At 69.1% G+C, this 113711-nt stretch carries 100 protein-coding genes and 19 pseudogenes (2 of these 119 only partly in view); 63 read left to right on the top strand and 56 right to left on the bottom strand.

Features of this window, described 5'->3' with window-relative positions:
* A protein-coding gene (locus OG390_RS03230; protein WP_406164889.1) for an NAD(P)/FAD-dependent oxidoreductase crosses the window boundary here: on the bottom strand, positions 1-787 show its 5' portion. The gene continues 404 nt to the left of window position 1, outside the view; 787 of the gene's 1191 nt are visible here — the first part of the coding sequence; it begins with the start codon at positions 785-787; its stop codon lies beyond the left edge, outside the window.
* A gap of 218 nt (positions 788-1005) precedes the next feature.
* On the opposite strand from OG390_RS03230, the pseudogene OG390_RS03225 reads away from it, so the two are divergent.
* A pseudogene (locus OG390_RS03225) lies at positions 1006-1113 on the top strand (ATP-binding cassette domain-containing protein); the annotation flags it as partial.
* A 268-nt stretch (positions 1114-1381) separates the two neighbouring features.
* Here the strand turns inward: OG390_RS03225 and OG390_RS03220 are convergent.
* Positions 1382-2491 carry an NAD(P)/FAD-dependent oxidoreductase gene (locus OG390_RS03220; protein ID WP_406164888.1) on the bottom strand — a complete coding sequence of 370 codons (1110 nt, stop codon included), beginning with the start codon at positions 2489-2491 and terminating at the stop codon, positions 1382-1384.
* Between the two features lie 413 nt (positions 2492-2904).
* On the opposite strand from OG390_RS03220, the pseudogene OG390_RS03215 reads away from it, so the two are divergent.
* Both OG390_RS03215 and OG390_RS03210 read left to right on the top strand, forming a co-directional pair.
* Positions 2905-3066 (top strand): annotated as a pseudogene (locus OG390_RS03215) (DDE-type integrase/transposase/recombinase); the annotation flags it as partial.
* Positions 3067-3198: 132 nt separating this feature from the next.
* A pseudogene (locus OG390_RS03210) lies at positions 3199-4086 on the top strand (PEP-utilizing enzyme); the annotation flags it as partial.
* Positions 4087-4478: 392 nt separating this feature from the next.
* On the opposite strand, the gene OG390_RS03205 reads toward OG390_RS03210, so the two are convergent.
* Together OG390_RS03205 and OG390_RS03200 are read right to left on the bottom strand one after the other, a co-directional pair.
* The gene (locus tag OG390_RS03205; protein WP_406164887.1) at positions 4479-4910 is read right to left on the bottom strand and encodes an Rrf2 family transcriptional regulator; all 432 of its coding nucleotides are present in this window, start codon (positions 4908-4910) and stop codon (positions 4479-4481) included.
* 164 nt (positions 4911-5074) lie between these two features.
* A complete protein-coding gene (locus tag OG390_RS03200; protein ID WP_406164886.1) occupies positions 5075-6049 on the bottom strand; it encodes an alpha/beta hydrolase in 975 nt (324 codons plus the stop codon).
* Positions 6050-6445: 396 nt separating this feature from the next.
* Here OG390_RS03200 and OG390_RS03195 point away from each other — a divergent pair, with 396 nt between their 5' ends.
* The 4 genes and pseudogenes from OG390_RS03195 (at position 6446) to OG390_RS03180 (ending at position 9693) form a co-directional block, all read left to right on the top strand.
* The gene (locus OG390_RS03195; protein ID WP_406164885.1) at positions 6446-6745 is read left to right on the top strand and encodes a hypothetical protein; all 300 of its coding nucleotides are present in this window, start codon (positions 6446-6448) and stop codon (positions 6743-6745) included.
* Between the two features lie 475 nt (positions 6746-7220).
* Positions 7221-7397: pseudogene (locus tag OG390_RS03190) on the top strand (alpha/beta fold hydrolase); the annotation flags it as partial.
* 73 nt (positions 7398-7470) lie between these two features.
* Positions 7471-7902, top strand: a complete 432-nt coding sequence (locus tag OG390_RS03185; RefSeq protein WP_406164884.1) for a nuclear transport factor 2 family protein — start codon at positions 7471-7473, stop codon at positions 7900-7902.
* Positions 7903-7920: 18 nt separating this feature from the next.
* Complete coding sequence (locus OG390_RS03180; RefSeq protein WP_406164883.1) at positions 7921-9693, top strand: MOSC domain-containing protein; 1773 nt, start codon at positions 7921-7923, stop codon at positions 9691-9693.
* Between the two features lie 262 nt (positions 9694-9955).
* On the opposite strand, the gene OG390_RS03175 is transcribed toward OG390_RS03180, so the two are convergent.
* Positions 9956-10288, bottom strand: coding sequence for a hypothetical protein (locus tag OG390_RS03175; protein WP_406178340.1), 333 nt, complete (start codon positions 10286-10288; stop codon positions 9956-9958).
* Between the two features lie 178 nt (positions 10289-10466).
* Positions 10467-10853 (bottom strand): annotated as a pseudogene (locus OG390_RS03170) (FG-GAP repeat protein); the annotation flags it as partial.
* Between the two features lie 698 nt (positions 10854-11551).
* On the opposite strand from OG390_RS03170, the gene OG390_RS03165 reads away from it, so the two are divergent.
* Positions 11552-12904 (top strand): PQQ-binding-like beta-propeller repeat protein, encoded by a 1353-nt coding sequence (locus OG390_RS03165; protein WP_406164882.1) that lies wholly within the window; start codon positions 11552-11554, stop codon positions 12902-12904.
* 390 nt (positions 12905-13294) lie between these two features.
* Here the strand turns inward: OG390_RS03165 and OG390_RS03160 are convergent, their stop codons facing one another.
* Both OG390_RS03160 and OG390_RS03155 read right to left on the bottom strand, forming a co-directional pair.
* Positions 13295-13615 carry a hypothetical protein gene (locus OG390_RS03160; protein WP_406164881.1) on the bottom strand — a complete coding sequence of 107 codons (321 nt, stop codon included), beginning with the start codon at positions 13613-13615 and terminating at the stop codon, positions 13295-13297.
* Between the two features lie 968 nt (positions 13616-14583).
* Positions 14584-15213 (bottom strand): DUF4232 domain-containing protein, encoded by a 630-nt coding sequence (locus OG390_RS03155; protein ID WP_406164880.1) that lies wholly within the window; start codon positions 15211-15213, stop codon positions 14584-14586.
* Positions 15214-15602: 389 nt separating this feature from the next.
* Here OG390_RS03155 and OG390_RS03150 point away from each other — a divergent pair, with 389 nt between their 5' ends.
* Positions 15603-15875, top strand: coding sequence for a hypothetical protein (locus OG390_RS03150; RefSeq protein ID WP_406164879.1), 273 nt, complete (start codon positions 15603-15605; stop codon positions 15873-15875).
* Between the two features lie 112 nt (positions 15876-15987).
* Here OG390_RS03150 and OG390_RS03145 read toward each other — a convergent pair whose 3' ends face one another.
* Positions 15988-16365: a hypothetical protein gene (locus tag OG390_RS03145; protein WP_406164878.1), complete on the bottom strand. Its 378-nt coding sequence runs from the start codon at positions 16363-16365 to the stop codon at positions 15988-15990.
* A 72-nt stretch (positions 16366-16437) separates the two neighbouring features.
* Between OG390_RS03145 and OG390_RS03140 the strand changes: the two genes are divergently transcribed.
* Positions 16438-16707, top strand: a complete 270-nt coding sequence (locus tag OG390_RS03140; protein ID WP_406164877.1) for a hypothetical protein — start codon at positions 16438-16440, stop codon at positions 16705-16707.
* Positions 16708-16955: 248 nt separating this feature from the next.
* Here the strand turns inward: OG390_RS03140 and OG390_RS03135 are convergent, their stop codons facing one another.
* The gene (locus tag OG390_RS03135) at positions 16956-17159 is read right to left on the bottom strand and encodes a cold-shock protein (protein ID WP_399095561.1); all 204 of its coding nucleotides are present in this window, start codon (positions 17157-17159) and stop codon (positions 16956-16958) included.
* A gap of 400 nt (positions 17160-17559) precedes the next feature.
* On the opposite strand from OG390_RS03135, the gene OG390_RS03130 reads away from it, so the two are divergent.
* Positions 17560-18165, top strand: a complete 606-nt coding sequence (locus OG390_RS03130; protein WP_406164876.1) for a TlpA disulfide reductase family protein — start codon at positions 17560-17562, stop codon at positions 18163-18165.
* Between the two features lie 227 nt (positions 18166-18392).
* Here the strand turns inward: OG390_RS03130 and OG390_RS03125 are convergent, their stop codons facing one another.
* Positions 18393-18563 carry a DUF397 domain-containing protein gene (locus OG390_RS03125; RefSeq protein WP_406177468.1) on the bottom strand — a complete coding sequence of 57 codons (171 nt, stop codon included), beginning with the start codon at positions 18561-18563 and terminating at the stop codon, positions 18393-18395.
* A 1121-nt stretch (positions 18564-19684) separates the two neighbouring features.
* Here OG390_RS03125 and OG390_RS03120 point away from each other — a divergent pair.
* Complete coding sequence (locus OG390_RS03120; protein WP_406164875.1) at positions 19685-19918, top strand: hypothetical protein; 234 nt, start codon at positions 19685-19687, stop codon at positions 19916-19918.
* 94 nt (positions 19919-20012) lie between these two features.
* On the opposite strand, the gene OG390_RS03115 is transcribed toward OG390_RS03120, so the two are convergent.
* The 4 genes from OG390_RS03115 to OG390_RS03100 form a co-directional block, all read right to left on the bottom strand.
* Positions 20013-20261, bottom strand: coding sequence for a hypothetical protein (locus OG390_RS03115; RefSeq protein ID WP_406164874.1), 249 nt, complete (start codon positions 20259-20261; stop codon positions 20013-20015).
* A 520-nt stretch (positions 20262-20781) separates the two neighbouring features.
* A complete protein-coding gene (locus OG390_RS03110; protein ID WP_406164873.1) occupies positions 20782-21861 on the bottom strand; it encodes a sensor histidine kinase in 1080 nt (359 codons plus the stop codon).
* A complete protein-coding gene (locus tag OG390_RS03105) occupies positions 21854-22549 on the bottom strand; it encodes a response regulator transcription factor (protein ID WP_406164872.1) in 696 nt (231 codons plus the stop codon). Before OG390_RS03105 ends, OG390_RS03110 begins: the two co-directional genes overlap by 8 nt.
* A 68-nt stretch (positions 22550-22617) precedes the next feature.
* Complete coding sequence (locus OG390_RS03100; protein WP_406164871.1) at positions 22618-23328, bottom strand: VanZ family protein; 711 nt, start codon at positions 23326-23328, stop codon at positions 22618-22620.
* Positions 23329-24136: 808 nt separating this feature from the next.
* Between OG390_RS03100 and OG390_RS03095 the strand changes: the two genes are divergently transcribed.
* Complete coding sequence (locus OG390_RS03095; RefSeq protein ID WP_406164870.1) at positions 24137-27175, top strand: SpoIIE family protein phosphatase; 3039 nt, start codon at positions 24137-24139, stop codon at positions 27173-27175.
* Between the two features lie 203 nt (positions 27176-27378).
* Positions 27379-28314 (top strand): hydroxymethylbilane synthase, encoded by a 936-nt coding sequence (gene hemC / locus OG390_RS03090; RefSeq protein WP_406164869.1) that lies wholly within the window; start codon positions 27379-27381, stop codon positions 28312-28314.
* On the opposite strand, the gene OG390_RS03085 is transcribed toward hemC, so the two are convergent.
* A complete protein-coding gene (locus OG390_RS03085; RefSeq protein ID WP_406164868.1) occupies positions 28295-28861 on the bottom strand; it encodes a hypothetical protein in 567 nt (188 codons plus the stop codon). The genes hemC and OG390_RS03085 overlap by 20 nt on opposite strands.
* A 364-nt stretch (positions 28862-29225) precedes the next feature.
* On the opposite strand from OG390_RS03085, the gene OG390_RS03080 reads away from it, so the two are divergent.
* From OG390_RS03080 to OG390_RS03060, 5 genes and pseudogenes are all read left to right on the top strand, one after another.
* Positions 29226-29522: a hypothetical protein gene (locus OG390_RS03080; RefSeq protein WP_406164867.1), complete on the top strand. Its 297-nt coding sequence runs from the start codon at positions 29226-29228 to the stop codon at positions 29520-29522.
* A gap of 1306 nt (positions 29523-30828) precedes the next feature.
* Positions 30829-31353: a PadR family transcriptional regulator gene (locus tag OG390_RS03075; RefSeq protein ID WP_406164866.1), complete on the top strand. Its 525-nt coding sequence runs from the start codon at positions 30829-30831 to the stop codon at positions 31351-31353.
* A complete protein-coding gene (locus tag OG390_RS03070) occupies positions 31350-32048 on the top strand; it encodes an ABC transporter ATP-binding protein (RefSeq protein WP_406164865.1) in 699 nt (232 codons plus the stop codon). The genes OG390_RS03075 and OG390_RS03070 overlap by 4 nt, the downstream gene beginning before the upstream one ends.
* Positions 32045-34339 carry an FtsX-like permease family protein gene (locus OG390_RS03065; RefSeq protein WP_406164864.1) on the top strand — a complete coding sequence of 765 codons (2295 nt, stop codon included), beginning with the start codon at positions 32045-32047 and terminating at the stop codon, positions 34337-34339. The genes OG390_RS03070 and OG390_RS03065 overlap by 4 nt, the downstream gene beginning before the upstream one ends.
* Before the next feature lie 284 nt (positions 34340-34623).
* A pseudogene (locus tag OG390_RS03060) lies at positions 34624-35019 on the top strand (LysR substrate-binding domain-containing protein); the annotation flags it as partial.
* 8 nt (positions 35020-35027) lie between these two features.
* Here the strand turns inward: OG390_RS03060 and OG390_RS03055 are convergent.
* Positions 35028-36161, bottom strand: coding sequence for an FAD-dependent oxidoreductase (locus tag OG390_RS03055; RefSeq protein WP_406164863.1), 1134 nt, complete (start codon positions 36159-36161; stop codon positions 35028-35030).
* A gap of 111 nt (positions 36162-36272) precedes the next feature.
* Here OG390_RS03055 and OG390_RS03050 point away from each other — a divergent pair, with 111 nt between their 5' ends.
* Entirely contained in the window at positions 36273-37001 is a 729-nt protein-coding gene (locus OG390_RS03050; protein ID WP_406164862.1) for a TetR/AcrR family transcriptional regulator, read from the top strand.
* A gap of 105 nt (positions 37002-37106) precedes the next feature.
* Here the strand turns inward: OG390_RS03050 and OG390_RS03045 are convergent.
* A pseudogene (locus tag OG390_RS03045) lies at positions 37107-37288 on the bottom strand (transposase); the annotation flags it as partial.
* 161 nt (positions 37289-37449) lie between these two features.
* Complete coding sequence (locus tag OG390_RS03040) at positions 37450-38325, bottom strand: LysR family transcriptional regulator (RefSeq protein ID WP_406164861.1); 876 nt, start codon at positions 38323-38325, stop codon at positions 37450-37452.
* Positions 38326-38447: 122 nt separating this feature from the next.
* Between OG390_RS03040 and OG390_RS03035 the strand changes: the two genes are divergently transcribed.
* Both OG390_RS03035 and OG390_RS03030 read left to right on the top strand, forming a co-directional pair.
* Positions 38448-39446 carry an NADP-dependent oxidoreductase gene (locus OG390_RS03035; protein WP_406164860.1) on the top strand — a complete coding sequence of 333 codons (999 nt, stop codon included), beginning with the start codon at positions 38448-38450 and terminating at the stop codon, positions 39444-39446.
* Positions 39443-39844, top strand: coding sequence for a nuclear transport factor 2 family protein (locus tag OG390_RS03030; RefSeq protein ID WP_406164859.1), 402 nt, complete (start codon positions 39443-39445; stop codon positions 39842-39844). Before OG390_RS03035 ends, OG390_RS03030 begins: the two co-directional genes overlap by 4 nt.
* On the opposite strand, the gene OG390_RS03025 is transcribed toward OG390_RS03030, so the two are convergent.
* Together OG390_RS03025 and OG390_RS03020 are read right to left on the bottom strand one after the other, a co-directional pair.
* On the bottom strand, positions 39841-40149 hold the full coding sequence (locus tag OG390_RS03025) for a S8 family serine peptidase (protein WP_406177467.1): 309 nt from the start codon (positions 40147-40149) through the stop codon (positions 39841-39843). The genes OG390_RS03030 and OG390_RS03025 overlap by 4 nt on opposite strands.
* Positions 40144-40245: pseudogene (locus OG390_RS03020) on the bottom strand (IS5/IS1182 family transposase); the annotation flags it as partial. The pseudogene OG390_RS03020 and the gene OG390_RS03025, both read right to left, overlap by 6 nt.
* Positions 40246-40662: 417 nt before the next feature.
* Here OG390_RS03020 and OG390_RS03015 point away from each other — a divergent pair.
* The 4 genes from OG390_RS03015 (at position 40663) to OG390_RS03000 (ending at position 42940) form a co-directional block, all read left to right on the top strand.
* The gene (locus OG390_RS03015) at positions 40663-41385 is read left to right on the top strand and encodes a VOC family protein (RefSeq protein ID WP_406164858.1); all 723 of its coding nucleotides are present in this window, start codon (positions 40663-40665) and stop codon (positions 41383-41385) included.
* A gap of 301 nt (positions 41386-41686) precedes the next feature.
* A complete protein-coding gene (locus OG390_RS03010; RefSeq protein ID WP_406164857.1) occupies positions 41687-41977 on the top strand; it encodes a hypothetical protein in 291 nt (96 codons plus the stop codon).
* A 1-nt stretch (position 41978) separates the two neighbouring features.
* Complete coding sequence (locus tag OG390_RS03005) at positions 41979-42524, top strand: AAA family ATPase (protein ID WP_406177466.1); 546 nt, start codon at positions 41979-41981, stop codon at positions 42522-42524.
* Positions 42525-42730: 206 nt separating this feature from the next.
* Positions 42731-42940: a hypothetical protein gene (locus OG390_RS03000; protein ID WP_406177464.1), complete on the top strand. Its 210-nt coding sequence runs from the start codon at positions 42731-42733 to the stop codon at positions 42938-42940.
* Here OG390_RS03000 and OG390_RS02995 read toward each other — a convergent pair.
* Positions 42931-43803 (bottom strand): annotated as a pseudogene (locus tag OG390_RS02995) (MFS transporter); the annotation flags it as partial. The gene OG390_RS03000 and the pseudogene OG390_RS02995 sit on opposite strands and share 10 nt — an antisense overlap.
* A 92-nt stretch (positions 43804-43895) precedes the next feature.
* Complete coding sequence (locus OG390_RS02990) at positions 43896-44039, bottom strand: hypothetical protein (protein WP_406164856.1); 144 nt, start codon at positions 44037-44039, stop codon at positions 43896-43898.
* Between the two features lie 25 nt (positions 44040-44064).
* On the opposite strand from OG390_RS02990, the gene OG390_RS02985 reads away from it, so the two are divergent.
* Positions 44065-44385 (top strand): hypothetical protein, encoded by a 321-nt coding sequence (locus tag OG390_RS02985; protein WP_406164855.1) that lies wholly within the window; start codon positions 44065-44067, stop codon positions 44383-44385.
* 307 nt (positions 44386-44692) lie between these two features.
* Here the strand turns inward: OG390_RS02985 and OG390_RS02980 are convergent, their stop codons facing one another.
* Positions 44693-45016, bottom strand: a complete 324-nt coding sequence (locus tag OG390_RS02980; RefSeq protein WP_406164854.1) for a hypothetical protein — start codon at positions 45014-45016, stop codon at positions 44693-44695.
* A 746-nt stretch (positions 45017-45762) separates the two neighbouring features.
* Between OG390_RS02980 and OG390_RS02975 the strand changes: the two genes are divergently transcribed.
* Positions 45763-45978, top strand: a complete 216-nt coding sequence (locus tag OG390_RS02975; protein WP_406164853.1) for a hypothetical protein — start codon at positions 45763-45765, stop codon at positions 45976-45978.
* 154 nt (positions 45979-46132) lie between these two features.
* On the opposite strand, the gene OG390_RS02970 is transcribed toward OG390_RS02975, so the two are convergent.
* Positions 46133-46348, bottom strand: a complete 216-nt coding sequence (locus OG390_RS02970; RefSeq protein WP_406164852.1) for a hypothetical protein — start codon at positions 46346-46348, stop codon at positions 46133-46135.
* Positions 46349-46462: 114 nt separating this feature from the next.
* Complete coding sequence (locus OG390_RS02965; RefSeq protein WP_406164851.1) at positions 46463-47827, bottom strand: pyridoxal phosphate-dependent decarboxylase family protein; 1365 nt, start codon at positions 47825-47827, stop codon at positions 46463-46465.
* A 115-nt stretch (positions 47828-47942) separates the two neighbouring features.
* Between OG390_RS02965 and OG390_RS02960 the strand changes: the two genes are divergently transcribed.
* A complete protein-coding gene (locus tag OG390_RS02960; protein ID WP_406164850.1) occupies positions 47943-48431 on the top strand; it encodes a MarR family winged helix-turn-helix transcriptional regulator in 489 nt (162 codons plus the stop codon).
* Positions 48432-48625: 194 nt separating this feature from the next.
* On the top strand, positions 48626-49150 hold the full coding sequence (locus OG390_RS02955) for a transposase (protein ID WP_406164849.1): 525 nt from the start codon (positions 48626-48628) through the stop codon (positions 49148-49150).
* A 143-nt stretch (positions 49151-49293) separates the two neighbouring features.
* Here OG390_RS02955 and OG390_RS02950 read toward each other — a convergent pair whose 3' ends face one another.
* Positions 49294-50034, bottom strand: coding sequence for a class I SAM-dependent methyltransferase (locus OG390_RS02950; RefSeq protein ID WP_406164848.1), 741 nt, complete (start codon positions 50032-50034; stop codon positions 49294-49296).
* A 134-nt stretch (positions 50035-50168) separates the two neighbouring features.
* On the opposite strand from OG390_RS02950, the gene OG390_RS02945 reads away from it, so the two are divergent.
* On the top strand, positions 50169-51722 hold the full coding sequence (locus OG390_RS02945; protein WP_406164847.1) for an alpha/beta hydrolase: 1554 nt from the start codon (positions 50169-50171) through the stop codon (positions 51720-51722).
* Positions 51723-51811: 89 nt separating this feature from the next.
* Positions 51812-52057 (top strand): annotated as a pseudogene (locus OG390_RS02940) (YnfA family protein); the annotation flags it as partial.
* A gap of 5 nt (positions 52058-52062) precedes the next feature.
* On the opposite strand, the pseudogene OG390_RS02935 reads toward OG390_RS02940, so the two are convergent.
* From OG390_RS02935 to OG390_RS02915, 5 genes and pseudogenes are all read right to left on the bottom strand, one after another.
* A pseudogene (locus OG390_RS02935) lies at positions 52063-52566 on the bottom strand (hypothetical protein); the annotation flags it as partial.
* Positions 52567-52639: 73 nt separating this feature from the next.
* A pseudogene (locus tag OG390_RS02930) lies at positions 52640-53020 on the bottom strand (methyltransferase, FxLD system); the annotation flags it as partial.
* A complete protein-coding gene (locus tag OG390_RS02925) occupies positions 53017-55005 on the bottom strand; it encodes an ABC transporter ATP-binding protein (RefSeq protein WP_406164846.1) in 1989 nt (662 codons plus the stop codon). The gene OG390_RS02925 and the pseudogene OG390_RS02930, both read right to left, overlap by 4 nt.
* 377 nt (positions 55006-55382) lie before the next feature.
* Positions 55383-55700, bottom strand: a complete 318-nt coding sequence (locus tag OG390_RS02920; protein ID WP_406164845.1) for a hypothetical protein — start codon at positions 55698-55700, stop codon at positions 55383-55385.
* A gap of 79 nt (positions 55701-55779) precedes the next feature.
* Complete coding sequence (locus tag OG390_RS02915) at positions 55780-56796, bottom strand: Lrp/AsnC family transcriptional regulator (protein ID WP_406164844.1); 1017 nt, start codon at positions 56794-56796, stop codon at positions 55780-55782.
* A gap of 289 nt (positions 56797-57085) precedes the next feature.
* Here OG390_RS02915 and OG390_RS02910 point away from each other — a divergent pair, with 289 nt between their 5' ends.
* Positions 57086-58000, top strand: coding sequence for an alpha/beta hydrolase (locus tag OG390_RS02910; protein ID WP_406164843.1), 915 nt, complete (start codon positions 57086-57088; stop codon positions 57998-58000).
* Positions 58001-58469: 469 nt separating this feature from the next.
* Positions 58470-59021, top strand: a complete 552-nt coding sequence (locus OG390_RS02905) for a hypothetical protein (protein ID WP_406164842.1) — start codon at positions 58470-58472, stop codon at positions 59019-59021.
* Here the strand turns inward: OG390_RS02905 and OG390_RS02900 are convergent.
* The 4 genes from OG390_RS02900 to OG390_RS02885 all read right to left on the bottom strand — a co-directional run bounded on the left by OG390_RS02900 (position 58977) and on the right by OG390_RS02885 (position 64006).
* The gene (locus tag OG390_RS02900; RefSeq protein ID WP_406164841.1) at positions 58977-59642 is read right to left on the bottom strand and encodes a dihydrofolate reductase family protein; all 666 of its coding nucleotides are present in this window, start codon (positions 59640-59642) and stop codon (positions 58977-58979) included. The two genes, OG390_RS02905 and OG390_RS02900, sit on opposite strands and share 45 nt — an antisense overlap.
* Positions 59642-60193 carry an SRPBCC family protein gene (locus OG390_RS02895; protein WP_406164840.1) on the bottom strand — a complete coding sequence of 184 codons (552 nt, stop codon included), beginning with the start codon at positions 60191-60193 and terminating at the stop codon, positions 59642-59644. Before OG390_RS02895 ends, OG390_RS02900 begins: the two co-directional genes overlap by 1 nt.
* Positions 60177-60539 carry an ArsR/SmtB family transcription factor gene (locus tag OG390_RS02890; RefSeq protein ID WP_406164839.1) on the bottom strand — a complete coding sequence of 121 codons (363 nt, stop codon included), beginning with the start codon at positions 60537-60539 and terminating at the stop codon, positions 60177-60179. The genes OG390_RS02895 and OG390_RS02890 overlap by 17 nt, the downstream gene beginning before the upstream one ends.
* A 221-nt stretch (positions 60540-60760) precedes the next feature.
* Positions 60761-64006, bottom strand: a complete 3246-nt coding sequence (locus OG390_RS02885) for a CHAT domain-containing protein (protein ID WP_406164838.1) — start codon at positions 64004-64006, stop codon at positions 60761-60763.
* 184 nt (positions 64007-64190) lie between these two features.
* Between OG390_RS02885 and OG390_RS02880 the strand changes: the two genes are divergently transcribed.
* The 5 genes from OG390_RS02880 (at position 64191) to OG390_RS02860 (ending at position 68328) form a co-directional block, all read left to right on the top strand.
* Complete coding sequence (locus tag OG390_RS02880; protein ID WP_406164837.1) at positions 64191-64502, top strand: CATRA system-associated protein; 312 nt, start codon at positions 64191-64193, stop codon at positions 64500-64502.
* Complete coding sequence (locus OG390_RS02875) at positions 64495-66018, top strand: CATRA conflict system CASPASE/TPR repeat-associated protein (RefSeq protein ID WP_406164836.1); 1524 nt, start codon at positions 64495-64497, stop codon at positions 66016-66018. Before OG390_RS02880 ends, OG390_RS02875 begins: the two co-directional genes overlap by 8 nt.
* 45 nt (positions 66019-66063) lie before the next feature.
* Entirely contained in the window at positions 66064-66480 is a 417-nt protein-coding gene (locus OG390_RS02870) for a hypothetical protein (protein WP_406164835.1), read from the top strand.
* A 1028-nt stretch (positions 66481-67508) separates the two neighbouring features.
* Entirely contained in the window at positions 67509-67940 is a 432-nt protein-coding gene (locus OG390_RS02865) for a hypothetical protein (protein WP_406164834.1), read from the top strand.
* A gap of 253 nt (positions 67941-68193) precedes the next feature.
* Positions 68194-68328, top strand: a complete 135-nt coding sequence (locus OG390_RS02860; protein ID WP_406164833.1) for a hypothetical protein — start codon at positions 68194-68196, stop codon at positions 68326-68328.
* 206 nt (positions 68329-68534) lie between these two features.
* On the opposite strand, the gene gap is transcribed toward OG390_RS02860, so the two are convergent.
* The 3 genes from gap to OG390_RS02845 all read right to left on the bottom strand — a co-directional run bounded on the left by gap (position 68535) and on the right by OG390_RS02845 (position 71052).
* On the bottom strand, positions 68535-69533 hold the full coding sequence (gene gap / locus OG390_RS02855; protein ID WP_406164832.1) for a type I glyceraldehyde-3-phosphate dehydrogenase: 999 nt from the start codon (positions 69531-69533) through the stop codon (positions 68535-68537).
* Positions 69534-69631: 98 nt separating this feature from the next.
* The gene (locus OG390_RS02850; protein WP_406164831.1) at positions 69632-70588 is read right to left on the bottom strand and encodes a GlxA family transcriptional regulator; all 957 of its coding nucleotides are present in this window, start codon (positions 70586-70588) and stop codon (positions 69632-69634) included.
* 161 nt (positions 70589-70749) lie between these two features.
* Positions 70750-71052 (bottom strand): hypothetical protein, encoded by a 303-nt coding sequence (locus OG390_RS02845; RefSeq protein ID WP_406164830.1) that lies wholly within the window; start codon positions 71050-71052, stop codon positions 70750-70752.
* A 93-nt stretch (positions 71053-71145) separates the two neighbouring features.
* On the opposite strand from OG390_RS02845, the gene OG390_RS02840 reads away from it, so the two are divergent.
* Positions 71146-71346, top strand: coding sequence for a type II toxin-antitoxin system VapB family antitoxin (locus OG390_RS02840; RefSeq protein ID WP_406164829.1), 201 nt, complete (start codon positions 71146-71148; stop codon positions 71344-71346).
* A gap of 271 nt (positions 71347-71617) precedes the next feature.
* On the opposite strand, the gene OG390_RS02835 is transcribed toward OG390_RS02840, so the two are convergent.
* Entirely contained in the window at positions 71618-73030 is a 1413-nt protein-coding gene (locus OG390_RS02835) for an FAD-binding oxidoreductase (RefSeq protein WP_406164828.1), read from the bottom strand.
* A 68-nt stretch (positions 73031-73098) separates the two neighbouring features.
* Positions 73099-76323, bottom strand: coding sequence for a BTAD domain-containing putative transcriptional regulator (locus tag OG390_RS02830; RefSeq protein WP_406164827.1), 3225 nt, complete (start codon positions 76321-76323; stop codon positions 73099-73101).
* A 391-nt stretch (positions 76324-76714) separates the two neighbouring features.
* Here OG390_RS02830 and OG390_RS02825 point away from each other — a divergent pair, with 391 nt between their 5' ends.
* From OG390_RS02825 to OG390_RS02790, 8 genes and pseudogenes are all read left to right on the top strand, one after another.
* Positions 76715-76867, top strand: a complete 153-nt coding sequence (locus tag OG390_RS02825; RefSeq protein ID WP_406164826.1) for a hypothetical protein — start codon at positions 76715-76717, stop codon at positions 76865-76867.
* 65 nt (positions 76868-76932) lie between these two features.
* Entirely contained in the window at positions 76933-77781 is an 849-nt protein-coding gene (locus OG390_RS02820; RefSeq protein WP_406164825.1) for a hypothetical protein, read from the top strand.
* A 424-nt stretch (positions 77782-78205) separates the two neighbouring features.
* Positions 78206-78436, top strand: coding sequence for a hypothetical protein (locus tag OG390_RS02815; RefSeq protein ID WP_406164824.1), 231 nt, complete (start codon positions 78206-78208; stop codon positions 78434-78436).
* Positions 78433-79245, top strand: a complete 813-nt coding sequence (locus tag OG390_RS02810) for a hypothetical protein (RefSeq protein WP_406164823.1) — start codon at positions 78433-78435, stop codon at positions 79243-79245. The genes OG390_RS02815 and OG390_RS02810 overlap by 4 nt, the downstream gene beginning before the upstream one ends.
* 49 nt (positions 79246-79294) lie before the next feature.
* A complete protein-coding gene (locus OG390_RS02805; RefSeq protein ID WP_406164822.1) occupies positions 79295-80131 on the top strand; it encodes an extracellular solute-binding protein in 837 nt (278 codons plus the stop codon).
* Between the two features lie 995 nt (positions 80132-81126).
* Positions 81127-81498 (top strand): annotated as a pseudogene (locus OG390_RS02800) (transposase); the annotation flags it as partial.
* Between the two features lie 298 nt (positions 81499-81796).
* Positions 81797-82504, top strand: a complete 708-nt coding sequence (locus OG390_RS02795) for a hypothetical protein (RefSeq protein ID WP_406164821.1) — start codon at positions 81797-81799, stop codon at positions 82502-82504.
* 953 nt (positions 82505-83457) lie between these two features.
* Positions 83458-84393: an Ig-like domain-containing protein gene (locus tag OG390_RS02790; protein WP_406164820.1), complete on the top strand. Its 936-nt coding sequence runs from the start codon at positions 83458-83460 to the stop codon at positions 84391-84393.
* Positions 84394-84451: 58 nt separating this feature from the next.
* Here OG390_RS02790 and OG390_RS02785 read toward each other — a convergent pair whose 3' ends face one another.
* Complete coding sequence (locus OG390_RS02785) at positions 84452-84910, bottom strand: hypothetical protein (RefSeq protein ID WP_406164819.1); 459 nt, start codon at positions 84908-84910, stop codon at positions 84452-84454.
* An 826-nt stretch (positions 84911-85736) separates the two neighbouring features.
* Positions 85737-86366 (bottom strand): annotated as a pseudogene (locus OG390_RS02780) (RNA polymerase subunit sigma-24); the annotation flags it as partial.
* A gap of 545 nt (positions 86367-86911) precedes the next feature.
* On the opposite strand from OG390_RS02780, the gene OG390_RS02775 reads away from it, so the two are divergent.
* Positions 86912-87295 carry an ATP-binding protein gene (locus OG390_RS02775; RefSeq protein ID WP_406164818.1) on the top strand — a complete coding sequence of 128 codons (384 nt, stop codon included), beginning with the start codon at positions 86912-86914 and terminating at the stop codon, positions 87293-87295.
* Positions 87292-87741 carry a Fur family transcriptional regulator gene (locus tag OG390_RS02770; protein ID WP_406164817.1) on the top strand — a complete coding sequence of 150 codons (450 nt, stop codon included), beginning with the start codon at positions 87292-87294 and terminating at the stop codon, positions 87739-87741. The genes OG390_RS02775 and OG390_RS02770 overlap by 4 nt, the downstream gene beginning before the upstream one ends.
* Here the strand turns inward: OG390_RS02770 and OG390_RS02765 are convergent.
* The 3 genes and pseudogenes from OG390_RS02765 to OG390_RS02755 all read right to left on the bottom strand — a co-directional run bounded on the left by OG390_RS02765 (position 87738) and on the right by OG390_RS02755 (position 91094).
* Positions 87738-90173, bottom strand: a complete 2436-nt coding sequence (locus tag OG390_RS02765; RefSeq protein ID WP_406164816.1) for a SpoIIE family protein phosphatase — start codon at positions 90171-90173, stop codon at positions 87738-87740. The two genes, OG390_RS02770 and OG390_RS02765, sit on opposite strands and share 4 nt — an antisense overlap.
* Positions 90174-90442: 269 nt before the next feature.
* Positions 90443-90588, bottom strand: a pseudogene (locus tag OG390_RS02760) (transposase); the annotation flags it as partial.
* Between the two features lie 89 nt (positions 90589-90677).
* Positions 90678-91094: a hypothetical protein gene (locus OG390_RS02755; RefSeq protein ID WP_406164815.1), complete on the bottom strand. Its 417-nt coding sequence runs from the start codon at positions 91092-91094 to the stop codon at positions 90678-90680.
* A gap of 293 nt (positions 91095-91387) precedes the next feature.
* Here OG390_RS02755 and OG390_RS02750 point away from each other — a divergent pair, with 293 nt between their 5' ends.
* Together OG390_RS02750 and OG390_RS02745 are read left to right on the top strand one after the other, a co-directional pair.
* Positions 91388-92131, top strand: a complete 744-nt coding sequence (locus OG390_RS02750) for a beta-phosphoglucomutase family hydrolase (protein ID WP_406164814.1) — start codon at positions 91388-91390, stop codon at positions 92129-92131.
* A complete protein-coding gene (locus OG390_RS02745) occupies positions 92128-94524 on the top strand; it encodes a glycoside hydrolase family 65 protein (protein WP_406164813.1) in 2397 nt (798 codons plus the stop codon). Before OG390_RS02750 ends, OG390_RS02745 begins: the two co-directional genes overlap by 4 nt.
* A gap of 188 nt (positions 94525-94712) precedes the next feature.
* On the opposite strand, the gene OG390_RS02740 is transcribed toward OG390_RS02745, so the two are convergent.
* Positions 94713-95063 carry a DoxX family protein gene (locus OG390_RS02740; RefSeq protein WP_406164812.1) on the bottom strand — a complete coding sequence of 117 codons (351 nt, stop codon included), beginning with the start codon at positions 95061-95063 and terminating at the stop codon, positions 94713-94715.
* Positions 95064-95153: 90 nt separating this feature from the next.
* On the opposite strand from OG390_RS02740, the gene OG390_RS02735 reads away from it, so the two are divergent.
* Positions 95154-95777, top strand: a complete 624-nt coding sequence (locus OG390_RS02735) for a TetR/AcrR family transcriptional regulator (RefSeq protein WP_406164811.1) — start codon at positions 95154-95156, stop codon at positions 95775-95777.
* 77 nt (positions 95778-95854) lie between these two features.
* On the opposite strand, the pseudogene OG390_RS02730 reads toward OG390_RS02735, so the two are convergent.
* From OG390_RS02730 to OG390_RS02715, 4 genes and pseudogenes are all read right to left on the bottom strand, one after another.
* Positions 95855-96328: pseudogene (locus OG390_RS02730) on the bottom strand (SDR family NAD(P)-dependent oxidoreductase); the annotation flags it as partial.
* 487 nt (positions 96329-96815) lie between these two features.
* Positions 96816-97928: an FAD-dependent oxidoreductase gene (locus OG390_RS02725; RefSeq protein ID WP_406164810.1), complete on the bottom strand. Its 1113-nt coding sequence runs from the start codon at positions 97926-97928 to the stop codon at positions 96816-96818.
* A 13-nt stretch (positions 97929-97941) separates the two neighbouring features.
* Complete coding sequence (locus OG390_RS02720) at positions 97942-98487, bottom strand: hypothetical protein (protein ID WP_406164809.1); 546 nt, start codon at positions 98485-98487, stop codon at positions 97942-97944.
* A gap of 53 nt (positions 98488-98540) precedes the next feature.
* The gene (locus OG390_RS02715) at positions 98541-99512 is read right to left on the bottom strand and encodes a Clp protease N-terminal domain-containing protein (protein WP_406164808.1); all 972 of its coding nucleotides are present in this window, start codon (positions 99510-99512) and stop codon (positions 98541-98543) included.
* A 68-nt stretch (positions 99513-99580) separates the two neighbouring features.
* Here OG390_RS02715 and OG390_RS02710 point away from each other — a divergent pair, with 68 nt between their 5' ends.
* Positions 99581-99940 carry an excisionase gene (locus OG390_RS02710; protein WP_406164807.1) on the top strand — a complete coding sequence of 120 codons (360 nt, stop codon included), beginning with the start codon at positions 99581-99583 and terminating at the stop codon, positions 99938-99940.
* A gap of 173 nt (positions 99941-100113) precedes the next feature.
* Here OG390_RS02710 and OG390_RS02705 read toward each other — a convergent pair whose 3' ends face one another.
* Positions 100114-100284, bottom strand: coding sequence for a hypothetical protein (locus OG390_RS02705; protein WP_406177462.1), 171 nt, complete (start codon positions 100282-100284; stop codon positions 100114-100116).
* Between OG390_RS02705 and OG390_RS02700 the strand changes: the two genes are divergently transcribed.
* The 4 genes from OG390_RS02700 (at position 100202) to OG390_RS02685 (ending at position 103692) form a co-directional block, all read left to right on the top strand.
* Positions 100202-100483: a hypothetical protein gene (locus tag OG390_RS02700; protein WP_406178338.1), complete on the top strand. Its 282-nt coding sequence runs from the start codon at positions 100202-100204 to the stop codon at positions 100481-100483. The two genes, OG390_RS02705 and OG390_RS02700, sit on opposite strands and share 83 nt — an antisense overlap.
* A gap of 282 nt (positions 100484-100765) precedes the next feature.
* The gene (locus OG390_RS02695) at positions 100766-100963 is read left to right on the top strand and encodes a hypothetical protein (protein WP_406164806.1); all 198 of its coding nucleotides are present in this window, start codon (positions 100766-100768) and stop codon (positions 100961-100963) included.
* An 11-nt stretch (positions 100964-100974) separates the two neighbouring features.
* A complete protein-coding gene (locus OG390_RS02690) occupies positions 100975-102033 on the top strand; it encodes an IS110 family transposase (protein ID WP_406164805.1) in 1059 nt (352 codons plus the stop codon).
* A 372-nt stretch (positions 102034-102405) separates the two neighbouring features.
* Positions 102406-103692, top strand: a complete 1287-nt coding sequence (locus OG390_RS02685) for an MFS transporter (protein ID WP_406164804.1) — start codon at positions 102406-102408, stop codon at positions 103690-103692.
* Positions 103693-103783: 91 nt separating this feature from the next.
* On the opposite strand, the pseudogene OG390_RS02680 reads toward OG390_RS02685, so the two are convergent.
* A pseudogene (locus tag OG390_RS02680) lies at positions 103784-104669 on the bottom strand (GNAT family N-acetyltransferase).
* Positions 104670-105478: 809 nt separating this feature from the next.
* Here OG390_RS02680 and OG390_RS02675 point away from each other — a divergent pair.
* A pseudogene (locus OG390_RS02675) lies at positions 105479-105787 on the top strand (DUF664 domain-containing protein); the annotation flags it as partial.
* A 202-nt stretch (positions 105788-105989) separates the two neighbouring features.
* On the opposite strand, the gene OG390_RS02670 reads toward OG390_RS02675, so the two are convergent.
* Together OG390_RS02670 and OG390_RS02665 are read right to left on the bottom strand one after the other, a co-directional pair.
* Positions 105990-107606, bottom strand: coding sequence for a cation acetate symporter (locus OG390_RS02670; protein WP_406164803.1), 1617 nt, complete (start codon positions 107604-107606; stop codon positions 105990-105992).
* The gene (locus tag OG390_RS02665; protein WP_406164802.1) at positions 107603-108136 is read right to left on the bottom strand and encodes a DUF485 domain-containing protein; all 534 of its coding nucleotides are present in this window, start codon (positions 108134-108136) and stop codon (positions 107603-107605) included. The genes OG390_RS02670 and OG390_RS02665 overlap by 4 nt, the downstream gene beginning before the upstream one ends.
* Positions 108137-108816: 680 nt before the next feature.
* On the opposite strand from OG390_RS02665, the gene OG390_RS02660 reads away from it, so the two are divergent.
* Positions 108817-109824 carry an NADP-dependent oxidoreductase gene (locus tag OG390_RS02660; RefSeq protein WP_406164801.1) on the top strand — a complete coding sequence of 336 codons (1008 nt, stop codon included), beginning with the start codon at positions 108817-108819 and terminating at the stop codon, positions 109822-109824.
* A 55-nt stretch (positions 109825-109879) separates the two neighbouring features.
* Positions 109880-110272: an SDR family NAD(P)-dependent oxidoreductase gene (locus tag OG390_RS02655; RefSeq protein ID WP_406177461.1), complete on the top strand. Its 393-nt coding sequence runs from the start codon at positions 109880-109882 to the stop codon at positions 110270-110272.
* A 685-nt stretch (positions 110273-110957) separates the two neighbouring features.
* Here OG390_RS02655 and OG390_RS02650 read toward each other — a convergent pair.
* Positions 110958-112049: an SEC-C metal-binding domain-containing protein gene (locus tag OG390_RS02650; RefSeq protein ID WP_406164800.1), complete on the bottom strand. Its 1092-nt coding sequence runs from the start codon at positions 112047-112049 to the stop codon at positions 110958-110960.
* 399 nt (positions 112050-112448) lie between these two features.
* Here OG390_RS02650 and OG390_RS02645 point away from each other — a divergent pair.
* Positions 112449-112865, top strand: a pseudogene (locus OG390_RS02645) (transposase); the annotation flags it as partial.
* Between the two features lie 622 nt (positions 112866-113487).
* Positions 113488-113711, top strand: partial view of a hypothetical protein gene (locus tag OG390_RS02640; protein WP_406164799.1) — the 5' portion only. 403 nt of this gene lie beyond the right edge of the window; only the first 224 of its 627 coding nucleotides appear in the window; the start codon lies at positions 113488-113490; the stop codon falls past the right edge of the window.

The following is a 113711-nucleotide window of genomic DNA, read 5'->3' as shown; positions in this document are numbered from 1 at the left end:
GCATGGTGCGGTCGACGACGATCTGGCCTGTCCCGGCGACCTCCAGGCCGCTGGCTGCCGCGATGGGGTGCACGGCGAACCCGGCCGACCACACGGTCACCTCGGCCGGGATGGACCTACCGTCGGCGGCGATCGCCCGCGTCGGCTCGACGGCTTCGATTCCGGTGTGCTCGTGGACGGTGATGCCGAGCCGGTCGAAGGCCTGGCGCAGGTGGCGGCGGGCCTTCGGGGAGAGCCAGGCGCCCAACTCGCCGCGGGCGGCGAGTGCGACCGAAAGGTCGGGCCGCGACTCGGCGAACTCGGTGGCGGTCTCGATGCCGGTGAGCCCCTCACCGACGACCAGCACCGTGCCGCCCTCGCCCAGGCCGGCCAGGCGCTCGCGCAGACGCAGCGCCGAGGACCGGCCGGTCACATCGAAGGCGTACTCGGCCACGCCGGGGACGCCATGGTGGGCGACGGAGCTGCCGAGCGCGTAGAGAAGCGTGTCGTACGCGAGCTCGCCATCGCCGTCCTCGCCGGTCACGGCGACGGTCCTGCGCTCGGGGTCGACGCCGGTGACGCGCGCCAGGCACAGCCGCACCCCGGTACCGGCGAACACGTCGGCGAGCTTGCGGAACGCGAGGTCCTGGCCGATCGCGAGCTGGTGGAGCCGCATCCGCTCGACGAAGTCGGGCTCGGTGTTGACGACGGTGATCTCGGTGTCGGCGGGGGAGAGCCGGCGGACCAGGTTCCCGGCGGCGAAGGCCCCGGCGTATCCGGCGCCGAGTACGACGATGCGGTGCTTCATGGCGTTGCTCCTGTCTCGTTCGCGTGCCCCTTGAACGAGACGGCGCCTCGATTGCTGACAGGAGCCGAGTGTGACGCGGGTCACCGACCGAGATGAGCGGCCGAGTCTCCGGCAGGCGCTTGGGCCTGCCTTGGGCAGTCGAAACGGGGCGCTGGCCAACCATGGATCGAGATGGCCAACTGTCGATCGGCGTCACACCCGTGTGACCGAACGTCTCGCTGACCGTCCGCGCCGGTGAAGTTCTGTGCCTGCTGGGCCACAACGGCGCCGGCAAGTCCACCCTCATCAAGATCCTCTCCGGGGTGTACGCCCCGACGGAGGGCACTCGTCACGCGTCCGATCTCGCCGACTGGGACCGCTGCGTCAAGCCGCCTGGCCGCACAGGCACCAACTGGTGCCGCTTGCAACACGGTTTTTGGCGTGGCGCTCCACCGCGAGACGCGGGTAACTCGTGCGCGGGGTGGAGCGGCAGAGGTGGAGGACCGTCCGGTCTTGCCGGCTCGCGTGACGCGGTGGCGCGGCTTTACGAGCCTGATTCGGGCGCGCGGAAACACACCCGTCTGGTCGCGGTGCTGGTGGCGCTTGCCCGGGCTGTCACGGGGGGAACCGCTCCGGGCGGAAGTCCGCAAGGATCTCCTCTCTCTTCCCGCTGAGGATCTCCGAAGCAAGCAGCCGGCCGATCACCGGCCCGAGCGTGATGCCGCTGTGGGAAACGGCCTCGTAGTAGCCCGGCACAGACGGCACCGCTCCCACCGAGGGGAATCCGTCGGCCGGGATGGGCCGGTTGGCTACCCGTGTCTGTGCGATGCGGGAGTTGCCGAGCTCGGGAACGACGTGCCGCGCCGATTCGTGGAGCAGCCGTGCGAGTTCCGCTGGATCCTCGCCTGTGTCGATGAGTGCGTCGATCTCGCGGCTGTGGAGGACCACCGAAGCGTCTCCGTCAGGACGGATCTCGATGTGAGGCGCGTGCATGGCCCGGTGAACCGGGACCTGAGCACAGCCGATCCGGGTGACGGCGCCGGGTTCCCGGCGCATCGGCAAGCGCCGTGCGATGAGCCCGGCGACGTGGGAGGCGCCGGGGCCTGCTGCGTTCACGACGATGTTGACGTCGAGACAGCTCCCATCGGATAGAGCAACTGTCCGGATGCTCCCGTCGGCACCGGTGCCGATGTCACAGACCGCGGTGCCGGACCGGCGCTCGGCGCCGGATGCAACGGCCTGGCCGACCAGGCGGCCGACGAGATGACGTCCGTGCACCCAGGCTTCGTCGGGGTAGAACACGACTGGAACCTCGCCGGGCATCGTGAGAGCAGGTTCGAGGCGGCGGCGCACCTCGGCCCCCGTCCACAGCTCGACCCGGTAGTCCCAGCTAGTCAGCAGTCCAGCTGTTTCCAGAAGCTTCGCCTCCGCTGCGGGATCATCTGCCCAGCGCAGGTGGCCACTGGGATACCACCATGAGTCTGGCCCGATGGTCCTGGCGAGCTCACGGTACGCTGCCATGCCCGCGACGTTCAGGTCGAAGTAGGACTTGCGTGCGGTCTTGTTGCTGGCGTTGACCCACGAGAAGGACCAGTCGGTGACGCCTTCGCCCGGCTGGCCTGCGTCGATGAAGACCACCTTGGCGCCGTGCCGGGACAGGTTCCAGCCCACGCTGGCTCCGAGGATGCCCACTCCGATGACAGCAACACGTTCAGGCCGCTTCACCAACCCGATCCTCACGAACGCCCCCTTCCCAGACCACGGGCGCACTCAACTCCCGTTTCCAGCATGCAAGCATGGTCATGGTCAGACCGCGCCGGCCGCGGGAGGCACGGTCCAGGACGGCTCAGACCAGGGTGAGGCAGCTGGTCTCGCCGGGCAGCCGGCCGATGACCTTGGTGGCACCGGCGCCCCCTCACCACGCAGAGCACCTTCAGCGTCCCACCGCAAGCACCCAAGTGCTGTCGAAACTCAGCGATATTACCTTCGGCGACACCGGTCGGTGTCGCCGCCCATCGACAACCGGTGTCAGGACTCACTGACCTTCCCCTCGTAGCCTAGAGACCCTGACTGCAGGGGAAGTTGAGGGTGCCGCACCTGACCTGGTACGACGTAAGTTCGACGCGATCACACCCGACGTGCTGTGGTGGGGCGACATGACGGAGATCGACACTGGCGAGGGCACGCTCTACCTCGCCTCCGTCCACGACGCCTTCTCCCGCCGCGCCCTGGGCTACGCGATGGGCGAGCGGCACGATACCGCGCTGGTCAGCGCCGCCCTGCAGATGGCGATCGCCACCAGAGGCGGCCAAGTTCGACGTCCTGGAAACCGCCGGAACCGAACTCCTTGCCCGGCCGTACCGCGAGCGCCGCGCGATCCTGCAGGCCCTCTTCTCCCGCGACACGCTCGCCGCCCCGTCCACGCTGTGCCCGAGGCCTACCTCGACCGGTACGGCATGCGCTGCGTCGGCGAGATCGACATCACGAGGCCGCGTTGGCGCGAGCGCCCCACCACGCTCGTGCCCGTGATCCTCGACAACGTCAGGAACTTCGAGCCGGGCGCCGCCGAGCGGCGCTTTGAGGAAGGCCGACAGAAGGCGCAGAAGAAGGAACAGGACGTGTTGTCACGCTTGCTGGCCCTGCCGGACGGGGACCAGAAAGCCGACGAGGCCCGGCGGATGATCGAACGGGTCCGAACCTTCATCGGGTACCGGGAGTACCCGAAGTACGGCATCGTCAGCCGCTACTTCGTCTACGAGCAGGCCCTGTTGGCGGAGGCCGAGCGCCTTGTGCAGGCCGACGTGCTTGCTGAGAAGGAGGACATCTTCTACCTCACGTTCCAGGAACTCCACGACGTCGTGCGCTCCAACGACGTGGATGCCCAGCTCATCGAGCAGCGCAAGGACGCGTTCCGGTCGTACGAGGCGCTCACGCCGCCCCGGGTGCTCACATCGGACGGTGAGGCCGTCACGGGGGCGTACCGGCGCGACGACGTGCCGGCCGGCGCCCTGATCGGCCTACCGGTTTCCGCCGGGACCACCGAGGGAAGGGCCCGCGTCATCCTTGACATGGCGGAGGCCGATCTCGAAGCGGGCGACATCCTGGTCACGTCCTACACGGATCCCAGCTGGTCGCCGCTGTTCGTCGGAATCACGGGCCTGGTGACGGAGGTGGGCGGCCTGATGACCCATGGCGCAGTGATCGCCCGGGAGTACGGCTTGACGGCCGTCGTGGGCGTGGAGCAGGCCACCCGGCTGATCCGGGACGGGCAGCGGATCCGCGTGCACGGAACCGACGGGTACGTCGAGATCGTGCCTTGACCGACCACACCGGGAACACGTCGCCTCACAGCGCGGTGAGGTCGAGTACCAGCTTGCCTGTGGTCGCCCCTGCCTCGATCCGGCGGTGAGCTTCGACATCTCGCTCCACCACCGGCCCCGCCGTGCGCGCGGGTCGGGTACCGAGTCGAAGTAGGGGCGCAGGTCGGCGATCCGGCCGGTGTCCAGCGGCCCCAGTTTCACCAGCACGGCAGGGACGGGAGAGGATGCAGCGGCAGGCACGGGCCACCTCGTGATCATCTGGCTTAGACACCACAATGATCACGAAGCCCGTGCCTGCTCTGCTATGCGCCCCAACCGGTCACAACCCGACCAGCCACACGACCCCGGAACTTGCAACCGCCCTGGTCGTCCAGGGAGGCCGGCGGCCGGGACTAGGCTGCGTTCAGCACGTCCCGCAGCACATCCTCGAGCGCGGTTCTCGCCAGCTCCTTGCGCAGGGCGGCTTCGACCTCGCCGTAGACGGCGGCCAGTGCCGGGCCGATGCCGTGACCTACGACGCACTCGGGGTCAGGCGCAGAACGGTGCAGGGCGAAGACCGGCCCCGACTCGACGGCCTCGTAGACGTCGAGCAGGGTGATCGCCGCCAGGTCCCGCGACAGCGTCCAGCCGGCGCCGGCGCCCCGCCGTGAATCGACCAGGCCGGCCTTGCGCAGCTCGGCCAGCAGTCGACGGATCACCACTGGATTGGTGTTGACGCTCGTGGCGATCTGCTCGGAGGTGGCGACCTCATGGCCCCGACGCTGGTACAGCCCGATCCAGGTCAGGGCATGCACCGCGATGGTCAGCCTGCTGTTGGCGCTCACGCTGCTCCCTCGCCTCCGGTCCTGAAGTAACCATAGTGGTTACGGCCATCCGCGGCAAGTCACCGGTACCGGACCGCGAGGGTGCGGGCTGCAGGAGGGGGCGAACCAGGTGACCCCGGGGCCGAGCAGGCCGCCGCTCGGCCACCGGAGTCGACTTCGTACGACTACGCTGCCTCGTTCGTTCCCAGGGCGGCGCTGAGTACGGTGATGGCCTGGGCGACAGCCGCGCGCGTGGCGTGGGTGTCGCTGAGCGGGTTGAGCATCATGAAGTCGTGTGTGATGCCGTCGTAGCGGACCGTGGTGACGTCGACGCCCGCGGCGCGGAGTTTGGCGGCGTACGCCTCGCCCTCGTCGCGCAGGACGTCGGCCTCGTCGACGAGGAGGAAGGCCTGCGGCAGGCCGGCGAGTTGGTCGAGGTCTGCCTTCAGAGGCGAGGCGGTGATCTCGCTGCGCTGCGAACGCTCCGGCACATAGGCGTCCCAGAACCACTCCATGGCCTTGGCCGTGAGGAAGTACCCCGTGGCGAAGTCGGAGTAGGACTTGGTGTCCATGTCGGCGTTGGTGACCGGGTAGTACATGGACTGGTGGACGAAGCGGACGTCGCCGCGCTCCTTGGCCATCAGAGCCAGCGCGGCGGTCATGTTGCCGCCGACCGAATCGCCCGCGACCGCCATGCGGTCCGGGTCGAGACCGTGAGCAGCCCCTTCACGCACGATCCACTGGGCGGTGGCGTAGCCCTGCTCGATCGCCACGGGGTAGTGCGCCTCGGGCGAGCGGGCATATTCGACGAACACCACAGCGGCTCGCACCCCGTCCGCCAGTTCGCGCACCAGCCGGTCGTGGGTGTCGGCGTTGCCGAGGATCCAGCCCCCGCCGTGCATGTAGAGGACGACCGGAAGGGGTGACGCAGCGTTCTGCGGCCGAACGACGCGGACACGGACGTCACCGACCTCGGCGGGAACCGTGATCCACTCCGAGTCGACGGAAAGCTTGTCGATCGGCTCCGCCTGGATGTCATCGAGCACCTTGCGGGCCTTCTCGGGACCCAGTTCGTACAGGAACGGCGGCTTGGAGGTGGCATCGGCGAGCTGCTGGGAGGCAGGCTCCAGAACGAGGCTGCCGGCGGACTGCACCGTCATGACGATCTCCTTGGGATCTCGGGATAGCTGCTGACCGGGGCGCATGCTGAGGACCGTGCCCGGCTGCCCCCGTGGTGCGCGAGTGCCGCGCGGCATCGGATGAGCAGGCACGGCAGCGGTACGCGCTGTATGACAACAGGGTCACCCACCCCGGGGGTGATCGCATCCGCGCTTGGACTGCAGCCGCAACTCAAGGTCCCACACCCTCGCGTTGCGCGGCTTGCGTCTCGACGCCTTCTTGGCGGCCGTCTTCTTCGTCGTGGTCTTCTTCTTCGCCGACCCGCGCACTCGGCCTCGCCGCGGGACGCCTTGGATTGCCCAACTGCCGCATGCGCGGCGGCTATCAGGTCCAGCACCTTGCCCGGCTTCTCCTCTGGCTCCGGCACCGTCCGGGGCGTGCCGGTTGCTCTTGGCCGACAACCCCTCTATCAGGAGCTTCACTTCGTCACCCACGCTGTGGCACGCCCCAGTTCACCTCAGCCCTGGCTGGTATCGGACCTCAGGCGTGTGCGGCGGCAATCGGAGATCGACAAGGAGATCGACAAGGAAATCCCCGGCGCCATGGGGAAGTCTGTCACTGATGATCGGGCGCCGGTGATCGGCGGTCTCACGGAATCCCGCACGGCCTTGAGCGGCCAACTCGCCTTCCCGGTAAAAGGCCGGATGGGAGCGGCAGTTTCGCATAGCACTTCCTGACCGCTGTCAGTACCGTCAGACAGTGGCGCCGAACAACCGGGGGAGATGGCCGGTGCCCCCAGCGTGCAGTTGCCGGCACTGCACAACGGCTGCCCGAGAATGCGGGGTCTCGCTCATTCCTCCGCTGCGTTGCCCCACCTGAGCTCCGGGTCTAGCGTGGGCGATGTGGCACCAGGCGCCATCTGCCGCGAGGTACCACGCCGCGTAGGGAAAGTCCCCGGTCTCAGCGGGTGGCCGCTCTTCCTTTTGCCGTGCCGAAATTCTCACGGGCGGATTTGGCGCACATTCCGCGCTCAGGTGCTTCCGGGAGGTCACCGTGTCCGCCACGCACCACAACAAAGCCACCGTTGACGGCCAAGAGGTTTTCCACCGGGAAGCCGGTCCCACGGACGCCCCCGTCATCTTGTTGCTGCACGGATTTCCCAGCAGCTCGCACATGTTCCGCCATCTCATCCCGGCCCTGGCCGATCGGTAGCTCGCGGTCTGGGGCGAACGGGATGAGATCTTCGGGCCCGACGGTGCGCGAACGTTCTCCCGTGACCTGCCGGACGCGGAAGTCCACCTGTTGCCGGCAGGGCATTTCGCTCTGGAGACGCACCTGGACGCCATCAGCGGCTACATGCACGGATTCCTGGGCCGCGTCCTCGCCTGAGGCGCGAAAGGCGAAAGGGGGTCTGGGACCCCGGCTGAACGTGACGTGCGCAAAGAGGTGCGAGGAGCAGGTAATGGCTCATGACACGGTCCAGGAGGCCGACGTCCGGGAGACCGTCGGGCAGTTCTTCCGGCTCTTCGGCGAGGGCGATGCCGACGGTGTCGCCGACGTCTTCGCCGAAGAGATCGACTGGTTCGTGCCAGGGGACGAAAAGGTGCTTCCCTGGGCTGGCCGGCGCACGCGGCGTGAACAGGTCCCGGAGTACTTCAGGACCCTGTGGCCGGCGTTCGTCGCGGCACAGAGCGAGACCAGCATCGACAAGATCGTCGTCGACGGCGCGGACGCGGTGGCCTTGGGCAGGTTCAGCCTGGTCGTGAAGGCCAATGGCCGCCGGTTCAGCATGCCCGTCGCGTTCCACTTCACCGTCGAGTCGGGGCGCCTGGTGCGATTGCACCTCTACGAGGACACCGACCTGGTCACCAGGGCCGTAACCGCAAGCGGCTGAGCCAAGAGAGGTGGCGTGGTGGCCACATTGACAGCGCTGAACGTCGGGATGCCCAAGGATGTCCCCTGGCACGGCAAGACCGTGTACACCGGCGTCTACAAGCAGACCGTGAGCGGGCCGCGCATGGTGCGGCGGCTCAACATCGACGGCGACGGCCAAGGTGATCTGGGCGGGCACGGCGGCGAGCAGCGGGCGGTACTGGTGTACCAGAGCGACTCCTACCACTACTGGGCCCGGGAACTGGGCCGCGACGACCTCACGCCCGGACAGTTCGGCGAGAACTTCACCGTCGACGGCCTGCCCGACGACGAGGTCTGCATCGGCGACCGCTACCGCATCGGCGGCGCGCTCTTCGAGGTCACACAGCCGCGTGTGACCTGCTATCGCGTGGGCCTGCGCATGGGCGAGCCGCAGATGGCGGCCCTCCTGGTGGCCCACCACCGCCCCGGCTTCTATCTGCGGGTGATCGAGGAAGGGGAGGTCGAGGCCGGGCAGGAGATCGTCAAGGTCTCCTCCGGCCCCGAGGCGATGACCGTCGCGGAGATCGACCGGGTGCTCTACCTGCCCGGGCACACCCGCGAACAAGTCGAACGGGCCCTGCGGATCCCCGCACTCAGCCCCGGCTGGCGGGTATCCATGCAGACCCTGCGGGACCAGGCCGACACCCCGGTGGCCGGGGCCTCGGGCAGCGCGGGACTGAACACCGCGGCCACCGCCCCGCCGCCCGCCTGGCCCGGGTTCCGCCCGCTGACCGTCACCCACATCCAGCCCGAGAGCAGCAGCGTGTTCTCGCTGTCGCTGGCCGCCGGGGACGGCTCCGCACTGCCGGCCGCACTGCCGGGCCAGTTCCTCACCGTCAAGATCCAGCCCCAGGGGAATGCTCCGCCGCTGATCCGCAGCTACTCGCTGTCCGGGGAACCGGGCACCGGCACCTACCGCATCAGCGTGAAGGTCGAACCCCACGGCGCGGCCAGCAACCACCTACGCGCCCACATACGCACCGGCGACCACCTGGACGCCGCCGCGCCCCGCGGCACCTTCTGCCTGGCCGGCGGCGACAACGCGGTGGTCCTGGTGTCGGCCGGCGTCGGCGCCACCCCCGTACTGGCCATGCTGCACGCACTCGTCCGCGACCGCACCACCCGACCGGTGTGGTGGCTGCACGCAGCCCGCGACGGCACCGAGCACCCCTTCGCCCAAGAAAGCCGGGACCTGATCGGCGCACTTCCCCACGCCCGGTCGACCGTCTACTACAGCAGACCGGCCCCAAAGGACCGCCAAGGCGTCGACTACGCGGAGGCCGGCCGCCTGTCAGCCGACCGCATCCTGGCCCTCGGCCTGCCGACCGACGCCGACGCCTACCTGTGTGGACCCGCAGCCTTCATGGACAACATCACCAGCGCCCTCCTCGACGCAGGCCTGGAAGCCTCCCGCGTCCACACCGAGATCTTCGGCGCGGGCCCCTCCCTCACTCCCGGGATCAAGGGCTCCACGACCGCGGCCGCGCCCCACCAGCCCGCGGGCCCGGCCGGCACCGGTCCCATGGTGTCCTTCGCCCGCAGCGGTCTCCACGTCCCCTGGAACGAGACCCAGGAGTCCCTGCTCGAACTCGCCGAAGCCTGCGACGTCCCCGTTCAGTGGTCGTGCCGCACCGGCGTGTGCCACACCTGCGAACTCGCCCTCATGTCCGGCGCCGTGGACTATTGCCCCGAGCCGGTCGAGCCTCCCGCCGACGGCAACATCCTCATCTGCTGTTCCAAGCCGACCGAAGAGATCGTCCTGGATTTGTAGAGCGCGGCGGGCCCTTCAGGCCGTCGCAGACCACGGTGTCGAGCATGGCCGGCGCACTCACCGCCGCACAGGCATCCGCGTGAGGGGACCTTCGCTGCCGCCGAGCAGTTCCTTCTCCCGTGATCTGGGCGACGACCAGGATTTCCTTTCGACGGCGCTCATCGTTTTCGCCGACACGTGCCGGCGAAACACTCACCCGGGAATGCACGCAGACCCGCGACGTCACCCGGGCCCTGCAAGAGGGTATGCGCCACGGTCGTGTTCAGTCACTCGAGGCTCGCACCGTGTCGTCCCAGGCGTGCGGGCTGCGGTGATGGTTCCTGCGCCCTGCGGCGAGCACGGAGCGGAGTTCCGCGAGATGCGGGGTGTCCGCCGGGAGATGCAGTCGCGCGAGGAGGGCCAGTGCGGCCGTCGACTCCAGGTCGCCGTAGAGATCGTGGTAGCTGGCCAGCAGGCCCTTGAACAGCGGCCCGTGCAGGGCCGGGAGCCGCACGACGGTGTCGTACGCCTTCTGCTTCACGGGCCAGGGCACGGGGCCCGAGCAGGCGAGCACCCGGCCGGCGCGGCGGAGCTGGGCCTTCGATCCCTCCCCCACGATGTGGTCGACTCGACAACGCCCCGCTCGGCGAGCCAACGCCGCGCGTCCTGCATAACCGGTCGTGGCCCGACGCGTTCGGGTCGCTGATCGTCGTGCCGCCTGACAGGCCGGATGAGCCGCCCCACAGGATCGTGACCGAACCGCCGTCGACATCACCGCTGACGTCCTCCAGCGGTGTGCCCACAACGAGATCGCCGTAGCCGTCGTTGTTGAGGTCGCCGTGCGCGAGTTCGGTGCCGAAGCGGTCGGAGGTCTCCGAGGTGCCCGGCACACCCGAGGAACTCTGCGATGTGGTCTTGTGGCGCGCGGCGCTGATACCGCTCGACGAGCCGTATTTGACGACCACGGCGCCCGCCTTCGCCTTCCCGCCCGCGACAGCATCCGGGGCGCCGGTCGCCAGATCGCGGTAGCCGTCACCGTTGAAGTCGTCGGCGAGGCCCGACGCGGCGGCACTCGCGCCGCCGGGCAGGGTGATGAGCAGGCCACCGGCCAGGGCGGCCGCGACAACGGTGGCGCCCAGGGCGACGGGACGCCGGGAACGCTTGTGATGGGACCGGGGCATGGATTCCTCTCCAGGACATATGCGCGGGCTCAGGGATGACCTCTGGTGAGCCTGAAGGGTTGTACGGGAAGGGAGGGGTTTCGGTGCCAACGACGGGGCGCACGGTAGCGATCGGGGCACTTCCGGGGCCTGAAGTAGGCTGTGCGGCTCGGGTGTTGTTGTGACGCAGTACCTGGGCCGCACGGCCCTGACCAAGCGCATCTTCACTGGCCTCGCTCCGCGGCGCCTTGGAAACGAGCTGGGCCGTTGCCGACGGTGCGGGGGAGGCAAATGGCTTTGCAGGTGTTCTTCGTGATTCGGGTGTCGTGCGAGACATTTGGGGTGGGCGCCGGCGGTGTGGTGAGCGCCTCTGGCGCGATGAAAACCATTGGTGCGCGCCGCCAGGCGACGGGATCATGAGCTGCCGCCGTCCCGTGCCTGGGAGGGCGGCAGCTCATGTGCCGCCCTGGGAGGGATCCTGCATGGCCCTGGTGCCGACCGTCCAACGCGTGCTCGGCGGCGGGCCTTTCGCCGAGATCGGAGAGCCAGGTCTTGCCGTCGTCGACGATCGTTCGCGGATGGTCGCTGTGGGCGGGGACCTCGGGGCGGTTCAGTGGAGCGGCAGTGGGGCCGCGGACTCCAGATGGACGGGGCACCGGATCGGTGTCTATGAGCGGGACGGGTTGCGGTGCCGGCGCCTGGTGAGGTCCCGGTACCCTGTGCGATCTCTCGCCTTCCACCCCGTTCTTCCCCTGTTGGCCGTCGGCACGGGGCGTTACGACGGCGGCTACTCCTTCGAGGGCGAGCTGCTTCTTGTCCACCTGGACTCCGGCAACGTGGTGTCTGCGTTGCCGTACCCGCGGGAGGTGCTCGGCGTCGAATGGCGCAGTGAGAGGGCACTGCGTCTGGTCCTGGCGCCGTGCGATGACTGGGACAACCCGCAGGCACACGAGCAGGGGCATACGGCTGTGGTCGCTCGCGCGGACTGGGGCGCCGTCGGGCAGCGGGCGATTGGTGCTGAGGAGCTGGCCGCCCCGGCGGAGCCGGCCCTGCGACCGGATCGCGGCGCCAAGACCCGCCGGCTTCTCACGGACCTCGCGGCCGGGGCCGGCCGGCAGTGGTCGCTTCGCCGACGGGTGTGGGCTGTCGAAGGCCTGGAGGACGGCCGTGTGCTCGCGGCTCTGGACGGGGTCCTGGCGGAGTCGTGGCTGCCGTCAGGGAGCCGCGAGTGGGTAGTTGAGGACGAGGAAGGCGGCCGCCAGCTGGTTCTGGCTTCCGACGGAACCTCGGTATGGGCCAACGCCGAATGCCGCGCTCGCCGCAAGGGCAGACGCTGGGAGAGGTCCGCGCCCCGGATCGCCAGGATTGCCATCGACGCAGGACAGGTGCTGGAGACGCTGAGTCTGAGCGTGGGCGGGGTTCTCGTCGCAGGCGGCCAGAGGGTGATCCTGAGGCCGTTGGACGGCCCTGGCAAGCGTCCCGGACGGCTTACGATGTTCGACCTCGACGGTCGAGTGGACGGTCCGGAAGTCGGCCGCTTCGACCTGTTCAATCACGGGTTTTCAGCCCGCCGTGCGAGCCGCCCGTATGTCCTGATGGGCGCTGAACCGGACACACCCCATAGGGACAAGGGGATCGCGGCCTTGAGCACCGACGGGACACTGCGGAGGCTCTTCCCGCACTCCTGGGTGCCGGAGGAGCACCACTTCGGAGGGCCGGCGGTCGAGATCGGGCAGTGCCTGGTGTATGCAGGCACGGTCCACGATGGGCAGGGGCTCCAGCCTGGTGGCGCCTACGTCGTACGGCGGTCCCTGGACGGCGCAGTGCAATGGCAGCACCGCACCGATTATCCCGCCACCGCCCTCGATGCCGACGACGATACGATCTATGCGGCCTTCAACTCCGGTGCTCTGACAGCACTGGACGCCGGCAACGGCTCGGTGCGATGGCACACCGAGCTTGAGGTCGACGGAGTACCGGCCACGGCACTTTCCCTCGCTGTAGCGCCCCACGGCCACTTGCTCGTCGGAACCGTCGACGGCCGTATCCTGGAATGCTCAGTTCGGCAGTGACCCCCAGGGGCCGATCGCCCGGAGCTGGATACAAGACCGACGGGGTGCGTGGGGCGCTCGTCGTTGGCCTCAACCTCAAGGCCTCCTTCTGCGACCCGTCCAGCCTGCGGCAGCAACGAGAACACCAACCGTCTGCTGCGGCAGTTCCTTCGGTCAACGCACAGACCTCCCGGACTTCTTCAGTACGCGACTGCGACGACATCGCTGCCGAGATCAACGCCCGACTTGCGCCGCTCGCAAGGCCGTCGAGGAGGTGCACATCGGCGGCTACGCCTCGCACCTTGGGACCGTCCTGGCCTCGGTGGTACTGGTACCGGTACCACCGAGGCGGCTGCCAAGCTCCCCTGCCGAGTCGGCATCAGGGCAGACATCTCACCCCCGGGGGGGAGGTCAGGCGGTGTGCTGGATCCACCGTCGAACGGCGGCGTTGATGCCGGTGGGTAGGGTGCTGAGCTGTTCGATGGCTTCCCGGTCTTCGGGCCGGGGCGGGATGCCGGCTGCGGTCAGGGCCGCGTGCAGGTCCAGACGCCTGCGGTCGCGTGGGTCGATCGTGATGTCGAGCCGGTGGGTGGGGTTGGGCGGCAGCAGCGGATAGTCATCTTCCGCCCGCTGCTGTGCGGCCGAGTCCCACCATGAGGATCCGGGCTCGTCGCAGGCGTAGGGGTCGAGGAAGTTGTGTGCCGCACCGGACGCGAAAGCGGGGCCTGTCATGGGGTTCTCCCTTGCTGCCGTTTCGGTTCTGCTTGCCAGGAGCCTCTACGCCGCTGCGGTGGTTGCAGTATCCGCCGCACATCATGCGAACGGCGCCATCTCCAGCTCATCCGCTCATCGCACCGGCGCCCGGATGCCCGGCCTGCCAAAAGTCTTTGAGAAGTGCGGTGGCGGTCGGTGGGCGTCCGGGCTGGTAGGTGCTGCCCAGGTCGGTGAACCTGTGGTGTCCGGTGGAGGGGCCAGTTCAGCGGGATCGCTCCCTTCCCGGCGAGGGCCTCGGCGATGCGGTGGGAGTCGCCCTTGGTCCAGACGAGGAGAGCCAGCCGCGGCCGCTGGGCCGAGTCGGCTCACAGCAGGCGGCGTCAGATGCCGCGTTGACTGAACGGAGCACGGAGATTGTGCAGTTCAGCGAGCGGATGGGGTCTACGGTCGCCGGTCGTGATGGAGAACCTCATTCACGCGCCGCGACATCCGCCACCAGAGTGAGCGGGCCAATCGCCACATGACCCCATGTCGTCCCAGCAGCCGGTCTTGGAGAAGCCGGTCGGCGTCCAACGTGGGGACGCGGCGAAGGGAGCGACGAGATCGACGATCCGGTCCAGGTGGTGGTCCCAGGACTGCTGCGGCGGATCGCGGGCCTCCACCACGACCGAGGAGCCCCGGCCGAGCCCTTTCGCTCGCTACCGGCCGAGTTCACCTACCAGGAGCGGCCCGAGATCCCCGAGCAGCCAACACGTTCCCCCACTGGGACCCACCGCGGCTTGAGGGCCGCCGGACTCGCGGCGGCCGCCCGGCCGGCTGAGCCCACTGCGGGCATTCCGGCACCTCACGAGCCGCATGTCGGCGGGTTGCCCAGCCCAGGTGGGGAATTACGTGACGCGAAAGGCGCCCTCGCTGGGGATTACGTGACCGCTGACACCATGTCGGCCATCGAGATGGGGCGCCTTGCTGGGCGTGCGCGCCGGCGGCTACTTGCCGGTGCCGACGGGGTCGACGGTGATGGCGGGGCCGGTGCTGTCGGAGGCGGGGACGTTGATGCTGACGGGCAGGGTGTGGGAGTGGGTTTCGTCGGGCGGTGTGACGACGAGGCTGGTGAAGGTCACGCCGGAGCCGCCGGAGTTGTTCGACGGGTAGTGCAGGGTGAAGCGGGTCTCCTCGCCCGGCTTGACGCTGACCTGCGGCGGGGTGAGCTTGCTCCGGATGGCGCTGATGGTGCCGTCCTTGCTCTTCAGGTCAGCACCGGGAAAGCCTTTGAGGGTGCAGGTGGCGGAGCCGGTGTTCTTGAGGTTGATGATGAGGGTGCCCTCGGCCATGCCGCCGGAGCTGCTGAATGCGAGCTGGGAGGTCTGGCAGGCCTTGGAGTTGCTGCCCGTGGCGGAGGCGCCGTTGCCGGTGTCGGACTGCGCGGTGGCGGTGCCCTTGCCGGTGGACGCGCTGCTGTCACCAGAGCCCTGGGAGTTGGAGCTCTGGGAGCCGGAGCTCTGGGCGGAGGAGGAGTCGCTCGTGCCGGCGGAGGCGCCGTTGTCGCCCTGGCAGGCGGTGAGTGAGAGGCCGGCGGCGACGGCGATGGCGAGCAGGGAGAGCTTCTGGACGCGCATGGTTCCCCTTCAGGGCGTTACCGCTCGCTCCTCGGGAGTGAGGGGTACTGATTGCTGGCTGATCATTGAGATCCCCGTGGCGCTTGAGCCGTTCCGGTCAACGTCCCTCTAATACATGCCTGTTACATGCGCCTTCGGGGCGGTGGGGATGCCGCTGCACTTCCCCTCTGCCGTGAGTCCGCCTCAGATGCCCACGGTGCTGTAGCTCACCGGGTTCCGCAGATTGTGAGGCTCAATCCGAGACCAGTGCACATCAGTCAACAGCATGACCGGACCAACGACCCGATGATCCGAATAGGTCGGCCTCGGGGCAGGATGAGCGCGTGCTACCTCCTCGACTGCTGTGGTGTGACCATCGGCCCATCCCTCGGTTCAACCGGCAGGAGCCGGTGACCACGATCGTTCTCGATCCCAGCTTCTATGAGCCGACTGAAGAGGATGACTGCTGGAGGTTCGGGTACTTCTGTCAGGCGCACAACCGCCGCTACTGGCACGAGTCCTGCGCGAAAGGGCCGCATCTCATCGCCCTGCACTGCCAAGAGCACGGGCCGGAGAACATGTGGCCGCAGCCGAAGATGCTGATGTTCCCGGCAGGGTTCGATCCCCCGCTGAGCGACGCGCAGTTGGCCTGGGTGCAGGCAGAGTGGGACGCCGTCGACTAGGCAAGATCCGAGAGAGACTGCCCAGGTCCTCGTCGAGACCGGCACCGATTGATTCCGCCTCGTCCAGACTCGGGCCAGGGCTGAACGGGCCGCTGACAGAGGAGCGCCGCCGTCAGGAGGAACCGAACACCCGGGACACACAGCGGTCAAGGAGGTTCCCAAAGGCTTGTGGCGAACTCACGTCCGGGGCAGGAAGCGCACCGGCATCGTCGATGTTCACGATGAAATCCACATCGGCCCAGCCACCGCGGAACAGCACAACACAGAGCTCGGTCTCTGCAAGTCCCGTGATGCGGACGCCGATCGAATCGGGATCGTCCACTCGCGAGCGGTCCGCTTCAAGCCGCTGGGGCCAAGAAGCTGCTTCATCACGCCAACTGACAGGCCCGACAGCCAATCCGGCGGACTCCCAGTCACGTCGGCGATCCACAATTTCGACGACCGCTTGATCGAGATCGATAACTCGATGCACGCTCAGATCATCGATCACACAGGCACTGAGGTCCATCGAATACAGCTCAGTAGGTCTTCCCCGGGTGCCTAGGAGAGGTACCGGAGCAGCGTGATCGCGCCGGGCCGTAGACTGGGCAGCCGCTTTCGTGCTGGGCGTGAGGCCGCTGATGAGAAGGGCGTGTTGTCTGTGTTCGAGGATGTCCCGATCTACCGGCGCCTGGTTGCGGAGCGCGGTGACATTCCGGCGCAGGTGCGCGGTGAGGCCGAGCGGATCCGCGATGATCTCCAGCGGGTGATGCGGCCGCTGCAGGATTCCTACTTCACCGCCGGGCGCCCCACTGGTGCACCGGCTGGTCCGGCGTTGCCGCCACCACGCTGATCGCACCGCTGGCCCGGCCGGGCGCGATGCCCTCCGGCGGCGGTCGGCGGGCCCGCCAGACGGCGATGGTCGCCCGTGCGGACTCCGAGCCTTCCACCGATGGCGTGCAGCTTGCTGGACACTGGGGATTGGGTGCGCACGCTCGGCGCTGGGGAAGTGTTCGGCGGTCACGCCTCGCTTCTTCGCCTCGGACAGACATGCTGGTGCCCGTTCCCGGCTGACCGGAAACGGGCACCAGCGTGTGTGGCTCAGGCGGGGGTGATGTTCTCCGCCTGGGGGCCCTTCTGGCCCTGGGTGATGTTGAACGTCACCTTCTGGCCCTCTTGCAGCTCGCGGAATCCGCGGCCTTCGATGTTGGAGTAGTGGGCGAAGACGTCCGGGCCTCCGCCGTCCTGCTCGATGAAGCCGAAGCCCTTCTCGGCGTTGAACCACTTCACGGTGCCGCTGGCCATATGCGTCCTCCAAGGGGGACTCGAAGTCGGCTCCCGCACAGCGCGGGAGCCGGAGGTGATCGACGGGTCCTCAGCGACGCTGCACAGCAAAACCGCCCGTGCACGTGCTCACGGGCGGAAGGTACTTCGAACCACGACAGCTGAAGGCGACGTTACACGGGCCGGGCACGGGACACCAGGAAATCCTTGCGGGCCGGCAAGCAGATTTGGCGCGCCGGCAGATGCTCCGCACCCCGGCGCGCTGCAGGCCAAGGGATTCGTACGCGGCATACACGGCATGCGCCAGGAGCACCGTGTGCTGAGTGGCCTCGGGCAGGCCCCGCTCCCGTGGACGCTCCAGGACTTCAGCGTTCGGCACCCCGGTAGCCACCCGGCTGACGCGGAATGCGAAGCTGCTCATATGAGTGCCGCCTGCCGTGCTGACCAGCGCCCGAACCGCACCCGTCGTGGCCGCGCCGCCCTGCTCACCGCCGTCGCCGCGTTCCTCCTGTCCGCGTGTGGTTCCGGGGGAGCGGGCAACACCGACTTCGTCGCCGGCAAGAATGGCGTCGACACCGCGGCCAAGGGCCACCGGACCGCGATCCCCGACCTGTCGGGCAAGACCATCGACGGCAAGCAGCTCGACGTCCGCGACTTCAAGGGCAAGGTCGTCGTCGTCAACGTCTGGGGATCCTTGTGCGGGCCGTGCCGGGCCGAGGCCGCCAATTTCGAGCGGGTCTACCTGGACACCAAGGACCAGGGCGTGCAGTTCGTCGGCATCAACACCCGCGATTCCAGCACCAGTCCGGCCCTGGCCTTCGAGAAGGAGCACGGCGTCACCTACCCGAGCCTGTACGACCCGACGGGCAAGCTGATGCTCCGCTTCAAGAAGGGCACGCTGAACCCGCAGTTGATCCCCTCCACGCTCATCATCGACCGGGAGGGCAAGGTCGCGGCCCGGACGCTGCAGGCGCTCAGCGAGGACAACCTGCGCAAGATGCTCAACTCCGTCCTCGCGGAGAAGTGACCCGGCGCGTCCCCCTCGCCACACCCCATGGGTTTCACTCGGGTGGCCCTGGCCTTCGCCGTGCCGACTCTACCCGGCGCCAGCCCTGGCCGGCTTTCATTGGTGTCGTACTGGCCTGCCAGGTGCTTCCCTTCGGGACTGCTGGTATCCGCTTGCAGGTGACCGCTGGGAGTGGTGAAGCCCCGCACCTTGGCCTGCGGAGTCTTGTGGTGGGTGTAGGGACAGGGTCACTCGTACCCGAGCGTCCTGCCCTGGAGGGCCGACACGAACGACGTCCAGGCGGACCGCTTGATGATGAACGCCGAACCGTGCGGGTTCTTGGAGTCCCGGACAGGAACGCCAGTCGGGCATCCGTCCAGCACCTCGACACAACTGCCCTGGTCGCCGCCGGGAGTCAGGTGGCAGACGGTGATCGCCAGGCCGGTTTCGGCGGCGAACCGGGAGGTCTACGGCAGCTCCGACCTGCCCGAACTGCGCTCGCGACGGCAACAAGCTGTGAAGCCTGACGCCGTTCGGGCTGAACGCGGCCGCGGAGGTCCTCGGCAGGTCGGCCGGGGAGATGGGCGGCGCCGCAGGCGGCACTGCCGTCCGCGATCGTATGGTCGCAGCGCGCCGACGGGTGGTCGTCCAACGCGAGGAGCGCCTCCCGAAGTGCCGCGGCGGAGACCCAACCCACGCTGTACTCCTGCAGATCGAGGAAGGGCGATGCCGTCGGGGAAGGCTTGAGAGCAACTGGCGGACAAGGAGACGTTCGCTGGTGATGGTGCGGGAGGTCAGTCTTGCCATCCCATGGCGGCCGCCAGGACGGCCAGCCGGTCACGCGCGGCCGCGCTTACCTTGATGCTCGTTCGACCGCTGCCATACCTCGACTGTACCCCGTGGCTCTACTGCCAGTAGAGGATTTGGGGGAGTGGGTGTCACTGCCGCACTCGCGTCACCGTGACCGAGGGCAAGCTCTGGGCCCGGCGTGAAGGCACTGCTGTAGGCGGCGGGACGAGCGCGGGGCGAGGCCAAAACTCTTGCCACTTGGCCCAGACCACGGTGTTTCTCGAATTCCCCAGCTTTGTCCGGTTGTCGAACGGCGCGCTTTCGGGCGCGCGACGTAGAGCTCGCCGGGGCGCACCCGGAGACCGTGCGCCCGTCTACCAGCCGGACAGGTCGCTCCACCCACGGGGAGCAGTGGTGGTGCCGACTCACCCGTGTGGTCTGCTTCGCCCGTAGCGTTGTCCCTGCGACGCGACGTGTGCACGCCGTGTCTGCGGGCTCCGGCCCTCGGGTTCGCTCGGCTGAGGCGGACCCGCGCATGAACGAAACCATGGGGCCGTTGTAGGGCGTTGGGTGCGGCCGCTGCAGAGTGTCACCACGAAGAGTCACCGGGCCGACCTACGTACTGGCGTGACCGCGCTCGGCAATCCGGGGCGGCTACGTCCCGGAGCTCTGAGCGGCTTCCTGCGCTGCGAGGCGCGTGCGGACGGGCTGCCCGCCCCCTGTCGCGTGGCCGTGCTGTTTCCTTGGCGCCTTGGTCTTCCGCCGCCAGCACCCAGTCGCCCGCAACCCCGCCGACGGGCCTGACTTCCACGCCCTCCCCTACACCCTCGACCTGCTGATCCCCATTGGCGGCCTCGGCCAGCGCAACGCCTGGTACTGGACGTCCAGCGGTACGCAGTGGCTTGCCTATGGGCTGATCGCCGCCGGGTGGCTGCTCACAACGGCGGTCGTCGCGGGCGTCACGCGCCAACTCAACCGCAACTGAGCCGCGTCGTTCCTTCCGCCCAGTTGATCCGCTCGCCGCGCCGCCATGCCTCAAAGCTCGCCGTCGGGGCGTAGGCGTCGCGCATCGGTGCTGCTTACATTGCTTTGCCGCCCAGCAGGCCGAAGGTTGCTCCGGCACCGAGTTGGAAGACGGACATCACGACCGACAGGACGCTTTTCACGCCTTCGTCGTCGGAGCCGATGAGGGCGAGAGTGACGCCCACGGCCAGGGACACGATGGTGATGATCACTACGGAGGTGAAGACCAGCTTGAATGCAGGCGTCAGCTCGATTGATGAGATGGGAGGCGCCCCGTTCGATTCGGCCGGGGTTATGGGGCGCATCGAGACGGGGACGCCTTTGTGTTGGGCAGGGTTGGATGTTCTCTCGTCCATCTTCCCCCAGAGACAAGGTTGTTGACACGCCTTCGGCGAGCGGGAAGCCTCCCAGTCACCCCGGAAGATCACAAGTTTGCGCGTCCAGCCGCCGGAGAGCCGGGTTCAGTTCCCGCGCCGAGACTGGACATGAACGCGGACGGGTAGCGCGCCGCGTGCCGCGCCCGAAGGCGGTGCCACATTCCTCCTGGGAGGGGTTGTTCTTCCCGGCCAAGGCACGGCGCCGACATCCGGCAACCACGTTACGAAGAGCGTTGCCAGCGGACCGGCGCTCCTGCCCCTATTAGCGATCTACCGGCGCCTTCCGACCCGGTGACACCACCCCCCGGGTCATGGTCGACAGGGGGCAAAAGTCATGCCGGGCCAGAAGGCCGGGAGCCTCATGATCGAGGCCGTCTAGAAGGTAACGGGGGGGGGGTACGCCGACCGTCGAGTACGCGGGCAGGACGGCCCCGCTCGGGGACGATGCCTACGGCGTGCCGGGAAGCCGGACCGTGACGAGGAGACCGCCGGCGGGGCGGGGGACGAGGCCGAGGGTCCCGTCGTGGGCGCGGACGATGCTGTGCACGATGGCCAGGCCGAGGCCGACGCCGGCGTGCTCGTCGGTGCGTAGGCGTTCCGTTCCGCGCCGGAAGGGTTCGGTGAAGGTCGGCACCAGTTCCGGTGGGAGCGGATGACCCGTGTTCTCGACCCGCAGCACGCTCGCGTCGCCCTGCGCTTCGGTGTGGACCGTCACGGTGCCGCCGGCGGGGAGGTTGTGGACGATGGCGTTCTGGACGAGGTTCGTCACCATCCGCAGCAGGAGCTCCGCGGAGCCGCTGGTCCGTGTCGCTGCGCCGGTGACGCCGAGCGTGATCCCGCGCTGTTCGGCGAGGGGGAGCAGGGTTTCGGCGGCCTCTTCGGCGACGAGGGAGAGGTCGACGCTCTCCCGGGTGAAGTTCCCGCGGTCGCTGCGGCTGAGCAGCAGGAGGGCTTCGGTGAGGTCGATCGCGCGCGTATTGACAGCCTGCAGGCGTTCGAAGAGTTCGTCTTGGTCCCGCGTGGGGTCTCTGCGGGCGACGTCGAGCAGCGTCCGCGAGATGGCCAGCGGGGTGCGCAGTTCGTGGGAGGCGTTCGCGGCGAACCTCTGCTGCTCGGCGACGTGCGACTCGAGTTGTTCGAGCATGGTGTCGAACGTATCGGCGAGTTCACGGAATTCGTCCTGGCGGCCTTCCATGCGGATCCGGTGGGACAGCGATCCGTTCCCGGCTGTCCGTGCCGCGGCCGTGATCTGTGTGAGCGGTGCGAGCATCCGGCCGGCGAGGAGCCATCCCCCGACGAGGCCGAACACGAGCAGGAAGGCCATCGCCACGGCCGCGGCGGGGGCGAAGGTGTGCTCAAGGAGGTAGCGGTTGGGCGCGATCCCAAGAAGGCCCTGGGAGTTGTCGGGTACGTAGCGCAGCAGGAACCCCCACACCACGGCCAGCAGGAGAGCGCCGGCGACGGCGAGGAACCCGGCGTAGCTGAGGGTGAGTCTCAGTCGGACGCTGAGCCCTGGGCGTCTACGCATGCGTACTGTCGGGGCGGGTGGTGTCGGGGCCGGTGTCGATGCGGTAGCCGACACCCGGAACCGTGGTGATGATCCATGGTTCGCCGAGCCGTTTGCGCAATGCGGAGACGGTGATGCGGACGGCGTTGGTGAAAGGGTCGGCGTTCTCGTCCCAGGCCCGTTCCAGCAGCTCTTCGGCGCTGACGACCCCGCCTTCGGCGGCGACGAGGACTTCGAGCACGGCGAACTGTTTGCGGGTGAGCGCGACGTAGCGTCCGTCGCGGAAGACCTCCCGGCGGAAGGGGTCGAGCCGCAGGCCCGCGATCTCGCGGACCGGGGGCCGGGCGTACGCGCGCCTGCGGTCGAGCGCCCGCAGCCGCAGGACGAGCTCCCGCAGCTCGAACGGCTTGGTGAGGTAGTCGTCGGCACCGAGCTCGAACCCGGATGCCTTGTCGTCGATCCGGTCGGCGGCGGTGAGCATGAGGATCGGGATGCCGCTGCCGGAGGCGACGATGCGCCGGGCGACTTCGTCGCCGGAGGGGCCGGGGATGTCGCGGTCGAGGACCGCGAGGTCGTAGGAGTTGACGCTGAGCAGTTCCAGGGCGGAGTCGCCGTCGCCGGCGATGTCGGCGGCGATCGCCTCCAGCCGCAGACCGTCACGGACGGCCTCGGCCAGGTAGGGCTCGTCCTCCACGATCAGTACGCGCATGTCGGAAGCCTAAGCAGCACAACATATCGCCGACGTATCCAAAGACGTGTGCACACCGGACGCGCGACTCAGCCTGCCGGTGTCGGCGCGGGGCGAAGCTGGTCCGACGACGCTTCCGCCGTAGTGCGCCACCAGCGGTGCGACGCCAGCGCGGCCAGCACGGCGCCGGCGGCGTTGACCAGTACGTCGTCCACGGAGGACACCCGGTCCAGCCGCAGGACGTACTGTGCCGTTTCGACCAGGATCGAGCAGCCCGCCCCGAGTGCCAGGATCCGCGGCATGGACGCCAGCGCCGCGAACCGCATCGGGGCGAAGAACCCCAGCGCCGCGAAGACCAGCAGGTTGCCGACGATCCCGAGCGGCCCCATCGTGACCAGGTCCCTCAGCGGTACCAGGCTCACCCGCTCGGGGACGATGCCGGCCCCACCGCCCGGCATCATGGTCAACCACAGGAACGGCACCGTCCCGTGGACCATGCCCACCTCGGCCAGCGACTTGCGCCACGCCCACGCCGATGTGACGCCGGCGGCACGCCGAACGCGCGCCAGAGCCCACACCACCAGCGCGGCCGGCGGCAGCACGACCAACGTCATGAGCACCACACCGTTGAACGTGTCGTAGCAGCCGTGCCACCGCCCGGCCATGCACCTCGGAGCGGACATCATGAGCGGCCGCCGCACGACGAACACGGCGCTCGCCAGGCCGAGGATCGCCAGGCTGAGGAGCACGATCCCGCGCGTGCGGCGGGGCGGTGCTGACGAGGATGCGTTGTGGTTCATGCCCCCATTGGAGATGGAGGGCCGTTGCGGTGGCGTATGCGATTTTCGATACGCCCGCGATACACGGAATCCCCGGCGTCTAGGAACTGGCGCAAGCGGGCAGTGAGTTCAAGCATCCTCCTCACTCGCCCGGTCTTCGTCGCTCGCGAGTGGTCTGAGCGCGTCGGAGACACCTCAGAAGGCCGCATCCCTCAGGCAGAGTGGCAGGTCCACGCGTAAGCATCAGCGGCAACCACACTCGTGGCGAAGCTGCGTCGCAGCCTTGATCCAGCGCGGCCTGCTGACATCCATCGCTGACGTCAACGTCGGTGAACAGCCCCGGAGTTCAGCAGCCAGGCGGGGGCTGGGCGTCCGAGGCGGAGGTGTGGCAGAACGCCTAAGGATCGAACTCCTGAAGGGGGTGGCGCAGGTTCGAGTCCTGCCGGGGGCGCAGCAGAAGAAGAAGGGGCCGGCCCGGGAGAGTTTCCCTCCCGGGCCGGCCCCTTCGCCGTTTCATGCGCCGTGCCGCATGCGTGCCGCTCCAGGCCCTGATCGACGCGGTCACTACGGGACACGGTCCTGATCTCTACTGCCCGTTCGGCGAGCTACCGGTAACGCCGCCGTGCTGAGCCGGCGGTAAGGCCTCAGTGTTTACGAAGGGTGAGCTGACGTCACATACGGTTGATCAGATGCGAAAGACTCCCCAAGACGGATGAAATCGCCTAAATTAATCCGATTAGGATGGGATGTAGATCGCTGCGGGTCCACATCCGATCACATGCGGCCCAGCGGGTAGCCAAGCGGTGAGCGGAGGCGACAGTCGGAAGTGGTGAATACCAGAAGCGGCGATGCGGACAACACCGGCCCGTCCATACCCCACGTCCCCCATCCGCTGCACCCACCGCAGGGCCTGGGGACCATGCAGACCGCACGGCCCTTGGAGCGACACCGCATGCGGATGCGGCTGCTCGACGCCGTGGACGAGGACCGGCGCGATGTCGAAGTGCTGCTGACCGCGCTCCAGCAGGCGGTAGCCGAGGTGCACGGCCTGGGCGGCATGGTGCATCTCCCGGGCGGCGGCATGAGCGGCATCCTCTACCTGGTCGCCGACAGTGGCCTGCCGGAGTCGATGACCCGGCCCTGGCTGATCATCCCGGTACGGGGCGCGGCGCCGCCCAGCAGGGCCGCCCGCAACGACACCATCACCTGGCAGCCCGACCTGGCCCCGCCCGACCCGGTGCCGGGCCGGGACCCCGCCGCCCTGTGGCCTTCCCGACTTCCCGCCGGCATCGGTCACCTGGCCGTCCCCATTCCGAGCGGTGGCTGGCGACGCGGCGCGCTCTCCGTCCTCTTCGCCCCGGGCGCCGAGCCCGGTGCCGCGGAGCGCGCGTTTCTGAACGAGGTGGCGGCGTGGATGTCCGGGAGGCTCAGGTCGTCCGGAATCCTCAATCCGTCCCCCACCCTGCTGCGCGCTCTGGAGAACGGGCCAGGACCGCGGGAGGCCGCCTCCCCGTGGGACGCGGAACGGGTGCCCTCCCTCACGTACACCTGGGACCTGCGCACCGGTGAGCTGACCTCCGACCTGCCCGTCGAGGAGGTACTCGCCGGCATCGATCCGGGGGTGATGAGCGGCGGCATCGAGGCATGGGCAGAGCTGATCCACCCGGACGACCTGCCAGGGGCGGTAGCCGGCTTCGACACGGGCATCCAGCTGCGCGGCGGCTTCCAGAACGAGTACCGGATCCGGCGCCAGGACGGCACATACCTCTGGATCGAGGCCCGTGCCCGGACGATCACGGACGAAGACGGGACGCCGGTGAAGGTGATCGGCACCCTCCGGGACAGCAGCGAAACGCATGCCGCCGCCGAGTCGGTGGGGCGGGCGCTGCGACACATGAGCGACGGCTTCGTCTCCCTGGACACGGACTGGCGCATCGGATTTCTCAATCAGGCCGCCGAGCGGCTCCTCGGCGCTGCGGGAGATGTGGCCGGAGCCCTGCTCTGGAACATTCCCGCCGTACGTGCCGTGCCGGGGCTGGAGCAACGGTGCAGGGCCACGGCGGCCGAGGGGCAGCCGGCCGAATTCGACATACCGGGGCCGGACGGGACGTCCTGGTACCACCTGCGGCTGGTGCCGGTGCCGGAAGGCCTCACGCTCTACATCACCGACACCACCGAGCGGCATCTGCGGGAGGCCGAGCGGGCCGCCGCGGAGCGGTCGGCCGCGGAGCGGGCGGCCCTGGTGCAGCGGATCACGCGGGAGCTGGCCGAGGCCGTCACGGCCCAGGATGTGATGGCGGCGGTGGCCGACGGCGTGATGACACCCCTCGGGGCCACCGGACTCGTCATGCTCGGTGTGGTCGGCGACCGGCTGAACGTGGTCGGCTCCCGTGGGTATCCGGATCGCTTCACCCGAGTGCTGGACGGGCAGTGGACAGTGAGCGACACCACGAACCCGGTGGGTGACGCCCTGCGCACCCGCACCCCCCTCTTCATCTCCTCCCCGGAGGAGTTCCTGAAGCGTTACCCGAGGATCAAGACCCTGATCCGGGAGGGCGGCAAGCAGGCGTGGGCCTTTCTGCCGCTGGCGGTATCAGGGCGGGGGATCGGCGCGGCGGTGATCTCCTTCGGCCGACCGCGGGTGCTGGGTGATGACGAACGAACGCTGCTGACCGCGCTCAGCGGACTGATCGCACAGGCCCTGGAGCGGGCCGGGCTCTACGACGAGGCGACGACCCGGGCCCGTACCCTCCAGCGCAGCCTGCTGCCGCAGGCACTGCCCGAGCTGCCCGAGGTGACGACGGCAGCGCGCTACCAACCGGCCAAGCAGGGAGCCGACGTCGGCGGCGACTGGTACGACGTGATCCCGCTCTCCGCTGCCCGGGTGGCGCTCGTGATCGGTGACGTCATGGGCCACGGCATGGCTGAGGCCGCCACCATGGGCAGGCTCCGTACGGCGGTCCGCACCCTCTCGGAGCTTGAGCTGCCGCCCGACGAGATCCTCGGTCACCTCAACGACATCGTCGGCGAGCTGGGCACCGATGCCTTCGTAACCTGCCTGTACGGCATCTACGACCCGGTGACCCGGCGTCTGTCGTACGCCAGCGCCGGTCAGCCGCCCCCGGCAGTGGCCCACCCCGACGGCACCGTCACCTTCCTGTCCATGACCCCGGACCCGCCACTGGGGGTGGCCGCTCCGCCCTTCGAAACCCTCGAGACCCTACTGCCCGCCGACAGCTTGCTCGCCCTCTACAGCGACGGCCTGGTCGAGAGCAAGGACAGGGATGTCACCACCGGCCTGAGCCGCCTCGCCGAGCTCCTCTTTCAGTCCGTGAACGCCATGCCGACGTCACGCGCGGACGCGTCCGACCTGGACGCCCTCTGCGCCACCCTCACCTCCGCTCTCCTCCCCGCCCACGGCGCGTTGATAGACGACGCTGCCCTGCTGCTCGCCCGCACCCACCCGCTGGACGCGGAGAATGTCGCCGAGTGGCCGTTGCCGGAGGACCCGGTGGCGGCGGGCCAGGCACGTGACCTGGTCCGCGCCCAGCTCAAGGACTGGGACCTGGCCGATGAGGACCTGATCATGACCACCGAACTCCTGGTCAGCGAGCTGGTCGGGAACGTCATCCGGCACGCCTGCGGCCCCATCCGGCTGCGCATGCTCCGCAGCCGCACACTGATCTGCGAGGTGTCCGATGCCACTCTGACCACGCCGCACATCCGCCACACCTCCGCCACCGACGAGGGCGGCCGCGGCCTGCAGCTCATCTCCGCACTCTGCCAGCGCTGGGGCACCCGCCACACCCGCACCGGCAAGTCCATCTGGACCGAACAGCCCCTCCCGCCGCCTCAGTTTGATCTTTAATCTCGTGCCCGCCAGGGGCGTGTACGAACGCAGCCTTCCCCTCCGCGCGGGGAGTTCGTCGCCAGTTGGCCGCCCGGTCACCGGCACTGCGTCGACACCGTCCTCGCACGTCTGTCCGAGTCTCCAACTTGTGTGCCACGCCGATGAGATGGGCCTTGGGGCTGCTGCGCGGCGCCGGCCCGTAAAGGGCTAGGGTGGGCGGCATGTCCGCCCCGGAACTGATCCGCATCGTCTCCCGCGACTCGCCCATGGCGCTCGCCCAGGTGGAGCGCGTGCGCAGCGAACTCGCCGCGCTCCACCCGCACATCCGCACCGAGGTCGTGCCGGTCAAGACGACCGGCGACAAGTGGATGGGGGACCTGGCCCAGGTCGAGGGCAAGGGCGCGTTCACCAAGGAAGTCGACGCTGCCCTCCTCGCCGGACAGGCGGACCTGGCGGTGCACTGCGTCAAGGACGTCCCCGCCGACCGGCCCCTGCCGGCCGGAACCGCCTTCGCCGCCTTCCTCAAACGCGATGACATCCGCGACGCTCTTGTCCACCCCACCGGGCTCACCCTCGACGAACTGTCAGAAGGCACCCGCGTCGGCACCTCCTCCGTACGGCGCATCGCCCAGCTCGCCGCCTCCCACCCCCACCTGAACTGTGTACCGATGCGCGGCAACGCCAACCGCCGCCTGGACAAACTCGCAGCGGGCGACGCCGATGCCCTCCTCCTGGCCGTCTCCGGCCTGAAGCGCATCGACCGTACGGACGTGATCACCGAGATCCTGCCGACCGAGGTGATGATGCCGCCGATCGGTGCCGGGATCCTCGCCCTCCAGTGCCGCGAGAACGACACCGACCTGATCGACACGGTCAGCGGCCTCGGCCATCCCGACACCCACCGCGAGGCCACCGCCGAGCGCATGTTCCTCCACGTCCTCCAAGGCCACTGCAACTCACCCATCGCGGGATACGCCAATGCCGAACGCAACGGTGAACTGTCCCTGCGCGCATGTGTGTTCACCCCCGATGGCAAGACCGTCCTCAACGCCCACGAATGGGCGGGTCCCCTCGACCCGGCCACCCTGGGCACCTCGGTCGCCGTCGCACTGCTCCGCCAGGGCGCACGCACCCTGATCAACTCCATCGCGCACTGACACGACCCGACCTGTCGGGACCCTGCAGCGCGGGAAGAGGACCTTCGCCGCGGTGGGTGTCCGTGTGAAGCAGCGGATGCCGCAGCAGGCCAACACGGTCGGGGACGGCACATCGTCCGTCTCGTCGGCGGGCGTCGTGACCGGGGCGGGCCGGGAGCGGGGCGCGGGCATCGGCGAGGAGCTGGTAGGGCTTCTCGTCCATGCACACCACGGGACGTGCCCGGTCGTAGGGCCGGGCATAGACGGCCAGCACGTCTTCCATCCGGGCCGCGAACTCCGCGTTCGCTCGTGGTGGGATGGTCCAGCACTTTCTCAGATGAGGACGCAGTTCCGTTTTTTTTAAGACCCGCCCGATGGTGGAGTGGTCCAGATCGGGCATGTCCGCGGCCAGCGCGACGTGCTTCTCCAGCAGCCGCAGCGACCACCGGGTATAGCCCTGGGGCGGCTGTGAGCACGCCATCGCGATCAGCCGGGCTTCGACCTCGCCGGTCACCGGCGAGGGCACCGGCGGCAGGTCGCGCTTCTTCCGCGCGATCGTGGCGTGCACATCGCCACCGGTCTCGGCGAAACGCTTGGCAACCGTCCTGCATCTGCCGCGTCGGCTGGTGGCACGCTGTCTCCGCCGACCAGGGCACGCCCTCGCTTCACCTCATCGGCCTTGCCGCGCAGGCCGGGGGCGGCTGGCGGCGCATGCCGATGGACACGTCTCGGGTGCCCTTTGCCACGTCGACCCGCGCGCCGAACAGTATTGAGACCAAAGATAGCTATTGTCTCAAATCGGTAATCTGAAGCGTGTGTGCAGGTATTTATGACGATTGGTCAGGAAGATTCCCTTTGTCGGTTACTGGCCGACAGTTCAACATCGTGATCGGCGAGGCTCTCGCCGCATCCTGTACGGAAAGGAACCACTCATGTTCCACAGCAGACGCATCGCCGCCGCCGCGCTCGTAGCCTGCGCGATTGTCGGAGCCGGCGCACTTCCGGCCTCCTCCGCCGAGCGTGGAGACGACCGCGGGCACCACAGGAGCTACGACCACGACTACGACCGCTTCCGCGGTAACGGATGGCAGCACGAACACGACTACGGCCACGGCCGCGACCGCTTCCGCGGTAACGGATGGCAGCACGACTACGGCCACCACTACGGCCGCGACCGCTTCCGCGGTAACGGATGGCAGCACGACAACGGCCACCACTCCTGGCGGTAAGCAGCCGTGCCGTCAGGCCCCGCGCTGAGCCGTTCGGGGCGAGGTGTCGAGAACCTGCGCATGTGAACGAGCGTCATCACAGGCTCGATGTCGGGATTCCGCTGCCTGGACCGCAGCACCAAAAGCTTGGTGTCTGCCAGGCAGCGGTTTCAGATTCCGTTGTGGCGGCAAGCTGATAGGCCCGCCGACCGGCAGTTACTCTCCAGATCGGCGGGTCTACGGGCGCTACCGTCGTAGCCCTGAAAGTCCTTGGTGTGCAGCCGAAGCCGCGCTCGAGGTGCAGCATGGCTGCGAGGGCCGTGGTGAGCAGCTGCCGTCGCCTGCACGACTGATCCGTGGGTCGACGGGTCCTCGCCCGCATTCACCGCATGGGGCGCCAGTGCCGCGAGAGGCACAAGCCACCCGAATTAGCGATCGACTCCAGTCTCGGAGCTCCAGGGATGCTCCCGATGGCCTCAGGGGACCACCCACGAAATGCGGTAGGCTCGCGGGTCACGGAATTCCGTCGGTGGCCCGAGGCCGGGCCGTGCTGGACCAGCCCAGTCTGAGACGGAGCAGCGGTTCCGGGCGCGGTGTCGGGCAGGGCACCGCGCATTCCGAGGAGGAACTCCATACCTCTGCCCGCCCAACTGCCGCCCGGGCGCGCGGAGGCAAGTCACCGCTGAAGCCAGAGCACCCCGCCGCCACCCCCGCCAAGTCAGTTCGCAAGCAACGCCGCAAGAACGAAGAGAGCAGGAAACCGGCGCAGGCCCAGCGTGAGGCGGAAGCAGCCGAGCAGCGAGTCCGGCAGGGGAGGAAGAGCACGACCAGGCGCAGGCCGAGGCCGAGCGGGCCGAAGCGGCACTTCATGACCTCGAAGAGCCCACGACCGAACTGGCCCAGCAACTCCACGCGACGGTCGAACTGCGACGCCAGGTCCAAAACGACCTCGGCAACGCACGCATCCGAGCCGCGGAAACAGACCGTGCGATACAGCAGGCACGCCACGCCGCCCAGACGGCGCGGACCGAGCGCTTGAAGAAGTGAACCCCGCTTGCCACCGGGGACGGAGGCCGCGAGCGGCGTTCGAGGATCAGGATCTGTGACCGCGGGCGCACCGCACTCCCTGAAGGGTCTGCCGTGCCCGGTGTGATCGCTCTTGCCTGGGGAGATGAAGCAACGACCGACATCTGTTCGGTTGCACCGGCCAAGCTGGCCACATCCGATGGGACTGGCGCGAACGGTAGGAAGCACAGCCACTCCGATCCGTCTATCGGGCCAAGCCGCCCGTTGACGCCAACTAGATACTGAGTGTAGATACTGAGGTATGACCGTTCCTCTGGCACTCCTCGGACTCCTCGAACGGGAGTCGAGCCACGGCTACGACCTCAAGCGCGACTACGACACCTACTTCGGTCGGGGTAAGCCGCTGCCCGCCGGGCAGGTCTACTCGACCCTGGGCCGCCTCGCCCGTGACGGAAAGGTCGAGGTCGGCGAGACAGAGTCCGGGTCGGGGCCAGACCGCAAGCGCTACGTGATCACCGAGCTGGGGGTCACGCAGGTCGAGAGCTGGCTGACCGAGCCGGTCGCGGGTGAACCGCACCTGCAGACGGTGTTGTTCACCAAGGTCGTACTGGCGCTGTTGCTGGAGCGAGACCCCCGCGTGTACCTCGACATCCAGCGCGCCGCCCACATGGAGCGGATGCGGGAGCTGACCGAACTGCGTCGGACCGGCAGCACGATCGACTCACTGCTCGCCGACCACGGCGTGTTCCACCTGGAGGCCGATCTGCGGTGGATGGACCTGACCGTGGCGCGGCTCGCCGCCCTGACAGCGGAGGTGCGCTCATGAGTTCGGACGAAGGCTTCCTTGTAGAAGCGCGGGACGCTGTCCTGTCGTTCGGACAGACGCCCGCCCTGCAGGGCGCGAACCTCTCGGCAGCCGAAGGCGAGATCCTCGCCGTCACCGGCCCGAGCGGCTCCGGCAAGTCCACACTGCTGCACTGCCTGGCCGGGATCCTCGTGCCCGACTCCGGCGAGATCTGGTTCGACGGCCGCCGCATCGACACCCGGCGCGAGCCCGAGCGCAGCGAACTGCGTCGGGACCGCTTCGGCTTCGTCTTCCAGTTCGGTCAGCTCGTCCCCGAGCTGACCGCCGAGGAGAACGTCGCCCTGCCGCTGCTGCTCGCCAAGTCCCGCAGGGCGAGCGCGCTGGCCGAGGCCCGGTCGTGGTTCGGGCGGCTCGGCCTGGACGGTCTCGAGGGGCGCCGATCCGGCGAGCTCTCCGGCGGACAGGCCCAGCGTGTCGCCCTGGCCCGCGCTCTGGTCTCCCGGCCCAAGGTGCTGTTCGCCGACGAGCCGACCGGGTCGCTCGACTCGCTCACCGGCGAGCATGTGATGGACCTGCTGGTCGCCTCCGTACGCGAGGAGGGCACCACCGTCATCCTCGTCACCCACGAGCCGCGGGTGGCCGCGTACGCGAACCGTGAAGTCATTGTCCGCGACGGCAAGGTGACGTCGCTGTATGTCGAACGGCTCACCTCGTGATCCGCCTCGGCCTGCGCCTCACCCTGAGCGGCGGCAGGGAGGCCGCCACCCGCCTCGCCGTCATCGTGGCCGCCGTCGCCCTGGGCGTCTGCCTGCTGCTGAGCATCCTGGCGGCCATCAACGCCACCGCTACCCAGAACAGCCGGAACGCCTGGCTCAACACCGGCTCCGGCAAGAGCGCGTCGAGCCAGTCCGCAGCGAAGGCGGACACGGACCCGCTGTGGTGGCTGCTCAGGGCGGACCACTTCGACGGCAAGATCATCGGTCGCGTCGACGTCGCCGCCACTGGCCCGAACTCTCCAGTCCCACCAGGCCTTTCACGCCTTCCCGGACCAGGCGAGTTCTACGCCTCACCGGCCCTCAGCAAGCTCCTCCACTCCACCCCCGTCGCCGAACTCGCCGACCGCTACCCCGGCCACGAGGTCGGCACGGTCGGCAAGACGTCGCTCCCGGGCCCCGACTCCCTGGTCATCGTCATCGGCCACAGTCCCGACCAGCTCGCGAAGCGGCACGACGCCACCAGGGTCACCTCGATCACCACCGTCACCCCCAGTGCCTGCAACGGCACGAACTGCACGGTCAGGGCGGGCATCGACAACAGGGGCATCAAGCTCATCCTCTCCGTCGCGGGTACCGCCCTGATCTTCCCGGTGCTCATCCTCATCGGCACGGCCACCAGGCTGGCGGCCGCCCGCCGTGAGCAGCGCTTCGCCGCGATGCGTCTGGTGGGCGCCACGCCGCGGCAGATCTCGATGATCTCGGCCGTCGAATCGACGGTCGCCGCGGTCATCGGCACGGCCGTCGGATTCGGCCTCTTCTCCCTGTTCCGTACGCAGTTGGCGGCGGTCAACCTCACGCGTACGCCGTACTTCGTCAGCGATCTCACGCTCAGGACCGGCGACATCCTGCTCGTCACCATCGCTGTCCCGGTGGGGGCCGCGATCGCGGCCCGGATCGCCCTGCGCCGCGTGCAGGTCTCCCCGCTCGGGGTCACCCGGCGCGTCACGCCACGCCCGCCGCGGGTCTACCGGGTGATCCCGCTGGTCGCCGGTATCGCCGAACTCTCGTACACCATCGGCCGGGTGCCCAGGAGCACCAACGGCCAGATCTGGGTCTTCGTCCCGGGAATCCTGCTGGTCCTGTCCGGACTCGTCATCGCAGGACCCTGGCTGACCATGGCCGGAGCCCGCGTCCTGGCCCGGCTCACAAACCGGCCTGCGCTGCTCATTGCAGGCCGGCGGCTGGCGGACGACCCGAAGGCCGGCTTCCGCGCGGTCAGCGGGCTGGTCCTCGCCCTGTGCGTCACCAGCGCGGCCGTAGGGATCATCGGCTCGCTGAACGCCGAGCGTGGCATACCGAAGGGCAGCCCGGCGGTCGCCAGTGCCCTGGTCGCCAACTACGTCCAGGGATTCAACCGTCCGGGGGAGCCGGTCGGAAGCGTGCCCCCGCTCTCGGCGGCCACGCTCGGCGACCTGAACTCCGTACCGGGCGTCAAAGGCGTGCTGATGATCCACACGAACCCGCTCGGCACCGCGGACCCGGCCTGGCGCGGCCCCCAAGGCGTCGAGACACCGCCGGTGGCCGGCCTGGCCTCGTGCGCCGAGCTCTCGAAGATGCCGGCCTACAGCACATGCGCCTCCGGAGCCGAAGCGGCGTCGGTCAGCGAGAACTACACCCTCTTCGGCACGTACGACTGGGAGCACTGGCCCACGGCATGGCCCGCCGCCGCCATCTCCACCCAGCGGCTCGCCCGCCTCCCGGTCCAGCAGATCGCCGTCGCCACCAACGGATCGACGTCGGCGATCGAACGCGCGCGCACCATCCTCGCGAACACGTATCCCGACCAGGACGTTCCGTGGACCGTCCGGGAGGACCATGCCGAAAGTGGCGCGCAGCTCGCCGGATACCAGCAACTGGTCAACGTGGTCATCCTGGTCAGTTTCCCCATCGCCGGCTGCAGCCTGGCGGTAAGCGTGGCCGGCGGCCTGCGCGACCGCAAGCGCCCCTTCAGTCTGCTGCGGCTGACCGGCACGCAGCTCGGGGTGCTTCGGCGGGTGGTGCTGCTGGAGAGCGCGGTCCCACTCCTGGTGGTCGCGGTGGTGGCGATCGGGATGGGCTTCCTGGCTGCCCAGCTGTTCGTGCAGGCACAGTTCAACTACTCGATCCGGGCGCCGGGGATCCAGTACTACGCGATCGTGCTCGCCGGGCTCGTCGCCTCGCTGGGGGTCATCGCGTCCACGATGCCGCTGCTGAGGCGGATCACCGGACCCGAAACGGCACGCAACGAATAGCAGTACGACGACGGCTCGGACCGGCTGACCGCAGCCGGTCCGAGCCGTCCGTCGTTCAGCGCGGCTGGATCGCGACCTCGTACTCGAGCAGCGCGACCCGGCCGTCGCCCATCAGCACCGTTACGCACTTGTAGATCGTGTTCTTGCTGACACCTCGGTGTCCACGACCACGTCATCGACCCGGCCGCCGCCGCTTGCCGCACCGTGCTCCGACGCTGTGCCGCCCTTGAGACAACGCCTGCTCGTACAGGGCGCTGCGGGTCGCCGAGGAGGCTCGCGATCGTCCCGCGCTGCTCGCGGCCGTGCGAGGACAGGCGCCGGGAGTGCGATTGCGCTTCGTCGCGGAATCGAGCCTCGACACCCCCGAGTTGCGGCGCGGCGAGGTCGACCTGGAGGCGAACGCCAACCGCCCGAGCGCACCGGACATCCGTACCGAGAACGTGGGCGAGACCCGCCTCGTCATCGTCGTGCGGCAAGGGCACCCCCTAACCCGCGTCAAAACCGTCACCGCAGAGCAGTACGCCGCCGCTGAGCACGTCACCGTCTCGCGGCGCGGAAATCTCAGCAACGCCCTCGACGACGCCCTCGCGCCGCTCGGCCTCACCCGCCGCGTGGTGGCGACCGCGCCCACCGAAGCAGCCGCGCTGGCGTTCGCGCGCGGCTCCGATCTCCTGATCAACGATCTCGCTCACTCGGTCGACTCCTGGCCGATGAGCAGGTCGAGCAGGCTGGCGGGGGCGTTGTCGCCGAAGATGAGCTGGTGATTCTTGTCGGATTCGGCGGCGAACTGGGCACTGCGGGGAAAGAGAGCCTGCTCGTACTTCGCAAGGGCGGCTTCGATGTCGTCGGAATGCGCGGCGATGGCTTTGCCGAGTTCAGCGCCGTCGAACATGGCGAGGTTGGCGCCCTCCCCGGCGAACGGTGACATGAGGTGGGCGGCGTCGCCCAGCAGCGTCACTCCGGGAACGCGGTCCCAGCAGTGGCCGATCGGCAGGGCGCTGATCGGGCGCGGGGCGAGGGCGGTTTCCCCGTCAGTGATGAGTGCGGTGAGTTCAGGCGCCCATCCGGAGAATTCTGCCGCGACCTGGGCCGCCGCCGTTTCGGGACTGGCGAGGATGGCGGCGATCCATTCCTGCGGTTTGTTGAGCGCGACGTAGGTGTGAAGAACGGCGTCGGCCTCTCGATGGCCAAGGATCCCCTTGCCGGCTGTGACGGCGAACAGGGAACCGTCGCCGGCGGCCTTGGCCGCTGCGGGGTGGCGTTGGTCGGCGTCGTACAGGTAGGTCTCGATGAACGACGTGCCGACGTACTCGGGCTTCGCGTCGGAGAGCAGCGGCCGGATCCTCGACCAGGCGCCGTCCGCGCCGACGAGGAGGCCGGTCGTCACGGTTGGCCCGTCGGCGAAGGTCAGCTCGTGCCTTCCGTCTCCGAGGCGGCGGACACTGGTGACCTTGTGTCCCCACTGGATCATCTCGCCGGGCAGCGAGTTGAGCAGGATCCGACGCAGGTCTCCGCGGAGCACCTCAGGGCGACCGCCCGTGCCGTCGTCGGGCTGGTCGAGCAGTACCGCGCCGTGCTGGTCGAGCACGCGCAGGGCCTCGCCGCCTTCGTGGATGATCGCGCGGAACTCGTCGGTGAGGCCGGCCGCTTCGAGGGCGAGCTGCCCGTTGTACTCGTGGATGTCGAGCTGACCGCCCTGCGTGCGGGCGTCCGCCGATGTCTCGGCCTCGTAGATGGTCGCGGGGATGCCGTGCAGGTGCAGGACCCGTGCGAGGGTCAGGCCGCCGAGCCCGGCGCCGACGATCGTGACGGGAGTGGTCATGGTGGTTTCCCTTTCGCTTGGACACCGCTCTACTGCGATACAGTGTTCGCAGTACCGGCGCTACGATAGCACTACTGCGAACAGTGAGCGCAGTAGTGAGGAGGAAAACCGATGGACGACGCTCACACGGTGATCTGGAACCGGCCGGAGCGGGCCGCGAAAGGCCCCGTGCCGTCACGCACCCGGGCGGAGATCACCAGCGCCGCTATCGCGATCGCCGACGCCGAGGGCATCGAGGCACTGTCCATGCGGCGCGTCGCCAAGGAACTGGGAACGGGCACAGCCTCGCTCTACCGCTACCTGGCGTCCAAAGACGACCTGCTCGACCTCATGCTCGACGCCGTAGCGGCCGAAGACGACGGCCCGCCTGCCCGCACCGGCGACTGGCGCAGCGACCTGCGAAGCCTGGCCCATCGTTCCCGAGCCACCATCCACCGGCATCCCTGGATGACCTCCCTCGCAGCAGGGCGCCCATCACTTGGACCGAACTCCCTCGATGCCACCGAACACGCACTCGCCGCCCTCGATCCCCTCGGCTTCGACATCGACGTCATGATCACCGTCGTCAACACGCTGCAGGCCTTCGTCCGCGGCTACGTCATCGGCGAGCTCGCCGAACAGGAAGCCGTCCGACGCTCCGGAGTCGGCATCCAGGAATGGATGGACGCCCACGCGCCCTACCTCGACAAAGTCGTCAAGACCGGGCGCCACCCACTCCTCGCCCGGGTCATTCGTGATGCCGAGCTCCCCCACGCGGCCGACAGCGCCCAGCGCGGGTTCGAACTGGGACTAGAACGACTCCTCGACGGATGGGAAGCCAACCTCCCTGTCCGGCCCTGACGATCCGGCAGCATCAACCGGGGGTTCATCGGGGAACTCCAAACCCCGACGCCGGCCTCCGCGCGCCGAACCCCCGACGCAACGCGATTCCCCGAAACGACCCGCCAGGGCTTGCACGGATCGGTGGACACCTCGTCGTATCTGCTTGTTGGGCAGCTCGGCGAACCAGCGTTCCACCAGGTTCAGCCACGACGATCCGGTGGGCGTGAAGTGCAGGTGAAGGCGGGGTGGGCCGGCAGCCAGATACTGACGGCCGGGGTTTTGCGGGTGGCGTAGTTGTCCAGCACCGGTTCCTGGTCGAGACGGCGTGCTTGAACGCCGTTCCATAGGGTCGGACGCTGAGCCGGCACAACCTAACCCCGAGCGGTACCGGCAGATGCGCGACGAACACGGCGCGCCTGAGCACCGCTTGGTGCAGTTCAGCGCCAAGCGGGTCGGCTGGTCCCGGTCAGGCTGCCGGGGCGGTCAGGACGGCCTTGGCCGCCAGCCGGAGATTCCTGATCATCGGATTCGGGTCGCCCTTGCGGCTGACCAGGACGACCTGGCTGGGGGGAGCGCCCTCCATCGGGACGGTGACGAGGTTGGGACGCAGTGAGCTACGCCGATCGCCGACCGGTAGCACGGCGATCACCCTGCCACTCGCGACGAGTTCGAGCTTGTCCTCGTAGCTCTCGATCGGCGGCACGCCGGCCCCGAGGATCCGGTAGGAAGTCCAGTCCGCGGTTTCGAACGCGCACGGCGCCGCCTCCTCGCCGGCCAGTTCTTCCGCGGTCACCGACGCGCGGTCGGCCAAGGGATGGCCGCGCGGGACCACGAGCATCCGGGGCTCCTCGTACAGCGGGGTGGTGAACACGTCGTCGGCGGCAAGCGGCAGCGGGGCCCGCGCGATCAGGGCGTCGACGCGCTTGTCGGACAGCGCCCCGACGTCGCGGCAGCTCAGGTACCGGGTGGCGATCTCGGCGTCCGGGCAACGGCGGCGCAGTTCCCGTACGGCGGCAGTGATCACCAGGTCTTCAACGTAGCCGATGGCGATTCGTTCGGTCTGGGCTTGTTCACGCACGGCCAGCTCGGCCTGGCGGGCGGCCTGCAGCAGGGCTTGGGCCCGGGGGAGGAACCTCTGGCCGGCCGGAGTGAGCCGGGTGCCCTGGGGTACGCGGTCCAGCAGTCGTGCGCCGAGATACTTCTCGAGCCGTTGAATCTGGCGGCTCAGTGCCGGCTGGGCCACGTGCAAGTCGGCGGCGGCCCGGCCGAAGTGCTGGTGCGCCGCCACCACGGTGAAGTAGCGCACCAGCCGCAGTTCCAGGTCCTGTCCGAGATCGTTCACCCTTCCAGCGTACGCGTCATGCCGTTTCGGAATGACTAGGTTGCCGAACCGGTCTTGGACGGCCATGCCGTCCTGGGCCTTGACTGAAAAAGCAACGTTTCCCCAAGAAAGCGACAGGCGCGATGAAGGCGATCCAGTTCCACGAAGCGGGCGGGCCGGAAGTTTTGCAGTATGACGAGGTGCCGGTTCCCGAGATCGGCCCGGGCGAGGTGCTCGTCCGGGTGCACGCGGCGGGCATCAACCCGCCGGACTGGTACCTGCGTGAGGGGATGAAGGTCATGCCGGCCGAGATGAGGCCGGCGCTGGAGTTCCCCCTGATCCCCGGAACGGACATGTCGGGCGTGGTCCAGGAGGTCGCTCCGGACGTGCTGGGCTTCGCCGTCGGTGACGAGGTCTTCGGCATGCTGCGGTTCCCCGGATTCGACGGCCGGACGTACGCCGAGTACGTGGCCGCGCCTGCTTCGGACCTGGCTCACAAGCCGGCCGGTATCGACCACGTGCAGGCGGCTGGGGCGCCGATGGCCGTGCTTACGGCCTGGCAGTACCTGGTTGATCTCGGCCACGACGTGCCGTCTCCTTTCACCGGCCAGGTGCACCAGCCGGTGCCGATCACGCCAGGGATGACCGTGCTGGTCAACGGGGCCGCCGGTGGAGTGGGCCACTTCGCGGTGCAGCTGGCGAAATGGAAGGGGGCACACGTAATCGCGGTGGCCTCGGGCCGGCACGAGCAGTTCCTGCGCAAGCTCGGCGCCGATGAGTTCATCGACTACACCAGGACGCAGGCCGCGGACGTGGTCAGCGGTGTCGACCTGGTGATCGACACCGTCGGTGGCCCGGACAGCTCACGCTTCCTGACCGTGCTCAAGCGCGGCGGCACCATGCTTCCGGTGTTCTTCGCCCAGTACGACCCGGAAGAGACGGCGAGTCTGGGCATCACAGTCTCGGACATTCAGGTGCGTTCCAACGGCCCCCAGCTCGCCGAGATCGCGCGCCTGTTCGACGAGGGCAAGCTCCAGGTCGGGGTGGACAGCACCTACCCGCTGCCCGAGGCGGACAGCGCACACACGCGAGCCGCGCAGGGCCACCTCCAAGGCAAGATCGTGCTGACGGTGGTCTTGTGATCGCCGAACTCCAGCAGGCGGTGGCGAACTACGCCCACGCCCTAGACGAGCTGAATGTGCCCGAGCTCGAAGCGGTCATGACCGAAGACACCACCTGGACCTTCACGTTGCCCGGACAGGGAGTGCTCGGCCCGGTCGCCGGACGCGCGGCGGTGCTCGACTTCATCCGTGACGGGCACACGTCCCAGACCGGAAGGGTGCGGCACCACCTGGGCAATGTCGTGGTCACGACGACGGACGCCGCCACCGCTGAGGTGCGGGCCTATCTGGTGCAGACGAGGAACACCGGCGAAAGCATCCAGATGATCTCGACCGGGGTCTACACGTTCGGCCTGCGCCGGTCCGACGGTGGGTGGCGGATCGCCGAGCTCACCCTGACGCTGGACAACGCCGTTTAGGGCGGGGCTAGGCAGTGTGTCCGGCGGATCATCGGGTGCCTGCCTGCGACGCCCGGGTACCGATTGGGCCGACGACGAACAGCACGGCCCTCTGTAGGGATATGGTCAGCCGGTCGACGCGTTGTTGAACGCCAGGAGGTTCGGCTGCCCACTGGCAGATCGAGCAGGCGGTCGGGGACAGCCAGAGTGGTGGTGGCCTTTCCGACGGTCGTGGGGGTTAGATCCTTCGACGTGGAGAGCAGGTAGGCGGCGAGTCCCGCCACGTGTGCCGCGGCCTGCGAGGTGCCGACGACCGTTGTGTTCACCCTATGGTCCCTCGGCTCCGGGATCGTGTGCTTGATCCGGCGTCTTCGCAGACAGCGCCTGTTGCGGCGAGAGCTGTACGCCTTGTCACCGCTGACCGCGACATCGGCACCAAGGTTCTCGGAGCGGGCAAAGATTCCTACCCTGCACAGCCGTCATCCGATGTGGAACGATGAAATCACCGCAAGACCGCCGCGTGAAACGCGAGCGACAGCCGGGACCGGCACCTGCTGACCGGCCCGTCCCTCTTCTCCTTGCGGAACCGAATCCACTTCCAGGAGGTGTCAGCCGTGGAAGCCGTCACCTTCAAGAACACCCTGCGCCCCGGCGTGACGGGCCGGCTCAGCCGGTGCCGCGGACGACGGTGCCGTTCCGCACGGTCGTCATCTCGTGGGGGACCGGGCTCCCCCGCGACGGCAACTCGGATGCGGGTGCCGCACAGCCACCCCTAGGCTGCGCTCGCGGGGCGGGCGAGGCGCCGTATCGACCGTCAGTGGATCGGAGAGGCACGGGGTATGACCAGTCAACTGTTCGCGATCTGCTTCAATGCGACCCGGCCGTCGGGCCTGGCGCGGTTCTGGTCCGGGGTCCTGGGCTGGGAGTTGGCCGACGGTCCGGACGACGACGTCGCGATCCTGCCCCCTGATACCGCCGGGTTCCGCATCCGTTTCCTGCCGAGCCGGGAGCCGAAGACCGGTCAGAACCGGGCGCACTTCGACCTGACGAGCACCTCCCGGGAGGATCAGCAGCAGACGGTGGCCAGGGCCCTGGAGTTCGGCGGGAAACACATCGACGTGGGCCAACGCCCGGAAGAGGGGCATGTGGTGCTCGCCGATCCAGACGGCAACGAGTTCTGCGTCATCGAGGCGGGCAACAAGTTCCTCGCCGACACCGGCTTCATCGGAGCGCTGGCCTGCGACGGTACGCAGGAGGTCGGTTACTTCTGGAGCGAGGCGCTGCGGTGGCCGCTGGTCTGGGACCAGGACCAGGAGACCGCGATCCAATCGCCGAACGGCGGTACGAAGATCACGTGGGGTGGTCCTCCGGTGGCACCGAAGACGGGCACGAACAGGCTGTACTTCGAGCTGGCGCTCCCCACCGACGCCGACTGGGAGGCGGAGGTCGACCGCCTGATCTCGCTCGGCGCGACGCGCACCGACACCGGCGAGGGCGACGGCGGCCGGGTGCTGATGCTCGACCCCGACGGCAACGAGTTCTCCGTACAGAGGCCCCGGTAGCGGGGCTGTTGTCGGGTGGGCTGTGTTTCCTAGGCGTTCGCTTGTGAAACGCGCGGTCACTCGACAGTCCACCTGCGGCGATCATGATTCATGAGTTGTTGCAAACAACTGGACGTCTGAAACGCCGAAGTACCAGCACTCACGGACCCCTTTACGGGCAATCGATGTTCAAAAGATGCAATGCGGGCGATCTTCCTTCTATCTATGCCGCCCACTCAACTCCGAGTTGGGCGATGGCCCGGCGCTGTTCGGAAGTGAGCTTCGTCCTGCGGGTTTGGTGTTGAAGAGCCAGATACCGAGCTTGACCTCGATCACAGGGAGTGCCGAGTTGAGCTACACGCATCCGGACCTGAACCTCGCCGACGCCGAAAAGGGGTACACCCACTTCGTCCTGTACACCGAGCCGGAGATCGGCGTCGCGGTCGCCGCGTCGAACGCCACAGTGTCCATCATGTGGAAGACCTCGTACGTCCAGGAGTTGCTGGAAAGGCTCCGCTGGTGCGAACGCTCTGCACACCACGCTCGTGGACAACCAGACGATCCCGAAGCTGATCCCGCTGACGTCTCCAGCTCTGTCACCGGCCGCCGGTAGGTTGGCCGCCGTGTTGGTGGGCACCGAGGATACCCGGCTGGTCGTCCTGCGGGGCAACAGCGCGTCGGGCAAGTCGAGCGTCGCGGCCGGACTCCGCGAGAAATTCGGCCGGGGCCTGGCCCTGGTCGGCCAGGACAACCTTCGCCGGGTCGTGCTGCGCGAGCGGGACCGGCCGGGCGCGGCGAACGTCGGCCTGATCGACACCGTCGCCCGCTATGCCCTGGACGCCGGGTACCACGTCGTTCTGGAGGGCATCCTGTACGCCGACCACTACGGCGAGATGCTCGGACAGCTGCGCGCTGACCACCGCGGCCCGACTCACGGCTACTACCTGCACGTGCCGTTCGAGGAAACCGTCGCTCGGCACGCCACCAAGCCGATCGCCAACGAAGTCGGAAAGACACAACTGCGCGACTGGTACCGGGAGCTGGATTTACTCCCCAACGGCGTCGAGATCGTCATCGGCGCCGACAGCGCCCTCACAGAGACCGTCGACCGCATCATGCTCGACACCGGCCTGGCCGGCCTTCCCGCACTGGAGCACTGACACTGGCGGCAGCCGAAGGCCGTCCCCCATAGCCACTTCAGGACGTCGGAGAGCCGCAGGATCTCCACGGGTGGGGCCGCTTGAGGCCAACATGCCGGGGCCGCTGAACGGGTCTGGCACAAGTTCCGTGAACTGCGCACGCTGAGTGATCGGTTGGGGATCACAGCCCCGACTGGCTAGGCTCCAAGGCCGTGAGTGGACCGGTAATGGTGATCGAGTTGGCGGAGGCGGTCCCGCATTCGGCGATCCAGCGTCTTCGTGAATTTCTGGTTCGCTCATCGGCGCGTTGTGAGGAGAAGCGGGTCGGTGAGTACGACCTGAACATCCGCACGGAGAGCCTCGGCATCACGGACACCGTGGGTGTCGACGGGCGTCGGCCCATCCCAGGCCGCGCCACGACGGCCCCCCACGTGTAGACGACCGGTGACGGCAGGGCGATGGCCACCGCCAGCCCGGCCGATCCCACGGTCAGCAGGACCGCGCCCAGCAACGTGGCCTGCCGCCCCGTGTGGTGGGCGGACCACATGCCACCCATGCCGCCGGGCAGGAACAACGCGGCGATGTCGAGTCCGCCCGCGGCTCCCCACGTGACGTGCAGAACGCCGGTGACCACTGAGGGGGTCAGAGCGAGGAACAGCCCCGTGACGTACCAGCTCGCCACGAGGGCAGGTACTGCGGCCAGAAGCAGGCGCCGGGATACCTGCGGTACCCGCACCCGGGGGCGGAGGGAGACCTGCGCAACGGCCGGCGTTGCAACCGTGTCGGGGATGAGCCGGATTGCCACCGCGAGGAGCAGGAAGACGCAGGTGAGAACGGAGAGGACGGAGGCGTCGGGGTGGGGGACCGACTGGACCAGCGGCCCCACCACCGCGGCGCCGGCGGCCAGGCCCACACTCGTGCCGACTGCCGTCACCGTGATCCCTGCCTGCGGGTGTCTCGCCGGGGAGAAGTCGACCAGCCCGGCGGCGAGCCCACTAACGGCGGTCCCGGTAGCGACGCCCTGCACCGCCCGTGCGATCACCAGGGACAGGACGCCGTCGGCCGTCCAGAAGATCGCCGTACTGGCCGCCGTCGGCAGGAGTGCGGCGAGTAGCACCGGACGGCGTCCCAGGCGGTCGCTCACGGCCCCGAGGGTCAGCAGCGCGCCGAGCAGCCCCACGACGTACACGGCGAAGACGACCGTCACCATGGTGACCGAGAAGCCCCAGCGCTCGCGGTGGAGGGGATAGATCGGTGAGGGTGCACTCGCAGCCGCCATCAGTACGACGGTGGTGACCATTAGAACGGTGAAGGGCGGCGCGTCGTCCCGGACGACGAGGTGCGCGGAGGGAACCGGGCGGTTTCATCGGCACGCCCGTGGCTGCTGCCGGTTCACCGCGACCAGGGGGCATCGGTGATGCGCTCGATCACGGACGTGCGGTGGAAGCCGGGAACGAAGCGTTCCAGGTAGTCCGCATTGATGGTCCCGTACGTGGTGTCCGGACGGTCCTTGAGCCCTTCGACGAACGCCTGCACGAATTCCTTCGCGAAGGAGGACGCCGTGGACTCGCTGCCTCCCTGTCCGGTGCGGTACAACTCGCTGGACGATGCCACACTCGCCGACCCGCATCCCGTGCTCGCCGAACTGCGCCTGCAGGCCCCCGCGGTCTGGCATGGGACGGAACGCCGGTTGGTCACTCGCTATGCCGACTCTGTCCGCGTTCTGCGCGACCACGAGCTGCTCGCCCGTGACCCCAGACAACTTGGCTCCGTCGTGCCGACAGCCCACTTGAGCGTGCAGGGTCTCGACCGGTCCCACCAGGCGGCGGCGCGGTCGACGTTCATGACCGCACCGCACCACCAAGACCTTCCAGCCCACTAGGAACGCGCCCCCGGCTTTCAGCCGCGCCAGCCGCGTGGTTGTCGGGTCTACGGGGACCTACGCGATCGGAAGTTGGTAACCCGGATCTCCTCCACACGCTCTTGAACGGGGTGCGTTGCCTCCCAAGAACGAACAAGAGCAGGGCAGGAGGCAACAACCCGATCGGTGAGCGACCGGCACGTAAGGTTCAAGCCCCGGCCGGGTAGACCGTGCCACCAGGTAGGGATGGAACGGGAGACGTCTGGCTCAGCTCTTGCTGGACCAGACGTGGGAAGATTCCCGGCCGCCCGGAGCCTCCGTGAGTCCGTTACGTCGCCGGGCGGCTCTCCAGCTCCCGCCGCCTGGCAGCCAGTGCCCTCGCCAGCACCTTCGCCCGGTGGGGGTTCGCGTCGTCGAGGGCTGTCGCCACTGTCACTGCCTCGTCCAACAGCGCCAGCCGTCGCCCTGGCATGTCCCGTACCAGAGGCGAGGCGCTGGCCTCCACCAGGACGTACGCCAGCTTTGACCCGTACACCTCCGGCTCGACCTGTGTGAGCAGGCGGTAAATCCACAGCCCCTCTGCACCGCGCACCACCCGTCGGTTGGCGCTGAGTAGCTTGACCCTTGCCAGCGCAACCATGTCCTGATCCACCGATCCCCCTTCATTCCCCTACTCCCGACCCGCGCCCGTCGCACGACGAGACAGCACAGCGAACGCGCCGGCAGCCGACAGCGGATGCCGGCACGAACGCCGGGGAGTGGATGACGACGAGTCTGCGGGGGGACCACCACCTGCGACAAGCCCGAACGGACGTGCGCTCCGTCCTACCGCAACGGCCTCCGAGCAGGCATGATGGACCTGACACTCACCTAAGCTCGGCCCGCGGACCGCCCCTCTTCGGAGGCGCACCTCCCGCGGAGCACCTAAACGAGCCCGAGCTCTCCACCTGCTCGCTCAGATGTTGGACAAGGCCGGGCCTCGGCGACACCGGCCGCGCCGACCAGCTCATCACCGAGGGCGAACACCTGCTGCCCGGCCGCTGGAGCGGGTGTGAGCCTTCGGCGCAGAACCTGGCGTCTCGCGACGACCTTGACCAGCTCATGGGCCACCGGCCCACGCTGGTCGCTCTGAAGAACGGCCACAACAGATTTGGCGAGGTCATTGGTCGCTCGCTTTGGAACGACAGCCCGTTGCCCCAGAAATGTTCCGTCTGGCTTGGTGCCCCGGGAGGAGGAGAGAGGGGCGAAGCCACTCGTCTGGCAAGGACCCCACCCGACGCTGTTGTACTGCCGGCCGGGGCCATCCGAGTGAGCTGCGGCTGTGTCGGGCGGCAGTCGTCGAGCCGATTGACCATTCTGAGCGAGGACCGTCACCATGCCGGCGATGAGGGGTTAAGCATGCCGAAGGACTCGGTCGCGCGCTTCCTGGCGGCCTTGGGACCTGACGACCGAGAGGCCGTAGTAGCCAAACCGGGGGAGGAGCAGGAGCGCCTCGCCGCGGCCTGGGAGCGGGAGTTGGAGGGCGACGACGAGCTCGACGTCCTCGACGAGGTGTCCCCGCCGGCGGCGGAGGCCGAGGCGGCTCGCCGCGTCCTTGGCCAAGACCACGACTAGACACCACCGATTCGCCGGGGGCCCACGGGCGCAGCCTTCGACCGGGGCCAGTCAGACTGTGCGGCGGCCTGCAGGCCGCGAGCGGGCTTGGGTTGTCACATCGTCCGAGAGGGGACGAGATGGAGCCGGATTCGGAGTTCCGTGTACGCCGGGTCTACGATCCGCCGACGCCCTGGCACACCAGGCGGTCGCCCAGTTCGAGGATTCCGATCGTGCTCGCCGGAACGTTCCACATTTCCTGGGTTCGCCGCCCCTGTCTGCTCGTATGGGGAAGGCGCATACACACCATGCCCGATGCCTTGGCGATGTCGATCGCTGCGACGCTCTCCACCAACTCCGCACCCTGGTCTGTCACTTCCGTATCCGCCATGCGTTTCCACCTCGTTCCTCGCTTGGTCGGCCAGGGGTGCGGCTGACCGCCGGGAGCGGAAGGGACGGTCGGGGTTGTTCCGTTTGTTCTCTGGGGTTGTCTGGTGTGGCGGGGTTAGCGGGCCTGGGTCAGCTGCTCGACCCTGTTGTGCAGGTGTTGGACGTGGTGTTCGGATTCCGGCTTCATCAGGACGCTGCGGAGGATTCGGGCACCGTCGGTGTCTGCTGTGATCTTGGGGTGGCGGGCGGTGAACGCCTCGTGGTCGGCTTTGAGGGTGCTGAGGTAGATGGGGTCGGAGCTGGTCATGCCGTAGGCGAGGATGCGGGCTGAGGCTGCATCGATGCCGGTGAGGGTCGCGGCGGTGACGGCGGGGAAGTAGGTGACGATGTCCAACTGGGGTGGCTGGTAGAGCTCCAGGGCGTCGGACGCCTCGATCAGGTCCGCCCATTTCAGGGCCGCTCGCCGACCGGCTGCCAGCACCTGGCCCAGGCCGTCGAGGGTGGGCGGCAGGAGTTGGAAGGTGAGCCACAAGGCGGCCGCGGAGGCGCCGGCGCGGGAGCATTCCAGGCTGATCTCGCCGAGGTGGAGCTCGGTGGAGGTGAAATAGGTGTAGGGCGAGTCGTGGAGGTAGAAGCGGCCCACCTCGGGGTCGCTGAAGAGGACGGCGCCGCAGCCGTAGGGCTGCAGGCCGTGCTTGTGCGGGTCGACGACGACCGAGTCGGCCCGCGCGATGGCCCGCCAGGGCTCGGGCGGAAGCCCTTCGGGGCTGCCGGCACCGGCCAGGAGCGTGAAGAAGCCGCCGTACGCGGCATCGACGTGGATGCGGACCCCGTACCGCTCGGCCAGGGGCAGCACATCGTGGACGGGGTCGACGGCGCCCAGTCCGGTGGTGCCGGTGGTGAGGACGACGGTGCCCACCTGTCCGGTGCGCAGTACGTCCTCCAGCGCGTCGAGGTCCATGCGGCCCTGGCTGTCGGTGCGGACGGGGTGGCTCGTCAGGCCCAGGACGTGGCACATACGGCCGTGGGTGTAGTGGGCGTCGGCGCTGTGGGCGATGCCGAGGCCGGGGTGAAGTTCGCGGGCGACGAAGAGGGCTTCGAGGTTGGCGATCGTGCCGCTGGTGGTGAGGTGGCCGAGGTGGGTGTCGTAACCGAACATGGTGGCGAGCTGCGCGACGACCTCGCGTTCCATCGCGGCGGTGGCGGGGCCGCCGTCCAGGGCGTGGTTGTTGGGGTTGATCAGCATGGCGGTGAGGTAGCCGACTACCGCGGCGGGGTGCGGGGGCTTGAGCATCTGGCCCGCGTAGTGCGGGTGGAAGAAGGGGTAGTTGTCCTTCAGTCTCCCGGTGAACTCTGCGAAGACCGATGCGAAGCGGTCGTCGTCCACGTGGAGGGACGGGTGCGGCTGGTAGGGGCCGAAGGTGTCGGCCCAGTTCTGTATCGCGTGGGTGGCTCGGCCGAGCCAGTGCTGCAGATCCACTGATCTCCCTCTCGGTCGTGGTGTGCGTCCACCATAAGATTTGATTGACTAGTCAGCAATTGATTGCTCAGCAATTGAGACAGCGGTTAGTGAGGAAGCAGTAAACTTGGCGGCGATGAACCCCACGCCTCAGCACAGCGAGGAGGCCGTCGCCCGCGCCGCCAACAGTCGGCTGGTGCGGGATTTCGGCCTGCTGATCAAGTCCGCCACCCGCCTCGAGCAGCGCATCGACAGCGCGCTGCGACGCGAGTGCGGGATCAGCCACACCATGCTGGAGGTGCTGATACGGCTCTGCCGCCAGCCCGGCGAGGAGGTCAACCAGCGGCAGCTGGCCGACGACCTGACCCTCACCAGCAGCGGCACCACCCGCCTGATCGACCGCATGGAGGAAGCCGGCCTGGTCCGCCGCGCACCGTCCGCCGAGGACCGGAGGGTGGCCCTGGTGGAACCGACCCTCGAAGGACGTAAGGCGTTCCTGCGTGCGGCGGCCGTCCACGCCCAGGTGGTGGAGAAGTACTTCGTCAAGCCACTGGCAGCCGACGACTACGCGCAGCTGACCGGCGCACTGAGCGAGATCGCCAAGGCACTTCGAGACACCCGGTGAGAGAACTCGTCAGGGAATTGCCTGGAGGACCTGACCGGTCGGCCGGGTCAGCCGGCGGGTCATCAGGGTGATGGCCGCCCAGGTGATCAGAGCCTCGCTTTCCCTTATGCGAGGAACGGAGCGGGGCCTCCCGCTCCTGCCGGGTGCGCAGGATGGTCGGCTCAGGCGGATGCCCGAACTCGGGGAGGCCCTCGATGACTTCACCGTACGACGGTGTGCAGTGGGTGGGAATGGACCTGCACCGGCGGCGCTCAGTCCTGGTTCGCATGGGATCGGATGGGCGGCAGCTGGGGAAGATGGTCCGCTTCAACAACGACCCGGTCCGGCTCAAGCGGGAGATCACCAAGGCCGGTCCGCGCGAGAAGGTGGTATTGGAGGCAACTCTCGGCGGGTACTGGGCCGCTGACGTCCTCACTGAGGCCGGGGCCCAGGTTCACCTGGCCCACCCCTTGGAGGTGAAGACGTTTGCTTGCCGCCGGGTCAAGAACGATGAGCGAGACGCCACCGACCTCGCCGACCTGCTGCGGACGGGTCGGCTGCCGGAAGCCTGGCTGGCACCGCCCGAGACCCGCGAGCTGCGGGAACTGGTGCGGGGCAGGCACAATGGCGCGGATCCCTCCACCTCGCGCACGTCTTCTCGCTCGGCGCCAAGACCAGCCTCCGCGACACAACCGCCGTCGCCGCCGCGGCTGCCGAGCACGAGTCCACCCCTGAACTGAGCTGATGAAGGGCCTCCCGTCCTACGTCTTCCACGGGACCGTCACCCTCGCCTCGATCCGGCTCTGGCTCCGCCCATGATCAGCCGGGCAGGCCCTAGGCCTGCCCGGCGAGGGGATGCCTTCACGTCTCGGCGCGGCGGAACTTACGGTTTGTGGGTTACCCACAGCAGTTCCGCCGGCCAGCGGTGTGCCCAGTCGGGTGGGTCGGTTTCGTTGTAGCCGTTGGGTGTTCCGAGTTCGGGCCGCGGCTCGATGAGGTCGTCGATGATGAGACCCGCGCCGCGCAGGACCTTGACCCAGTCGCCGTAGGTGAGCTGATAGCTGGTCGCGCCGTCGTCTTCGGCGATGGTGTTCAGCCCGAAGTAGTCCTGCTGCAGCGTCGTGGTCACGCGGCTGGCGGCTTCGTCGTAGCAAGCTTCGAACCATGGGCTGGCGACGTTGAACACCAGACGCCCGCCTCGGCCCAAGACGCGTGCGGCCTGCGGGACGGCCAGGTGCGGGGGCGCCCAGCTGAGCCCACCGAAGTCGCAGAACACCAGGTCGAAGCTGTCGGCGGCGAAGGGGAGTTGTTCGGCGGCGCCTTGCACTAGCGGGTAGCGGGCCGCTCCCATCGCGCGGGCCGCTGCGGCGAGTTGGGCTTCGGACAGGTCGAGCCCGACCACGGTGGCGCCCTCGGCGGCGAGCGCCCTGGACCACTGGCCGGCGCCGCAGCCGAGTTCGAGGACGCGCTTGCCGGTGACGTCGCCCAGGGCGTGCAGGTGCGCGTCGGGGATGGAGTACATGCCCCACAGCCGGGGTGTGGCGCCGATTTGCGGGTCGTGCTTGTGCTGGTAGGCGCTGCTGATCTGGTTCCAGAGCCGCCGGTTGGCGGGGATGCTGTCCACGTGCCGACTCCAGCACTGCCTGCCGGGGGCGGTCAACACGATTAGTACCCTGCACTCATTCGACGATCGGACGATCACGGTACGGGCATGCGGGCACGGGGCGGGCGTCCAGGGGCGGGAACACGGGGATTTCAATGAGTGACGCACATCTGATACGAAGCCGCAGACCGGGCCTCTCGGTCGGTGCGCGCATCATCGCCGGGGTCGTCCTCGCCGCGATCGGGGCCGTCGGCGCCTGGCTCCAGCACGACGCTCCCCGCCGGAGCGCGGAGCCGCGTACGGAGTTCACCGCGAACAACCCGCCCGCCGGTCTGCCCACCGCGCTCACCACCGGCCAGCACCTCCACTGGTCCCGCTGCACCTCGCCGCCCACCGCGCGCACGGGCTACGACTGCGCCGCCATGAAGGCCCCCCTCGACTACCGGAAACCAGACGGCAGGACGATCGACGTCGCCCTGATCCGCCGCAAGGCCACCGGCCCGAACGCCCGGCGCATCGGCTCGCTCGTCCTCAACTTCGGCGGCCCCGGCGTGTCCGGCGTGAGCGGACTGCCCGAACTCCTCAACCAGTACAAGCCGCTCCTCGACCGCTACGACCTGGTCTCCTTCGACCCACGCGGCGTTGGCGCGACCATCCCCGTGCGCTGTGGGAAAACCGCGGACGACACCGGTTACGACGGGGCCGACGCCTGCGCCGAGCACTCCGGGGCGCTCCTCCCGTACATCGGCACCTCGCACACCGCGCGCGACCTCGACCTGATGCGCTACCTCCTCGGCGACGAGCGGCTGCACTACTTCGGCGTCTCGTACGGAACGGCGCTCGGCGCGGTCTACGCCCACCTGTACCCGTCGCACGTCGGACGGCTCGTCCTCGAAGCGTCCGTCGATCCGACCGAGGACCTCGACGAGGAGCAGGTGTCGCAGGTCAAGGCGGTCCAGGCGGCATTCGACCGGTTCGCTGCGCGCTGCGCGGCCCGTATCCGCCACTGCCCGACCGGCGACGGGCCCGAGGAGGCCGCGCGACGCATGGCGCGCCTGGCCGACCGCCTGGAGAAGAAGCCCGCCCCGGCCGGCGGCGGAAGGAACCTCGACGCCGACGACCTCGCGTACGCCGTCAGCGACCATCTCGACCTCGGCACAGACGGCTGGTCGCCGCTCGCCAAGGCCCTCACCGCGCTGATCGACCACAACGACGGCCGTCCGCTGAGCAAGGGCGCGGACGACATCGGCTCCGCCGACCACGCGGCGACCCCGCGCGACAGCAGCCGCGCCGCCCAGACCGCGATCACCTGCGCGGACTCCAGCCTGCGCCCCGGCTTCGAACGCCTCGACAGGGACGAGGCCCGCGTCAAAGCCGCCTCGCCCGTCTTCGGCGCGGCCTGGTCCACCGGCGTCTACCTCTGTTACGACTGGCCGTTCGACGGCGAGCGCGCCACGCCCCAGGTGAACGCCGACGGCGCGGCCCCCGTCCTCGTGGTCGGCGGCACCGGCGACCCGACTACCCCATACCCCGGCGCCCGCCACATGGCCCGCGCCCTGGGCGACGGTGTCGGCGTGCTCCTGACGGCCGAGGAGGAGGGCCACGGCACATACCCGCAGAACCGCTGCGTCACGGAGACGATCGACCAATACCTCCGCACGGGCCGCACCCCGGCCCCGGGGACGGTGTGCCGGGGCAGCATGTCCTGAGGCCCGTACGAATCCGCCGGGCGGCCGTCAGCACACCGGTTCGCTCGCAGGGGCCCCGGGCGGCGTGCACCACCACGCCGCCCGGTCCACACAAGGGATGGATCTGGATCGGCGCCGGAGTGATCGCCCTCGGCCTCTACGGCGCCGTCGCGACCTTCCAGAGCGATGACAACTTCGGGCGCATTCTGGCTGCGTACGGCGGAAGTTTTGTCGCCGGGGCGATCGCCTGGGGCGTGATCGCCGACGGATACCGCCCCGATCGCTTCGACGTCATCGGAGCCCTCGTCTGCCTCGAAGGAATGGCCGTGATCATGTACTCCCCGCGTGGTAACTGACGACCTCAACCGCAGGTCATTCCGCAGGTTCTGATAGCCGGACTTACCAGCGTCCTCGACGGGCACGGTGTCTCCTCCGCGGGCAGCGGGACTGGGTTCAGCGTGATTCTGCCGATGGTGACGTGGGTGTGGGCCACGTACGGTTCGCGGGTGAGGGCGGGGGCGAGTTGATCGACGGGTGGCGGGGTGCCGTCCTCACAGAAGAGATGGACACCGGTGCCCGCGACGGTGCGGCGGTGGGGATCCCAGGCGCCGGCGCCCTGCATGGCCACAAAGCCGCAGACGATGAGCGGCTCGTCGCTGTGGAGGGCGCCGTCGCGTTTGGTGAAGCCGATGGCCCACGTGTGCTGGTGCAGGCGCAGCGGTGCGACGAGGCGCCCGCCCTCGGCCAGGGCACCGATCCAGGGCAGGTCCCAGGTGTCGACGGTGACGATGATGGCGTCGAAACCCTCGTCCGGCATGACGTCGGACGGGAGGTGTTCGGCGTCGGCGGTGACCACATGTACGCGGTCGTACCCCCGTTTCGGTCAGGAAGCGGGTAGCGCGGTCGGTGGCGGCCGGGTCGATGTCGAGGGTGGTGACGCTGCCCTGATCGCCGACGAGTTCAGAAATGAGGGCGGCGTTGTAGCCGGCGGAGCCGATCTCCAGAACGCGGTCACCCGGCTGGATGCGGGCCGCTTCGAGCATGTCGGCCTGCAGCCAGGGCGCGGAGATGGAGCTGGTGATGCGGCCGTCGTCGGTACGGCAGATGGCGACAATGTCGTCGGCGTAGGCCTCCTCGGCGGGCACCTCGGGGGCGAAGGAGTGCCGGGGCACGGTGCGGAAGGCGTGCTCGACGGCGGTAGTGCGGATGTGGTCGGCCGCGGTGAGCTGGTCGGTCAACTGGTGACGCAGGGCGCTCGTTTCGTCGATGTCGGTGGTGGGAGGCGTCGTCACGGTGGGCCTTTCGATCGGTCGGGTCATGCGGGATCCGCGACGGTGGGTGAGGCGGGCTTCGGGACGCTGGCGTTGGGCGCGTACTGTGCGGCCTGCGCGGCGAACATCGAGGCGTAGCGCCCTTGGACGGCCATGAGTTCATTGTGGCTGCCGTGCTCGACGAGCTGTCCGTGGTGCAGGACGTAGATGCGGTCGGCGTGGCGGACGCCGGACATGCGGTGGGTGACCAGGACGACGGCCTGGTTCGGGGCGGCGAGCCGGCGGATGCGGTCGAAAGCGGCGATCTCGGCTTCCGGGTCGAGGGCGGAGGTGGGCTCGTCCACGATGAGTACGCTGTCGGCATCCGAGGTGGAGCTGCGCCAGTGGGTTCGAGCGAGCCCCATCTTCTGCCACTCGCCGCCGGAGAGTTCGCTTGCACCGCGGAACATCCGGGCGAGCAGGCTTCGAAGGCCGTAGGGAAGTTTCGCGATGACCGGTCCGGCACCCGCGTAGTCGACGGACGGCTGCAGGTCCTCGGGACCGGCTTCCTGGGCCGGTCGGCCGATCCGGATGTTCAATGCCGCTGTTACAGGCCAGCGTTGAAAGTCCTGAGTGAGCAGCGCGACGCGGTCGAAGACTTCGGAGCGGTCGAGGGAAGCGACGCCGGCATCACCCCACAACACGGTCCCGCTCTGCGGCAGCAGCAGGCCCGACAACACCTTCATCAGAGTGCTCTTGCCGGAGCCGTTCTCGCCGACCACGGCGGTGACCGAGCCCATGGGCAGCGTGAGTGAGACCCCGTTCAGGGCGGGAGTTTCCCGGTCCGGGTAGCGGTAGCTGACCTCGTCGAGGACTACCTGCCTCACCCGTGGCGGAACGGGATCGCCTCCGTTGGGAATGGTGCGTCGTGCCGCCTCGTCCAGGAACAGGGCGTGGTCGCGGACGTAGAGGGACTCCTCGTGCAGCTGGTTAACGTTCATCACCAGCGCGCCCAGGCTCGCCGAGCCGGACCGGACGGCGATGACGGCCGTCCCGGCCACGGCCAGACTCATGTGCCCGCTCATGATCAGCAAGAACAGGGCCGCGTACGTCGCCGCCATGGCGAGGCCGGACAGCGCGGCAGCCACCCACTCGGTGACGGCTTTGCTGGAGGCCAGCCGCTCCTGCTCGGCCTCGGCGCTCTCGGCCATGCGCTCGTAGCGGCTGAGCAGGAAAGGCCCGACGGCGTGGATGCGCACTTCCTGTGCGGCGGTCCGCTCCGTGAGCAGGTTGCCGATGAGACGGCTGGCCCGCACGTGCTCGATCCAGCTCATCACTGACACGTACCGTTCCTGCGCGACCCGCATCGCACCCCAGCCGCGCGGTGCCGCGATCAGGATCAGCATCGGCAGGAGGACCGGGTGGAGGATGGTGAGGACGCCGGCCGTGGAGATCAGGGAGATGCTCCCGTTCAGGGCGGCCACGCAGGCGCTGATCATGCGGCGGGCGGATCCGGCGCCGTACTGGGCGACGTCGATCAGCCGCCGGAACTCCGGGTCCTCGATGGCCTCCAGCTCGACCGACGCGGCGGCGGCCAGGTACTGGGTCGTGGCGATCCGCTCGACCAACGGCTCCAGTCGGCCCGCCCGCGAGGTGGACCATCCGGCCAGGCCCGAGTTGAGCACGGCCGCTCCGGCGGCGGCGAACACGCCCGGCAACACCGCATGCAACCGCTGCCCAGGGGTGCCCGAGCCGAGCAGCGCGTGCATGACGGAGTTGACCGCGAGCAACCCGACGGCCGCGGCGACGCCCTGCCCGATCTCGCTGATCGCGACAGTGAGCAGAGCGCGGCGGTCCGCCTGCCACGCCATCCGCAAGGCCGCCCCGACCAGCCTGGGCATGGAGCGCAGAGCCGACATCATCGTCAAGTCGAGTCGGGCACGCTCGTGTTCCGACCAGCCGAAGTCGTAGCGCAAAGGACCGCCGAAGAGCTCTTGTTCGGCGTCGGAGACCTCCGGCTCGGCCATCTGCACGCGTCCGAAGAACCTCTTCACAGGACGCCTCCCGGCCCAGTCGGCGTGGGCAGCCGCCGGGTCATTGTGGCCGTGCTCATCCGTAGAGTCGCCTGTGCTTGTGTGTTGGCCGAAGTCAACCTGGTCCCCCTTGACGGTTGTGCGGCTGGTTCGTATGGTTCAACGAATCAGCCGGAATTTCGAACACATGTGTTTCAGTCGTGTTGGTAACCCCGCGATTGCGCGCGCCGGAGCTTGCGGGTTGCATCGACCCTTGCGCTGCAAGGGCCGAGGATTGGAGTGGCGGTGGCCAAAACGCCGAGGGTGCCGCTGTTACGTCGCCCGGGGCCCGGACGGGGTCTGGTGGAAGCGTGAGAGCAGAGCGCTGGGCTGCGGGGAGCGGCCGTCGACCGCCGTCATCAGGAGAAGTTGGCGATCACAGGCTTGGCGTGAGTCCGTAACAAGGTGCCGGCTCTCGCGAGGTCCTCGGGAGTGTCGACCGCCAACCCGTCGTCCCCGACGCCGAGCATCCATACCGTGTGGCCGTTATCGATGAAGCGCAGCATCTCCACGCCTTCGGCACGCTCAAGCGGTCCCTGGGGCAGATGCCGGAACATACCGAGGGCCGTTCCGGCTTCGACGACGTGTTCGCCCGGCTCGCCGACGAGGTCGCCGGCACGGCACCGACCACCACCGAGGACCTGCCCGCCTACGCGGGCGCGTTGTTCGCTTTCCATCAGGACCATCCCCAGGTGCTCCGCCTGGTCCCCGGTACCGGCTGGAGTACGCAGCCGACCCGTCGGCGCGGCGGTGGCGTCACCTCGACGGGACCGGCTGGACCGGCGCGGGAGCGCGTTTGGCGGCGCGGCTGACGATGGCCGTCTCGACGTGGGTGATGCCCAGGCCGACCAGGTCGCGGGAGAGGAAGCCGTAGAGGGCCGTCAGGTCCGAGAAGTACGCGGCCGCGTGCAGGTTCGAGGGTCCCGATGTCGCGAACGCGCCATGTACCGCGGGGTGCTCGGCCAGCGCCTGCCCGGCGGCGGCCAGATGGTCGGGGGCCACGCGTAGCAGGAGTTTGGCCTCGATGGGCAGTCCGAGGCGGCGTGGCTCGACCAGGACCTGGGTGATCAGGCGGCCCTGGGCGGCAAGTTGGGCGAGGCGTCGGCGCACCGTGCTCTCCGAGTGGCCGGTGCGCGCGGCCAGGGCCGCCGCGGTCAGGCGCGCGTCGAGGGTGAGAGCGTCGATGAGGGACTGTTCCAGGGCATCGGTGTCGACGCCGTACGGGCCCGGGGAATCGGAAGCGGTCGCTTCGGGGACCGGTTCAGCCGGGCTCAGCGCCGCGCGTTCGGGCGCGGTCAGCACCTGGTGACGCCACTCGGAGGTGAGCCGGAAGACGTGCAGGATCGTGGCACTCTCCAAGGACGTCACCGCCTGGGTGGAGGGCAGCTGCCGGAACACCAACGGGTCGCGTGAACCCGGCTCGGTGCGGGCAACCGCGAAAATCTCGTCACCCGAGGTGGTGACGTCGATGAACGGGATGTCCTCGCGCGCCGCCAGCGCGGCCACGATCGTGTCGAGCTTTCCCCGCAGGACCCGGATGCGCAGGAACAGGGCCCCGGCCGAGCCGCCGTTGCGCGGTCGCGCGACCGGTGAGATCACCACGCGCACGGTGCCGTCGGCGCCGAGCGCGTGCAGGCGGCGGCGCACGGTGGCAGGGCTGAGCCCCAGTACGTGGGCGGCCCGCTCCGCGGTGAGGCGGCCGTCCCACTGCAACGCGGCCACCAGCCGCTGATCCATGAGACTCAGTACGGAATCCGCCGATGCGCGCGCCATGAAGGCAAGTTTCGCCCATTCCGTCGCGCTGCGGGGCCCGTCTCCGGGGACACGACCCAAACATGGATGTCATCGACTCCGCCCCGTCCCTGACGTACGTCGGCGAACCCGAGCCACGGAAGGAGCACCCGATGATCCTCGCCCCGTGGTTCCCCGGCCTGATCGGCTGACCGTCGCCACCTCCAGGGCTGCCACCGGCGGCCCTGGAGGTGGCCTGCGGTGCGACGACGCCGCAAGCCTGCGATTTTCACAGCACCCCGAGAACGACGCATCCACCACGGAGGTCCATGTGCCCGCGTTCAAGCAACGGGAAAACGTACGCTTCGCCAGCGGCGACACCTCATGCGCCGCTTGGCACTACCCGGGGTCCAACGGCGGCTGCGTGATCATGGCCGGCGGAACCTCGGTGACGAAGGAACCGGCCTCGGACCTGTTCGCCGCACGGTTCAACGACGCCGGTTTCGCGGTCCTCGCCTTCGAGCACCGACGGTTCGGAGAGAGCGGGGGCACGCCGCGCCAGATCGTCCGCTTCGACGAGCAGGTCGCCGACTGGCACGCCGCGATCGAGTACGCGGCCGGTCTGCCCGACGTCGACCCGGACAGGATCTCGGTCTGGGGTTTCTCGCTCGCGGGCGGCCACGTCTTCCGTGTCGCGGCCGACCACCCGCGACTGGCCTGCGCGATCGCCCAGACCCCGCTGGTCGACGCCCGCGCGGTTGCTCCCCACGCGCTGCGCTCCATGACGCCCCTCGCGCTGCTGCGGCTACTCGGCCTGGGCGTCGCGGACACGCTCGGGGGCCTCGTCGGGCGTTCGCCGCTGCTGGTCCCCACCGCCGGACCGCGCGGCGCCGTCGCCTCGCTCACCACGCCCGACGCCATGGACGGCGACCGGGCCCTCGACCCCGAGCGTCGCCACACGAACTGGGAGCAGACGGTCGCCGCACGGATCGTCCTGCAGTTCGGCGGGTACCGGCCCGGCCGCCATGCCTCCCGGATACGATGCCCACTGCTGGTGGTCGTTTGCGACCAGGACCAAAGCGCGCTCCCCGGCCCCGCCGTCCGGGCGGCCCGGAACGTGCCGGGGTCCGAAGTGGTTCACCTGTCCGGCCGCCACTACGCCCCATTCCTGGAATCGCACGAACAGGCCGTCGAGGCGGAGATCGCGTTCCTGCAGAAGCATCTGGATCCCCGCGATCCCAGGTGAGCAGATCACCCGCTCGATCGGTCTGCTCAACGGCTGGAACGGCAGGCCCGCTGCCGGGGAGCACGTCTTCGTGGTCACCCATGGACCAGGGGCGGACTGGGAACAGGCCTGCACGGGTACCGTTCACGTTCGTCGACGGTGTCGAAGCGGCCATCAGCGCCGCTCGCTACGGCTCGGCTTCGACCATCGCAAGATCACGCATCATCGTCTGCGTCGAGGGCGGCGGCGGTGGCCGAAACCGGGGCTCTGTCCGCGCTTTCGTGAACTGAACGCTGAGGCGTCAGCCAGGTGAGGGCGCAGGCCATGGGGGACCGTCGGGCGAGGCGTCGGACGGCCGTCCAGCCAGCAGCAGTGGAGGTTTGCGTCCTGCACCGTGCGGGCGTTGACCCACCTCTCGCGGACTGCTCTGGGTGAGGTCTTCGGCTGCGGTAAGGCCGCAGCCCGTGCGTATGCTTCGCGGGAACCGTCGATGGTGGAGGACCGGCTGCGCGAGGCCCTGCTCGTGCAGTGCCGCAGCGACCATGTCGAGCCCCCGGGCCGCGTCGAGCGGATCGTGGCCGCCGCACGGGCGCGGGCGGACCGCGTCTTCTGCGCGCAGACCGTCGCGCGCCTCGGCGAGGCGCGCGCTGGGCGCCTGCTGACCGTGGTGGCGGAGGGCAACGAGGAGGGCACGGCGTTGTTGGCCTCGCTGAAGCGGGACCCGGACGCGGTGGCGCTGGACTTGCTGCTGGCGGAGATCACGAAGCTGACTGCCGTGCGGCGGCTGGGGCTGCCGGAAGGGCCGTTCGCGGACTGCTCGGAGAAGCGAACGCACGGCCGCCTGCGCCGATCCACTCCGCGGTGCTCCTCCGCCGTCTTCCGGTCGTCACTCTCTGGGCTTTCCACAGGGCAGCGGTGCCCGTACTCGGCTGGGCCACCGCCCCACCCCGCGCGACCGGGGCCGCGGGGTGGGGCGCTGGCCGGCGTGGTGCGCCGGCTACCGCTTCCCGACGGTGTAGGTCAGGTGGGTCACCCGGGATGATGCGTCCGTGCGGGTCTGGTCGAGGGCGAGGCGGGCCGGGTCCACGCGGTCGAACAGGCGGATGCCGGTGCCGAACAGCACGGGCGCGAGGGTAATCGAGAACTCGTCGATCAGGCCGCTGTCAAGGTACTCCTGGATCGTCTCGGCGCCGCCGGCGATGCGGACGTCGCGGTCGCCGGCGGCCTCGCGGGCCTGGTCGAGGGTGCTCTCGATGCCGTCGTTGACGAAGTGGAAGGTGGTGCCGCCCGGGCGTTCCCACGGGTCACGCTTGGTGTGGGTGACGACGAAGACCGGGGTGTGGAACGGAGCCTCCTCCGGCCATGCCTGCTCGCCGAGGTCGAACATGCGCTTGCCCATGACGCTCGCGCCGGTGCGCTCGTACGTCGCCCGTGCGATGTCGTTGTCGATGCCTTCCTCGCCGCCCTCGCCGAGCTTGAGGTTCTCCCGGAACCAGCGCTGCGGGAACAACCATGCCTGCAGTTCCGACCACTTCGTCACCCAGCGCCTGACGCCCGGGTCGTCCTGCTTCTCGGGCGAGAAGGCGTCCTCGGGCGGCACGGCCTCGGGTGCCATGAAGCCGTCGAGCGACATCGTCACGCTGAAGAAAACCTTCCCGGCCATCAGCTCTCCGCTCCCTTCGGGGTGCTCTCGTTCGAGGTGGTCTCGTTCCGGCCGGTGTCGTTCCGGGTGAGTTCGGCGACGTAGGCCGCCAGGTTGCGCAGGGTCTGCTCGCCGCCCTCGATCGCGTGGTACTTCTCCACCGCCTCGTCGCGGAGTTCCTTGGTGGGGAACACCGTGCGCATCACGATCCGGGTCTCGTCGCCGGCCGGCTCGAAGGCCAGGACCGACTCGAAGGCGTTGGGGTCGTCGCGGGACTCGCCGTGCAGCAGCGCGATCCGCTCCGACGGGACGATCTCCCGCCAGGTGATCCACTCCTGGTAGTCGGTCCCGTCCGGCCCGTGCATCACGAAGTCCCAGGCCCCGCCCACGCGGAACTCGAAGGAACGCGTGGTGGTGGAGAACCCCTCCGGTCCCCACCAGCGCGACAGGTGCCGGACCTGCGTGAACGCCTCGAACACCAGCTCCCGCGGGGCGCCGATCACCCGGGACATCACGATCTCGCGGTCCGCGGTCGCGTGTTCGGGCTCGCCGCCGCTACTGGTCGTCGCCATCCGGTAGTTCCTCCCGCCTTGCCTGTTTCAGGTCCTGCACGTACTCGTCCAGCCGGTCGAAGCTCCCGCTCCAGAACCGCTCGAAGCCGCCCAGCCACTCGTGCACCGGCCGCAGCCCGCGGGCGTCCAGGCCGTACAGCCGCTGCTTGCCCGCGCCGCGGACCCGCACCAGCCCGACCTCGCGGAGCACCCGCAGATGCTTGGACGCCTGCGGCTGGGTCATCCCCAGGTCCCGCGCCAGGTCGGTCACCGGCCGCTCGCCGCCCCGCAGCAGCACCAGGATCTCCCGCCGCTGCGGCTCGGCGATCGCGTTGAACGCGTCCGAGGTCGTCGCCGCTCGTGCCATGCCGCAATCGTATGCCTGTATCGGAATGTGTCAACGCGAGGGCTGTGTGACCAACGACCGGCTCGGACTGTGCGGCACGTGGAAGACCGCAGGAAGGTCCGTCGCCGTGAACTGCTCGCGCAGTGGCCGGAGATGCCCGCGACGGTGATCGCCGAGCGGATCGGCTGGGACCGGGGCGTGCGGGCGTCGGGGCGGCTCGCCTTGCTCTGGAGGCCCCGCTGTCATGGACCGAGGTGGTGGAAGGGTGTCCACCACGACGGCCGGTCCGGGCGGTGGTCGCGGGCCGCGCGCACCGCGCTGTCCAAGGCGCGGGCCGTGGTCTCGTGCGTGGCTCCTGCCGTGCCGAAGTCGTTGTAGAAGTGCCGGGCCACCCGCAGCGAGGTGGTGCTGTGGACGGGCCAGAACGAGGCGATGACATGGGCGAAACCGGCGGACTGGAGAGCTCCGGCGAGGTGCAGGGCCTGGTCCGTGAGGGTGGCTCGGCCGCGGCCGGTCTCGCAGGCCGACAGGTATGCCAGGAAGGACGGGGCCTGGGAGTGGGACTCGGCGATGTCCGACATCGTCAGCGGCCCCGACTCGAGGTGGTCGTGGCACATCAGGGCACCGTTGTCGTCCGTGGCCGGGTCCTGCTGGGCGTGTCCGGCGAAGTGGAACCAGTCGTGGCGGCCGATTCCGGACAGGACGGCGGCGCGTGTGGCGTCCCGGTCGCTCAGCGCGCTTGCACCGGGCGCCCACTCCTGCACGGCACGTACTTCGTGGGCGGCCGCGGCGAGCCGCGTGAGGCCGGGAGTGTCGCGCAGACCCACGGCCAGGACCTGAGGTGACGCCGGCAGTACAGTGCCTCGGGCGCGGTGCAGCGCGGTCAGCGTGGGGGTGTATGAGGACACCACCAGGTCCAGGACCGAAGCGGTGCCCAGGACCTGGTCGGGTACGGCGTCGCGGGCGCCGGAGGCATGTAGCGGCAGCCCGCTGAACGGGCCGGTAGGGCACCACCACAGCCGTGGCCGACGGGCCGGATCCCGTGGGGGAGTGGCGGCGGGGACGAGGCCTCGGCGGACGAGGGTCCGCAGGACCGGGGCAGTGACGGCCTGCCACAGCCAGTCCAGTACGCCGGTGACCTCCGCCTCGGCCCGGTCGCGTTCGGCTGGTGCGAGGCCGGCGCCGGCGGCGGCCCGCGTCGCGGCCTGAAGGTGCTTCAGTTGGGCGCGTACCGTACCGGTGGTGAGGCCTGGCAGGGCAAGCGTCTCGATCGTCCCTGAGTGGACGACGAGCGCGTCGCAGCGGTGGTGTCCCGCGTTCAGCACGACTACCGGGGCCGGGACCTCCCGCACCAGCCGGTGCACGTCGGGCGGCAGCAGGAACCGCTCCAGCCCCGGCACCTGCCGCAGCCGGCTCAATACGTCGTCCATCTCGGCCGCCGCCTCCCGGTAGGAGGCCAGTTCCGCGTCAGCGCGGTGCGCGGAGAGGGGCGAGGATTCCTCCGCCGTGTCCGGCCCGAACAATCCCGCCGCCGAATCGCGGGGGCGGTCGCTCAGTTCGTCCCGCAACTGCAGGAACCGCTCGCCGAGCCGGGGGGCGTGGGTATCCAGCAGACCGATCTCGGCGCGCAGTCCGAGGGACTCCGACAGCAGCAGTCCGCGCCCGAACTCCAGGAACTCCACCGCCGCGAACCGGTCCCCGTCGGCCAGCGCGCATGCGGCGGCGTCGGAGCCCAGGCCCTCCAGAGCGCTCAGGTGGCGCTCGCGGTCGGCCCGGTTCAGGTGCTGCGGGGCAAGGCGCGGCAGGAGGTCGAAGGCGAGACGGTAGGCGGTGGCCGCCTGCACCAGGTCGCCCGAACGGGCTGCGGCCAGCCCCCAGCTGTGGGCTTCCCGGATGCGCGTGTCCAGGGTGTTCTGCGCAGCCCGCGCGCTGGTTGTGCGCAGCTCCGTGACCTCGCGGTAGATCGCGGCCGCGTCCGGCGACAGGGGGCCGGTGGGCGGGACCACCAGGTCGCCGGTGACCTCCAGTATGTCCGCCAGCCCTTTGACCAGGGTGCGGGCGATGACGTGCGGAATCTCGGGAAGCGCCAGGGCGTCGCGGTAGGCAGCCTCGGCGGTCACCAGGTCGTCCGGCTGGAGCGTCTGCAGAGCGCGCAGGCGGTGCACGTAGGCGAGGCCGCCTCGTGCCCGTACGGCATCACGGTGATGACGTGCGGTCCGGGCGGCCTCCTCGAAGACGGCCGCGGCGGCCTGGTGGTCGGCCGGATCCTGGCGGTCCTCGTAGCGCGAAGACAGCGCGATGGCCAGCGCGTTGACGCACCGGAACCGTTCGGCGTCCGCGGCGGACAGGGCCGCGGCCGCCTGCCGCAGTTCCCGTTCGGCCTCGTCGAGGGCGGCGGCGCCGCCGAGCAGGTCGCGGTAGACGGTCAGCAGCACGCCGAGGCCGAAGCGGAAACCGGCGGCCGCCCGGGGGCCGGGCGCCGTGGTGATCGCCGTGCGGAACAGGGCGACGGCCGCCAGGAGATGGGTGGTGTCGCCCGTGGTCTGCAGGTGGAACCGGTAGGTGGTGGCCAGGTTGGCGAGGACCGCCGGGTGGTTCATGTGCCCGGGCGGGGTCGCCTCCACTGCAGTGCGCTGCGCGCTCAGCGCCTTGTCGAGGAGCGCGGGATCGTGCGTGGCGGCGAACCAGGTCCGCAGCACGTTGGCCCAGGTGTTGAAGAAGGTGCCGCGGTCCTCGCTTTGCGACGTGGACTCCAGCGCGCACGCTTCCGCCGCGTACGACTCCGCCTCGGCCAGGCGCGCGACGGCGCCGTCGCGTTCGTACTCCTTCTCCCGGATCTGGCACAGGCTGATCAGGACCGAGCCCCGGAAGGGATGGCCGGGTGGTGCGTGGGACAGGCCGGTCTGCGCCGCCTGCGCGGCGTCGGCGAGGTGCCGCGCGTCGGCGGTGCGGGTGTAGAGCTGGGTGATGCCGTCGGCGAGGAGACCGTACTGCCAGGCGGTGCGGTCCGGGGCGTCCCGCACGGACCGCGTGGCGGCCTTGCGTAGATAGGTGATGCTGGTGGTGAGGTCGTCGACACGGCCGTTCCGGTCCCAGAGCCGGTCGTGGGCGTTGGCGATGCTGGCCGCGACGGCCGTGGCGCCACCTGGGTAGGTGTGCGCGATGGGCTCCGCGGCCCGGAGCAGGCCCAGGGCCTCCTCCAGCGCAGCCGGATCGCCCGGGCAGGCGTCGTAGCGGTCCAGGAGCGCGTTGGCCAGGTTGAGCTGGTAGGGGAGCCCTTCGTCAGGCGGGGTCTGTTCCATGGCGATGCGGTGGAGGTCGACGGCGTGATTCAGCAGCGTGGTGTCATGGGTGAACAGGTGGAGGCGGCGCAGCGATTGGCCGAGTTCGTTGAGGATCGCCGGCCGGTCGGGGTGCCCGGACGGCAGTGAGTCGTGCAGGCCGGCCAGGCGCTCGAGGTGCTCGCGCAGTTCCGCTTCCTCGTCCATCGACTAACCCCCCGTGGCCGTACGACAGATGATGACCATAAGGCCGCTTCCGTGATATCGCGCCCGCTTCACAGGAAGAAAGGCAATCCGGTCGAAACATATGCGGCCCGTCCGTACCGGTGGCACCATGTCAGCCATTCGTGAACGTGGGGCTTGATATGGCTCAACAAACGGGGGAGCACGCGTGACTGACGGTGCGTTGGCCGACTCGGCACTACGGGCCAGGGCCACGCTGGAGCTCGTGTCCGACTGGACCGCGACGCCGGAACAGTGGCAGCGCGTGATCCGGCTGCTCGCACAGCTGGACCACGCCATCGACCGTCGCGACGCGACGGCGCTGCGCGCGGCGGCCGACGCGCTGGAGGACCTGGACGCATACCGGGACCCCGGGCGGGTGGGCGAGACACCGCCCGGACCGCCCCCGCCCCCCGTGCTGGAACGGGTCCCGAAACTGGTCGACAGGATCGGACGGCTCCGGGCTGGGCGGCATGCGTGAGCGATGGGTGCGCCGGCCGGCACTCGTCGTCCATGTGTTCCTCCGCCCCGAGCCGTCGGCCGCGGACACGGCGTCACCCCCGCCCGCCGAGCGGTATTTGGAGGCACTCCTGGCCGCCTGCACCGCCGTCGGCATGACTGAAACGATCCCACCGTTCCCCGCACTGACGGGCATAACCGGCTTTCCGGCTGCCCCCGCCTCGGAGCCCGCGCGGATCGCCGCGGCCGCCGCGTCCGGTGCCGGCCCCTGGATCGACCAGGCAGTCCTGTGGACCCGGCGCGGCATCACCGGGCTGTCGGTGGTCTTGTCGGCCCGGCCGGGCGCCGACAACTCCTGGGGCGCACAGTGGGCCCGCTGGTCAGCGTGCGCCCCAGCCGCGCCCGCGCCCGAGGGCGTCCTGGACACCGTGGTCGTGGCCCGGGCCCTCGGCCCGCTCGGCCGCCGGCCGGACTTCGTGGTGGAGACACAGGTACGCCGCCTGTCCGGACGATGCGGAACCCTGTCCGGCCCGCCGGGCCCCTGGGCGCGGATCACGGGCGACCGTCTCCTCTGGCAGATCCGCTCGCACCCGGACGACCCGCGCCAACGCACGCTCGTCGTGCTGGCGGCCACCAACGAGCCCACCCTCGACGCCTGGCTGTGGCACACCGGCGGCCCCGAACCCGCCCCCCTCACCCTGCACCTGCTCCAGGCGGCACTGGTCCGTCGCCAGCTTCGGCTGCTGGACCAGGAGCAGGAGGCATACGAGGAACTCGACCGCACGGTGTCAGCCGCCGCCGACGAACTGGGCGAGTTGCACGCCCAGGCGCTCGCCGACCCCGTACCGCTCACCGGCCGACTGGCCCTGCGCGCGGAGGAAGACCTGGAGCGGCTGCGGGCCGCCGCGCACACGCTCGCGGCCAAGCGCAGCGACCTGCGCACCACCCACCGGGCGGCGCAGAATCTGGCGGAGAACATGCGACAGGCCGTGCCCCCCGGCGACGATGCGCCCGGCTCGGTGTTGCACACCGACCGCCGGGAGGCCGACTGGCTCGCCGCGCGGGCCGACGACGCCGCGGAGTATCTCGGCGCCACCCTGGAACGCGTCGAGACCGTAGTGGCCCTGGGCGGACGATTCGTCGAGGAGCAGGCACGGGCCCAGCGCCAGCATGCCATCACGGCCCAGACGGCACTGGTTGCCGGGCTGCTGGCATTCCTCGCAGGCGTCCAGTCGCTGACCTACAAGGTGCCGCTGCCGGGCCCCTTCGCGGCCCCCACTATCTGTGCGCTGTCCCTCCTGGTCGTGGTGCTACCGACCGGCGGACTGCGCCTGGTACGCGGCGGCCGGCAGGCCACCACGCCGGTGCTGTTCGACCTGCTGGGCATCGGAGCCCTCGGCGGCGGCCTGGGCTGGCTGACCGCCACGACGGTGTGCTGGGCCCGGCAGGAACAGGCAGCCCCGCCCTCCTGGTCGCTGGGCGCGGCGGCCCTGGGCACGGCGATCTCAGCACTCCTCGGCCGGTGGCGCATGCACTGAGCCGGAAAACCACGTCGGTGAACGTCGACAAGAAGGGGGAAGTCCATGGGACTCTTCGGGAAAGTACCGCTGGACGACGACTTCGACCGTGCCCTGGCCGGGCACCAGAACAACTCCGTGCGCAAGTGCATCGCCCGCGCACAGCCCTTCGTCCGAGACATCCTGCTGCCGGGCGAAACCCTGCGCACGGTCTTCTACGAGGGCTTCACCGGAGACCACACCCTGGTCGTCACCGACCAGCGCCTGCTGGTGATCAAAAACAGCTTCGGCGGCGGCCGCCCCAAAGAACTCTGGGTGGCCGCGAAGCCCGAGGAGATCCGCTCCATCCGCCACGGCGGCAACGAGAGCGGCTACGGCATCCTCATCCAGGTCGGTTCGACAACCGTGGCCACGAGAGCCAGTGACCACCTGTCCGGCCGCATGCTGGCGGAGTCGGTACAAGAACTCTGCGGGATGGACTGAACGACAAGCACACCGCGGGATGGCCCGAGCAAGCGGCGCGCCTCCGCTCACGCGAAGGTGCGCCGCCGGACATCCTGAGTACCAACATCCCGGGCCGTGCTCAAAGAACCCTCCCGCGCGGGTCCTTTGGCCGCGCCGCGCGATGGCCCAACCTGCCCGCCGTTCTGGCGATGGCAGCGGCGCCCGACCCGGTGTACTCCAGCGCCGCGGGCAGACGGCTGCGCTGCTCGCGGATCAGGCGACGAAGAGGGCGCTGCGCGTCCAGGCCCGGGACGCCCACTCAGAGGGTCTCCGAGCCGGTGGGGCGGCCTCCGAACGGCCGTATCGTGCAAGCCGGTCCGGTCCCCACAACGCCCGCCCCGGGATGGTGGGGCGAGGGCTCGCGCTGTCAGGAGTAGGCCCAGCGCCACCCGTTGCGGTAGGTGCACGTGATGCTTGCACCGCCGGCATCCGTCGTCGAAGCGCCGTGGTCGCTGTTCCGGCAGTACTGCCCCGCCTCGTAGCAGTTGCCCGAGCCGGAGACGATCGAGCAGGTGCCGGTGTCGCTGCTCCGGTCCCGCGAGGGCCTTCCGCGTATCTGGTGTCTATCCGCCCGCGTACGCCTTGCGGCACTCGTCCGCGGCGATGAAATACGCGTCCCGGAACTGGGTTTGAGTCGCGGGTGGCAGACAAGCGAACCGGGTCTCAACGGTGTTGTGGGTCACGACTGCGGGGCGCACGGGGCGCACGGGGCGTTCGACGGTGTCCGGTCTCGCTGAAGTTGGGGCAGGCTCAGGCAATCTGAGGCATCCGGCCTCGATGCCTCAGATTGGCTGAGACTGCGGACGTCGATCCGGTGCTCGTGCCAGAGTCCTCCTCGTGCAGATATCCAGATCCAGACACGTTGCTGCGGGCCTCTTTCTGGGCGCCACCCTGATATTGACCGCCTGCGGCCAGCAGCGCACCGGCCCGACGGCGACCGGCCTCGCCCCGAGCCTCGGCGCGACCCCTCGCCCACGCGCTCCTCCACGGGTCCCGCGCGGGGCAACGTGGAGCCCGGCTCCCACGGCGGAGCCCCGCACTACCGCGAGAACAACGGCTTCAAGGTCCCCAAGGACATGTCCCCCGCCAGTGAGAAGATCGCCCGGAGCGAGGCTGAACGCATCGAACCCGTCCTCAAACGCCTCTGGAAAAACGGAGTGTGGGACCCGAAGAGCGTGCGGGCGGCGCTGCTCCAGCTCGGCTACCGCAACGAAGGCCCCGACAGCGAGCAGGGCCGTGGAACGCTCTTCGTGGAGGACATGGGAACGCGGCTCGGGCTCACCGACACGCACCCCGTCAGGCCCGAGGGCGCCCGCATCGCCCTGCGAGTCCGTCACGACGCCTGTGTCACCGCATTCACGCAACCGACCAACTACCAGGTCACAGTCAACGGCCGGTTTCTGGAGACCGGCTGCTTCGAACCGCGCGGCGGCCACTGAGCACCGGGCTTCCCAGGTTCGCCTCGATTACAGGGTGCTGCTTGGAACTTCGCGGCAGCCTCGCGAGCTGACTGACGGCGCAGTCACAGGCTCGACCCGATCTCAGTCTTTGATGAGCTCAGCGAGGGTCCACTGCTCCCGGTCGATTGAGACCGGACACCATGGTTGCAGTTGCTGGGCGTCTATCTCGCGGCCTACAGCGATCCGTTGCGCATGCCTGCAGCAAGTTCGGCGGCGCGGCCGCGCCAGCTACGTGGGCCAGCACGCCATCGGCGTCCCCGACCCCAGCTCCTTCGGCGTGGCACTGCTGTTCACCGCGCTCGCCGGCGTCTACGAGCCGGCCACCGCCACGCGCCTGCCCGACCCCCAGCGCATCACCTCGCGCTGACCGGACCGCGCGGGTCAAGCCGACCACCGCCACAGGTTCGGCACGGCACCCCCGGCCACAGACCCGCGCCCTGAACGGGTCTGAGGGCGCGATCGAGCCCTCAGTCCCGTTCTCTGCGTCCAAGGCAGCAAGCCCCGCCCAGGCAACGGGTTTTTTCCAGCACAGCGACGCTCGAAGAGCGCCCTCGACCGCGCCACGGCGTCCGGTCAGCGGGTGGCGAGGATTTCCAGCGTGTCGATCACGCGGTTCGAGAAGCCCCACTCGTTGTCGTACCACGCGACCACCTTCACGTGGCGGCCGTCGACGCGGGTGAGGGCCGAGTCGAAGATCGACGAGGCCGGATTGCCCACGATGTCTGACGACACGAGCGGGTCGTCCGAGTACTCGAGGATGCCGGCGAGCGGCCCCTCCGCCGCGGCGCGGTATGCCGCCACCACGTCCTCGCGCGTCACGTCACGGCCGACGGTCGTGTTGAGTTCGACGAGCGAGCCCACCGGCACCGGCACGCGGATCGAGTCGCCCGACAGCTTGCCGTCCAGGCTCGGCAGCACGAGGCCGATCGCCTTGGCGGCGCCGGTCGTGGTCGGCACGATGTTGACGCCGGCGGCCCGGGCACGACGGGCGTCGCGGTGCGGACCGTCCTGCAGGTTCTGCTCCTGTGTGTAGGCGTGCACCGTCGTCATGAACCCGTGCTCGATACCGGCGAGTTTGTCGAGGACCGCGGCCAGCGGCGCGAGCGCGTTGGTGGTGCAGGAGGCGTTGGAGACGATCGTGTGCAGGTCCGGGTCGTAGGCGTCGGTGTTGACCCCGAACGCGAGCGTGACGTCGGCGCCGTCCGACGGCGCGCTGACGAGCACCTTGCGCGCGCCCGCGTCGAGGTGAGCGCGGGCGGCCTTGGCCGAGGTGAAGCGGCCGGTTGCTTCCAGGACGATGTCGACGCCGAGTTCGGCCCACGGCAGCTTCGCCGGTTCGCGCTCGGCCAGCACCGTGATCCGACGGCCGTCGACGACGAGGGCGTCCCCCTCGACGGTCACCGGACGTCCGAGCCTGCCGGCCGTGCTGTCGTAGGCGAGCAGTCGGGCGAGAGTGGCGGGCGCAGTGAGGTCGTTGACAGCGACGATCTCGAGGGCGCTGTCGCGCTCCAGAAGCGCGCGCAGCACATTGCGTCCGATGCGGCCGAATCCGTTGATGGCGATGCGAGTCATGAGTGATGTCCCTTCCCTTCGCCACCAGGCTCGCCCGCGGCTCCCGCCGTTGACAGTGGCGAGATCGCCACGGTTCAAAAGGATCCCGCCACACGGTGCTACTCGCCTTGGGTGAAGGTGCGCCGGTACTCGCTCGGTGTGGTGCCGAGGATGCGCTGGAAGTGCAGGCGCAGGTTCGCGCCGCTGCCGAGCCCGACGTCGGCGGCGATCTGTTCGACGCTGCGCTGCGAACGCTCCAGCAGTTCGCGGGCCAGGTCGATGCGGGCGCGCATCACCCACTGCATCGGCGTGTATCCGGTCTCCTCGACGAAGCGCCGGGAGAACGTGCGCGGCGAGACCCCGGCCTGGCGCGCCAGTATGTCAAGGGTGAGGGGCTCGTCGAGCCGGTGCAGCGCCCACTCGCGGGTGGCGCCGAAGCGCTCGCCGAGCGGCTCGGGGACGCTGCGCGGCACGTACTGGGCCTGGCCGCCGCTGCGGTAGGGAGCCGCGACCAGGCGGCGAGCCGCGTGGTTGGACGCGGCCACTCCGAGGTCGCCGCGCAGGATGTGCAGGCACAGGTCGATGCCGGAGGCGGCGCCGGCCGAGGTGAGCACGCTGCCCTCGTCGACGAACAGGACGTTCTCGTCGACCTGGACGAGCGGGTGCTTCGCCGTGAGTGCTCGCGTGTAGTGCCAGTGCGTCGTGGCGCGCCTGCCGTCGAGCAGGCCCGTGGCGGCGAGCGCGAAGGCGCCCGTCGAGATGGCGGCGAGCCGTGCGCCGCGCGCGTGGGCGGCGATCAGTGCGTCGACGACGGGCTGCGGCGGGTCTTCGCGGTCCGGGTGCCGGTAGCCGGGGACGAAGACGATGTCGGCCCACGCAAGCGTGTCGAGGCCGTGGGCGACGGAGTACGACAGGCCGTCGCCGCCGGTCACGAGACCGGGTGTCGCCCCGCACACCCGCACCTCGTACGGCATGCTCGCGCGGGTCGTGAACACCTGCGCGGGAATTCCGACATCGAGGGGCTTCGCACCCTCGAGCACCAGGACGGCGACGCGATGCAGGCGGGAAGCTGGCATGAGAAGGAGGTTACGTGGGGCGTGACGTCGATACGCCCACGGCGTGGACCGGGCAGACGCCACCGGCCGGGCTGTCCTCTCCGTTGCAGTCCACCACCCGTCCCGCCCTTCGCCCGGCCAGGCCCGGCAAGAGGACCGGCGCCGTCACCTGCTCCCGCTGATCACGACGATCGCCGCCGCTTTTCCAGCCCTGTCCCGCCCAGTGGAACGTGGGCCCGAGGGTCGAGGAGCAGGTATCCGGCCGGCTGGTGAATCCCATCCGCCCCGATCCGCTCGGGGCAGATGGTCGCCTTGCAGTCGATGAGATTGCCGGCCGCGATGAAATCGGCGTCCGCGCCACCGACATCGCTGCTGCCGCAGAATGTGGGAGCACAGAAGCACTGGCCCGCCGGCAGGCGAGCGGCCCAGCCCAAACCCTGCTCCGTTCCTGCCAGTTGAACCTGGTGCACGATTTGCGGGCGCATACGCCGGGACCCGTGACAACCACAGCTTGTCAGTCCCCCGCGACATCACACCAACAAGGCCAGTAGAGTCCTGGTCCGAAGGAGGGGGCGCTCGTGGCCAACATCAACATCAGTCTTGATGCCGAACTGGTGGTGGAAGCGATGGTTCTGGCGGGGATCGGGTCGCCCCAGGACGCCGTCGAAGCAGTCGTGCGTGACTACGTCGCCCGGGGGCACCGCACCGAGGCACGTACCGAACTCACGGGCCAGAGTCTGCGCGAGGTCGAGGCCAAACCGCAGGAGCCTCAAGGCTGAGTGTGATCACGTGACGTCACTCCGGCTCCGCTCCCGCCGGCGACCTCGTCCAGATTTTCAACCTGTCCGTGCTGGAATCGGTGCCACTGTCGCCGTCGCCCGGCATCATCGACGAGTTCATCATCAACGCGACCGCCCCGGCCGACGCCGGCCGCCCCGGCCGACGCCGACCACCGCGTCCATCACGGCATCCAGGTCCGCGCACCGGGACGGTCGAGTGGCTTACCAGGCTGTAGCAGCTCGCCGCCCGCTGGTGAGCACCAGCTCCTGGTCACGCCGCGGCTGAGGGGCGGATGTTCTGGTTGAGGCGGAACAGATTGGTGGGATCGTAGGTGTCCTTGACTCTCACGAGCCGTTCGTGGACCGCGTTCGGGTACGAGGCATGGACCTTGTCCTCGGCGGCGTCGCCGGTGAAGTTGACGTACATGGCCCCGTGGCCGTGGCGTGCGATCTCCTGGCGGGCGTTGCGGGCCCAGGTGACATGGGCGTCGAACCCCGTCGCGTCGGGGGAGCGCGCGATCACGTTGCACAGGGTGCTCGTCCCACGCTGGCTGAACGCCGTGGCCTCGGCGGGCACGCGGGCGTAGGCACCGCCCAGTTGGTGCAGATGCAGTTCGCTGAAGGGCGTGGGCGTCGTCAGGTGGTGCCGCAGCAGGGCGTCGATCGCGGCGTCGGACGGCTCGATGAACGCCGATGTGAAGTAGTTGTGGGCGCCGGCCGTCCACAGCGGGTCGAGCAGTGACTGCATGCCCAAGTACGGCATGGGACCCATGAGGTCGGCGATGGGTGTCCCCAGCGTGCGCAGCGGACCTACGGCCGCCTCGCCGGCCGCGGGGTCGCCCGCGTACATGCCGGCCAGCACCACGACGCGGGTGCCGTGGACTTCCTCGGGCAGGAACGGCAGCGGAGGTGCCGTCGTCAGATCGACGAGTGTGGTGAGTTCGTCCGGCATGTCTCCGGTCAGCTCGCGCCAGCCCGTGATCACTTGTCGGGCCTCGGCGACGGGGTAGAAGATCAGGCCGGCCAGGACCTGTGGCCCGACCGGGTGCAGCTGGTACTCGAGCGAGGTGACCACACCGAAGTTGCCGCCGCCACCGCGCAGGGCCCAGAACAGCTCCGAGTGCCCTCGCGGGTCCGCACGCACCACACGGCCGTCCGCGGTGACGACCTCGGCCGCCGTCACATTGTCGGAGGCCAGACCGTGGCGGCGCAGGAGCCAGCCGACGCCGCCGCCGAGAGTGAAGCCGGCGATGCCGGTCGAGGAGACCAGTCCGCCGGTCACGGCGAGCCCGAAGGCCTGGGTTTCATGGTCGAGGTCGCCCCACGTCATACCTGCCTGGGCGACGACCCGGCGCCGCACCGGATCGACTGTGGCGCCCTTCATGAGCGACAGGTCGATGACGATGCCGCCGTCGCAGGTCGAGAATCCGGCGATACTGTGAGCGCCGCCGCGCACAGCGACGAGCAGGTCCTGGCTGCGGGCGAACTCGACGGCGTGGATCACGTCCGCGGTCCCGGCGCAGCGCACGATCAGGGCAGGATGCTTGTCGTGGGCCGCGTTCCAGACCGCCCGGGCCTCGTCGTAGGCGGCGTCGTCAGGACGGACAACGGTGCCGCGCAGTGCTGACTCCAGTTCGGCGATGGTGGCATCCCCCAGAACGCCCCTTGCCGTGTCGATCGACATGGTCGGCTCCTCGGTACGAGTGCTTGCGCTGATGGTCAGGACCGTAGGCCGTGCCGCTTAGCACTCACTCAGCAGCCGCTTTGCCCGGTAGGCGCCCGTGACATCGTGCGCCGCAGGACGGCCGGGCCGCGCGCGTCGCCGAACTGGGCGAAGAGGTCACCGGCCTGGGCGGCCGACGTCTCGGCGGCGCCGCGGTCACCCGCCTGCCACTGCAGCTGCGCCAGCATGAGGGCGACCCATCCGGCGGCGGAGGGCGACCCGGCGACGTGCTCCAGCCGCTGGGCGCGGGTCAGCAGGGTGCGGGCTCGCGCCGAGTCACCCGCGGTCCGGGCCACGAGGCCGAGGTGGAGCAGGCTGTTGGTGGCGCCTGGGATGTCGTCGGTCTCCTCGAAGCCCGCAAGAGCATGGGCGATGGTGGCCCGGGCGCTTTCGGTGTCCCCGCCGGCCAGGTGGAGCAGGCCGAGACAACCGAGGGTGATGCCTTCCTCCCGGCGGTCGCCGAGCCGACGCCGGATCGCCAGTGCCGCGTCGAGGTACTCCCTTGCCGCCTCGTGGTCGCCTCGGCTCCGGTGGATGTTGCCGAGCGTGTTGAAGGCCAGGGATTCCCCGTGCGGGTCGGCGAGCGCGCGGAAGCAGTCGGCACCTTCTTCGGCGGCCGCCGTGGCGGCGGCGGTGTCGCCCCGCAGGCGGTTCGCCCACGCGAGATTCGCCAGGACATAGCCGCGCGCCCGGGACGGGCCGACCGTGCGGCCGGCGAGCACCGTCTCCTCGAAGAACAGCGACACCTGCCCCGCCTCGTCGTCCTCGACCGCGTACCCCGGTGTCATGACGGGGAACGACGGCTCACCGCCTGCTCCTACGTCATCGAGCAGCCGCAGACTTTCCGTGCAGGCGGCGCGGGCCATGGCGCCCTCGCCACGGCACACGGCCCAAACGCCGTCGAGGTGCGCGGCAGCGGCGAGGATCGAGGGCTCGCTCGCGTCACGGGCGAGAACGCGGGCCCGGTCGAGAGCCGTGCGGGCCCCTTCCCACGTACCGCCCATCCAGAGCAGAACCGCTTGTTGAAAGTAGGCGTACGCCAGCGCCGCCGGTTCCGGCCGCCGCTGGTGGATCCCGACGATCTGCCCGGCGATGTCCTCCAACGGGTATCCCTCACCGAGGCGGATCGCCAGCACGGCGCGCCCCATCAGCGCTCTGGCGCGGTGCGGGGTGGGCTCCGGTGCGGCGGCCAGGGCGTCGTCCAGCCAGCGCCGACCCTCGGCGAGGCGGCCGCGTTCGGGCCAGAACGATCGCAGCGCGACCGCCAGGCGCAGCGCGCTGTCCGGTTCATGGCGCAGAGACGAGCGCAGGGCGGCCCGGAGGTTGCCGTAGTCGGCCTCCAGCTCCAGCGAGGTCGCCCCGGACACTCCGGTGGGCGCCTCGCTGTCCCGCGCCTCGGCGAGTTCCAGGTAGAAGCGCCGGTGCCTGGCCTCGGTGGCCGCCAGCTCCCCGGCGGACCGCAGGCGCTCCGCGGCGTACTGCCGAATGGTCTCCAGCAGCCGATAGCGGGCCTCGTGCTGCCGGGCCTCCACCCACACCAGGGATTTGTCGGCCAGCCGCCCGAGGAGGTCCAGCACCGAGGTGTGCTGGCTGCCGTCGGCGCACACCTCCTCGGCCGCGGCGAGCGAAAACCCGCCCGCGAAGACCGCCAGCCGACGCAGCAAGCGCCGTTCCTCGTCGTCGAGCAGCCGGTGACTCCATTCCAGCGTGGCCAGCAGCGTCTCCTGGCGGGTCACGCCATGCCGGCAGCCGCGGCCGAGGAGGGCCAGGGCGTCGTCGAGCCGTTCGGCGATCTGGCGGGCGGCCAGTACGTGAACCCGGGCCGCAGCCAGCTCCAAGGCCAGCGGCATTCCGTCGAGCCGGAAGCAGATCTGTGCCACAGCCGCAGCGTTCTCTGCGGTCAGCTGGAAGCCGGGGGCCGCGTCGGCGGCCCGCTCCACGAAGAGCCGCACGGAGGCGAACCGGCCCAGTTCCTCCACGGACGGCAGCCGATGCGGATCCGGAAGACCCAGGGACGGCACCCTGAAAGTACGTTCCCCATAGCTGCGCAACGGCTCCCGGCTGGTCGCGAGCACGAAGACGCCCGGGCAGCGTGCCATGACCTCCGAGACCAAGGCGGCGCACGCGTCGACCAGGTGTTCACAATTGTCCAGAACCAGCAGCATGTCCCGGCCGCCGAGCTGCGCGATCAGCGCTTCCCGGGCCCGGCCGGACAACGGGAGCTGCAGTCCCAGGACCGCGGCGACCGCCTCGGGAACGAGATGCGGTTCCGTCAGCGCGGCGAGGTCCACGAACCACACCCCGTCCCGGAAGTCGTCGCCCCGACGGGATGCCACAGCGAGCGCGAGCCGGGTCTTGCCGCAGCCGCCGGCCCCGGTGAGGGTCAGCAGCCTGCTCCGCCCGAGCAGCTTCTCCACCTCGGCCATCTCGCGCTCCCGGCCGATGAGGGCGGTCGCCGGCGTCGGCAGATTATGCCGCGGGACATCGAGCCGCTCTTCTCGCGCCTCGACCGAGTCGGCCAGCAAGAGACGGAAAAGACCGCGCGTCTGCGGATCGGGATCGGCGCCGGTGTCACGGCGGAGTGCGTCCCGCAGACGCTCGTACGTGGCGAGCGCCTCCCGGCGCCGTCCGGCGTCGGCCAGAGCCCGCATCAGCGCCCGGTGGCCGGGCTCGTGCAGGGGGTCCCGAGCGACCACGGCCTGCAGCACGTCAACGGCCTCGGTCGTGCGGTGATCGCGCTCGAGCGCCTCGGCCAGCCCCAGCATGAGCGTCGTACGGCGCACCTCCAGCGCCGCGGCCGCCTCGCCGGCCCATGGCTCGTAACGGTCCTCGGGCAGCAGCCCGGGATCGGCCAGCGTGAGCGCCGCACGAAAATCCGCCGTCCCGCCGCCGCGCGAGGCCCGCCGGACCGCCTCGTCGAGTTCGTCGAGGTCGATCCGCACGCCGCCATCGGCGCCGAGCAGCACCATGTCGTCGCGGAGCACGACGACGTCCCCCCGCGCCCCCGCGGAGGCCAGCGCACGCCGCGCGGCGTGCATTACCTGGTGCAGGTTGTTCGACGCGGCCGTCCGGTCGAGGTCCGGCCACAGCAGGTCGTACAGCCGCTCCCGGTGCATCTGGTGGCCCGGTGACAGGCACAGGAGTTTCAGCAGACTCCGGGCCTTGCGCAGCCGCCAGGCCCCGGCGGCGACCGGGCGGCCCTCGACCGTCACAGCAAAACCGCCGAGGAGCCGGATGCACACCTCTTCGGCCATGGCTACCTCACGGTCAACCTACCGCCTGACCGGTTTCAGGACCCGCGGAGCCGACCCCGGCGCCCCACCCCGGACCTCCTTGCGACCACGCCGATCGTGGACCGTGTCCGATGTCGGCACGAGGAAATCATCCATGGCCATGGTCTTTTGCTTGAGGCGTTCGGAGGGGGCCGCCGTGTGGACGATGGCAGTTGTCGTAATCCTCCCCTTCGCGCGCACCTTGTCGTTGAACACCTCGGCGTCGTCGATGATGAAGCGTCGAGGAGCCGATGGAACTCCTCGGCGGCGCTACGGCGGGAGATTGAGCGTGTGATCGTGGCCCGACTCTGCGTTGGCTGCGGCAACCGGACTGCCAGGAACGGGTCGCTCGCGAGATCGGCATACCGGTCGAATGCGACGTGCCAACGTCCACGAAGCGGTTCTCGTCATGCACCCGGACGCGGACCTGCAGGCGCCGGGGGCAGCGATCACCGTGGAGCTGTGCCTGCGGGTCGGGCGGCTCGTGATGGCGCCACCGTCGGCCGGATGGCCCATCGCGCGCTGACCGCACGGTTGAGGAGGTTAAGGAACGGAGGGACGTGGCCGCTCCGGCCACGGTGTTCCCGCCCCGTGGAGGCATCGCCCATCGTGTCGCACCTGTCCGGCAAGTCACGCTTCGACGACATCTACGAGCAGCCCGACCCCCGGCCTTACTTCAGGCGGCTCGCACCTTTGCAATACGAGATCCCTCATCACGCTCAGCCGGTCTTCCGGAGAAGCGTCGAGGAGTGCAGGGCCCGGAGCACAGGCCGCCCGGATGTCACGGTGCTCGACATCTGCTGCTCGTACGGAATCAACGCGGCCCTTCTCAACCACGACCTGACCCTTGCCGACCTCTACACGCACTACACCCGCCCCGCGGCCACCCACCTGACCGCGGCCGAACTCATCCATTCCGACAAGGAGTTCTACGCAGCCCGCCGAAGAGACGACGCCGTCGCGGTCGTCGGTCTCGACGTGTCCGCGCCCGCGATCAAGTACGCCGTGGCCGTGGGACTGCTAGACCACGCCTACGCCGAGAACCTCGAACGCCGCCCGCCCAGCGCGGCACTACGCCGAGCCGTCTCCCGTGTCGGCCTCCTCACACTGACGGGCGGCGGCAGCTACATCACCGAGCGGACCTTCGGCGCTGTCCTGGCCTGCACCCGATCGCCCGCACAGGTCGCGGCGTTCGTCCTGCGCAGCATCCCGTACGGCCGAATCGCAGCCGTCCTCGCATCCCATGGGCTGCACACCGCCGTCGACCGCTCACGCACCTACCCGCAGCGCCTGTTCACCGGTCCGGAGGAGCAGCGCATGGCCCTCGCGGACGTCGTCCGGGCCGGACTCGATCCGTCGGGCCGGGAGGCGTCCGGTCGCTATCACGCGGTCCTGTACGAGTCCCGCCCGGCGCCCGAGGAGCCTGCTGAGGCAGGGTGAGGGTTAGCCGCCCGAGAGGTATATGTCGGCTGCCTCACCGGGGCTGAGTGGCTGAGTCGGCATGGAAGTCTTCGCGAATCTGCCCGGTACCGCGCCGCACCCCCGGCCTGCCGGTCTGAAGAGGATGCCCGCGGGTGATACGCGCAGCTGCCGGAGGTTGATTCCGGGGTACGCCGACAGGCGGCGGAAGGGAAACGTTCGGCTATGCCCTGGAGGGCGCCGTCGGGGTTGTCTTCGTGGCCCGTACAGACCGGCGGACGAGGGCCGTGATGGGTTGCGGTGGCCGCGGTCACGATCGTCGCAGTGGGTGTCGGTCCTGGCCGGGTGAGGTACTGGGGCGAGTCGGCAACCGAGGTGTGATCGTCGACAGCAGGCGTGGCCGGTGGAAAGTCCTGCCAGATGGCATGGGCGTCGCGGCGGCTGCGTGAGCGTCTGGAGCGGCTGCGCTCGTAGCGGGAACTCCCTGATCGTCGACCCGGCCGGAGAGGTGCTGGCCGCGGCGGCCGTGGACGAGACCGCGCTGCGGGTCACCATCGACCTCGGCGTGATCACCCGGGAGCGCGATCAGGAGCCGGCACTGAGCATGCGTCAGGAAGCCCTGTACCGCGCGGACGCGGTGGAGCGCCTCGGCGCCGCAGCGGGAGGCGACCGGTGAGCCCGTACCGCGCCGCCGACGGCGCCCTGACCGCCGGAGGCCTGCCCAAGCCGCTCGACCTGGGCAACGGGCTGGTCGCCGCGTCCTTCGGCGCCGACGGGTCGTGGCTGTCCATCGGCGCTCCGCACCCTCTCCACGGGTTCGTGGAGATGTCGGGAGCGCCGCCGTTCGAGGAGCCCTGGCGCGGTGACCCCGCGGCTGTGCGCCGGTATCGCGGCTGGCTCACCGAGGACCGGTACGCCTTCTTGCGCCTGGATCTGCCCGACGAGGAGGTGTCCGGGCGCCGGGTCGGCGTGGACGAGGAAGGCCGACCGGTCTGGCGCCGTACGGGACAGGGATGGTCCTGCTCCGCCACGGCGTGGGCGCTGCCCAACCGGCAGGTGCTCGTCCAGCGGTACGTGATCGAGGCGGTGCCGGGGGTACGCGCGGTCCTGCGGTTCAGCGGTCGGCTGGACCGCTGCGCGCTGGCGGAGATCACCGAGGTCAACCCGCCCACGTCCCTCGAAGTGCATTCCGAGGTGAACGTCAGGGGCGTTGACGTGGCCGTCAGCGCTGCGGAGTTGGCCACTTCCGCGCTCGTGACGGTCGATGCCCCTGCCGGTAGCCCCTCGGCGACGCCCAGGAACTCGCCGTCGCGGAAACCATCGGCGGCAAGGCCCGCGCAGCGACCGTGCTGGACCGGATCGACCGGGTGGCAGGCGTGGACGGCCTGCTGCCGGAGACCTGTGACGCGGACACCGGAGACCGGCTCGCCCGTCACTGGTTCGCCCGGCCGGCCGCTGTGTTGGGGGTCCTGCACTTTGGTATGACCGGTGGGAATCCGAACAGATGACGCAGGGGAAGACGAGGAAACCGCTGATGGGCACGGCGATTGACCCCAAGCAGCCGCTGCCGGTCTACGTTCAGCTCAAGACGCTGCTGATCCAGGAGATCATCGACGGGTGGTACGGCCCCGGAGACCGGCTGCCCACCGAGCAGGAACTGTGCGCCCCGTACAACATCAGCCGCACCCCGGTCAACCGTGCCCTGACCGAGATGGCCGAGGAGGGGATCGTGCTGCGCCAGCGCCGGCATGGTTCCTTCGTCAACCCCGAGTGGATACCTCCGCTCACGTCCCCGCACGACGTCCAGGTCGTTGTCCCCGAGGGCAGCTGGGAGGCGATGGTGCGGGCGGCGGCGCCGCCGGACCTCACCCTGAACGTCCACCAGGTCGGGCTCTCCGAGCTGCGTCAGGTCCTGGTGCGTGCGGTCGCGGAGGGCCGGGCCCCCGACCTGGCGATCATGGACTCCGTCTGGGTGCACGAATTCGCGGCCTCCGGGTTTCTCACTCGGTTGCACGAGGTCGACCCGGACTGGGTGCGCGATGAGTACGAGCAGGACTTCGTCGAGCCGTTCCGGACGGCGAACAAGTTCGACGGCGGCCCCGTCGCCGTGCAGGCGGAGGCCGACGTCGCCGGTATCTGGTACCGGCGCGCCGATCTGACCGCCGCCGGGCACCAGCCGCCGCGGACCTGGCAGGAGCTGGCCGCAGTCGGCCAGGCGCCGGCCGAGCGTGGCGCCTCCATCCCGCTGACCCTGCCCGGCGGGCCGCTGGCCGGCGAGACGGCGAGACGGCGAGACGGCGACCTATTGTCTTTTGTCGCTGCTCGCGTCGAACGGCGCTGCAGTCCTCGGCGACGGTGTCGTCACGCTTGACACTCCGGCCGCCACCGAATGCCTGACGTTCCTGCGGCAGCTGCTCCACGCCGGTGTCGTTCCCGCCGAAGCGGTGAGCTACGAGCGCCACCGACCGATGCGGCAACTCGCCGAAGGGAAAGCCGGCCTGGCCATCGGAGGCAGCTACGACGCCCCGGCCTTGGCCGCCGCGGCGTCGCTGGCCACGGAAGACGTGCTCGATCAGTTCGGGTTCATCGCGATGCCCGCGGGGCCGCGCGATGGCGCCGCACGCTCGTCGGCGGCATGGTGTACTGCGTGTTCCGGCAGGCCTCGGCACCCCGGTCGGCCATGCGTCTGCTGCGGGCCGTCACCTCGGTCGATGCGCTGTCCCGGATGTCCCAGACCACCTGGCAGTTGGCCCCCGGCGCTCCGCCCTCGACGCGGCCGCCGCACGATCCCCGTTTCTGCAGGCAACGGGCACCATGCTGGAGCAGGCCGTGGTGCGCTTCCGCCCACACCTCCCTGCTCCCGCGTCTCGGCACAGCTCCGCACGCTCCTGGAATCCGTGCTCACCGAGCGCATGGAGCCGCGGGACGCCGCTGCCCGCACCGCCGACCTGATCAGCGCCATCACCGGACTGCCGATTGCCTGACAGCAGTTGAACCGGTCGTTGCTGGTCCCGTAACCCGGGAAGCAATGCTGTGACTGAAGGGGGCAGCCGGCGATGTTGGTGCGGGACCGGCCCACCCGGCCGCGGACCGGCGACGCGGTCCCACAGCTGATCCGGCACGATCCAGGGTGATGGCCCACGCCGGACCGCACCCCCAAGTCCGGCCCCGGACATGGCAACCAGGACCGACCCGCCTCATTGGGTTAACCTCGCGCTTTCATGAAGCGGGCTGTCCGTATCGCCTTCGCCCCTTCATGAAGCGGACTGTTCGACGGGTGGTCAGGTAGCGCGGAAAGCGTCTCTGACCAGCAAGGATGAGGATTGTCGAGATCCTTGTTCCTGCCACCGTCGGAGGCACTTCCAGGTGAAGAAGCGTATCGGCTCCTCTCCACGCGTCCGCATCGAGGGCGGCGGTCATGCGGTGGTGTCCCAGGCCGGGGCCGTGCTGCTGGTCGAGACCGCCCGCAAGGCCGGGCTGGACCAGTCGATATCGACGGCGCTGACGCCGTGGCGACGTCCGGGTGCGGTGCACGATCCGGGCGAGATCCTGCTTGACCTGGCTCTCGCGGTCGCGCTGGGCGGGGACTGCCTCGCGGATGTCGGGATGCTGTGGGCCGAACCGGCCGTGTTCGGGCCAGTGGCCTCCGACCCGACGGTCTCCCGCCGCATCGGTACCCTCGCCGCAGCGGGGCCCAAGGCCCACGCGATACGGGCCGCGCGGGCAGAAGTCCGCGAATGAGCCCGGATGTTGGTCGGTGACGCGGCCCCGGACGCCTCAGGGCAGGCGATCGGCCACCGTCCGTGCGGCGGGCGGGACCTGAACCGCAGCCGGCTGCCTGGGTCGCGTCGGCTGGGCGCCGGATTGAGGCGGAGCCGCAGACGGCGGGGCTCTCACGAGGTTAACGGCTGTAAGGCATCAGGAATGATGCGTCCCCTGGGTCTCCCGGAAGTGCAGATCCTAATGGTGCAAACTGTTGCGCGGCTGTTGAGATTCCGCGACATTCGGTCATGTGACAGTTGCGCACCCTTTCCGTATGAGCACTCCGGGGGTGGGCCGGCCGCGGCGCGTGAATTGGGTTCAGCTTATTTCGACTGCGGTAGTTGCGATCATCACTGTCATCGCGGCTGATCTTGCCGACGGCGCAGTGTCCGGGGTGGTAGGGATCTTCCGCGACAACCCGCCTCCGAGGATCGATCATTCTTCCGAGCATCTCGTGACCCTTTTCGACCCCGAAGGCAGCCTGAGCCCCGAGTATGCCGTCACTGAACATGTAGGGCCTGCGCGCTGCTGGGAGGAGAGCCTGGTCAGCAAATCGCCCGGGGCGCTCCGATGTACGGCGAAGAACTATATCTTCGACCCGTGCTGGCCGAAGGGAAGTTGGGACCCGGGCCACGTCGGCTGCTTGGCAAATCCCTGGAGCCGGAAGGTCACGATACTCAACCTCCCATCCGGAATGGGAGAATACGAGAAGATGCCGCATGTAGAGATACCGTGGGGACTGGAAATCCAGAACCCGAACAATCCCCGCGAAATGATCGAATGCTCCTCGGTGGCCGGCGGAACCGTAGAGTTCTTGAATGGGAAGCCCATTTACTGGAAGTGTCTTGACAGAATGGGCGCGCATGTCGGGTGGGCTGTTGGAGAAGTCGAGAAGAGTAAAGATGGGCCATGGAAGGTCCTCTTCTCCGGAAAGAGGTCTGATCAGCTGGTCCAGAGCCCGATAAAGAACCTCTGGTGGTGAGAAGTCGCCAATACTTCGGGGGCGGTGTTCATCGAGCATGATGGCGGCGGTTCTATCGCTCGCAACTCGCAACCCACACGGCCGGCATCCCGTCCGGGATCGTCCGCTGCCCGTCGGCGGCGGCGTGCCCGTCGAGCAGGTACAGCGCCTACGCTCCGAGCGGGGCCTGAGGGCTTCCCGCCCCAGGCACCGCTACCTGCGAGAGGGCCCTGGCGGCGCAGCCTCGCCTTCATCGAGGAGCCGGCGGACGGTCTGCTCGCCAGACTTCCCCACGTGGCCGGCTGGGAGAGGGTGGAGTCCCAGCGGCTTGGGCCGCTGGGGAGCGCGTGGGTTTGCGGCTCGAACGTGCACGGGCGCTATATGGCCGCTACCACGGTGGCGACGCCTGTCGGTGCGCCCGAACGGATGGTGACGCAGCGTCATGGCTCGATGTTGAACAGCAGGATGCCGGCGTAGGCGCGCCGAGCAAGTATGGAGTGGAGGTGGTCGAGTGCTGGGCGCCATCGGCTTGCGTCACTTGGATCAACCCAGTTTGAGGCAAGCCCCGAACCGCAGGGTCGTTCGACCCCGATTGATGCTCGGCAGCCAAGCTGGGGCGGCGTGACAGTGACGCCGCCCCATCGAACGATTCCCCTGACGCCAGGTCAGTTCTAGAGAATGGACGCCGCCGAGGCCGGCGATGCACGACCCCTGCGGGAGGCTGCCGAGTTGCTGAAGCCAAGGGGCCAGGTGGAGCAGGGAATGAGACTTGGACGGTATGGGTGGCGGCCCGACCGGGCAGTAGCTCAGCCGGGGGAGGCAGTGATTCCGACCGCCGAGCTGGAAGAATGCGCGCTTTTGCCAGTTCGTAGCAACCGCGGCCAGATCTCGGCCGTCTGAGAGGACGTTGAGGCCAGACGATGACGAGCGGGGTAGATGTGAGGCAACACACCATCAACATAGGGATTGCACTCATGATGGGCGCGGTGCTGGCGGGCACCAGCGCCTGCGGCAGCGGGAGCCCGACGAAGAGGCCCGCTGAGGGGAAGGACGGAGCGTCCGGGAAGGCGAGCACCACCCCGCCGAAACCCAAGGGACCGCCGATGCTGCTGGAGACGATCACGCCCCAGACCGGCACCACCGTCGGGGTCGCCATGCCGATCTCGGTGGTCTTCACCAATCCGGTGGCCACCAAGGCGCGGGCCGGGATCGAGAAGCACATGAAGGTGACCGCCTCTCAACCCGCCATCGGGGCCTGGCATTGGTTCGGCGACCGGCGCGTCGACTGGCGGCCCAAGACGTACTGGCCCTCCGGCACGAAGGTGAAGATCGACGCCAATCTGGAGGGAGTTGCCAACGGTAACGGCCGTTACGGCACGCACGGCTATGTCCACACCTTCACCGTTGGTGACGACGTCCGAGCGGATGTCTCCGCCACCGGCCACACCATGAACGTCACGAAGAACGGCAACCTGCTGCGCACCTTGTCCATCAACGCGGGCAGCGCTCAGTACCCCACCTGGGACGGCACGATGGCGGTGATCGACAAGCAGAAGAAGGTCCACATGACCTCGTGCAGCGTTGGCATCAGCTGCAACAAGGGCAGCGCCGACTACTACGACCTGACCCTCCCGTGGGACGTCCACCTCACCCAGTCCGGCACCTATGTCCACTACTCCACCGGCGACCCCAACCCGGGCAGTGGCAGCGCCCGAGGCTCGCACGGTTGCGTCCACCTGTCGCTGTCCGACGCCAAATGGTTCTACGGCCAGGTCAAACAGGGCGACCCGGTCACCGTCACCGGTTCCCCGCGTGGGAAAGCCCCAGCCGACAACGGCTACGCCGCGTTCAACCTGAGCTGGGAGCAGTGGCTCAGCGGAAGCGGGGCGGGCCCTGTCAGCACGGGCTGACCTGCACCGTGGGTCTGTCTCGCGAGCCCGCGTGCATCGTTCGCCATCAGGCTCAGCATCACCGGCCCTTTGATACGCCGCGGCCCGCCGCGACCGGCTCGTCAACTGCCCTGTACGGATGGGGCGCGGCGCCGTGTGCTGTCCTTTCGCCGAGCCAGGCAACGAACGTAAGGACGAAGAGCCCCTCAGCGAGCAAGGACAGGAGGCCGTACGGCGGCTCCCAACCGGCTTCGTAGTAGCCGCCGGGCAGACCGACGGTGCGCGACAGCAGAAAACCGACAATCATGCCGAGGCTGACTAGTGCCCCGGTCAGCCACGCGGCCAAGGGTCGTTTCAAGATGACGAGCGCCATTGCTACCACGAGCATGACGGCGCTTCCCACGGCGAACAGGACGCCGATGTAGAACATCTCCTCAAGATGATCGGGGACGAGGAGCGTATGCAGCACCGCGTTGCCGATGGCGCAGCACACCGCCAGTCCTTTCAACGTGACTTCGGCTGTTTGGGTGGAGTTCATCGTGATTCCGGGGGTTTGAGGTGCATTGCGCAGAGGGGCACTGGGAGACGGCCCCGGGCGTGTCCTCGTTCCGCGGTTCGACGGTATGAGCCGCATCGTAGGGCGAGCATCACTTATGTCTTGTCGCTTCCCAGGCCGCGCAGGTGGCCGGTCAGAAATGTCTGTTGGACGCCGCAGCAGAGTTACGGGGGCCTTGGCCGCCCTGAGGAAGGGGGAAGGGCAGTGACACAGCCGCATCGGAGCAGGCGCGTCGGCCTCCGGCTCGAAGCCGGACTCATCGAGCGTTTCTGCGGGCCCAATTGATTCCGCGTGCTCCGCGCCGCTGTTCGACCGGGATGTACCCGTATGCGTGGGGCGCCGCCCGGGCGCCCCAACGCCGGACCGTCACGCGGAGCTCTGCATCGCGGAGTTGTTGATCAGGAAGGGTTGCCTCCTGTGAATCAATACGGAGAACAGCCCTTGATGGATTGCATCTGCCGATCCTTGATACAGGTGGGTGTTCACCAGGACTCGGACGGCACCCAGCGTGAGGTCGGGAAAGGGACCAATTCCCGGTCGAGGGTCTTCAGGGCCTTCGCCTCGCTCTTCAGGATCTCCTGGAGCGAGGTCAGGCGGAGCGGCTTCCCGGGAGCGGAAAGCCTTCGGGTGGACGGCTGGCCACACACCAGCGGCACTTGAGGCCAACAGCCCGGCTGCGTCGTTACCGGCACCGAGGCCGAACTCTGGCGTCGCTCTGGCTGTCGCCCTTCATGGCCATGAACAGCCGCTGGGCGTCCTTCTGGTGCTCTGCCGGCGCGTACCGCGTGATCAGATTCATGGCGCGGGGTCAGCTCTGTTCGTTCTTCGTCCACGGACGGAGTTTCTCCGGGTTGCGGACGCCCAGATGCGCGTGATGCGGCCGCCGGTGAGGCTGAACGCCGCCACGGTCACGGTGACGCCGGCGTGCTGGGCGACGAGGCCGGGCCGGCCGTTGACCGTCCGCTCCAGGAGTGTCAGCCCAGGGGTTTTGTCGGCGATGTGGATCAGGTACTGGGCGATGCGCTCGCTGCCCTCGACCGGGCGGAGGACGGTGCCGACCGGTCCGCCTTCGTCGGCGATCACCGTGGCGTCGAGGTCGAGGAGATCGACGAGGGCCTCGATGTTCCTGGCCACTTACGCCTCTTTGGAAAGCCGTACCAGACCGGCCTGGCCGACGATTTTGGCGACTTCGGCGAAGGGGTACCGGAAGACGTCATGGAGGATGAACGCCACGCGTTCGGCCGGCGTCATCGACTCCCGTACGACGAGGAAGGCCATGTTCACCGACTCGTCCAGGGTGGCGCGGTCGGCGGGGTCGGCGGGGTCGGCCGGCTCGGCCCAGCCGCCAGCCGGCCCGCTGATCCACTCCGTACGGTCGGGCAGCGGCTCGGGCATCCATGCGCCGACGTAGCGCTCGCGACCGGACCCGCGCCGAGCCGGAATGGCCGAGCCGCTCAGGCGTCAGCGAGATGGTGTGCTGCACCACGCGCCTGATCGAGATGTCAAGGGTCGGAGCGCTGGATTCCGGTGGTCGCGGCCCACGCGTCCGCGGTGATGATGTTGATGACGCCGGTGGTCGCCGGGGGCGCTCGCCGCAGGCCTGCGGGAAGTCCGGGCGCGGCTCCGTGTGCTGCTGGAATCGGTCGCCCGTGGGGGTGACATCCTTGGCAATGTCGAGTTAGTCGTTCAATTTGATGCTTTCTCTAGACTTGACTGATTCCAGTTTGGCCGTAGGTTGGGATGAGAGTTTGAATCCGTCTCCCGAAGGCCGTCATGGAACGCACAGTCCCTGAAGAATCCCGCCGCTGGGGAGCAGTCGCCGATGCGGCTGCTCTTGGCCCTGGCCTGCCCGTGTCCGCCGCTGGGATGTGTGTGGAGTCGTTCGTGGGCGGGCCGTGGGCTCTGCCGTGGTCGCTGGCCGCGTGTGGCGTGGCGCGCAGAGCGATACGTGACGTACTGCCCCGGTGGGGTCTTGGGGAGCTCGTGGCGACCGCCGAGTTGTTGGTCAGTGAGCTGGTGGGCAACGCGCTGCTGCATGGTGCCGGCCCGCTGTGCCTGACCCTGGAGTGGGTGTCGGACATGCGCTGTCTGGTCGGTGACGGTTCTTCGCAGCCTCCTCGCCTGACGGAAGCCGGCCTGGAGGATGAGGGAGGCCGAGGACTGGCGCTCGTGGACATGCTGGCCGCACGGTGGGGCCATGAGCGGGCACCGGTGGGGAAGAACGTGTGGTTCGAGCTGTCCACCGGCGCGGACCCCTCTGGCTTGGAGCAAATGAACCCCTCGGGGATGGGGCATGACGGCCTGGAGGGGCTGGCGATCCATGGCATTGAGGCCCTGGAGGGCGACAGAAAGAGTGAGGCGGCATGACGCCCGCGACGACCGGCGCGGAGCCCATGGCGCAGGCGGTGGCACAGTTGCGTGGGGCCGGTCTACGGGTGACGGCCCAGCGCATGGCCGTGGTGATGGTGGTGTCCGAGTCGCAGGGCCATCTCGATGCCGACACTGTGCGTGAGCGGGCTCAGCAGGTGACGGGGCGCCTTTCCTTGCAGGCGACCTACAACGTCCTGAGCGCGCTCACGGATGCCGGTCTGGTGCGGTGTACGCGGTTTGCCGGTCATCCGGCCCGCTATGAGACCGAGCGTCACGACAATCATCACCACTTCGTCTGCTGCCGTTGCGGCGACATCCGTGATGTCGAGTGCGCGGTGGGCGCGGCTCCGTGCATGGAGCCGCAACTGCCCGAAGGGTATTTCACCCAGGAGGCAGCCGTGACCTTCTGGGGCTTGTGCCCCGGCTGTCAGGCGGCGTCCTAGGCGTCCTGTGGGGGCAGTGGTTGTTCTGCCCAGATGGTTTTGCCTTGGGGGGTGTAGCGGGTTCCCCATCGTTGGGCGACCTGGGCGACGAGGAAGAGCCCGCGTCCGCCTTCGTCGGTGCTGAGGGGGCGGCGTAGGTGTGGTGAGGTGTTGCTGCTGTCGGATACCTCGCAGATGAGGGTGCGTTCTCGGATCAGGCGGAGGCTGATGGGCTGGGAGGCGTGCCTGATCGCGTTGGTGACGAGTTCGCTGACGATGAGTTCGGTGGTGAATGCGGCGTCTTCGAGGTTCCAGGCGGCCAGTTGCCGGTTGGCCATCTGTCGGATGGTGTGGACGGCTGAGGGGACGGCGGGTACGTCCCAGGAGGCGACGTCGTCGGTGCTGAGAGCGCGGGTTCGGGCGACGAGGAAGGCGACATCGTCGCGTGGGTGCTCGGGCAGCAGCATCCGCACCATGGTGTTGCAGATTTCGTCGAGTGGGCGGTCGGGGTGGGCCAGCGCGAAGCAGAGCCGTTCGAAGCCGACGTCCACATCGCGGTCGGAGGCTTCGATGAGGCCGTCGGTGTAGAAGGCGATCACGCTTCCTTCCTCGACGTCGATCTCGGCGCATTCGAAGGGCAGGCCGCCCAGTCCGAGCGGTGGCCCGGCGGGTATGTCGGGGAATTCCACCGGTTCACTCAGGTGAGCTATGGCGGGGCTGGGATGTCCGGCCCGTGCCACGGTGAGTTTGCGTGAGATGGGGTCGTAGACGGCATACACGCAGGTCCCGCCGATCACCTGGGTGTCGTCGGCGGCATCGGCTTCGTCTGCGAGTCGGATCACCAGGTCGTCGAGGCGCGCCAGGAGTTCGTCGGGGGACAGGTCGAGGTCGGCGAGTGTCTGCACGGCGGTGCGCAGCCGGCCCATGGTGGCCGCGGCGTGGATACCGTGTCCGACGACGTCCCCGACGACCAGGGCGACCCGTGCACCCGACAGCGGGATGACGTCGAACCAGTCCCCGCCGACCCCGGCTTCGGTGTCGGCGGGAATGTAGCGGTAGGCCGCCTCGACCGCGCTCTGCTCGGGCAGGCCGTGGGGGAGCAGGCTGTGCTGGAGGGCCAGTGCGGTGTTGTGCTCGCGAGTGAAACGTCTGGCGTTCTCGATGCAGACGGCCGCGCGGGCTGCCAGTTCTTCGACGAGAAGCTGGTCGTCGTCGTCGAAGGGCTCCGGGGACTTCCAGCGCAGCAACGTGGCCACGCCCATGGTCACACCTCGGGCCTGGAGGGGTACGACCAGGTGGGAATGCACACCCAGAACGCGCAGCTTTGCCGTGCGCAGCGGGTCCTGGGCCAGCCAAGCCGTCGACTCGTCGATGACCGGGTCGCGGATCGAGCGACCGGCGTCCAGGCACAGGCTCTGCGGGGAGGCGGGCGGGTAGCGGGTGGGGTCACCGGCCGTGACCACGACCTCGGGCTGATCTTCCTGGATCGAGAGGTGCGCTGCGCGGCGCAGCACTGTCGCGCCGTCCACCGCGACGGGCGCGAGTTCACGGGCCGCCAAAACCGTTTCCAACAGGTCGACCGCGACGAAGTCGGCCACCTGGGGCACCACGATCTCGGCCAGCTCGCGCACGGTCCGGTCCAGGTCCAGGGTGGTGCCGATACGGCTGCTCGCCTCGTTCACCAGGGCGAGTCGCCGCCGGGCCCGGTCTTGGTCGGTGACGTCCACCGCGGTGTGGCACACGCCCAGGACGCGGCTGGTGCGGTCCTGCAACCGGAAGGACGCGCAGAGCCTGACGCGCTCACGGTCCCCTCGCAGGAGCTCGCCCGGTTCAGGCACGGCATGCTGGAACGTCAGCAGGGTCTGCCCGCTGTCCAGTGCCTGCCTGGCCTGCCACTCGAGGGTGGATTCGGCCTCTCCGGGCACGGCCTGCCCGACTCTGCGGCCGACGCGCTGCTGGGCGGCCACGCCGTCCATGCGTTCCAGCACGCGGTTGACCAACTGGTACCGCAGCTCGGTGTCCACCACCGCTATCCCTATGGGCGACTGGCCGAGCAGCCCGTGCAGCACTGCCTGGTGCAGTTCCCATCTGCGCAGCGAGCTCACCTCGCTGACCACCGCGAGCCAGCTTCGACGCCCACCAGCGTCCTGCAACGGGCACGTGCGCAGTGCCAGCTCCACTCGGTGGCCGGCGCGATGCCTGGCGGCGACCAGGCCTTCCCAGCTGTTGCCCGCACGCCACGGCTCGGACACGGCGGACGCGAGGTCTGCTCCGCCGGCCAGGAGCGAGGCGGCAGACCGCCCCAGAACCTCGCCTGCCCGGTAGCCGAGCAGCGCCTGCGCGCCCTTGCTCCATCGCTCGATCAGACCGTGCGCGTCGATGCCGACCACAGCCGCACGGGTGATGTCGAACGGCTCAGCGAGGTATTCGTACGCCGTACGCTCTGTCGCCATGGTGCGGATCCCCTCGAGGGGCCTAGTCCATAGCACCACAGTCTCACGCCGGTCCATGGCCTTGCGCGGGCACCGTGCCTCCTGCGAGGCGCTGCCGCGTCGGCTGCCCTGGGCGCCTGCATCGGCGGCGAGAGGGTCGAGGACTTCGTCCGCGACGTGCGGAGGCTGCTCGGCGCTGGGCCTTCGCCATGGATCGTGTCGAACGGGCTGTGGGACCACCTTGAGCCGCTGCTGCCGCAGCGTGAGCGGCACTTCCGGTATCCGGGCCGGGTGCGGCATCGCTGCCGGCTCGCGCCGGGCAGGGTGGCGCCGATCGCGTTGACCAGGCCCATGTGTGCGTCGGAGATGCCAGTCGGACGCCGGACAGGCCCAGGCCGCGGGCGATCAGCGAGCGCAGGAAGACGAGCCAGCCGGCGAGCAGCGACGGCAGCGTCGTGGGCACGAGTCTCCTCTTCAAGGTCAAGGGCGAGCGGCGCGGGCTTGGGTGGCGGGTTTCCCGGGCTTTCAGGGAGCTGGAACGGGCACTCCGGTGAGGTGCTGGGCGTGGCGCTCGAGCGGAAGAGCAAGCTCGGGGTGGCCGCCGCGGTGGACGACCTGCAGGAGCCGGCCAACGGCGATGAGTTCGCCGACGCGGCCGGCGGGCGAGTTCGGAGTGCTGTCGAATTCCGCCTGGCTCCGCTGGGCGGTGGCGGGGCACGTGAGGCTGTAGGCGTGCAGGAGGCCGATGCCGAAGCCGACGGGCATGCGCCCCCAGGCCTCCCAGTCCAGGATCACCAGAGGTTGCCCGGTGAGGTTCGCCCAGTGCAGGGCGCCGTGCCCGGTGTGGGTGGCGGCGATCTGTACGGCGGGGATGCCGAGGAACCGGGTTTGGCTCTTGTCGACCCACCCCTGGCGGACGGCGACCCTGGATACCGGACGCACAACTGGGCCGAGCCGTACCCCGGCGAGAGCAAGACCTACCCGCCGAACGACGTGCCGGGCGCCTGCATCCCGTTGTCGGAGTCTCACGGCTGACGCAGGTTGATCTCCTCACGGCCCCTGGCCGGCGTCACGGCCGGCCAGGGGCCCCTTCTGTACCCGGATGTGCCGTGGCAGCGTTTTTCGGCCCGTGCCCGCCCCTGCTGTCATTCGGCCCTCGACCGAGCGGGTGCCTTCCTGCGTGCCGCTCGGTGGCTTGACGCGAGCGGCCGCGGACGCCTCCTAGCCTCGGCGACATGCTGGGGCTTCCTGCTCACGTCCGTGCCTGTCTGTTCGACCTCGACGGTGTGCTCACCCAGACCGCGAAGGTGCACGCGGTCGCCTGGAAGGAGATGTTCGACGGCTATCTCCGTGAGCGCGCCACACGTGAGGGGACCGAGTTCGTGCCCTTCGACGCGGTGGACGACTACGACGAGTATGTGGACGGGCGGCCCCGTGAGGACGGCGTGCGCACGTTCCTGGCCGCACGTGGCGTGCACCTGCCCGCGGGAACGCCGGACGACCCGCCGGAGGCAGAGACGGTGAACGGACTGGGCAACCGCAAGAACGGCCTGGTGCTGCGGCGGATCCGCGAGGACGGGGTGGAACCCTACGAGGGCTCGGTCCGCTTCGTTCACGCGGCGCGGGAGGCCGGCCTGCGCCGCGCGGTGGTGTCGTCCAGCGCCAACTGCCGGGACGTCCTGGTAGCGGCCGGCATTGAGGACCTGTTCGAGGAACGGATCGACGGAGTGGTGGCGCGCGAGCGCCATCTGCGCGGCAAGCCCGCCCCGGACACCTACCTGGAGGCGGCCCGCAGGCTCGGAGCGGATCCCGACGAGGCCGCGGTGTTCGAGGACGCCCTGGCCGGCGTCGAGGCCGGGCGAGCGGGACGGTTCGGCGTGGTCGTGGGCGTCGACAGGGTGGGTCAGGCGGATCAGCTGCGGGCGCACGGGGCGGACCTTGTGGTCGGTGACCTGGCCGAACTTCTGGAGTCGCGATGATCGCCCATCCCAGCTTCACGGTCGAGCCGTGGTGCCTGCGCGAGACCGAGCTGAACCTGGACGTGCTCGCCCAGAGCGAATCGGTGTTCGCGCTGTCCAACGGGCACATCGGGTGGCGCGGAAACCTCGACGAGGGAGAGCCCCACGGGCTGCCCGGCGCCTACCTCAACGGCGTCTACGAGCAGCATCCGCTGCCCTATGCGGAAGCGGGCTACGGATATCCCGAGTCCGGCCAGACGATGATCAATATCACCAACGGCAAGGTCATCCGGCTGCTGGTCGACGACCACCCGTGCGATCTGCGCTACGGTCATCTGCTGGCGCACGAGCGGGTCCTGGACTTCCAGTCCGGTGTTCTCAGCCGCTCGGTGCGGTGGACATCGCCCGGCGGCCGCACGGTCCGGATCACCTCACAGCGGCTCGTGTCCTTCCCCCAACGCGCGGTGGCCGCGATCGTGTACGAGGTCGAGCCGATTGACGGACCGACCACGGTGGCCGTGCAGTCCGAGCTGGTGGCCAACGAACAACTGCCGCGCCTCGAGGGCGACCCGCGCGTGGCTGCGGCGATCGAGTCCCCCCTGAATGCCGAGGAGCACTTCGCCCAGGACACCCGCCTGCGGCTCGTGCATTGCACCGCCCGCAGCGCACTGCGGGTGGCAGCGGCGGCCGACCATCTCGTCGAGGGTCCCGAGAGCACGCGCTGGACGGCGCAGAGCGAGCCCGATGTCAGCCGTCTGACGGTGACCGCGGACCTGGTGCCCGGGCAGCCGCTGCGGCTGGTCAAGTTCGTGGCCTACGGCTGGTCGGGTGAGCGCTCGCTGCCGGCTGTGCACGATCAGGTGGACGGAGCCGTGGCGGCTGCGGTCAGCACGGGCTGGGACGGGCTGGTCGCCGCCCAACGGGCGTACCTGGACCGCTTCTGGGCGGGCGCGGACGTCGAGGTCGAGGGCGACGCGCAGATCCAGCAGGCGGTGCGGTTCGCTCTCTTCCACGTGCTCCAGGCCGCGGCCCGCGGCGAGAACCGGGCCATTCCCGCGAAAGGCCTGACCGGAACCGGGTACGACGGGCACTCCTTCTGGGACACCGAGTCCTACGTGCTGCCGGTCCTGACGTTCACCGCGCCGCAGGCCGTCGCTTCGGCACTGAGATGGCGGCACGGGATGCTGCCGGCGGCCAGGGAACGGGCGGGCCAGCTGGGCCTGGCGGGAGCGGCGTTCCCCTGGCGGACGATCGACGGTGCCGAGAGTTCCGCCTACTGGCCGGCCGGCACGGCTGCCTTCCACATCAACGCCGACATCGCCACGGCCGTCGTCCGGTACGTCATGGTGACCGGGGACGAGGACTTCGAGCGCCGTGAGGGGCTCGACCTCCTCGTGGACACCGCTCGGCTGTGGCGCTCCCTCGGCCACCACGACGCGGAAGGCGTCTTCCACATCGACGGGGTCACCGGACCCGACGAGTACAGCGCCGTCGCCCGCGACAACCTGTACACCAACCTGCTGGCCCGGCAGAACCTGCTCGCCGCGGCGGAAGTGGCCACGCGTCATCCGGACCGGGCCGCAGAACTCGGTGTCGACGACGAGGAGACCGCCGTATGGCGGGACGCCGCAGCTCGCATCGCGGTGCCATACAACGAGTCTCTCGGCGTGCACGAACAGTCGGCCGGGTTCACGAATTTCCAGCACTGGGACTTCGAGGCGACCCCGCCCGAGAACTATCCACTGCTGCTGCACTATCCCTACTTCGACCTGTATCGCAAGCAGGTGGTGAAGCAGGCCGATCTGGTGCTGGCGATGTTGGAGTGCCCGCACCTCTTCTCCGACGAGGAGAAGGCGCGCAATTTCGCCTACTACGACGCGCTCACCGTCCGCGACTCCTCCCTGTCGGCGTGCTGCCAGGCGGTGCTGGCCGCCGAGACCGGGCACCTGCGGCTGGCTTACGCCTACCTCGGAGAGGCGGCGCTGATGGACCTGGACGATCTGGAGCACAACACCCGTGACGGGCTGCACATCGCCTCCCTCGCCGGGACCTGGATCGCCCTGGTCGAGGGTTTCGGCGGCATGCGCCGGTACATCGGCGAGGGGGGAAAGCCGGACCTACTGGCGTTCGCACCGCGCCTGCCGGAAGCGCTGTCAAAGGTGGCGTTCACGGTGCTGGGACGCGGACGCCGGCTGAAGGTGGACATCGGCCCGTCCCATGCGCGTTACCAGCTGGTGGAAGGTGAACCGCTGGTCGTGCTGCATCACGGGGAACAGGTGACCGTGACGACCGACGCTCCGGTGGACCAGCCGATGCCCCCCGTGCCCGTGCGTCCCGAGCCGCAGCAACCGCCGGGCCGCCGTCCGGCGGGCCTGCTAGCCGGGGAGGAGCAGCAGGCGGAGACACAGGACTAGCCTAGTGTCCTGTCAGATTGATCCACCGACGAATTTTCCTGGAATCGGGATTTCGTGGTCTGGAGCTGGTTCTGAAGAGGCAAGAGCCTCGACAGAAGAAGCCGGTGATGGGACGCCGTCCCTTCGCGGGCCTGTGCGCCAGGGCGCAGCTGGGCATTTCCCCACCGCAGCCGTTCCAGTTCGTGGGGTCACGCAGCGATGCCGCACACGAGGGACGCCGAGGCGAGCAGGAGAACGCCCGAGGCTGAGGCCACCGCAGCGATCGGATCCCTGGCCCGCAGGTGCGTCAGCACGGCGCCGAACATCAACGCGCACAGTCCCGCGCCGGCCGCGATGCCCAGCGGCCGGGCCGCCAGCCCTCCGAGAAGCTCCACGCCGCCTCCGGCCTCCAGCACGCCGATCGCCCGCCACAGCGAGGGCGACATGCCGAAGTGGTCGCGGTACTGCAGGGACCGGCGCAGCCCGTAGATCTTGATTCCCCCGGTGAAGACGAATATCGGGCCGGTGGCTACAGCCAGGATGATTCGCGAGACGTCCACAGGTCACCTTTCGAGCAGCGGGGCAGTCGCGGATGGGATACTGCTGGGGCGATGACCGATCCCACGACAACGACCGGCCCCCTTCCGACGATGCGCGATGACCAGCGGGAGGCCTCCCGGCGCAGACTGATCGACGCGGCACTGGGGATCCTCGCCGAGGAGGGCTACCGCGGCCTCACGGTGAAGAAGGTCGGTGATCGCGCCGGGGTCAGCCGGGGCATGGTCAACTACCACTTCGAGTCCAAGGCTGGGCTCGTCGAGGCGGTCATCAACGACATCCGCGAGGTCTTTGTAGACCGTCTCAGGGCGCTCCCCGGATACCACCGGATGACCGGGCTTGAGGCCGTGCTGGCCAAGCTGGAGCAGTACTTCTCACGTCTGGCCGAGCCGGGCCCCAGTGTCCGGGCACGCGCACTGCTGGTGCTGCTCGTCGAGGCGGTCGGCAGCCCGGGGGAGACCGCCAAGGGGCCCTTGGGCGGCCAACTCGACTTGGTCCGCACCGGTGTGGAGGACGACATCCGACGGGGGGTCGCCGACGGCAGCATCCGCCCGGACCTGGACGCCCGCGCGGAGGCATTCCTTCTGGAGAGCCTGGCGCGCGGCGTGTTGCTCCAGTACCAGCTGGACTCCTCTCGCGCCCGCCTGGAGGAAATCGGCCGCGCGGCCCACGACATGGTGCTGCTGGCACTCGCTCCGCACCGGAGGACTGGCTGACGCCGGCGGCCGGGGTCGTCTGCGCGAGTCCGCCCGCGCACCGGCCGGATGGCTGCCGAGACGGTACTCAGGCCGCCGTTTACCACCAGCTGCTGGCCCGTGATGTAGGAGGCGCGGTCGGAGAGCACGAACGTCACCGCCTCCGCCACCTCCCACGCGGTGCCCTGCCGGCCGAGTGGGATCCGGGCGAAGGACGCGGTCCTGGAGGTGCGTGCTGCTGATGCCTGACGGCCCATCGGGGTGTCGATCAGGCCAGGTACGACCACGTTGGCTCGGATACGGCGTGCGGCGCCCTCCTTGGCGACATGCCGGGTCAGACCCACCAGACCCGCCTTGGAACTGTCGTACGCAGGCGAGCCGGTGGCGGCGCGCAGTCCGGCAACGGATCCGCTGAAGACGATCGCGCCGCCGCCCATCGTCGGCAGGCCGTACTTTGCGGCCAGGAAGGGCGCGCGCAGATTGAGCGCGAGGACGCGGTCCCCGTCCTCGGGCGAGGAGCCGGCCAGACCAACGCCGAGCCCGATGCCTGCGTTCACCAGTAGCCAGTCCAGACCGCCGAGCGGTCTTGCCTGGCTCCATCAGGCCGTACCCGTCGGCAACTTCTCCATCGCGCACGTCGCGCACGTTCTGAATACCACTACGGCGCACGTCATCTACCTGCTGTCCCGGCACCCGGTCTACTGGAGCCCGCCCCGGTTCCGCCGCACCCAGCACACGGCCACCCGTATCGGACAATGGCGCATCTGGTACGAGCACGACCACATGTCGCTCCAGGACAGCGCGCCACCGGCAAGGAACGAGCCTCGCCACCGTGCGCCTGGCACTACTCAAGAACGACGTCCCACTCCGCCCCGCCGGCTCCCATCCCGGCCAACCGCGAAGGAGATGAGGCATCCCAGCTCCCCCGCGGGCCGGCCCCACTGCTGTCCGGGCACTGAGACTCATGTCGCGTGACGTCCCGTGCGACAACCGAGGGACCCGAACGGCGGCTGATCGCGCTGGCTGGGCAGCCAGTTGCTTGGTCGTATTCCGTTACCTTCAGCCGGGTTGGAAAAACGCGAGCATTTTCCGGCTGGCGTCCGGCGACATCAGGATTTCCTGGATGCGCACGGACTGCCGACCGGCAGCGCTGGTGCGTTCGAACATCTCGCGTTCGTATTCCTTGACGGCGGCGGGAAAGTCGTCCGGATGCGCGGCCAGCGCGAGGCCGAGCAAGGCGCCGTCGAGCAGCGCCATGTTGGCGCCCTGCCCCACCGGCGGCATCAGGTGCGCGGCGTCGCCGAGCAGCGTGACGCCTGGCCTCGACGGCCAGGTCAGGCCGACCGGGAGCGTGGTGATCGACCGTGGCAGGACCGTGTCGTCGCAGGCGGCGATCAGCGCGGTGAACCGTGAGTCCCAGCCGGTGAACAGGCCGATCAGCCGCGCCCGGGCGGCAGCGGGGTCGTCGAACGGGATTCCGCTGGTCCCGAACCAGTCCTCCGCGGTGTAGAAGCTGAGGTAGATGCGTACGCGGCCGTCGCCGTTGCGCTGCGCCGACAGGGATTGTCCGTTGCCGAGCACCCAGTAGTTGCCACGCCCAACCATCGCCGCGAGATCGGGATGGGTGCGGTCGATGTCGGGAATACCAAGCTCAACGACGTTTTGGCCGGTGTGCGCTGGTCGGGCGTCGGTGAGCAGTGCGCGGACCCGGGAGTCCGCGCCGTCGGCGCCGACCAACAGGTCATACGTCGCACTAGTGCCGTCGGCGAAGTGCAGCAGGCCGTTGTCGGCGTGCTCGAACGCGTGCCCCCAACGCACCGCGTGCTCGGGCAGCGAATCCAGCAGCAGGTTACGCAGATCGGCACGGTCGACCTCGGGTCGATCGAGCGGGGCGTCCTCGGGCGTATCCTCCTGCAGCAGCAGGGTGCCATCCGGCTCCAGAAGGCGCAGGTCCTGGCCTTCACGACGGGCAATCGCGCGGAACTCGTCGATCAGGCCGGCCTCGCGGATCGCCCGTTGGCCCGTCCCGGCGTGCAGGTCGAGCATGCCGCCCTGACCGCGCGCGTCGCGCGACGGTTCGCGTTCGTACACGACGGCGTCGATGCCGTTCACGTGCAGCACACGGGCGAGGGCCAGGCCGCCCAAGCCGGCTCCAACGATCGTGATGGTCATGGTTGCCTCCGATTCACCGTATTGCCTGCTCGCGGGAGATCGACCCGTGGTGCGGGCCACCACCGGTGGGGCGCCGAACGAGATCCCGGCCTCGCCGATCGCCTCGGCCGGGAACCTGGCCGGCTGGCCGGCCTCGGCCGGCTCGGCGACCAGTTCGTTTCAGCCGGGCGGTGAGCCGCTCGGTAAGCCGGCGGGAGTTGGCGAACATGATCGTCGGCCGGTGTTCGCCGACCAGCGCGAGAATCCGCTGCTCGGCATCCGGCCCGATGGACGACTGCCGCTCCGGTCCCGGCGCCGAACCGGACACCTCGCCGGTGCCCTTCCCGAGCGTGACCATGGCTGCGACCGGGGCCTCCACTTGCAGCCGGACCGATTTCCGGTTCGTCGGCCGCACGATCTTGACCGGCTGCTCGCCGGCGAGGAAGGTGCTCACCTCCTCGACCGGTCGGGTCGTCGCGGACAGGCCGATCCGCTGTGCCTCGGTGGGCGCGGTGAACTCGCCTGTGAACCACACCCTGGTCGCCGGCGAGAGCGGCGCCGGCGCATCGTCGCTCGCCACGCCCCCATCCTCGCCACTCCCACCGACCGGTTCCGGCCCGCTGATCAATGGGTTCACCGACGGAGCCGGGGCGCGAGCACCGTGCGCACGACCTTGGCCACCTTGCTCGCGGCGGATCCGTCCCCTTCTTCGGGTTCCGGTTCCAGCACGCGCTGGATCTGCAGCAGCAGCTGGTTGGTCGACCGCCAGAGCGGGACGAACATGCCGGCGACCGGCCCGACACCCTGGATGGGGCCGCCGGACAGCTCGGTGACCTTCTTGGCGATCGTGACCGTCGTCGGGTCCCGCAGGATCAGGTGCACCTCATCGTCGACCATCCGGATTTCCATCTTGCGCGCGGCGGCTTCCTCCGGGTTCGCGTCCGTGGTCGTCTCCGGATCCAGTTCGTCGATCTTGGCGGCGACCGCGCCCGGGTCGACCCCGAGTTCGCGCAGCACCCTGGCCGCCATGCTGTTCTCCGCCCGCAGCATCGCCTCAAGCAAGTGATGGCTGCCGACCGGTGCGCCACCGGCCAGCGCGCCGGCGGCGGACACGGTGTCCTCGGTGGCAGGTGTGCCGGCCGGCCATGGGCCGGCTGCGACGTTCTGCGATCCCTCCAATGAGGCCATCACCGCTGCACGGATCTTGCTGATTGGACTGATCCGCTCGGCAAGCGCCTTCGCGCCGACGCTCTCACCTTCCCTGACCAGGGCGAGCAGGATGTGTTCCGTACCGATGTAGGTGTGGTGCAGCTGCTGCGCCTCGCGCAGGGCGAGGTCCAGCGTCTTCTTCGCGCTCGGCGCGAACGGGATATGGCCGCTCAGCTCCTGCGTGCCGGGCTTGACCACCGCGGCGATATCGGTCTGCGCCGTCTCCTTGTCGTACCCGAGCTGGTGCAGAACCTTCGCCGCCATGCTGTCCGGCACGTCGAGCAGCCCCAACAGGATGTGCTCCGTGCCGATGTAGTTGTGCTTGAGCAGCCTCGCCTCCTCCTGAGCCGTGACAACCACCTTGCGGGCTTTCACCGTGAACCTTTCAAATGACATGCTTTCAGGGTCTCAACCATGTCAATACACTGTTATTGATAGGGTCACCATGCTGAAGGGAGGGTGTGATGGAGACACCGTCGGACTGGGAGGACCGGCTCGCGCGCTGGCAAAATGAGCTGGAGCTGTTCGAGCAGCTGGACGAGGCACCCTGGGTCACGCTGGCCAAGGCGGAAGCCGAGACCGGCGTTTCCCGCTCGGCCCTGCGGTCCTGGTACCGCAATGGCGAGATCCAGTCCCGGCTGGTGGACGGACCGAACGGGCCGCAGCGCCTGGTCCGGCTGGACGCGGTGATCGAGCGTGCCGCCGCGTCACCGCGCATTCAGCGCAGGGCGGAACGGGAAGTCAGCCTGGAAGCCCAAGTCACCCTGCTACAGCACCGGGTTGACCAGCTTGAGCTGCGACTGGCCGCGCTGGAGCGGAAGTGATCGGCGCGAGCAGCGCCGCGCCATCGGCCCGGAACGATGCCACCGTTGCCGGATCCGCCAACTCCTCCGCGACCAGGCTGTAGGGCCGGTCCAGCGGCGGCAGTAGGGGAACGGGCTGACACCGAGCTTGGAGTGCTCGGCCAGCACCCCCGCGGTCCATGCCGCGTACAGCATCACGTGTTCAGGTGCGCCTGCTCCAGCGTCGGCACACAAAGGCGCCCGGCGACCAGCCCGTCCGCGCCGAGGAAAACCACATCCGGCGTGATCGACCGCAACTGCTCCTCGGCGGCGCTGCCCACGATCGCCTCGTTCGGGCACCGCAGCCGCCCGCCGATTACGATCATCATCGGGAGTCAGATGGATTTCCTGCGTCCAGAGCAGCGACGGCCGGACCGTGCCGTTGAGGAGGTCGGTAGCGACATCCACTTCCACACCATTGCCCGTCACGTCGGTGGCGGACAGGTCCTTGTCGCTGCTGAAGGCGCTCACATCCGCAAGGATGCCGAACCGCTGGATGGGAAGGGAGGTAATTTCGCCGGTTGATCGTCTAGGGCAAACCTCTAGCATCACTTGACGTCAACGCGTCAAGCATCAACTGAGCCCGTCGGATCCCCTGCGGCGACGCCCGTTCCGGGCGGAAAATGGGTGTGGTTGCTGCCTGTTGACGCCGTCTTGTCTGTGACCTTCGAGGTCGTAACTGAGCCGGGCGCGGGGAGCCAGTCATCGGGCGCCTTCAGTGTCGCTTCGAGCACGCGGATGAGATTCCTCCACCAGCCCTTTGGCTCCCACAGGTGGCAGCCGCCCGGGAGTTGAGGGAGGGCAGTGGTGCTGGAAGAGACGCAGGACACCGAGGAGATCATCGAGCGGGTTGCCGCGCTGGACATCGGCAAGGCCGAGGTCGTGTGCTGCACCCGGGTGCCCCGTGAAGGTTCCCCGGGGCGGCGCATGCAGGAGGTCGCGACCTACCCGACCATGACCCGTTCCCTGCTGGGCATGTGTGACCACCTGCGCTGCCTGGGGTGACCCGGGTGGTCATGGAGGCCACGTCCGACTACTGGCGGCCCGCGTTCTACCTCCTGGAGGCGGCCGGCTTCGAGGTATGGCTGGTCAACGCCAGGGACGTCAAGCACCTGCCGGGCCGGCCCAAGACCGACAAGCTCGACGCGGTCTGGCCGGCCAAGATCGCGGAGCGGCAGATGATCCGCCCCAGCTTCGTCCCGCCGCGCGAGATCCGCGCACTGCGGGACCTGACCCGCTACCGCACCGACCTGGTGGCCACACGCACCAGCGAGAAGCAGCGCGTGGAGAAGCTCCTGGAGGACGCCCAGATCAAGGTCACCGCGGTGGCCACCGACATCTTCGGCCCCTCCGGACGGGACATGCTCGCCGCGCTGATCGCCGGCGAGCGCGACCCCAAGGTACTGGCCCAGTACGCCCGCCGCCGTCTGCGCGCCAAACTCGCCGAACTGGAGGAGGCGTTCACCGGCCACTTCACCGACCACCACGCATTCCTGCTCACCAAGATGCTCGGCCGCATCGACGCCATCAACACCGACATCGCCGCCATCGACGCCCGGATCGGCGCCGAGGTCGCCCCCTACGCCGACGCGATCGCCCGGCTCAGCGAGATCCCCGGCATCAACCCGATCGCCGCCCACGTCATCATCGCCGAGATCGGCCTGGACATGACCCGGTTCCCCACCGCCGCCCACCTCGCCTCCTGGGCGAAGTTCGCCCCCGGCGTCAAGGAATCCGCCGGGAAGAAGAAGGGCCGGGGCACCACCGGCCACGGCAACTCCTACCTGGCCCGCGTGCTGGGCAACTGCGCCACCGCCACCGGAAAGACCGACACCTTCCTCGGCGAGCGTTACCGGCGCATCGGCCGCCGCCGCGGCAAGAAGAAGGCCCTGGTCGCGGTCGGCCGCTCGCTCCTGGTCGTCATCTGGCACCTCCTCTCGACCCCGGACACCCGCTTCCACGATCTGGGCTCCGACTACTACGACCCCCGCATCGACCCCGACCGCCGCAAGCGCAACCACATCCGCCAGCTCGAAGCCCTCGGCTTCACCGTCACCCTCGCACCCGCGACATGACAGAGACCCAGCCCACCCGCCGGCACCTCGCCCACGGGCTGATGACGCGCGCCTTTTGGTCCCTCCATTTTCGGATGAGACTCGACACCGCGGCTTGGTGTGTCTGCCGGCGGTCTCCATCCCTGGTCGCCTGCGAGGGAAGCGGTGGGAGCCATGCTCAATGTGCGCACATGATCCGTGCTACTCCCGCCCCTTCAGCGGCGAACACCGTGCGGCGCTCAACCTGCGCACGTGCGCCCGTATGCGCAAGGTCCGACGGTGGTATCCGAGCCGACAGGAGCACCGAGTGATCTGGCGCGACGCTTGAGTGCCTCTGCGTGAAGTGGCTGGTTCACGGCGTGTGTCGACCTGGGTCCCATAGGGTGCCTGGCCGTGACGGTCTCATCGGATGGGTCGCCGTTCTGGCGCGACCAGCAGTTCGTCCTGCTCCTTTGCGCTCGGGTCCTTTCCGTGTTGGGCAACGGCTTCGCCCGGGTGGCGTTGGCGTTTGCGGTGCTTGCTCTGCCGGGGGCCAGTGCGGGCCGGTTGTCGGTGGTGCTGGCCTGTCAGGCGTTGCCGCAGTTGGTGCTCATCCTGGTGGGCGGGGTGATTGCGGACCGGATGTCGCGGGCGAGGCTGATGGTCCTTGCCGACGTGCTGGGGGCTGCGGCGTATTCGGGGCTGGCCGCGATGGTGTTGACCGGTCATGCACCACTGGTGGCACTGTGCCTGTTGGCCGTGGCGGCCGGAACGGCGACAGCCCTGTTCTCGCCGGCGATGGACGGCCTGCTGCCGTTGGTCGTGCCTGCAGATCGCTTGCAGCAGGCCAATGGGCTGCTTCGGATGGGCACTAACAGCTCTCTGCTGCTGGGCCTGGCGCTGTCCGGGGTGACCGTGGCACTGGTCGGGGCTGGCTGGGCGCTTGCGCTCAACGCGGCGTCCTTTGTCGCCAGTGCGGCACTGACTGCTCGGCTGCGGGTGGCCGCGAGGCCGCGCAGGAGATCGTCGGGGTGGGCCGATCTGCGAGAGGGCTGGCAGGAATTCACTTCCCGGCAGTGGCTGTGGGTCGTCGTCGCGCAGTACGCGGTCGTGGTCGCCGCGCTCAACGCCAACGTCGGTGTCCTGGGCCCGCTGACGGCCGAGCAGCACCTGGGCGGAGCGCGGGCGTGGTCGGTCATCGTGGCCGCGCAGGCCGTGGGCACCATCGCGGGCGCAGGACTTGCCGCCCGTGTGCGGGTGAACCGTCCCATTCTGGTGGCCGTGCTGTGTACGTTTCCGGCCGCTGTGCCGATCGCTCTGCTCAGCGCCGACGCCCCGGTATGGCTGATCGCCGCAGCCATGTTCGGCGCCGGTATCGCAGGGGATGTCTTCGGCGTGCTGTGGGCAACCACGATCCAGCGTGAGGTCCCGGAACAGGTTCTGTCCCGCGTCAGCTCCTATGACTGGTTCGGCTCCCTGGCCTTCGCTCCGCTCGGACTCCTCGTCGCCGGACCCATCGCCACTGCCGTGGGCACCAGCCAAGCCCTGGCCGGCTGTGCGGCCCTGGTGGTCCTGGCCACCACGGCGGCCCTGTTGTCACCTCAGGTACGGAGTCTGCGTGCAGCTGCCGAGAAGCGTTCCGGCACGGCATCCTCATCGGAGGTCGCGGAGTGTCAGGTCGGTGAGGAGACGGCGGGCTAAGAAGGTGTTTTTCTTCCTCCCTGCTACCCCCGCTAGGGCGGCGTCGGCGGATCAGCTTCCTGGTGGCAGGTGCGTTTTGGGTCGGTCTTGTCTAACCGGCTTCTGCTGCGCTGTAGGCGAACTTGTACCCGGTGAAGTCGGCGACGTGGACGTATCCGATGCGTTGGTATAGGTCGTTGCTGGTGGGGTTGTTCGGGTCCGTGAACAGGACGACGCCCGCCGCGCCCGCGGTGAGCGCGGCCCTGCTCACCTCGACCGTCACGGCGCCCGCGTAGCCGCGGCCCCGGAGGTGGGCCGGGGTGGAGACGGGGTCCACCCGGATCATGCCGCCGACGATCGAGTTCGCGGCTGCCATGGAGACGGAAGTGCCGTCCGGGGTCTCCCAGAACGTGAAGTGTCTGTCGCCGAAACGCGAGTGGGCCCAGGAGGCGGCGTCGATCAAATCGATGGAGGACTGCTCCCGACGTCGACGCAGAACTCACGGCACCAGCGCACGACTTGCTCATGCTCCTTTCCGCCCGCGATGCGACCCTGGCCCTCTGGGCGCGGCTGCGGTGGGGTGAGCGTGCCGAGACGGTAGAGATGAGTCCGCCAGAAGCGTGCCGGCGCTGAGCCCGTGTGCCGCTGCCATGTCTCGGCGAAAGCGGTGGCGGTGTCGTGGTCCGCGAGCATGCCGGAGGGGAGCGGCCGAGGCCAGCCCGGTGAGCGGCGAGGGTGCCGGCCTGCTTGGCAGAGAGGGGGGTGACGCTCAGGTATCCGCGCGGAGTGCGGTAAAAGATGGCGCGGACCTCGCCTGCTGACTCCAGTCGGCCGAAGACGGTGGCTTCGGAACCGTGTGTGTCCGCCCCGCGTGTTCGCAGTTTCTCGATGTCCGTCAGCGGTGTGTTGTGCAGGGCAGGGCGCGAGCGCAGGAAGTCTCCGACTCGGGCGAGGAAGTCGTCGACGTCTTCGGTGAGTTGCCAGTCATCCGGGAGCATGTTTCATGATCCCGGACGTACTCGAATCGGGGGAGCACTTTGCTCAGAGACGCACCGTCGCCACGGCTGGTCAATGTCTTTCGGCCACGTGCCGTAACTGCTCCTGATCAGGCACGAGTTTTCCTCGTCCACTGGCTGGTCCGCGGGCTGTAGTGGGTCAGGCGTCGGGTCAACTTCCGTCCACCATCGCCAGCCAGCTCTACAACGCCAAGGAGCCGATGACGCTCTTCGAACTGCAGGAATGGCCCGGTCACCGGACGGCCCGAAGCGACGACCCATTACGCGAAGCTTCCCCCCAACACCCTGGCCGGGGCCTACAACGACGCCGGCTATTTTGCGAGGAACGCCCGTACTATCGAGGTACTCGTCGACCGCGAGGCGGTCACCTCCGGCGCCGCCGCCAAGCGGAGAGCCCTGGCGGTACTTCGGCCGCGGCCACGGCCGGTGCACCTACACCTTCTTCGAACGGTGCCAGCACCGCATGGCCTGCACACGCTGCGACTTCTACACCCCCAAGAGCTCCAGCAAGGGCCAGCTGGTGGAGGCGAAGGAGAACGTTGCAGAAAATGCTGTCCAGCATCCCGCTCACCGACGACGAACGCGCCGTCGACGAGGGCCAGCCCCCCTCGATCAGCTCCTTGAGCGACTCACCGACGTCCCCACACCAGCCGGACCAACTCCCCGCCAGAGCGGCGTTCCGCCAACCGCCACACTGCTGCCCATCATTCGATGTCACCCAAGGTCCCGCAGCGGGCAGATCCGATGTCAGTGGCGCCTGTCAGACTCGGCCTTGACCAGGAAGGCAGACCGTGACCGGCGCACCCGCCCCCAAGCACTATGCACCCCGATGGAATGGTGACACCCGTCCCGCCCCACCCGCCGTTGGCAGCGAGCGAGAAACGCTGAGCGCGTTCCTGGACTGGCACCGGGCCACCTTCGTGCTCAAGTGCTCCGGTCTGCCACCAGCGCGACTGTCCGAACAGGCGGTGCCGCCCTCCGCACTGTCTCTGCACGGCCTGGCACGGCACCTGGCCGGTGTCGAGCGCTGGTGGTTCCGCATTCAGTTCGCCGGTGAGGACGTCCCGATGCTCTACTACTCAGACGAGGACCCCAACCAGCGCGAGGCTGGTGTCTGCGAGGAGTTTCATCCGGGACGGATCCGGCAGCAGCCAACGCATCCTCCGCTGCGGGAACGGGTCCGACTGCTGGAGGGCGCCTGCCGCGCAGTGTGGAAGCTCAGGTGCTGGGGCCGCTGTTGTGACCCGCCGCGGTCCAGGCCAACCGTGGCCCCCAGGCAGGGCGCGCCTCCCGTCGCTGTGGTCATTCGGCTGCGGCAAGCAACCGTTCTTCGCCTTCCTCGTACAGCCGTCGGTTCTCGCGGCTCTCGGTAGCGCGTCGGCGGTGGTCCAGACGGCTGCCCAGCCAGCCCGCCAGGTAGCCGAACGGTATGGAGACCAGGCCGGTGGACTGCATGGGGAACAGGTCGAAGTGGGCGTTCGGGAAGACGGCGGAGGGCGTGCCCGAAACGGCTTGGGAGAAGACCATCAGCACCGCCGCGCAGGCTGCACCGCCGTAGAGGCTCGCGAGCAGGCCGGTGCGCGTGAAGCCTCGCCAGAAGAGGGAGTAGGTCAACGCGGGGGCCACCGCCGACGCCCCGATGCAGATCGCCAGCGTGGTCAGTACACCGACGTCCCAGTTCTGGACCACGGTGGAGAGCATGATGGCAACTGTTCCCACGGCCACGCTCGTCCATGCCGCCACCGTCATCTCCGTACGAGGCGCCGCCTGTCCTCGCCGCACCGCATGGGCGAACAGGTCATGGGCGAGCGACGAGGCTGCGGCCAGGGTCATCCCGGCGACCGAGGACAGCAGGGTGATGAACACCGTGCCCGCCACGGCAGCATAGAGAATCGTCGCGCCTGCGGAGGCGCCGTCGCCGCCCAGCGCTCGGGACAGCATGAGCACCGACGTCCTGCCGTGTGGGTCGGCCGCGGTGATGTACTGAGATCCCACCAGCGCCGCCGCGCCCGTACCCATGATGATCACGAGCAGGCAGAACGTGGTGACGGTGCCGACTGCCCACGACATGGAGCGGCGTACGGCGGGCACGTCCCGCGCGGAGTACAGGCGCATCGTGATGTGCGGCAAGCAGGCCACGCCGAGGACCACGGTGATCTGGAGACTGACGAAGTCCAGCCGCTGACTGGCAGAGGTGCCCAGTTGCAAGCCCTGGTGGAGGAAAGCGGGGCCCGTGCCGCTGCCGCGCTCGGCGGCCCGGAGCAGGTCGCCGGGGCTCCAGTCGAAGCGGTTCAGGACCAGAGCGGCGACGGCGACGCTGGTGCCCAGCAGGAGCACGATCTTGATCATTTGGATGAGCGCGGTGCCCCTCATGCCGCCGATCGCCGCGTAAATGATCATCAGGCTGCCGACGAGGACGATGCACACCGTCCTGGCGCCCGGCAGGTGCGGGATGCCCAGGATGAAGGTGAGCAGCGACCCGGCCCCGGAGAGCTGGACGACAAGGAAGGGAAGAGTCGCCGAAAGCGTCACCACGCAGGAGGCGATACGGACGGCCCGCCCGGGCATGTTGCGGGCCAGCACGTCGCCCATGGTGAACCTGCCGGCGTTGCGCAGGGGTTCGGCCAGCAGGAACATCAGCAGCACCAGCGACATGGCCGTGCTGACGGCCAGCACGTAGCCGTCGTATCCCGCGAGCGCGATGATGCCGGTGGTGCTCAGCACTGTGGCCGCGGAGATGTAGTCGCCCGCGATCGCCAAACCGTTCCTGAGCGGCGTGAGCGAGAGGTAGCCGGTATAGAAGTTCGTCAGGTCGTCGCGATCCGGTCCCGCCATCACGCACATCAGCAGCGTGAAAGTGGCCAGGGCGGTGAAGAGAATCAGGACGGTGGCCTGCGTCCCGGAGGTGAAGTCGTTCATCTCGCCACCCCGGCGTCCCGAGCCGGTCGTGCCGCCCGCTCCCTGACAACCCGCGCCAACCGGTCCACGGAGCGTTGTGCACTGCGTCCGTACCAGAGGACCGCCGCGAAGGTGACGACGAGCTGGAGGACCCCAAGGGCCATGCCCAGACTCAGCTCCCCGGCGATCTTGGTCCCCATCAGGTCCGGCGCATAGCAGGACAGCAACACGTACACCAGGAAGGAGCCGAGCGCGGTGAGCGTGGAGACCCGGCGGAGCAGCCGGTAGGCCGAGCGGAGGGCGGCGAGGTCGGCGCTGCGTCGACCGGTCTCGTGCCCGTACGGCTCATGCCGAGGGGCTTGCCCGTACGAGTCGTACGCAGAGGCGTCGTATCCATACGAGTCGTACCGAGGGGCGTCGTGTCCGTACGGCTCCTGCCACGGATCCCGGCCGTACGAGTCGTGCCGAGGGGCGTGCCGATAGGGCTCGGTCTGCGGCCGCGTCCATCCCGTCGGTGGTGGTGGATACCGGTTGTCGTCGGCGTAGGTCATCGCGCGGCCTTTCCATGCGGCTCGGATCCGTGGAGGTGGGCGGGATCAAAGGGGGGTGGCGGCGCACGATACCGACTGGTTGGAATGCCTGATAAGCCTGCTGGGAGTCACGTTTTGGGCTCGATGCCGCACAGGGGCGACGGCCGGATGCCCCCGGGTACGGATCGCGTTGGCGGTCCGCGGGGCGGCCAGCCAACTCCGTACGCACCCCACGTCGTTACCGACATGGCCCTGGTCGGATTCCGGCCGCCCTGGTCTTCCCGGTGGTTTTCACCCTCAGCGTCGGCAGCCTCGACGACCTTTGATGTGGTGCGCGGCGGATCAACTGGGTGAGTCGGCGAGCGGATTCAGCTTTTCCCGTGCATCGCCGGGAAACTGCCCGTCTCCCGCGCGAGGCCGGAGCCGACTCGGGGAAGGGCGGCGAACAGTCGCCGAGGATCCGGCGGCGGACCGTGTCGTGCTGCGCCCACCGGCCCGCACCGACGGCGTAGGACGCCTTCCTCGCCCGCCCTCCGGCTGCTGTCGGGACCGGATGCCCCGCCATGCCGACCGGAGCCGGGGATTTGGTCCCCGACGGCTTCGGGACCTGAACGGAGGGATGGTGTGTGGTGAACATCACACCCCCCGACGTACCTACTGGTCGGTAGGGTCGCTGGGAGCCGCGAACGACAGGAGGCGCAATGTCTGCGACCAACCGCCAGATCCGTCTGGCAGCCCGCCCCGTGGGCCAGGTGAAACCCGATGACTGGGAGCACTTTTCGGGGCCCGTGGAGGATCCGGGCCCGGGCCGGTTCGCGGGCCGGACGCGGGTCATCTCGCTGGACCCGGCCATGCGGGGCTGGCTGGATGACCGCCCCTCCTATCTGCCACCGGTGGGCATCGGTGAGGTGATGCGCGCCGGATCGGTCATCGAGGTCACCGCATCCAACCATCCCGGCTTTCAGCCGGGTGATCACGTGGCCGGCACGTTCGGCGTCCAGGAGTACGTGGTCTCCGACGGCAGGGGCGCCCTGAAGATCGACACCTCCCTCGCCCCGCCCTCGACGTATCTCGGGGCGCTGGGTATGCCCGGCATGACCGCCTACTTCGGCCTGCTGGACGTCGGGGCGCTCAAGGACGGCGAGACCGTCGTGGTGTCGGGGGCGGCCGGCGCGGTCGGCAGCATGGTGGGTCAGATCGCGAAAGCCAAGGGCTGCCGGGTCGTGGGCATCGCGGGCGGGCCCGAGAAGTGCGCGTTGCTCACCGACGAGCTGGGATTCGACGCCGCGATCGACTACCGCGCCGACGACGTCAGGAAGGCGCTGCGCGAGCACGCCCCCGACGGCATCGACGTCTACTTCGACAACGTCGGAGGAGACATCCTCGACGCCGCACTGACCCGGCTGGCGATGCACGCGCGCGTCGTGGTCTGCGGTGCGATCAGTCAGTACAACAACGCCACGCCGGTCAAGGGCCCCTCGAACTACCTCACGCTGCTGGTGCGTCGCGCCCGCATGGAGGGCTTCGTCGTCTTCGACTACGCCAAGCGCTACGCGCAGGCCGCGCAGGAGATCTCCGCCTGGATCGGCGACGGCCGCATCAAGGTCAAAGAACATGTGGTGAGGGGAACCGTGGACGAATTCCCCGAGACGCTGCAGATGCTCTTCCGCGGCGAGAACGTCGGCAAGCTCGTGCTCGAGCTGGCATGAGCGCCGCCGAGAGCAGGGCTGCCCCCCACGAGAAGAACCGCCGGACAACGCCGCGCTGCGGGGCAAGGCGGCGATCGTCACCGGCGGTGCCAGCGGACTGGGCCGGGCCACGGCGCTGACGTTGACGCTGGCGGGGGCGCGCGTGGGTGTCGCGGACCTCGACGCGCGGGGCGGCCGGGAGGTGGCCGACATGATCGGTGGCCACTTCCGCGCCTGTGACGTCTCCGACCTCGACGCCAACCGTGAGCTGGTGGACTTCACCCAGGAGCAGTGCGGCGGTGTGGACATCGCGTTCCTGAACGCGGGCGTGGCGACCGGATTCGGCGTCGGCGAGGACTTCGACCTGGCGCGCTACCGCCGGGCGACCTGTCCGGACGCGGTGCCGCCGCGTCACGGTGACGCCGACCGTGCCTGGCTCAGCACCGTCGCTGCCCAACAGATCTCCTGAGTACGTGGGGACGCTGCACCATGAAAGTGACATGGAATCACGCGCGGTAGGACGCGCTGCGTTCATGCGTTGGCGTCTCCCGTGTGCCGATTCGGCTGCAACTTGCCCGGATCGCAGAGTGGCAAGGCCCGGTAGTACGCGTTCATCTCATCTCGCCGTGGCGGGCGCACCTGGGTGACCATGCCGGACATTGCATCCACCACCATCGCCGACAGGCAACCGATTGTCTGTTTCGCTGAACTGCCAGGCAGTACTTCACCATCGCCACGCGTTCGAGCGGACCGCGGTAGAGAAAGCCTGGCCGCTGCGGAACATGGCGCGCACCCTTGACCGCTCCATCCTCGATCAATGGAGGGGCCGGGAGGCCGAACTCGCTCCCTCTGCTTCCGATGTGGGCCGGCGAAGGCGTCGACTTCATCAACCACCTGCCATCCGCCGCCGATCTCGTCGGCGCACGCGCCGAGCCGGCGGAGACAGCACTGACCCGAGCCGGCAGGCCTATCCAGAACGGCTTGCCAGGGTGCGGCCGCGTGGGGCTGATACCACATGCCCTCGCCCGGTGGTGACGCCACGAACTCGCGGGCGGTAGCTGGGGTCACGCCGCTAACGGGCCGTACCTGGGCAATTCCTGGGCTCAGTCGCGAGTTGGGTGAAAGATGCCTTCTGGATGTTGATGGGCCTGGGGTCAGGTCAGAGCGGGGTTGCCGCAGCACTTCTTGTATTTGCGGGAAGAGCCGCACCAGCAGGGGCTGTTGCGGGGTGGAGGCCATGTCTGGGCCTGGCCGCGGGCGGCGAGGTCGGCGGCGTATCGGGCCCGGGTGTCGCCGTCCTGTGGGGAGAGGTCCTCATCGCGAGTGAACGCCTCGAAGTCGGCCAGGGCGCCCTGGGCGATGCCCAGATGGGGTTCGCCGTCCTCGGACAGGCGGCGCAGGAGCTCCTCGACGCGGCGGATGTGCTCCTGGTGTTCGGCGCCGTAGTGCTCCGCCAGTGGGGGCCACCGGGTGAGGAGTTGGGCGAACTCGGTCTCGGGCCAGAACAGTGCGCATGTCATGCGGGGGCGCGACAGGGCGGTTCGACGAGCGGCGACCTCGGCGGTGAGTTTGTCGAACTCGGCTTGCAGGGCGTCCTTGTCACCGCTCTCGATGGCCCGCAGGCGGTCCGGATCGTGGAGGTCGTCCAGTGTGCTGGAGCCGCGGAGCAGGCTGGGGCGGTGCTCGTGCAGGTCGTCGGCGAGGGTGTCGAGGTCGTCGTGCGGCTGGGTGAGGCGGCGCCGGACCCGGTGGCGGCCGATGACGAGCATCTCGATGCCGCTGGGGTCAGAGGCGTGTTCGACGGCGCTGGGGGTGAGCGGAGTGGCGGGGCCGAGGAGATGGGTGATGCCGGCGGTGAACCAGTCTGCGGCGTCATGGAATTCACCGGCGGTCTCGAAGGCTTCGGCGACGAAGTTCCAGGCCCCCGGATCGGTGGGGTGCTGTCGTCGCAGACGGCTGGCCGCTTGGCGTGCCTGATCGGCGCGTCCGCCGTCCCACAGGGTGCTGATCCGGTATGCCTCGATCAGGTGCGGGTCCTCGCACCCGGTGTCCAGCAGTTGTTGGTAAAGCGCGAGCGCGCGGTCGTATTCCTCGGCGTCGTTCCAGCTGTCCGCGGCCTCGACGAGGATCTCCTCGCGATCCTCGGGATACTCCCGGGCCAGCGCCTCCAGCTCTTCGGCCTGCGTGGCGTACGCCCGCTCGGCGGGGGTGGGTTGGGGCGGTGGTCGGCGACGCTTGCGGGACATACGACCACAATAGCGGCGTGAGGCCGCAGGTACGCGTGGGCGGGGGAAGGCTCGTCAGAACGGGTGCGGTTCGGCGGGTTACTGGGCTCCGGAACGGCCGTGTGGAACCATGCGTCGGCCTGGCTGCCGCAGCCCCAGCTCGAGATGATACGAAGGCCCCCACGTAACTGCTGAACTGCGAAAAAACTGATCAAGTTCGAGCCTCGTTCGGCGCCGGAGCCTTAAGAGACACGCTCACTGGCTGAGGATCTGTGAGTCGGGTACGAAACGAGTCCTGTCTTCCGGGTCATCGATGTCGTCGAGGTCGGTGAAGCAGCCCGACGTCGTGCAGTCGGCCACCACCGCGCGTCCCCGTCCGGTCGGATGTTCACGCAAAGATCATGGGGTTCAGTCACCGGATTCGAACAACCCGACACCGACGCCGTGAAGGCCCGGATGCGGCACGTGCTGGACGCCCTGGAGGCCAAGTTCCCCAAGGCCGCAGCCCACTTGGACACCGCCCAGGGCGACGTCCTGGCATTCACCGCGTTCCCCCGCGAGATCTGGCGGCAAATCTGGTCGAACAACCCGCAGGAACGGCTCAACAAGGAGATCCGCCGCCGCACCGACGTGGTCGGTATCTTCCCCGACCGCTCCGAGTTGATCCGCCTGATCGGCGCGGTCCTGGCCGAGCAGAACGACGAATGGACCGAGGCTTGCCGCTACATGGGCCGTGAACTCCTCGCCAAAACCCGCCTCCACCCGATCGAATCAGAAACCGACGACACCGTCCTGCCCACAGAACTCGCCGCATGGTCCCAAAGGCGAGATCACTGAGTGGCCGTCGATACGCAACTCCAGTCCCGCGGACGTGACCTCCGCGCCGAGTTCTTACGCAGTGCTGACGCCTCGGCGAAACGGATCTCACGGTGCCGGTGCATGCGCGAGTCTGGGCTCTCGTCATCGAGCGGCATGACGGCACCATGGGTCAGCGACAACCACAAGGACTGCCCCCACACCGCCTGGTCAGGCATGGAGGGCATCGTCGCGGTGTAAGGAAAGCGGCCGCCGCGGCGACGGTGCCCCGGTCACGGGACCGGGGCACCGGACGGCCGCCCAAGGGCTGTCCGGTGAAGGGCAAACTCATTGCCTTGGTCCGGCAAGCCTGGTGGGTCGTGCGCTGCCGGTAGCGGGCATGGGCGGCCATGGGCCGGCGTGCTGCAATACGCGTCCGGGAGCCTGTGGGACGGATGAGGAGACACGGTGGGGTTGGGGGAGCACAAGGCGACAGGGGGCGTGGCATGGATGCTGATCGCTGCCTTGGCTCTGGTCCTGGGGGTGGCGATGGCCTCCGAGATGCGCGCAGCGTTGGAGCGGGAGCGGGAGTTCCGCGCAGCGGTGGAGTGTGCTTCTGTCCCGGTGAAGGCGTCCGGGTGCCTGTGGAAGCAGGAATTCACCGTTGGGAAGGCCGACACGCACCGCGGAGAGCGGAGAGCGGAGAGCGTCGCCGGAGGCGGAGTTGCTGCTGCCCTCCGGCAAGCGGTGGGAAGTGACGTTTCGGCAGACTGATCCGGTGGTGTCGGAGATGGAGCCGGGAAACAGGGTCGTCGGCCTGATCTGGCACGGGCGGGTGATCGAGGTACGGGACGCCGAAGGACGGCGCCAGCAGACGTCGTTCGGTCC

The sequence above is a fragment of the Streptomyces sp. NBC_00996 genome (assembly GCF_045162675.1).
Classification (GTDB): domain Bacteria; phylum Actinomycetota; class Actinomycetes; order Streptomycetales; family Streptomycetaceae; genus Streptomyces.
The sequence above is the reverse complement of the archived record's forward strand: the minus strand, read 5'-3'. Positions and strand labels throughout refer to the sequence as shown.

Bases quoted from the DNA above. Each gene is read 5' to 3' on its own strand.
- OG390_RS02715 (WP_406164808.1), bottom strand. From the start codon at position 99,512: ATGTCATTTGAAAGGTTCACGGTGAAAGCCCGCAAGGTGGTTGTCACG.
- OG390_RS02710 (WP_406164807.1), top strand. From the start codon at position 99,581: ATGGAGACACCGTCGGACTGGGAGGACCGGCTCGCGCGCTGGCAAAAT.
- OG390_RS03100 (WP_406164871.1), bottom strand. From the start codon at position 23,328: ATGAACCACAACGCATCCTCGTCAGCACCGCCCCGCCGCACGCGCGGG.
- OG390_RS02875 (WP_406164836.1), top strand. From the start codon at position 64,495: ATGCGTGAGCGATGGGTGCGCCGGCCGGCACTCGTCGTCCATGTGTTC.
- OG390_RS03185 (WP_406164884.1), top strand. From the start codon at position 7,471: ATGGCTCATGACACGGTCCAGGAGGCCGACGTCCGGGAGACCGTCGGG.
- OG390_RS02905 (WP_406164842.1), top strand. From the start codon at position 58,470: ATGGTGGAGGACCGGCTGCGCGAGGCCCTGCTCGTGCAGTGCCGCAGC.
- OG390_RS02835 (WP_406164828.1), bottom strand. From the start codon at position 73,030: ATGTCGATCGACACGGCAAGGGGCGTTCTGGGGGATGCCACCATCGCC.
- OG390_RS02975 (WP_406164853.1), top strand. From the start codon at position 45,763: ATGCCGAAGGACTCGGTCGCGCGCTTCCTGGCGGCCTTGGGACCTGAC.
- OG390_RS02670 (WP_406164803.1), bottom strand. From the start codon at position 107,606: ATGAACGACTTCACCTCCGGGACGCAGGCCACCGTCCTGATTCTCTTC.
- OG390_RS02725 (WP_406164810.1), bottom strand. From the start codon at position 97,928: ATGACCATCACGATCGTTGGAGCCGGCTTGGGCGGCCTGGCCCTCGCC.
- hemC (WP_406164869.1), top strand. From the start codon at position 27,379: ATGTCCGCCCCGGAACTGATCCGCATCGTCTCCCGCGACTCGCCCATG.
- OG390_RS03015 (WP_406164858.1), top strand. From the start codon at position 40,663: ATGACCAGTCAACTGTTCGCGATCTGCTTCAATGCGACCCGGCCGTCG.
- OG390_RS02795 (WP_406164821.1), top strand. From the start codon at position 81,797: ATGAGCACTCCGGGGGTGGGCCGGCCGCGGCGCGTGAATTGGGTTCAG.
- OG390_RS02785 (WP_406164819.1), bottom strand. From the start codon at position 84,910: ATGAACTCCACCCAAACAGCCGAAGTCACGTTGAAAGGACTGGCGGTG.
- OG390_RS03110 (WP_406164873.1), bottom strand. From the start codon at position 21,861: ATGCGTAGACGCCCAGGGCTCAGCGTCCGACTGAGACTCACCCTCAGC.
- OG390_RS02770 (WP_406164817.1), top strand. From the start codon at position 87,292: ATGACGCCCGCGACGACCGGCGCGGAGCCCATGGCGCAGGCGGTGGCA.
- OG390_RS03130 (WP_406164876.1), top strand. From the start codon at position 17,560: ATGAGTGCCGCCTGCCGTGCTGACCAGCGCCCGAACCGCACCCGTCGT.
- OG390_RS03080 (WP_406164867.1), top strand. From the start codon at position 29,226: ATGTTCCACAGCAGACGCATCGCCGCCGCCGCGCTCGTAGCCTGCGCG.
- OG390_RS02705 (WP_406177462.1), bottom strand. From the start codon at position 100,284: ATGATCGTAATCGGCGGGCGGCTGCGGTGCCCGAACGAGGCGATCGTG.
- OG390_RS02900 (WP_406164841.1), bottom strand. From the start codon at position 59,642: ATGGCCGGGAAGGTTTTCTTCAGCGTGACGATGTCGCTCGACGGCTTC.
- gap (WP_406164832.1), bottom strand. From the start codon at position 69,533: ATGACTCGCATCGCCATCAACGGATTCGGCCGCATCGGACGCAATGTG.
- OG390_RS02825 (WP_406164826.1), top strand. From the start codon at position 76,715: ATGCGACGTGCCAACGTCCACGAAGCGGTTCTCGTCATGCACCCGGAC.
- OG390_RS02960 (WP_406164850.1), top strand. From the start codon at position 47,943: ATGAACCCCACGCCTCAGCACAGCGAGGAGGCCGTCGCCCGCGCCGCC.
- OG390_RS02920 (WP_406164845.1), bottom strand. From the start codon at position 55,700: ATGGAAAGCGAACAACGCGCCCGCGTAGGCGGGCAGGTCCTCGGTGGT.
- OG390_RS03115 (WP_406164874.1), bottom strand. From the start codon at position 20,261: ATGCGCCCCATAACCCCGGCCGAATCGAACGGGGCGCCTCCCATCTCA.
- OG390_RS03035 (WP_406164860.1), top strand. From the start codon at position 38,448: ATGAAGGCGATCCAGTTCCACGAAGCGGGCGGGCCGGAAGTTTTGCAG.
- OG390_RS02850 (WP_406164831.1), bottom strand. From the start codon at position 70,588: ATGCCAGCTTCCCGCCTGCATCGCGTCGCCGTCCTGGTGCTCGAGGGT.
- OG390_RS02735 (WP_406164811.1), top strand. From the start codon at position 95,154: ATGCGCGATGACCAGCGGGAGGCCTCCCGGCGCAGACTGATCGACGCG.
- OG390_RS03050 (WP_406164862.1), top strand. From the start codon at position 36,273: ATGGACGACGCTCACACGGTGATCTGGAACCGGCCGGAGCGGGCCGCG.
- OG390_RS02660 (WP_406164801.1), top strand. From the start codon at position 108,817: ATGTCTGCGACCAACCGCCAGATCCGTCTGGCAGCCCGCCCCGTGGGC.
- OG390_RS03070 (WP_406164865.1), top strand. From the start codon at position 31,350: ATGAGTTCGGACGAAGGCTTCCTTGTAGAAGCGCGGGACGCTGTCCTG.
- OG390_RS02650 (WP_406164800.1), bottom strand. From the start codon at position 112,049: ATGTCCCGCAAGCGTCGCCGACCACCGCCCCAACCCACCCCCGCCGAG.
- OG390_RS02750 (WP_406164814.1), top strand. From the start codon at position 91,388: ATGCTGGGGCTTCCTGCTCACGTCCGTGCCTGTCTGTTCGACCTCGAC.
- OG390_RS02895 (WP_406164840.1), bottom strand. From the start codon at position 60,193: ATGGCGACGACCAGTAGCGGCGGCGAGCCCGAACACGCGACCGCGGAC.
- OG390_RS02970 (WP_406164852.1), bottom strand. From the start codon at position 46,348: ATGGCGGATACGGAAGTGACAGACCAGGGTGCGGAGTTGGTGGAGAGC.
- OG390_RS03200 (WP_406164886.1), bottom strand. From the start codon at position 6,049: ATGACGGTGCAGTCCGCCGGCAGCCTCGTTCTGGAGCCTGCCTCCCAG.
- OG390_RS02845 (WP_406164830.1), bottom strand. From the start codon at position 71,052: ATGCGCCCGCAAATCGTGCACCAGGTTCAACTGGCAGGAACGGAGCAG.
- OG390_RS02870 (WP_406164835.1), top strand. From the start codon at position 66,064: ATGGGACTCTTCGGGAAAGTACCGCTGGACGACGACTTCGACCGTGCC.
- OG390_RS02890 (WP_406164839.1), bottom strand. From the start codon at position 60,539: ATGGCACGAGCGGCGACGACCTCGGACGCGTTCAACGCGATCGCCGAG.
- OG390_RS02745 (WP_406164813.1), top strand. From the start codon at position 92,128: ATGATCGCCCATCCCAGCTTCACGGTCGAGCCGTGGTGCCTGCGCGAG.
- OG390_RS02790 (WP_406164820.1), top strand. From the start codon at position 83,458: ATGATGGGCGCGGTGCTGGCGGGCACCAGCGCCTGCGGCAGCGGGAGC.
- OG390_RS03135 (WP_399095561.1), bottom strand. From the start codon at position 17,159: ATGGCCAGCGGCACCGTGAAGTGGTTCAACGCCGAGAAGGGCTTCGGC.
- OG390_RS03075 (WP_406164866.1), top strand. From the start codon at position 30,829: ATGACCGTTCCTCTGGCACTCCTCGGACTCCTCGAACGGGAGTCGAGC.
- OG390_RS03000 (WP_406177464.1), top strand. From the start codon at position 42,731: ATGGTGATCGAGTTGGCGGAGGCGGTCCCGCATTCGGCGATCCAGCGT.
- OG390_RS02805 (WP_406164822.1), top strand. From the start codon at position 79,295: ATGGGCACGGCGATTGACCCCAAGCAGCCGCTGCCGGTCTACGTTCAG.
- OG390_RS02665 (WP_406164802.1), bottom strand. From the start codon at position 108,136: ATGACCTACGCCGACGACAACCGGTATCCACCACCACCGACGGGATGG.
- OG390_RS02885 (WP_406164838.1), bottom strand. From the start codon at position 64,006: ATGGACGAGGAAGCGGAACTGCGCGAGCACCTCGAGCGCCTGGCCGGC.
- OG390_RS03105 (WP_406164872.1), bottom strand. From the start codon at position 22,549: ATGCGCGTACTGATCGTGGAGGACGAGCCCTACCTGGCCGAGGCCGTC.
- OG390_RS03160 (WP_406164881.1), bottom strand. From the start codon at position 13,615: ATGACAGGCCCCGCTTTCGCGTCCGGTGCGGCACACAACTTCCTCGAC.
- OG390_RS02690 (WP_406164805.1), top strand. From the start codon at position 100,975: ATGGAGGCCACGTCCGACTACTGGCGGCCCGCGTTCTACCTCCTGGAG.
- OG390_RS02955 (WP_406164849.1), top strand. From the start codon at position 48,626: ATGACTTCACCGTACGACGGTGTGCAGTGGGTGGGAATGGACCTGCAC.
- OG390_RS02765 (WP_406164816.1), bottom strand. From the start codon at position 90,173: ATGGCGACAGAGCGTACGGCGTACGAATACCTCGCTGAGCCGTTCGAC.
- OG390_RS03155 (WP_406164880.1), bottom strand. From the start codon at position 15,213: ATGCGCGTCCAGAAGCTCTCCCTGCTCGCCATCGCCGTCGCCGCCGGC.
- OG390_RS02945 (WP_406164847.1), top strand. From the start codon at position 50,169: ATGAGTGACGCACATCTGATACGAAGCCGCAGACCGGGCCTCTCGGTC.
- OG390_RS03055 (WP_406164863.1), bottom strand. From the start codon at position 36,161: ATGACCACTCCCGTCACGATCGTCGGCGCCGGGCTCGGCGGCCTGACC.
- OG390_RS02915 (WP_406164844.1), bottom strand. From the start codon at position 56,796: ATGGCGCGCGCATCGGCGGATTCCGTACTGAGTCTCATGGATCAGCGG.
- OG390_RS02830 (WP_406164827.1), bottom strand. From the start codon at position 76,323: ATGGCCGAAGAGGTGTGCATCCGGCTCCTCGGCGGTTTTGCTGTGACG.